Source organism: Flavobacterium movens (assembly GCF_039581425.1).
In the GTDB taxonomy this organism is placed as follows: Bacteria; Bacteroidota; Bacteroidia; order Flavobacteriales; family Flavobacteriaceae; genus Flavobacterium; species Flavobacterium luteolum.
Genome location: NZ_JBCPXY010000007.1, coordinates 230,686 through 329,045, shown reverse-complemented (window position 1 = coordinate 329,045; position 98,360 = coordinate 230,686). Strand labels below are relative to the sequence as shown.

Annotated in this window: 87 protein-coding genes, 1 tRNA gene and 1 riboswitch (1 of these 89 running past the window's edge); of the genes, 48 read left to right on the top strand and 40 right to left on the bottom strand. The window is 38.4% G+C overall.

Annotated features, from left to right (window positions below):
• Nucleotides 1–127: 127 nt before the first annotated feature.
• The 19 genes from AAYQ05_RS14960 (at nt 128) to AAYQ05_RS14870 (ending at nt 14,222) form a co-directional block, all read left to right on the top strand.
• Complete coding sequence (locus AAYQ05_RS14960) at nt 128–538, top strand: single-stranded DNA-binding protein (protein ID WP_343544252.1); 411 nt, start codon at nt 128–130, stop codon at nt 536–538.
• A gap of 51 nt (nt 539–589) precedes the next feature.
• Complete coding sequence (locus tag AAYQ05_RS14955) at nt 590–1,663, top strand: DUF932 domain-containing protein (RefSeq protein ID WP_343544251.1); 1,074 nt, start codon at nt 590–592, stop codon at nt 1,661–1,663.
• Between the two features lie 119 nt (nt 1,664–1,782).
• Nucleotides 1,783–2,448, top strand: coding sequence for a PRTRC system protein E (locus AAYQ05_RS14950; RefSeq protein WP_343544250.1), 666 nt, complete (start codon nt 1,783–1,785; stop codon nt 2,446–2,448).
• Nucleotides 2,449–2,464: 16 nt separating this feature from the next.
• A complete protein-coding gene (locus AAYQ05_RS14945; protein WP_343544249.1) occupies nt 2,465–2,683 on the top strand; it encodes a PRTRC system protein C in 219 nt (72 codons plus the stop codon).
• Between the two features lie 16 nt (nt 2,684–2,699).
• Complete coding sequence (locus tag AAYQ05_RS14940) at nt 2,700–3,860, top strand: hypothetical protein (protein ID WP_343544248.1); 1,161 nt, start codon at nt 2,700–2,702, stop codon at nt 3,858–3,860.
• Between the two features lie 5 nt (nt 3,861–3,865).
• Nucleotides 3,866–4,594 (top strand): PRTRC system protein B, encoded by a 729-nt coding sequence (locus AAYQ05_RS14935; protein WP_343544247.1) that lies wholly within the window; start codon nt 3,866–3,868, stop codon nt 4,592–4,594.
• Nucleotides 4,591–5,394 (top strand): PRTRC system ThiF family protein, encoded by an 804-nt coding sequence (locus AAYQ05_RS14930; RefSeq protein ID WP_343544246.1) that lies wholly within the window; start codon nt 4,591–4,593, stop codon nt 5,392–5,394. The genes AAYQ05_RS14935 and AAYQ05_RS14930 overlap by 4 nt, the downstream gene beginning before the upstream one ends.
• A gap of 316 nt (nt 5,395–5,710) precedes the next feature.
• Nucleotides 5,711–6,040: an ArsR/SmtB family transcription factor gene (locus AAYQ05_RS14925; RefSeq protein ID WP_276173358.1), complete on the top strand. Its 330-nt coding sequence runs from the start codon at nt 5,711–5,713 to the stop codon at nt 6,038–6,040.
• A gap of 56 nt (nt 6,041–6,096) precedes the next feature.
• Entirely contained in the window at nt 6,097–6,570 is a 474-nt protein-coding gene (locus AAYQ05_RS14920) for a DUF6428 family protein (protein ID WP_276173359.1), read from the top strand.
• Between the two features lie 13 nt (nt 6,571–6,583).
• Nucleotides 6,584–7,204: a class I SAM-dependent methyltransferase gene (locus AAYQ05_RS14915; protein ID WP_276173360.1), complete on the top strand. Its 621-nt coding sequence runs from the start codon at nt 6,584–6,586 to the stop codon at nt 7,202–7,204.
• A gap of 10 nt (nt 7,205–7,214) precedes the next feature.
• A complete protein-coding gene (locus tag AAYQ05_RS14910) occupies nt 7,215–7,826 on the top strand; it encodes a low molecular weight phosphatase family protein (RefSeq protein WP_276173361.1) in 612 nt (203 codons plus the stop codon).
• Nucleotides 7,827–7,829: 3 nt separating this feature from the next.
• On the top strand, nt 7,830–8,861 hold the full coding sequence (arsB, locus tag AAYQ05_RS14905; protein WP_343544245.1) for an ACR3 family arsenite efflux transporter: 1,032 nt from the start codon (nt 7,830–7,832) through the stop codon (nt 8,859–8,861).
• 32 nt (nt 8,862–8,893) lie between these two features.
• Nucleotides 8,894–9,694, top strand: a complete 801-nt coding sequence (locus AAYQ05_RS14900) for a helix-turn-helix domain-containing protein (RefSeq protein ID WP_343544244.1) — start codon at nt 8,894–8,896, stop codon at nt 9,692–9,694.
• A 79-nt stretch (nt 9,695–9,773) separates the two neighbouring features.
• Nucleotides 9,774–10,247: a hypothetical protein gene (locus AAYQ05_RS14895; RefSeq protein ID WP_008463842.1), complete on the top strand. Its 474-nt coding sequence runs from the start codon at nt 9,774–9,776 to the stop codon at nt 10,245–10,247.
• Nucleotides 10,247–10,846 carry a phosphatase PAP2 family protein gene (locus AAYQ05_RS14890; protein WP_343544243.1) on the top strand — a complete coding sequence of 200 codons (600 nt, stop codon included), beginning with the start codon at nt 10,247–10,249 and terminating at the stop codon, nt 10,844–10,846. Before AAYQ05_RS14895 ends, AAYQ05_RS14890 begins: the two co-directional genes overlap by 1 nt.
• Nucleotides 10,824–11,258, top strand: coding sequence for a DoxX family protein (locus AAYQ05_RS14885; RefSeq protein ID WP_343544242.1), 435 nt, complete (start codon nt 10,824–10,826; stop codon nt 11,256–11,258). The genes AAYQ05_RS14890 and AAYQ05_RS14885 overlap by 23 nt, the downstream gene beginning before the upstream one ends.
• Complete coding sequence (gene chrA, locus AAYQ05_RS14880; protein WP_343544241.1) at nt 11,248–12,378, top strand: chromate efflux transporter; 1,131 nt, start codon at nt 11,248–11,250, stop codon at nt 12,376–12,378. The genes AAYQ05_RS14885 and chrA overlap by 11 nt, the downstream gene beginning before the upstream one ends.
• 78 nt (nt 12,379–12,456) lie before the next feature.
• Nucleotides 12,457–12,525: riboswitch (Fluoride riboswitch) on the top strand.
• A gap of 30 nt (nt 12,526–12,555) precedes the next feature.
• Nucleotides 12,556–13,863, top strand: coding sequence for a voltage-gated chloride channel family protein (locus AAYQ05_RS14875; RefSeq protein ID WP_343544240.1), 1,308 nt, complete (start codon nt 12,556–12,558; stop codon nt 13,861–13,863).
• A gap of 14 nt (nt 13,864–13,877) precedes the next feature.
• On the top strand, nt 13,878–14,222 hold the full coding sequence (locus AAYQ05_RS14870) for a DUF190 domain-containing protein (RefSeq protein WP_276173370.1): 345 nt from the start codon (nt 13,878–13,880) through the stop codon (nt 14,220–14,222).
• A 41-nt stretch (nt 14,223–14,263) separates the two neighbouring features.
• Here AAYQ05_RS14870 and nhaA read toward each other — a convergent pair whose 3' ends face one another.
• From nhaA to AAYQ05_RS14785, 17 genes are all read right to left on the bottom strand, one after another.
• Nucleotides 14,264–15,451: a Na+/H+ antiporter NhaA gene (nhaA, locus tag AAYQ05_RS14865; RefSeq protein WP_276173371.1), complete on the bottom strand. Its 1,188-nt coding sequence runs from the start codon at nt 15,449–15,451 to the stop codon at nt 14,264–14,266.
• Between the two features lie 213 nt (nt 15,452–15,664).
• Nucleotides 15,665–16,705 carry an IS110 family RNA-guided transposase gene (locus AAYQ05_RS14860; RefSeq protein ID WP_343544239.1) on the bottom strand — a complete coding sequence of 347 codons (1,041 nt, stop codon included), beginning with the start codon at nt 16,703–16,705 and terminating at the stop codon, nt 15,665–15,667.
• Between the two features lie 258 nt (nt 16,706–16,963).
• Nucleotides 16,964–17,515 (bottom strand): hypothetical protein, encoded by a 552-nt coding sequence (locus AAYQ05_RS14855; protein ID WP_343544238.1) that lies wholly within the window; start codon nt 17,513–17,515, stop codon nt 16,964–16,966.
• A gap of 181 nt (nt 17,516–17,696) precedes the next feature.
• On the bottom strand, nt 17,697–18,590 hold the full coding sequence (traN, locus tag AAYQ05_RS14850; protein ID WP_343544237.1) for a conjugative transposon protein TraN: 894 nt from the start codon (nt 18,588–18,590) through the stop codon (nt 17,697–17,699).
• Between the two features lie 2 nt (nt 18,591–18,592).
• Nucleotides 18,593–19,891, bottom strand: coding sequence for a conjugative transposon protein TraM (traM, locus tag AAYQ05_RS14845; RefSeq protein ID WP_343544236.1), 1,299 nt, complete (start codon nt 19,889–19,891; stop codon nt 18,593–18,595).
• Nucleotides 19,892–19,895: 4 nt separating this feature from the next.
• Entirely contained in the window at nt 19,896–20,165 is a 270-nt protein-coding gene (locus tag AAYQ05_RS14840) for a nitrogen regulatory IIA protein (RefSeq protein WP_343544235.1), read from the bottom strand.
• Nucleotides 20,166–20,184: 19 nt separating this feature from the next.
• Complete coding sequence (locus AAYQ05_RS14835; protein WP_343544234.1) at nt 20,185–20,622, bottom strand: hypothetical protein; 438 nt, start codon at nt 20,620–20,622, stop codon at nt 20,185–20,187.
• Between the two features lie 9 nt (nt 20,623–20,631).
• The gene (gene traK / locus AAYQ05_RS14830; RefSeq protein WP_343544233.1) at nt 20,632–21,255 is read right to left on the bottom strand and encodes a conjugative transposon protein TraK; all 624 of its coding nucleotides are present in this window, start codon (nt 21,253–21,255) and stop codon (nt 20,632–20,634) included.
• 19 nt (nt 21,256–21,274) lie between these two features.
• Nucleotides 21,275–22,270 carry a conjugative transposon protein TraJ gene (gene traJ / locus AAYQ05_RS14825; RefSeq protein ID WP_343544232.1) on the bottom strand — a complete coding sequence of 332 codons (996 nt, stop codon included), beginning with the start codon at nt 22,268–22,270 and terminating at the stop codon, nt 21,275–21,277.
• A gap of 1 nt (nt 22,271) precedes the next feature.
• Nucleotides 22,272–22,904: a DUF4141 domain-containing protein gene (locus AAYQ05_RS14820; protein WP_343544231.1), complete on the bottom strand. Its 633-nt coding sequence runs from the start codon at nt 22,902–22,904 to the stop codon at nt 22,272–22,274.
• Between the two features lie 27 nt (nt 22,905–22,931).
• Nucleotides 22,932–25,436, bottom strand: coding sequence for a TraG family conjugative transposon ATPase (locus AAYQ05_RS14815; protein WP_343544230.1), 2,505 nt, complete (start codon nt 25,434–25,436; stop codon nt 22,932–22,934).
• Nucleotides 25,433–25,765 carry a DUF4133 domain-containing protein gene (locus AAYQ05_RS14810; RefSeq protein ID WP_343544229.1) on the bottom strand — a complete coding sequence of 111 codons (333 nt, stop codon included), beginning with the start codon at nt 25,763–25,765 and terminating at the stop codon, nt 25,433–25,435. The genes AAYQ05_RS14815 and AAYQ05_RS14810 overlap by 4 nt, the downstream gene beginning before the upstream one ends.
• Before the next feature lie 9 nt (nt 25,766–25,774).
• Entirely contained in the window at nt 25,775–26,080 is a 306-nt protein-coding gene (locus AAYQ05_RS14805; RefSeq protein ID WP_343544228.1) for a DUF4134 domain-containing protein, read from the bottom strand.
• Nucleotides 26,081–26,280: 200 nt separating this feature from the next.
• The gene (locus AAYQ05_RS14800) at nt 26,281–27,129 is read right to left on the bottom strand and encodes a hypothetical protein (protein WP_343544227.1); all 849 of its coding nucleotides are present in this window, start codon (nt 27,127–27,129) and stop codon (nt 26,281–26,283) included.
• A 39-nt stretch (nt 27,130–27,168) separates the two neighbouring features.
• The gene (locus AAYQ05_RS14795; RefSeq protein WP_343544226.1) at nt 27,169–27,801 is read right to left on the bottom strand and encodes a conjugal transfer protein TraD; all 633 of its coding nucleotides are present in this window, start codon (nt 27,799–27,801) and stop codon (nt 27,169–27,171) included.
• Between the two features lie 2 nt (nt 27,802–27,803).
• Complete coding sequence (locus AAYQ05_RS14790) at nt 27,804–28,220, bottom strand: DUF3408 domain-containing protein (RefSeq protein WP_343544225.1); 417 nt, start codon at nt 28,218–28,220, stop codon at nt 27,804–27,806.
• Nucleotides 28,221–28,224: 4 nt separating this feature from the next.
• Nucleotides 28,225–28,992: a ParA family protein gene (locus tag AAYQ05_RS14785; RefSeq protein ID WP_343544224.1), complete on the bottom strand. Its 768-nt coding sequence runs from the start codon at nt 28,990–28,992 to the stop codon at nt 28,225–28,227.
• Between the two features lie 644 nt (nt 28,993–29,636).
• On the opposite strand from AAYQ05_RS14785, the gene mobA reads away from it, so the two are divergent.
• The 5 genes from mobA (at nt 29,637) to AAYQ05_RS14760 (ending at nt 35,347) form a co-directional block, all read left to right on the top strand.
• A complete protein-coding gene (gene mobA / locus AAYQ05_RS14780) occupies nt 29,637–30,074 on the top strand; it encodes a conjugal transfer protein MobA (RefSeq protein ID WP_343544223.1) in 438 nt (145 codons plus the stop codon).
• A 1-nt stretch (nt 30,075) separates the two neighbouring features.
• Nucleotides 30,076–31,362, top strand: coding sequence for a conjugal transfer protein MobB (mobB, locus tag AAYQ05_RS14775; RefSeq protein WP_343544222.1), 1,287 nt, complete (start codon nt 30,076–30,078; stop codon nt 31,360–31,362).
• A 137-nt stretch (nt 31,363–31,499) separates the two neighbouring features.
• Nucleotides 31,500–32,537, top strand: a complete 1,038-nt coding sequence (locus tag AAYQ05_RS14770; protein WP_343544221.1) for a PDDEXK nuclease domain-containing protein — start codon at nt 31,500–31,502, stop codon at nt 32,535–32,537.
• Between the two features lie 247 nt (nt 32,538–32,784).
• The gene (gene mobC, locus AAYQ05_RS14765; RefSeq protein WP_343544220.1) at nt 32,785–34,803 is read left to right on the top strand and encodes a conjugal transfer protein MobC; all 2,019 of its coding nucleotides are present in this window, start codon (nt 32,785–32,787) and stop codon (nt 34,801–34,803) included.
• Between the two features lie 151 nt (nt 34,804–34,954).
• Nucleotides 34,955–35,347 (top strand): hypothetical protein, encoded by a 393-nt coding sequence (locus AAYQ05_RS14760; protein WP_343544219.1) that lies wholly within the window; start codon nt 34,955–34,957, stop codon nt 35,345–35,347.
• A gap of 33 nt (nt 35,348–35,380) precedes the next feature.
• Here AAYQ05_RS14760 and AAYQ05_RS14755 read toward each other — a convergent pair whose 3' ends face one another.
• The 7 genes from AAYQ05_RS14755 to AAYQ05_RS14725 all read right to left on the bottom strand — a co-directional run bounded on the left by AAYQ05_RS14755 (nt 35,381) and on the right by AAYQ05_RS14725 (nt 48,930).
• Complete coding sequence (locus AAYQ05_RS14755; RefSeq protein ID WP_343544218.1) at nt 35,381–40,744, bottom strand: helicase-like domain-containing protein; 5,364 nt, start codon at nt 40,742–40,744, stop codon at nt 35,381–35,383.
• The gene (locus AAYQ05_RS14750; protein ID WP_343544217.1) at nt 40,731–41,168 is read right to left on the bottom strand and encodes a DUF1896 domain-containing protein; all 438 of its coding nucleotides are present in this window, start codon (nt 41,166–41,168) and stop codon (nt 40,731–40,733) included. Before AAYQ05_RS14750 ends, AAYQ05_RS14755 begins: the two co-directional genes overlap by 14 nt.
• 240 nt (nt 41,169–41,408) lie before the next feature.
• Complete coding sequence (locus AAYQ05_RS14745) at nt 41,409–43,499, bottom strand: type IA DNA topoisomerase (RefSeq protein ID WP_343544216.1); 2,091 nt, start codon at nt 43,497–43,499, stop codon at nt 41,409–41,411.
• 4 nt (nt 43,500–43,503) lie between these two features.
• Complete coding sequence (locus tag AAYQ05_RS14740; protein ID WP_343544215.1) at nt 43,504–44,940, bottom strand: DUF3945 domain-containing protein; 1,437 nt, start codon at nt 44,938–44,940, stop codon at nt 43,504–43,506.
• 82 nt (nt 44,941–45,022) lie between these two features.
• Nucleotides 45,023–45,331: a helix-turn-helix domain-containing protein gene (locus AAYQ05_RS14735; protein ID WP_276173394.1), complete on the bottom strand. Its 309-nt coding sequence runs from the start codon at nt 45,329–45,331 to the stop codon at nt 45,023–45,025.
• Nucleotides 45,332–45,553: 222 nt separating this feature from the next.
• Entirely contained in the window at nt 45,554–46,405 is an 852-nt protein-coding gene (locus AAYQ05_RS14730) for an RteC domain-containing protein (RefSeq protein WP_343544214.1), read from the bottom strand.
• A 98-nt stretch (nt 46,406–46,503) separates the two neighbouring features.
• Nucleotides 46,504–48,930, bottom strand: a complete 2,427-nt coding sequence (locus tag AAYQ05_RS14725; protein WP_343544213.1) for an aminotransferase class I/II-fold pyridoxal phosphate-dependent enzyme — start codon at nt 48,928–48,930, stop codon at nt 46,504–46,506.
• Between the two features lie 244 nt (nt 48,931–49,174).
• On the opposite strand from AAYQ05_RS14725, the gene AAYQ05_RS14720 reads away from it, so the two are divergent.
• The 4 genes from AAYQ05_RS14720 (at nt 49,175) to AAYQ05_RS14705 (ending at nt 52,485) form a co-directional block, all read left to right on the top strand.
• Nucleotides 49,175–49,558, top strand: coding sequence for a DUF7793 family protein (locus tag AAYQ05_RS14720; protein ID WP_343544212.1), 384 nt, complete (start codon nt 49,175–49,177; stop codon nt 49,556–49,558).
• 44 nt (nt 49,559–49,602) lie between these two features.
• Nucleotides 49,603–50,547, top strand: a complete 945-nt coding sequence (locus AAYQ05_RS14715) for a helix-turn-helix domain-containing protein (RefSeq protein ID WP_343544211.1) — start codon at nt 49,603–49,605, stop codon at nt 50,545–50,547.
• A gap of 79 nt (nt 50,548–50,626) precedes the next feature.
• Nucleotides 50,627–52,117, top strand: a complete 1,491-nt coding sequence (locus AAYQ05_RS14710; RefSeq protein ID WP_343544210.1) for a MauE/DoxX family redox-associated membrane protein — start codon at nt 50,627–50,629, stop codon at nt 52,115–52,117.
• A gap of 98 nt (nt 52,118–52,215) precedes the next feature.
• Nucleotides 52,216–52,485 carry a hypothetical protein gene (locus AAYQ05_RS14705; RefSeq protein ID WP_343544209.1) on the top strand — a complete coding sequence of 90 codons (270 nt, stop codon included), beginning with the start codon at nt 52,216–52,218 and terminating at the stop codon, nt 52,483–52,485.
• Between the two features lie 62 nt (nt 52,486–52,547).
• Here AAYQ05_RS14705 and AAYQ05_RS14700 read toward each other — a convergent pair whose 3' ends face one another.
• From AAYQ05_RS14700 to AAYQ05_RS14690, 3 genes are all read right to left on the bottom strand, one after another.
• Nucleotides 52,548–55,094 carry an alpha/beta hydrolase family protein gene (locus AAYQ05_RS14700; RefSeq protein WP_343544208.1) on the bottom strand — a complete coding sequence of 849 codons (2,547 nt, stop codon included), beginning with the start codon at nt 55,092–55,094 and terminating at the stop codon, nt 52,548–52,550.
• 75 nt (nt 55,095–55,169) lie between these two features.
• Nucleotides 55,170–56,588 carry a RagB/SusD family nutrient uptake outer membrane protein gene (locus AAYQ05_RS14695; protein ID WP_343544207.1) on the bottom strand — a complete coding sequence of 473 codons (1,419 nt, stop codon included), beginning with the start codon at nt 56,586–56,588 and terminating at the stop codon, nt 55,170–55,172.
• A 16-nt stretch (nt 56,589–56,604) separates the two neighbouring features.
• Nucleotides 56,605–59,631, bottom strand: coding sequence for a SusC/RagA family TonB-linked outer membrane protein (locus tag AAYQ05_RS14690; RefSeq protein ID WP_343544206.1), 3,027 nt, complete (start codon nt 59,629–59,631; stop codon nt 56,605–56,607).
• Between the two features lie 498 nt (nt 59,632–60,129).
• Between AAYQ05_RS14690 and AAYQ05_RS14685 the strand changes: the two genes are divergently transcribed.
• The 5 genes from AAYQ05_RS14685 (at nt 60,130) to AAYQ05_RS14665 (ending at nt 65,993) form a co-directional block, all read left to right on the top strand.
• Nucleotides 60,130–60,351, top strand: a complete 222-nt coding sequence (locus tag AAYQ05_RS14685) for a helix-turn-helix domain-containing protein (protein WP_343544205.1) — start codon at nt 60,130–60,132, stop codon at nt 60,349–60,351.
• Nucleotides 60,352–60,601: 250 nt separating this feature from the next.
• Nucleotides 60,602–63,025 (top strand): ATP-binding protein, encoded by a 2,424-nt coding sequence (locus AAYQ05_RS14680; protein ID WP_343544204.1) that lies wholly within the window; start codon nt 60,602–60,604, stop codon nt 63,023–63,025.
• 6 nt (nt 63,026–63,031) lie between these two features.
• Complete coding sequence (locus AAYQ05_RS14675) at nt 63,032–63,700, top strand: hypothetical protein (protein ID WP_343544203.1); 669 nt, start codon at nt 63,032–63,034, stop codon at nt 63,698–63,700.
• Complete coding sequence (locus AAYQ05_RS14670; protein WP_343544202.1) at nt 63,697–64,326, top strand: HNH endonuclease; 630 nt, start codon at nt 63,697–63,699, stop codon at nt 64,324–64,326. Before AAYQ05_RS14675 ends, AAYQ05_RS14670 begins: the two co-directional genes overlap by 4 nt.
• Before the next feature lie 5 nt (nt 64,327–64,331).
• Nucleotides 64,332–65,993: an Eco57I restriction-modification methylase domain-containing protein gene (locus AAYQ05_RS14665; protein WP_343544201.1), complete on the top strand. Its 1,662-nt coding sequence runs from the start codon at nt 64,332–64,334 to the stop codon at nt 65,991–65,993.
• Between the two features lie 254 nt (nt 65,994–66,247).
• On the opposite strand, the gene misB is transcribed toward AAYQ05_RS14665, so the two are convergent.
• Nucleotides 66,248–67,771 (bottom strand): haloacid dehalogenase-like anti-phage phosphatase MisB, encoded by a 1,524-nt coding sequence (misB, locus tag AAYQ05_RS14660; RefSeq protein WP_343544200.1) that lies wholly within the window; start codon nt 67,769–67,771, stop codon nt 66,248–66,250.
• A gap of 256 nt (nt 67,772–68,027) precedes the next feature.
• Here misB and AAYQ05_RS14655 point away from each other — a divergent pair, with 256 nt between their 5' ends.
• A complete protein-coding gene (locus tag AAYQ05_RS14655; protein ID WP_343544199.1) occupies nt 68,028–68,198 on the top strand; it encodes a hypothetical protein in 171 nt (56 codons plus the stop codon).
• On the top strand, nt 68,195–69,745 hold the full coding sequence (locus AAYQ05_RS14650) for a recombinase family protein (RefSeq protein ID WP_343544198.1): 1,551 nt from the start codon (nt 68,195–68,197) through the stop codon (nt 69,743–69,745). Before AAYQ05_RS14655 ends, AAYQ05_RS14650 begins: the two co-directional genes overlap by 4 nt.
• Here the strand turns inward: AAYQ05_RS14650 and AAYQ05_RS14645 are convergent.
• Nucleotides 69,711–69,784, bottom strand: a tRNA-Arg gene (locus tag AAYQ05_RS14645). The genes AAYQ05_RS14650 and AAYQ05_RS14645 overlap by 35 nt on opposite strands.
• 114 nt (nt 69,785–69,898) lie before the next feature.
• Between AAYQ05_RS14645 and AAYQ05_RS14640 the strand changes: the two genes are divergently transcribed.
• Nucleotides 69,899–70,411 (top strand): adenine phosphoribosyltransferase, encoded by a 513-nt coding sequence (locus AAYQ05_RS14640; protein WP_343544197.1) that lies wholly within the window; start codon nt 69,899–69,901, stop codon nt 70,409–70,411.
• Nucleotide 70,412: 1 nt separating this feature from the next.
• On the opposite strand, the gene AAYQ05_RS14635 is transcribed toward AAYQ05_RS14640, so the two are convergent.
• Genes AAYQ05_RS14635 through AAYQ05_RS14620 form a run of 4 tightly spaced genes read right to left on the bottom strand, consistent with a single transcriptional unit; the run spans nt 70,413 to nt 72,891 of the window.
• A complete protein-coding gene (locus AAYQ05_RS14635; RefSeq protein WP_343544196.1) occupies nt 70,413–71,063 on the bottom strand; it encodes a response regulator in 651 nt (216 codons plus the stop codon).
• Entirely contained in the window at nt 71,053–71,835 is a 783-nt protein-coding gene (locus tag AAYQ05_RS14630) for a sensor histidine kinase (protein WP_343544195.1), read from the bottom strand. The genes AAYQ05_RS14635 and AAYQ05_RS14630 overlap by 11 nt, the downstream gene beginning before the upstream one ends.
• Nucleotides 71,808–72,455: a hypothetical protein gene (locus AAYQ05_RS14625; protein ID WP_343544194.1), complete on the bottom strand. Its 648-nt coding sequence runs from the start codon at nt 72,453–72,455 to the stop codon at nt 71,808–71,810. The genes AAYQ05_RS14630 and AAYQ05_RS14625 overlap by 28 nt, the downstream gene beginning before the upstream one ends.
• Before the next feature lie 7 nt (nt 72,456–72,462).
• Complete coding sequence (locus AAYQ05_RS14620) at nt 72,463–72,891, bottom strand: hypothetical protein (protein ID WP_281632510.1); 429 nt, start codon at nt 72,889–72,891, stop codon at nt 72,463–72,465.
• A gap of 258 nt (nt 72,892–73,149) precedes the next feature.
• Between AAYQ05_RS14620 and AAYQ05_RS14615 the strand changes: the two genes are divergently transcribed.
• From AAYQ05_RS14615 to AAYQ05_RS14605, 3 genes are all read left to right on the top strand, one after another.
• Complete coding sequence (locus AAYQ05_RS14615) at nt 73,150–75,165, top strand: hypothetical protein (RefSeq protein WP_343544193.1); 2,016 nt, start codon at nt 73,150–73,152, stop codon at nt 75,163–75,165.
• Between the two features lie 74 nt (nt 75,166–75,239).
• Nucleotides 75,240–77,387 (top strand): hypothetical protein, encoded by a 2,148-nt coding sequence (locus tag AAYQ05_RS14610; protein WP_343544192.1) that lies wholly within the window; start codon nt 75,240–75,242, stop codon nt 77,385–77,387.
• The gene (locus tag AAYQ05_RS14605; protein ID WP_343544190.1) at nt 77,387–78,211 is read left to right on the top strand and encodes an N-acetylmuramidase domain-containing protein; all 825 of its coding nucleotides are present in this window, start codon (nt 77,387–77,389) and stop codon (nt 78,209–78,211) included. The genes AAYQ05_RS14610 and AAYQ05_RS14605 overlap by 1 nt, the downstream gene beginning before the upstream one ends.
• A gap of 256 nt (nt 78,212–78,467) precedes the next feature.
• Here the strand turns inward: AAYQ05_RS14605 and pheT are convergent, their stop codons facing one another.
• A complete protein-coding gene (gene pheT, locus AAYQ05_RS14600; protein ID WP_343544189.1) occupies nt 78,468–80,888 on the bottom strand; it encodes a phenylalanine--tRNA ligase subunit beta in 2,421 nt (806 codons plus the stop codon).
• A gap of 274 nt (nt 80,889–81,162) precedes the next feature.
• Here pheT and AAYQ05_RS14595 point away from each other — a divergent pair, with 274 nt between their 5' ends.
• From AAYQ05_RS14595 to AAYQ05_RS14585, 3 genes are all read left to right on the top strand, one after another.
• Nucleotides 81,163–82,668 carry an aldehyde dehydrogenase family protein gene (locus tag AAYQ05_RS14595; protein WP_343544188.1) on the top strand — a complete coding sequence of 502 codons (1,506 nt, stop codon included), beginning with the start codon at nt 81,163–81,165 and terminating at the stop codon, nt 82,666–82,668.
• Nucleotides 82,669–82,730: 62 nt separating this feature from the next.
• Nucleotides 82,731–83,765, top strand: coding sequence for an alcohol dehydrogenase AdhP (gene adhP / locus AAYQ05_RS14590; RefSeq protein ID WP_286969345.1), 1,035 nt, complete (start codon nt 82,731–82,733; stop codon nt 83,763–83,765).
• Nucleotides 83,766–83,831: 66 nt separating this feature from the next.
• The gene (locus tag AAYQ05_RS14585; RefSeq protein ID WP_343544187.1) at nt 83,832–84,206 is read left to right on the top strand and encodes a DUF779 domain-containing protein; all 375 of its coding nucleotides are present in this window, start codon (nt 83,832–83,834) and stop codon (nt 84,204–84,206) included.
• Between the two features lie 79 nt (nt 84,207–84,285).
• Here AAYQ05_RS14585 and AAYQ05_RS14580 read toward each other — a convergent pair whose 3' ends face one another.
• From AAYQ05_RS14580 to AAYQ05_RS14560, 5 genes are all read right to left on the bottom strand, one after another.
• Entirely contained in the window at nt 84,286–85,209 is a 924-nt protein-coding gene (locus tag AAYQ05_RS14580) for an AraC family transcriptional regulator (RefSeq protein ID WP_343544186.1), read from the bottom strand.
• Between the two features lie 72 nt (nt 85,210–85,281).
• On the bottom strand, nt 85,282–86,145 hold the full coding sequence (locus AAYQ05_RS14575) for a bestrophin family protein (protein ID WP_343544185.1): 864 nt from the start codon (nt 86,143–86,145) through the stop codon (nt 85,282–85,284).
• Between the two features lie 246 nt (nt 86,146–86,391).
• Nucleotides 86,392–87,702 carry a TolC family protein gene (locus AAYQ05_RS14570; protein WP_343544184.1) on the bottom strand — a complete coding sequence of 437 codons (1,311 nt, stop codon included), beginning with the start codon at nt 87,700–87,702 and terminating at the stop codon, nt 86,392–86,394.
• Between the two features lie 37 nt (nt 87,703–87,739).
• On the bottom strand, nt 87,740–90,838 hold the full coding sequence (locus tag AAYQ05_RS14565; protein ID WP_343544183.1) for an efflux RND transporter permease subunit: 3,099 nt from the start codon (nt 90,836–90,838) through the stop codon (nt 87,740–87,742).
• 108 nt (nt 90,839–90,946) lie between these two features.
• Nucleotides 90,947–92,005, bottom strand: a complete 1,059-nt coding sequence (locus AAYQ05_RS14560; protein ID WP_343544182.1) for an efflux RND transporter periplasmic adaptor subunit — start codon at nt 92,003–92,005, stop codon at nt 90,947–90,949.
• 464 nt (nt 92,006–92,469) lie between these two features.
• Here AAYQ05_RS14560 and AAYQ05_RS14555 point away from each other — a divergent pair, with 464 nt between their 5' ends.
• The 4 genes from AAYQ05_RS14555 to AAYQ05_RS14540 all read left to right on the top strand — a co-directional run bounded on the left by AAYQ05_RS14555 (nt 92,470) and on the right by AAYQ05_RS14540 (nt 95,028).
• Complete coding sequence (locus AAYQ05_RS14555) at nt 92,470–93,069, top strand: TlpA family protein disulfide reductase (RefSeq protein WP_343544181.1); 600 nt, start codon at nt 92,470–92,472, stop codon at nt 93,067–93,069.
• 30 nt (nt 93,070–93,099) lie between these two features.
• On the top strand, nt 93,100–93,954 hold the full coding sequence (locus tag AAYQ05_RS14550; protein ID WP_343544180.1) for a histidine kinase: 855 nt from the start codon (nt 93,100–93,102) through the stop codon (nt 93,952–93,954).
• A gap of 66 nt (nt 93,955–94,020) precedes the next feature.
• Nucleotides 94,021–94,365, top strand: a complete 345-nt coding sequence (locus tag AAYQ05_RS14545) for a hypothetical protein (protein WP_343544179.1) — start codon at nt 94,021–94,023, stop codon at nt 94,363–94,365.
• 57 nt (nt 94,366–94,422) lie between these two features.
• Nucleotides 94,423–95,028 carry a PAS domain-containing protein gene (locus AAYQ05_RS14540; protein ID WP_343544178.1) on the top strand — a complete coding sequence of 202 codons (606 nt, stop codon included), beginning with the start codon at nt 94,423–94,425 and terminating at the stop codon, nt 95,026–95,028.
• Nucleotides 95,029–95,286: 258 nt separating this feature from the next.
• Here AAYQ05_RS14540 and recG read toward each other — a convergent pair whose 3' ends face one another.
• Nucleotides 95,287–97,395, bottom strand: coding sequence for an ATP-dependent DNA helicase RecG (recG, locus tag AAYQ05_RS14535; protein ID WP_343544177.1), 2,109 nt, complete (start codon nt 97,393–97,395; stop codon nt 95,287–95,289).
• 262 nt (nt 97,396–97,657) lie between these two features.
• On the opposite strand from recG, the gene AAYQ05_RS14530 reads away from it, so the two are divergent.
• Nucleotides 97,658–98,089, top strand: coding sequence for a hypothetical protein (locus tag AAYQ05_RS14530; protein WP_343544176.1), 432 nt, complete (start codon nt 97,658–97,660; stop codon nt 98,087–98,089).
• A 136-nt stretch (nt 98,090–98,225) separates the two neighbouring features.
• A protein-coding gene (locus AAYQ05_RS14525; RefSeq protein ID WP_343544175.1) for a hypothetical protein crosses the window boundary here: on the top strand, nt 98,226–98,360 show its beginning. 1,632 nt of this gene lie beyond the right edge of the window; the window shows 135 of its 1,767 coding nt (coding positions 1–135); the start codon lies at nt 98,226–98,228; its stop codon lies off the right edge, out of view.

Genomic DNA, 98,360 nt, shown 5'->3' with positions numbered 1-98,360 from the left:
AATAAATAAATAAATAAATAAATAAATAAATAAATAAATAAATAAATAAATAAATAAATAAATAAATAAATAAATAAATAAAGCAATAGAATAAGTAAACGTGTGTAAATATTTAAAAATCAGAATCATGAACATTACAGGAAGATTGACAAAGGATGCGAAAGTAAGCACATTGTCGGACAGCAGACAGGTAGTAAATTTTTCGGTAGCCATCAACGAGAGCTACAAAAACAGAAAGGGCGACAGGGTGGAGCAGACCACATTTTTCGACTGCGCCTACTGGATTAGCCCGAGGGTTGCCGAGTGGCTGACCAAAGGCACGGTGGTGGAGCTTACAGGAATGGTAAGCGCAAGGGCGTGGAAGAACAGCGTGGGGGAACCGCGTGCGGGGCTGAATTTCAACGCATCGAATATCAAACTGCACGGCGGAGGCAGAAAAGCGGAAAACACGCAGGAAGCGCAGAGCGGGAAGGATTCGGTACAGGCAGTGAACAGCAAGCCCAATCTGAAAGAGCCCGAAGAAGACCTGCCGTTTTAAGAGGTGGCAGTAAAGACAGAACATAGTTATAAACCTTAAAATAAATGCATCATGGCACACAATATCAACTACAACAGCAAAACGGGAAAGTATTCGTTTTTCAGCGTGAAGGAAAAAGCATGGCACGGGCTCGAGCAGACAGTAGAGCAGTACCCGACAAGTGCGGAAGCCATCAAATACGCGGGGCTAGACTATCAGGTGGCTAAAAGCCCGCTCTACACCAAAGGCTCTGAAATCTTGGTCACCCGTGAGGGCATTGAGGTGGGAAGCTCCGAACTTGCAGTCCCTGACTGCTTTGCCACCATACGCACCGACAGCAATGCCGTTTTGGGCGTGGTAGGAAAGGACTACCATATCGTGCAGAACCGTGAGGCGTTCAGCTTCTTTGATGCCATTGTGGGCAGGGGCGACGGGATACTCTACGAAACGGCAGGAGCGCTCGGGCAGGGGGAACGCATCTTTATTACAGCAAAACTGCCCGATTATATCAGGGTAGGCAAAGGGGATGACGTGACCGAGAAGTATATTTTCCTGACCACCTCCCACGACGGGAGCGGAAGCATCACGGCGGCATTCACGCCCATCCGCATCGTATGCCAGAACACCCTCAATGCGTCGCTGCGCTCCATGAGCAACGTGGTGCGAATCCGCCATACCTCAGGGGCTAAACAGCGCCTTGACGATGCCCATAAAGTGATGGGGCTTGCCGACAGGCTCAGCACACAGCTTGAAGGCATCTTCAATGACTGGGCTAAGGTAAAGATAGCAGACAGGGAAGTCAAAAAGCTGATACAGCTTGCATTATGCCCGAATAAGGAAACTTTGGAGCTAATCAAAAAAGGGGCGCAGGATGAAGCTTCCGCGATATTCAAAAATACCGTAGAGGATGCTTTCGCCTACGCCATGGCAAGCGAGGCACAGCAGATGGAGACCGCCAAAGGCACTCTTTTTGGCGCTTACAATGGCGTGACGGGCTATTATCAGAATGTGCGAAAGTACAAGGACGGAGAGGCAAAACTGCAGTCGATTGTAATGGGAGGCACAGCGCAGGAAAAATCGCAGAAGGCGTTTGATTTATGCATGGCTTTCAAGACGGACGGAGCAGAAATCCTCAACCTTAACTAGGCAGGCGGAAAACCAAAGGCTGTCGCCAAATGCGACAGCCTTTAATAAGCCATTCCTATTGAGATTAAAAAACTGATAAACTCACAAACAGTACAGGAAACAACTAAAAATTAAACGCAATGGACACTAATTTTTTCAATCAGATAGCGCAGATGGACATTATAGGGAATCTGCACATTACCGTAGCCAAAGGGGCAGAGGGCAGGCTTGTCGTGCTTGTGATGCTACAGAACGAGGCGTGCGGGGACAGCGCGAAGCACAGCATACCGCCACTGAGCCTGCTGGGAACGGCAGAGGAGCTCGACCAAGGCTTTTTTGAGAATATCACCACCCCCATGCAGAGCGCATCGGGTCTGATGGTGGATATGGAAGGCTATATGAAACAGCTCGAGCAGACCAAAACGCAGTCTGCCATGGAAAAGCAGAAGGCTGAAAGCCAAAAAAAGGAAGCAGAAGGCAAGGACAGAAAGTTCAATGATGCCATGGCAAAGGCGGACGAGCTTGAAAAGGAAGGGAAATTCCGCGAGGCATGGATGAAAGTGCCCGAAATCCACGAGTTCCCTTTAAAAGCCGAGCAGTTGCGCAAAAGAAAAGCTGAACTCTCTGCACAATTCGCGCCCGACCTTTTCGGCAGTGCATCAGAGAAGACAGCGCCCGAACCGCCAAGAGAAGCGCTTTTTCCCGAGCATGGCTATACTGAGGAAGACGGTCAGGCAGACCAAGAGGAAACAGAAAGCGAAGAGGCGGAGTATTGGGAAGAAGACCCAGAAGACCCCGAATATTAACTAAAATACAGCAGTCATGATATTATCGACACAATTGCAGAGGGTATTTATACTCAAAGACAAGGGGCAGGAAATCAGGCTTTCCGATCCTGAACCGCGATGGAGCGCCGAGTCGGTGCTGAATTTCTATGCACCGACTTACCCCATACTGACCACAGCCAAAATATCAGCCCCTGCCATCAGGGACGATGCGGTCGAGTACCGATTTGAAACGGTAATGGGGACAAAAGGCTAACCAAAAATCTAAAGCCATGAATTATGCAAAAACACATAATATCGGGAACAGTGAAACTGCCCGAGGGAAAAAGGCAAAAACAGCTTCACGAACAGCTCGCAGGGTTCATGCATTGGATGCAGAGACCCAAAGACGCGGGCGAAGTGCAGAAGGACAAGCCAAGGCCAGTTCCTGCGGGGATGCTTCCGATGGTTTTCTAAAGGTTGCTTTCCTGCCTGTACTGCAACAAAATAAAGCGGTACAGACTGGCGGGGAATCTGCAAAAATGCAGGATGATTTTTATGCGTCCCTTGACTGTCTTGTTAATCATTACGGGATTATGCCGATGCCGACCCGCCATTTTGAATATCCCTATAATACGGCGCTCGCTTTATGGGATTTGCAGGAAAAGCTCAAAAAAAGTGCACGGAATTTTTCCGAACTGCGGGTGTTGCAGGATTCAGAGAAAACCTATCTGACAGGCAAGGAAAAATACCATACAGGCACAACCCTGTATTATATCCCGATACAGCCGATTTATCAAATGCTTAAAAAACCGAAGCACAAAAAAAATGCGCACCTGCTTTTATCGGTCTGCGCCTATCTGTACCATGTGGCAGGGATTCCGCACTACAGGGAGCAGGGCAGTTATCTGTACTGGCTCTACGAGATGCACAGGGAATGGACGGAGCAGGACGAGGACAGAGAAGAGAACGAAAGGTACATCGGCGAGTTTGACAAGGCGGAATTTATCGGCGACTGTATGGCACAGAAGATTTTCAGCCCAAAGAACCTGACTTTTTTTGAAAAACGGCTGAACGGTTTTAAATGCCGTAATGCCTTTGACAACGAGTGTCTGGATATAATCAAAAGCGCTTTTTCCTTATACAGCGATTATCCCAACGAGAGCATTTTCCGAAATGCAACCATCAATGAAGGAGATGAAGATGAAACAGAAAACGAGAGCATAAGCATGGAAAAGTATATTTCCTTTATCTGCGATACCAAAGGTTGGCTGTATGAAAGCATAGAGGAGAGCATCAACAGCGAGTTCAACGAATACGGGGAAATGGACGAGCCGACGGTTCTAAAACGCTTTGACGGAAATGAGCTGACAGAGGACAGCCTTGATTTTGAAAGCGGTGTGTTTGCCCTTTTGGATAACCTCTGCGCTTTGCTGTATAACTATAAAAAATGACGAAAATGAATAATATAACTGACATAACCCAAGACTTTGGAACGCTCTACCACCCCAAATCAGCCCTTGTTTTTTATGAAAGCAATACTTTAGATAAAAAGGCGTATGTCGAGCATTTTGATGTGGATAAAAACGGCATGCCTGTTAATGCCCATCCGCTTACCCAGCGTGAAGCCGAGGCGCTCGTAAAAGCGCTGACCATGGAAAAGCAGAAGCAGACCGCCTTTCTAAAATCGGGCGGGATTCTGCCGACAAACATTCTGCATGTCAATCCAAGCAGGGACAAAGAGGCTGTTGTATGGCATACCAAATCCCAAAAAAGACCGCTGTATTTTATAGAAGGTCTGGGCATTCCCTGCGGTGAGGCTTATGTGCCTGCGATGTTATGGCAGGCGGACAAAAGAAGCCTGCGGGTTTTTGCCCTTATGGGCAAGCGCAGACCCACGGAAAAAACACCGCTATGCCATGCGCCGTTTTTCAATATTTATGAAGACGACAGGGTGTGCATGGGGTCGGTAAATGTCGAAATAAAGGAATCATCCTCAATTGAAGAGTTTATAAAGGCGTGGGAGGATTATTTCTTCAATAGCTATTTTAGCCACCTTTTGGGAGAAAACAGCCCTGTAAAGGGCAATTGCGTGAGCCTGTGGAAAGACCTTGTCACATCGGGCAGAACCTTTCCGACAGCGATTTTGAAAAGAAGCCACAAAACACTTAAAGACCTATTGCCATGAAAACAGAAAAAAACAAAATGCATTTTACAGACCCGTACCTGATTAGCCCGACCAATCCCATCACCGTGAACCTGATAGGCGCGGGCGGTACGGGCTCAAAGGTGCTTACCGCGCTTATGGAAATGAACCACAGCCTTACGGCTCTCGGGCATGCGGGGCTTTTGGTGCGCCTTTGGGATGATGATGTTATCACAAATGCCAACCTCGGCAGACAGCGCTTTGCACAGAGCGAGCTCGGGCTTTACAAATCCGTGGCGCTTATCAACCGCGCCAACCGTTTTACAGGCACAAACTGGAAAGCGGAAACGGCTAAATTTCAAAAGGACAGTTTTGGAAAACTGCCCGAAAATGCGAAAGCAACTATTTATATAACGTGCACCGACAGCGCAAAGTCCCGTTTTGAAGTTGCCGAAATTTTAAAATACAGCAACCGCGCGCATCACAGGGACGACCCGAAGTACTGGATGGATTTTGGCAACAGCCAGTATACAGGGCAGGTCATGCTGTCTACTGTGGGGGAGATTCTACAGCCCAAGTCAGAAAAGTTTGAAGCCGTGGCGAGCCTTCCATTTGTCACCGAAGAATTTGGGGAACTGCTCAATGAGTCCGAACAGCAGGACGACACGCCAAGCTGTTCGCTTGCCGAGGCGCTCGAAAAGCAGGATCTGTTTATAAATTCGGCATTGGCGCAGATGGGATGCTCGCTTTTGTGGAATCTCTTTCGTGAAGGCATGACCCCAAACAGGGGATTTTTTCTGAATCTGAAAGATTTCCGCTCTCAGCCCATTGCGGTTGGATAAGCCCTGAGTCGGGCGGCAAAAAGACACTCCTTCCTTTCGGGCGGAGCGTCTTTTTGCGTTTAAAACGGTGGAGCGCCTCTGCCAAAATGCAGTTCCCGCTATTTTACCAGACGCACTGGATTTATTATAAAGGGATGCCGTATCCCTTTTGCTGTTTTTGGCGGGCTTCTTTTCTTTCCGTGACGGCCAAAGAAAAGATTCTGTGTTATAAACCAAATATTTTAATTTAAGTTTTAAAATTTTCTACAATAAAAAAATAGGCATTATTTGATTACTTTAATTTAATATCGTAATATTGCGATATAATTGAGATAAAATGGGCCTAACAAAAACTGAAATATTTACAGAGGAGCAAAACAGCTTAGCCACTTCTTTAAAAGCGTTGGCACATCCTGCCCGCATAGCTATTCTACAATACATAATTAAGCAGAATGCTTGTATTTGTAATGATTTAATAGAGGAATTGGGACTGGCACAGGCTACAATTTCGCAGCATTTGAAAGAATTAAAAAACATTGGCATAATTAAGGGAAGAATAGAAGGGACAAGCGTTTGTTATTGTATTGATGAGAACGTTTGGCAGCAGCTTAAAAAGGAACTCAATATTTTCTTTGTAGATAATGTAGGATTTGATAAATGCTGTTGAGCATTTTTTTGAATATATTTATCGCAATAAAGCAATATGACAATTAAATAAAAACTATGAAACTATCAGAAATCAAAGAAATCCTTCCAACATTGGATAATGTTGAATTCCAATTAGAAAATGGAACTTTTGTACCCGAACATTTCCACGTTACCGAAGTGGGGCAAATAACTAAAAATTTTATTGACTGCGGTGGCGTAGTTCGCACCGAAAAAGTTATCAATTTTCAATTATGGGATGCTAACGATTTTGAACATCGCTTAAAACCCACCAAACTTTTAAACATCATAAAACTTTCGGAAGAGAAGTTAGGTATGGAAGATGCCGAAATTGAAGTGGAATACCAAAGCAATACCATTGGAAAATATGATTTAGAGTTCATCGGAAAAACATTTGTGCTGAAAAACAAAACTACAGCTTGTTTGGCAGAAGATGCTTGCGGTATTCCATCTGAAAAACAAAAGAAAAATTTAATAGGATTGAACGTAAATCAAACCAATACTTGCACGCCAGGTGGTGGATGTTGTTAATCATAAAATAAATATGGAACATTTCAATCGAAAATCCCATTGGGAAAATATTTACGAGAGTAAACCTTTAGAAACAGTGAGTTGGTATCAGCCCAATCCAGAAACTTCATTAAATTTTGTTCATCAATTCAACTTACCGAAGAGTGCAAAAATTATTGATATTGGCGGTGGAGACAGCTTTTTGGTTGACTACCTACTTGATTTAGGTTATGTCGATATTACCGTATTGGATATTTCCAATGCCGCTATCCAACGGGCAAAGGAAAGATTAGGCAGTAAAGCCAACAAGGTACACTGGATTATTTCAGATATTTCAGATTTTGTACCCACGCAGCAATACGATTTTTGGCACGACAGGGCAGCGTTTCATTTCCTAATGGAGAACCACGAAATAGAAAATTATATACATACTACGACCAAAGCAATTGCCCCGGATGGCATTTTAGTGATGGGAACCTTTTCTGAACAAGGTCCCACAAAATGTAGTGGCATAGACATCAAGCAATATTCGGATAGTAGCTTGTCGGAATTATTTGAAAACGCCTTTGAGAAAATCAATTGTATAACCGTTGACCACAAGACACCATTTGATACCAATCAGAATTTCGTGTTCTGTAGTTTCCGTAAAAATTAAATCCCCCATTATGTATTCAGCATTATCAAAAACAATCGAACAAGTACAAAAGCGAAACATTAGCGAAGAACGTAAAACTATATTACAGCCGCTGATCGATTTTGTACAGCAAAAAACAGCTCATAAGCAGCAAATAAATATCAACTTCATTTGCACCCATAATTCCCGCAGAAGCCATTTGTCCCAGGTTTGGGCACAGGTCGCAAGTGCGTACTTCGATATTGCCAATGTACATTGCTTTTCCGGCGGAACGGAAGAAACAGCACTATTTCCGAAAGTGGCAGAAACATTGACTAATCAGGGTTTTAATATCTTCAAAATTGCAGACACTCATAATCCTGTATATGCTATAAAGTACAGTGAAAATGCTTTACCAATAATCGGTTTTTCCAAAAAATACGATAGCCCTTTTAATCCAGTTTCAGCGTTCGCAGCTATTATGACCTGTTCTCAGGCAGACGGTGGTTGCCCTTTTATAGCAGGAGCGGAAAAAAGAATACCCATCACTTTTGAAGATCCTAAAATTTCAGATAATACACCGGAGCAATCAATGGTATATGCAGAAAGGAGTTTACACATAGCAAGCGAAATGTTTTATGTCTTTTCAAAAATCAGTCGATAACCTATGCAGCCAAAACTAAAATTCTTAGACAGATACCTGACCTTATGGATATTTCTTGCCATGGCATTAGGTGTAGGATTGGGTTATTTCCTTCCTACAATTTCCAATGTTACAAACAGTTTGTCAGTAGGTACTACTAATATTCCTTTAGCAATAGGATTAATACTGATGATGTATCCACCATTGGCAAAAGTGGATTATTCCTTACTACCAAAAGCCTTTAAGGACAAAAAAGTAATCGGCATATCCTTATTGTTGAATTGGCTAATCGGTACAGTATTAATGTTCGGATTAGCTGTTTTGTTTTTACGCAACGAACCAGATTATATGACAGGCTTAATACTGATAGGCTTAGCAAGGTGTATCGCCATGGTTATTGTATGGAGTGATTTGGCAAAAGCCAACAGAGAATATACCGCTATGTTGGTTGCTTTAAATAGTATCTTTCAGATATTGAGTTACAGTGTTTTGGTTTGGCTTTTCATCAATGTATTACCGAGTAAATTAGGTTTAGCTAATTTCAACGTAAATGTATCTATGAAAGACGTAACAGAAAGCGTATTGATATACTTAGGAATTCCGTTTTTGGCAGGTTTTTTAAGTCGTTATTTTTTAGTCAAAACCCAAGGAATTGAATGGTATAACAGAACATTCATACCCAAAATATCGCCTATTACTTTGTATGCTTTACTCTTTACTATCGTATTGATGTTTAGCTTGAAAGGCGACAAAATAGTAGCGTTACCAATGGATGTGATAAAAGTAGCCATACCCTTAATCATCTATTTTGTATTGATGTTTTTCGTGAGCTTCTTTATCAATAAATTATTGAAACTGCCTTACGACAAGAACGCATCAATCGCTTTTACTGCTACAGGTAATAATTTTGAATTGGCAATCGCCGTATCTATAGCGGTTTTCGGTATTCATTCGCCACAGGCATTTGTTGGCGTTATCGGCCCACTGGTTGAGGTTCCTGTTCTGATACTTTTGGTTAGGGCAAGTTTGTGGTTAAAAAAGAGGTATTATAGTTAATTTTATAAAGACAATATTGAAGTTCCAGCAAATTGAAAAATTCTATTTTCATAAAAACCAAAATTGAAGCGGCAGCATTATTAAAAGCTGCACCGTTCCGGAAAGAAATTCGCAAGACCGAACCGCACAAACACAACAGCTATTTTGAAATTATTTATTTAAGAGAAGGAAGCGGTTTCCACACCATCGACCATACTTCATTTTCAATAAAGCCGCCAACTGTATTTTTTGTCCGTAAAGAGCAGGTGCATCATTGGGATATGACCGATACACCAGATGGTTTTGTACTGCTCTTAAAGAAGGGATTTCTCGACCAATCGATGGACAGTGAGCTGAAAAGTCTTTTATCCAAACTCAGCGAATTAAGTTGCATCTATCTGAAAGAAACAGAAAGTATAGATACTATATTTCAACTGCTCACTACAGAGAAAGACTTTACCGTTACCGAAGGATTATTGAAGGCACTATTTGCTAAAATATTGATTTCAGCAAAACCTTTGACTAATAAAACGAGTAAAACCGATGATGTAATTACAGTTTTCAGGGAACTACTCAACCAAACAAATGATCTGCGAAATAATGTTGCCTACTATGCAGAAAAACTTTACACTACACCACAAAATCTCAATGCAATTTGCCGTAAAACATTAGACCAGTCGGCAGCAGAAGTAATTGCAGTGCATATCATTAGCGAAGCAAAAAGACAATTGATTTATACAGAAAGTAGTGTTTCTGAAATTGCCTATAGTTTGAATTTTAATGATACTTCCCATTTTGTAAAGTATTTTAAACGCCACACAGGTGTTACGCCGCAAACCTTCCGAAATACCTAAAATATACTACGGTATTTTCAAATATACCGTTCTAAATGATTTGTATTGTACGAAATTTGTGTAATGTAAATTGTAAACAATGAGATATTTAACATCTATATTAATATTTCTTTTTCTTTTGGCTTGTAATCAAAAACAAGAAGCTGTTCAGGGACAGTGGATAAAAGGAAACGAGCAGAAGAAACTTGAAACGATAGAAAATCAATTTCGTGGTTTTGACATGGCAATGGTTGAAACCGGATATCGCTACCAGGAATTATATTGGGCGGGACAGGACGAAAACTGGGAGTATGCAGATTATCAACTCGAAAAAATCCAAAAGGCGATAGAAAATGGATTGGAAAGAAGACCTAAACGGGCACCTTCCGCACATCATTTTTTAACTGTTACACTCCCTCAAATGAGTGAGGCATTAAAAAAAAGGGATACAGTTGTTTTTAATAAGAACTTCCAAATGCTTACCAATAGCTGCGTTAGCTGTCATGCAATGGAAAAAGTACCTTTCTTCACTGTAAAAACGCCGACAGAAAGACAATCACCCATCAGAAAATAATGCTTGAATACATTAAACAGATAGATACAAATATTCTATTATGGCTAAATGGAAACCATAATGAATTTTGGGACAATATAATGTGGTTTGCCAGCGGTAAATACACATGGCTGCCTTTTTATGTTGCATTGATAATTTTGCTTGTCTGGAAATATAAAAAGGATGCTATCCTAATGATCTTACTAATTGCCTTGCTCATCACAATGAGTGACCAGCTGGCTTCCGGCATATTTAAGCCATTATTTGAAAGGCTTCGTCCAAGTCATAATCCAGAATTAGAAGACCAGCTGCATATAGTAAACAATTATCGTGGCGGCAAGTTCGGTTTTATTTCTTCACACGCTGCAAATGTCTTTGCCTTAGCATTTTATTTGACTATAGTAGCTAAGCATAGTCTAAAATGGCTGCCATTTATTCTTATCCCTTGGGCAATTTTTGTTAGTGTAAGCAGGGTTTATTTAGGCGTACATTATCCCACTGATATTCTAGTTCCTGCTATTTTAAGTATACCAATTGCATTCATGGCAGCTCATTTATATAAAAAATACAATCCAAAATTCATAAAACTATTTAATCATGATGTTTCAAAAAATAACTAAGACAGACCTATCAAAAACTACCATACTTATTCGACTGATGGTGGGTGCCGTATTTCTTTCTGAAGGAATACAGAAGTTTTTATTTGCTGATACATTGGGGGCAGGTCGCTTCGCTAAAATCGGTTTACCAAATCCTGAGTTTTTAGGTCCGTTCGTTGGCAGTTTTGAAATTATTTGCGGACTTTTTATTCTTGTTGGACTTTTGACAAGATTGGCAAGTATTCCATTGATTATAATAATGATAGTTGCTATTGCCACAACCAAATCGGAAGTATTGGCAGAAAAAGGATTTTGGGAAATGATGCACGGAAGCCGGACAGACTGGGCGATGCTGTTGGGGAGTATCTTTCTATTTATAAAAGGTGGCGGTCTTTGGTCTATTGATAATAAGATAATGAATAATGGGAAATAAGGTTAGCCAGAAAGAAATTACTAAACTATTTCTCAAATTAGGCTTTATAGGTTTTGGAGGTCCGGCAGCTCATATTGCTATGATGCGTGATGAAGTGGTAATAAAACGAAATTGGATGAGCGAACAGCATTTTTTAGACTTGCTTGGAGCTACCAATCTTATTCCCGGTCCAAATAGTACGGAGATGGCCATTCATATCGGTTATGACAAAGGAGGTTGGAAAGGATTGATAATAGCAGGTTTATGCTTTATTCTGCCTGCCGTATTTATCACTGGAATTTTCGCATATTTATATAATCTTTACGGACAGCTGCCCGAAGTACAACCTTTTATCTATGGTATAAAACCTGCTATAATAGCCATCATTCTGGCAGCAATTTATCCATTGGCAAAACAATCTGTCAAGTCCATAAATTTAGGTCTTATCGGCATTACTGTTTTGTTAGCGGCAGTGTTTGGAGTTAATGAAATTTATTTGATGTTTGGTGCAGGTTTGTTAGCATTTGGATTGCATACGGTTCAGAACAGACAAAATGATACTTTGCAAAGTATTGTTCCGTTTAACTTACTTCAAATTACACAGACAACTTTTTGGACAGCGACAAATGCCAAACTGTTTTGGACATTTCTTAAAATTGGCTCCATACTTTATGGGAGCGGATATGTGCTATTTGCCTTTTTAGATACAGAATTGGTAGCAACAGGTCTGCTCACAAGACAGCAATTGATGGATGCCATTGCGGTAGGTCAGTTCACACCTGGTCCTGTTTTTTCGTCGGTAACGTTTATTGGCTTTCAAATCAATGGGCTTTCAGGTGCTTTTATTTCAACTGTTGCTATTTTTCTTCCCTCATTTGTTTTTGTAGCACTGCTTAATCCCTTAATGAAAAAGCTACGAAATTCTAAAGGATTATCATCCTTTTTAGATGCTGTAAATGTTGCATCGGTAGCCATAATTATGGCTGTGTGCTATGAAATGGGTAAAGAAACCATTACCGATTGGAGGACGATGTTAATTGCAGTTTTAAGCATTGCAATAACTTTTGGATACAAAAAATTAAATAGTGCTGTTGTAGTTTTGGGCGGTTCCTTATTAGGATATGTGTTATTTCAAATTTAAATACGTTACTGCTAATGCAGGCCATAACTTTTTCCAATAGTAAGTAGTGCAAATCTGAATATATTTTATACATTTGCATCAACAAAAGGAAATGGTGTTCTTCCTTACCCAACCGCTTTTAAAAAAGCTGATGACGCCTGATTAAATTAAATGTAATCCATTTTAATCAGGTATTTTATGTCAAAAAATCAGCGTTCCTTTTCTAAAACAGCCTCACTTCAATTCACAGTATTTTTCAGAAATTATCCGGCACTCCCGTATGTATTCAAATGGCTTTGTATTAGTTTGGTCATAGGGCTTGCCGTCGGTTCAGCATCGGCAGGTTTTCTGATTTCACTGGATTGGACTACCAATTTCAGGGAAAGCCACCAATGGCTCATTGCGCTGCTTCCTATTGGTGGTCTGCTTATCGGTCTTTTGTACTATTATTACGGCAGGGATGCCGAAGCAGGAAATAACCTTTTGATAGACACCATACACGAGCCTCAGAAAGTAATCCCGTTCCGTATGGCTCCGTTTGTTTACCTCGGAACGATGGTCACACATTTTTTCGGCGGTTCAGCAGGACGTGAAGGGACAGCACTGCAGATGGCAGGAGCCATTGCAGACCAGTTCAGCAAACCTTTTAGGCTTTCTTCTTCAGAGCGTACGATACTTATCATCTCTGCTATTGCCGCAGGTTTCGGATCTGTTTTCGGAACACCGTTAGCCGGAGCAGTCTTTGGGCTGGAAGTTTTTCTTATTGGTCGTATCCGTTATAATGCAATATTCCCAGCTTTTGCTTCAGCCATTTTTGCAGATTGGACTACCCATCTATGGCAGGCGAAGCATACTCATTATCATATCAGCATTGTGCCTGAACTCGACTTTTTGCCCGTTCTATACAGCATTATAGCTGGTGTCTTATTCGGTCTCTGTGCGGCCTGTTTCAGCAAAATCATTCACTGGACAGCAAATCAATTTAAAAAACGCATAACCTTCCCGCCGATGCGTCCTTTTGCGGGCGGTATTATTGTCGCATTGGCTGTGCTGGCTATTGGTACTACTAAATATATTGGATTAGGCATTCCTGTCATTGTGCAGTCTTTCGAAGTGCAGTTACCTCCGTATGAATTTGCTCTTAAAATGGCTTTTACGATTGTCACACTTGCGGCAGGCTTTAAGGGAGGCGAGGTTACACCCTTGTTCTTTATCGGTGCAGCACTGGGCAGTGCCCTGTCTTTAGTCATTCCACTGCCGGTAGGGCTATTGGCGGGTATGGGTTTTGTTGCCGTGTTTGCCGGGGCTATTAATACGCCGTTGGCCTGTATGCTCATGGGAATTGAGCTGTTTGGCGCAGACTGCGGTATTTATGTGGCTATTGCCTGCGTGGTGTCTTACCTGTTTTCAGGACATAACAGCATTTACGGCAGACAGAAAATAGGCGAGCCCAAGCACAGCCGTTTTAGCAATTATTCGGATAAGACCATTTCCAGCCTAAAATAAAAATTCAAAGCGATATGCAACAGTACCAATTATTAAGGATCTATTTCAAATACGGTCAGAAGTCCAACAAATTGTCCTTCTGGCAAAAGCTGTGGAATAATAATTTAAGCAGTCAATTGCTCAAAGCTGCTAAAGAACAAAAAATACATCAGGCAAATATTTTTAATGCCAGTGCAGGTTATCTGGGGAAGGGGAATATAGTATATAATGTATCTGAATTGCCGCCATCCAAAAATACGGTATGCCTTGAACTAATTGATGAAGAGCTAAAATTACAAACCTTTCTGAAAACTAATGAAGCGGAGCTTCAAGAGGCTATAAACATTTTGCTGCATCCCATAGAGCAAGTCATATCATAATAAAGATTTAACCCCATTTAATCTAACAAGAAAGCTGAAATCTACCTTTCAGTCTTCCAACTTTTTCTTTTGCCTGAGAAGTTTAAAATTACATATCCTAAAATACCTGCAATTAATGAGGTAATCAGAACAGATAATTTTGCCTCCTCAATGAAAATGTGATTATCAAATGATAGTATCGATATAAAAATAGACATCGTAAAGCCTATTCCTGCCAGCAATCCCAATCCCACCATATGTAACATTTTGCTGTTTTCAGGTAATTGGCCGATACCCAATTTAGAACAGATAAAAGAAGTTGTCACAATGCCGATTGGTTTACCGAAAATCAGTCCCAAAGAAATCCCTAATCCTAAAGGAGAAGTCAATCCTTCAATCATTTCCCTCTGAATAGTGATATTGGTATTGGCAAATGCAAAAATGGGAATAATAAGAAAATTGACAGGTTTTACAAGAGCGTGTTCCAGTCTTTCTAAAGGTGATTCTGCTTCAGTATCATTTGTAGGCAAAGTCATCGCTACCAATACTCCAGCAATAGTGGCGTGAATACCGGAATGATGTACAAAGTACCATATAAACACACCAGGAATTAGGTACGGGTAAGGATTTTTCACATTAAAGCGATTCATAACTATCAGGATTATCATTCCTATTCCAGCCAGTCCAAGGTAAGCAAATTCAATTCCTTCTGAATAAAATATCGCAATGACTAAAATAGCAATGAGGTCGTCTACGATTGCCAATGCGGCCAGGAATATTTTCAAACTGCTTGGCACCCGTTTATCCAATAGAGAAATAACAGCCAATGCAAAAGCGATATCGGTGGCCATTGGAATACCCCATCCGCCACCAGTCTCACTTCCCGAATTAAAACCTAAATATATTAAAGCGGGTACAACAGCTCCACCAATAGCTGCAATGATCGGCAGAACAGCTTTTTTTGGCGAGGAAAGTTCACCTTCGACTATTTCTCTTTTTATTTCCAATCCCACCAAGAGGAAAAAGATGGCCATCAATCCATCGTTGACCCACATACTGATAGAGTAATTGAGATGAATGGTTTTATTTTCAAAACCAAGTTTTGTGTCCAATAAATTTTGTAATGGAACTGCTAGTGATGTATTTGCAATTATCAATGAAATTATAACGCATAAAAAAAGGAGAAAACCTCCAAAATTGCTCGATTGTACAAAGTCTTTGAAAATTCTAAAATTGATTTTATCCTGCATATTAAGATGAAAAAATTAAATATCGCAATATACCAATAATAACGAACCTAGCCTAATAAATTGAGTGTTATAAGTCCGTCAAATTAACTGGTTTTTTTTGGATAAATCTATGTATTTGAAAGAATATTTCTTTAAATTCAGCATATAGAATCCTTGGATATTAGCAAATAAGCCAATACCCTTTTAATTAAAAAAAATAGTTTTAATACTTTTTTATACTGTTATTGCTACTGATGGACCAAGACAGTAATCAAAACATGGATCGTAATAGGCATTATTTTTCCATAGTATGTATGTTAATTCCAGTAATTTCCTTTGAATGGCTACAATTGCCTTCATTTTAATGCCGTGCTTTGAAACTATTCTTAGGAAAATATTTCTGAACCGTTCATCCGTCCTTATTGCAGCCAATGCAGGAAAGTGCATTACTTTCCTTAAATTCCTGTTACCGCGTTTGGATATTCGGGGTTTGGATTTCACAGAAGTTCCCGATGTCTTCTCCCTGACATCTAATCCAGCATAACTGACCAACTGTCTTTTATTCTTTATTAACTCAAATCCATTAGTTTCGGCAATAATTGTTACAGCGGTTAGGCTTCCGATTCCAGGAATAGAAGATACTATCTTCATCTTTTCCACTAGTGCTTTGTCAGTTTTAATAAGTACTGCGATTTCTTCTCTTATCTCTTTTTCCTGCAAATCAATAAAAGCTATTCTTCTTTTAGTTCGTTTGACTGAGCTTTCACTTGAAGTTGCAGAAGTACGTTCTGCATGCAATTGATTTTTTAACATTGTACGCTCATGTACCAGCTGCTCTCGTTCCCGACAAAGCTGTTTCAAATCATTGAATATTTTTAAAGGAGGTTGCCAAACTTCCAACTGCCTTTCTAAACCAAATCTCGAAATGGCTTGTGAAGCGCTTTTGTCAGTTATGGTTTTTATGTCAAGTGTTCTGACATAATTACTAATCTTATTTGGCAGAACAATACTTACTTGTTTTTTAATACTGCAAAGATAATAGGCCAAGGATTCGTGGTAAACTCCTGTAGCTTCCATTATGTACCGTACATCCGTTGTAGTAGATGTCTGTTTATTTACCCACGATACAAGACTTGAAAAACCTTTTTTATGGTTAGGAAATACTTTATAGTCATAAATTTCAATGCTCATCTGTTCATCCATTCTACCAAGTGATACAACTAATTCATTTTGAGCAACATCAATCCCTACTGTCTGCTTTAATGATACCTTCATCTTATCTGGTTTAGGTAAGTGATAACCTTTCTTCATCTTTTCTCCTGACTGGATATACTGGCTATAAGACTCATACAAATGAGCAAATTCCTTACATTCTGTTCAGATTCTAAAAGGTTAAAGAAGAGGAGGCAGTCTCTTTTCTTGAATATACCATAAGGCTATTTAAAGCAAAATCTGCTCTCGCCCTTCTTCACTTAGATTATATTATGCAAACATAGGAGAAGCAAAAGAAGGCCGCTTTGTTGTGCCTGCTTTTTATTTTAATTGCGGTATAGCCTCTTTTTTCCAGCGCGAAAAGCCGTTGAACAGATATTGCATCTTTTCAAATTCGATAAGGGCTATAAGTTCTTCTTTGCACTTGGTTCTAAATCCCCGGATGCATAGGAAGTCCTTAAGAGGGAAATCGGCCATCTGCCCAAAGGTTTCGATCTCCATTGCATCGAATACCGCCAGCAGTCTTCTGCTTAACGGATATTGGCTGTCAGAGACGCGTTTTTCCCTGTCTTTTTTAGTTTTTTCTCTTTTGATTTGGACGGTGCTTGGATTTAATTCGTGTTTTAAATCCTGCAGCTTCTCCATATACCCGTTGATTTCTGAAAGCAGTTCCGTCACTAGTTTTGCTTTACTCAATGTTTCCTCATAAAGCGCCTCGACATATTCGGATGTAATACCATATTTTGCTGCCGCCTCCTGCAGGGGGATATTTTCGGTCAGAAGTTTATGAAGTACATCATATTCCTTTTCAGGAAGCAGTTTTTTGGACATTTCGGTATAAAACCTGTTGGTGCGGTCAATAGCATTCTGCATAAGGTATAAGTCAAATTGCTAAAAAAGGTTTTGGTTCTCGCGGTTAAAATCTAAGGTATTAATATTTATTGAGTTATGCAATTTATGTAAAGCAAAGGCTTAAGCAGGGCACAAGACAAAAACAGCCCAAAGCATTGCTCTGGGCTGTAATATTTTCTCATTTCAATATTTTTAACGAGCATTAAAATTTAAGGTGCATATCGCTTATCAGCCTGGCTTTTACCAGATCTGAATTTTTGATCTTGAGTGTCTGGTGCCTGCCTCCGTTTTTCTCAAAAATCTCAATCAGCAGCACTTTGTCGTCCGCTATTGTAAACTGATCCAACAGAAACACATTCTGGTCTTTGGTTTTTCCTGGAACCTCATCGATCATTTTATAAGTGCGCAGCGGGACAATCGGTCTTTGCTGGGCGGCAGTGCGTCTGGCTGTTTTTTTATCCGCAACCTTGAAACTCATAAAATCAATTCGGAAAGGGACATTGGTGCTGTTTTCAAGCTGCGTATGGAAGTAATACTTGCCGTCGTGGATATAGATGCCCTTTAAGCTGAACGCTATCCCGAAACTCTCCGAGGAAATGTGTTTTAAGATTCGTTTATTGTTTCTGTAAATAGTTTCCAGGATCAGCGAAGCGAGGGAAGGCGAGGTTTTTCCAAGCTCTTCAAAAAGCACAACGCCTGCGGTTGATTTATCTGCGGTCTTTTGCATCTGCAGCAGATCATAGCTCAGCATTGGCGGTGAGCAGCTGTACTGCACATTGAAGCTGTAAAAACGGCCGTCATCGGTAATTACCGAAAAGTTGGTTTCCTGTTCAAAATCCTTAACCGCTGCTTTGATACGAAGGACGTTTTCCGCATCCTCGGCTTTTGAGGCAATCAGGAATTCACTTCCAAGATCTACATATCGGATAGCGGACGGGAAAATAAGATGGGAAGTTTTGTCATAAGTTACCTGCAGATTGTACGGCGGTATCTTTCCTAAATCAAGGCTCGCGGCTTCGTTTTCCTGTGCAGATGCGACTAATGAATATGCTATTAAAAGGGCTGTTGCCCAAAACGATTTAAATTGATTTTTCATAATTAATTTATTTGAGATTGCTGTTGTTTCTTAGAGACCAGATACACTTGATGTCCTGCTTTTAGTGTCACTTTAGTTGTCCTAACTTTCTTGGCGAAATAGCCGGAGATTCCCTGAACCAATCCGCGGCTCAGGTCAGCGGCCACCTGCTGTCCTGCTGACTGGGTCATCACAAGGCTGGTGCCTGACTGCTGGCTCATATTGCCCGCCATTTCACTAAGGGCGCTTCTTTCGACAGAATAGGGAACAGGTACTCCCTGCTGGCCGTCCAGATCGTAAATGGTTATATCCGCCGGAATAATCGATCCGTCAAGTTCGATGGAAGTGATTTTCAACTGAAGGCGTCCTGCCTGAATCCTGGCGTGCGCAGTGACTATTGCACCTGTGGCCATGATGCGGCCTGAAATCTTTGCAGGTTCCAGCAATCGAAGCGATACGCCCGCCTCCCCGGTAATGGTTTGGGTTTGGTGCATGCAGGCCTTGACGCTGTTTTTTGGCTGAAGTGCCTCCTGCACTGAAGCTGCGGAATTAAAGCCAATGCGCTTGTTCCATTTTGCCAAAAAAGTGCTGTCGGAAGATGTACGGTGCAGTGCCGAGACCTTGCTTTTTCTTTCAGGAACCAGCGCCGAAAAATCCTTCTTGTCTGATTCGGCCATTTCCACGGCAGTGTTTTTGGCTGCAGGCGTGGCAGGAACGGAACCTGAGGGAAGGTACTTGGCAGCCATCTGATAGGATTTTTCCATAAGCGCCAGCTGGTCATCAACAGTGGCGGGCGGGGGTATTTCCTTTTGGGCGAGATGCTGTTTGAGCTCCTCGAGCTGCCTGCGAAGCTCCTTTGATTCACTGTTGTCCTCTTGATAAAAAGAACCCAGTGTATTTTGGGCGCTGCGGTAGGTGCTCAGCGCCGGATTTTTAGGGTCATCCTGATCATCGGACAGTGGCTGTTTCTTCTCGGCGCTGTCCTCATTCCAGTAATCTGACAGTGTCATTAAAGCGTTCTTTTTCTGCTCTTCTTTGTCTTCGAGCATTTTCTGCTCATACGCTTTCTGTTTGTCTGCCTGAAGTACAGATCCGCTTGCCTGGGGCACGCTGTCGTTCAGGCCAATATCTTCAATCTGCTTTTTATCCTTCGACGGCTTAAATATTAAGTACATGCAGCCGATGCATGCAATTCCCATCAGGGTGAAAATGAGCGGTTTTTTAAAACGCTCGACAGCAGTCTTCTTTTCATCAGGCACAAACGGGCTAGTGCTCTGGCCAGCCTCTTCTAGAAGGCGAACCTTTTTTTTGGTTTCTTTCATAATGCTATTTTTTTAAAATTGGCTTCAGGGTGTCCTTTACAGATGCCTGGCTTTCTTTTTCTGGCTGCGCCGGGTTTTGGATGTGCTCGACAGCCATATTGTTTTTCGCGTATGCCGTATCACGGCATACGTTGAAAACGACAACTGCGGTCAGCAGCACGTAAGCTGCAAAAAAGTGCAGTATCACCTGGTGCTGCCTTTTTATTGGCATTGCTTCCCAGTCCTTGTCAAGCCTTTCCAGCCACAGGCCTATGTTTGCTCTTAATTTTTTCATAGTTAATGATTTTGTCTCATCACATTCTAAACCCTCTTCTTTTGGGAGGGATCTCTTCTTTATATTTTTCTGACACTTGGGCAATAGCCTCCATTTTTGTCGGGATCGAATTTGCTGTAAGGTCTGTCAGTTTAGACTGCTTCAATAATTGCCCGTAGCGGTCTGTTCTTTTTATATGCATTTCTGTTTGCTCTAAATCGAATTTTCCGTTCTCATATTTAACCCACATATTGCACTCAACCCTTGGCTTGTCTTCGCCATTCCATTCGAGGTAGGTAGACAAATGCAGAAAATTTGCTAACAATGGAGCATCATTTCCATTTTTAATAATCTCCAAAAAACCACTAATGCTTTCCCATAGGGCGCCTGCACAGCAACTCTCTGTATGGAAATAACCATCGTATCCCTTATCTTTTAGGGTTTTTACGAATGCGTCTAAATCTAATAAAGCTTCCATAAGATTTTTTTAACGTTCGATGACTTCTATATCCCTGTTTTCAGCCACGGCAAATTTTTCAATATTAAAACCCTGCGGGTTGTTGTCCGAGCGTACTGAGTTGACCAGTAGGCAGGAGGTCACCAGACTGCGTTTGGTAACATTGCTAGATCGTATGATAATCTGCTTTGCATAGCTGCGCACTGCATAAGGGTATGTTTCGAAATTGCAGACCACGCTGTCCATCTCAATACGCTGCTGGACATTGCCTGATATGATCCGGTTGTAATAGCCTTTCTCCAAAAGGTCCTTGTAATAATCAAAGGCACTTTTATCGGCAAGATTGAATGCCCTTTTCATATTGCTTTCGATGGCGTTCTTGTCAGGAGCAAGGGTAAAGAACAGCTCGTGAAAACGCCTTACATGCTCACGGGCTTCCACAGGACGGTTGATCGAGGCATCTTGGGCAAGTGCGAGCATGAGTGATTTGCCATTGTCCAGCACATAAATTTTCTGGCGTTGCTGCTCGGCAAAACTGTATGATCTCCAAAGCGCGTAGCCTGTCACTGCGGCACATAGCAAGGCAAACACGATGGCGTAGAGCCTGATCTGCCGAAAACTGTTTTCTATATTTCTGAGTGTTTTAAATTCCATTTTCGTAAATATTTATTGTTCATTTATTGATCAGCCTTCCGGCGATGTTGCCTGCGGCCGAACCTGCGCCGGCGCCTGCTATATTTCCGGATTTCATGGCAGTCTGGTGGATGTTGCGTGAAAAATTTCCTGCGCCGCCTGCTTGGATTATCCAGCCTGTCACAGTGGGAATGGTAAAATATCCCACGATTCCGATGATCATAAAAATGATGTACACCGTGTTTGACGTGTCGGGAATGAAGGCGGGATCAGCAAGCATTCCAATGTCCCGTTCAATTATCAGGGACTGTATCCTGGCCAGCATCGAACTGAAAAGATCCGCTACGGGAAGCCAGAGATAAACGCTGGCATATCGCGTAATCCACTGGGTGAGTGTCGACTCAAAGCCGCCCCAGACCGATATGGCGAATGCGATAGGTCCGAGGATGGACAGCACGATAAGGAAGAAAGTCCGTATGGTGTCTATAACCAGTGCGGCCGCCTGAAACAGTATTTCGAGCAGGTTGCGGAACCAATCTTTTATTATTTTCTCGATCTGATAGGTCTGCCTGTCCATATACATTGAGGCCATAGTGCCGATGTCAGAAGGCGACCAGCCCAGCTCGTCAAGCTTCTTGTCGAACTCAGCGTCTGATACCATGTAAGCGGTCTCAGGATTGCGGATCATGGCTTCATGTTCCAGAAGGTCTTTTTTTGCCTGCAGATCGTTAAGGTCCAATATCTGATCCTCCAGAATGCCATGTGTCCCCTGAACTATTGGGCTTAATACGGCATTGATCGAGCCCAGTACGATGGTTGGGAAAAACATGATGCAGAGACCCAGTGCAAAAGGGCGAAGAAGCGGATAGACATCAATGGGCTCGGCTCGGCTAAGCGCCTGCCAGACTTTCAAGGCCACAAAAAACAGCGCCCCGAGTCCCGCCAGTCCTTTGGCCACTGCCGCCATATCGGCGGACAGTGGCAGCATCTCATCATACAGAGAGCGAAGGACTTCATGAAGATTATTTGATTCCATATTACCAGTATTTTTGGTTTGGGGTGCCGTAGAGATCAAGGACCCTTTTGGTGCTGTTCTGCTTTTTAGCCCTCAGGATACTGACCGAAATATTTTTATTGGTGTAGTAGCGAACCAGACTGTGGTATTCTTTTACCTCTTTGTATACGCGGTCAATGATTTCCATACGTTCCTTATCACTGAGTGACAGGCTCGAAGAGGTGACAATCTGTTTGAGTTCTTTCAAAAGCTCGGTACTCTCTCCCAGAAGCGCCGAATATCCTTTGGCAATGGCAGTGAGCTCCCTTGCCGAAAAGTTTGGATCATTCAGCATCCGACCGAAGTTCTGCACATACATTTCCGATACATCACCCACCAGAAGCACTGTCTGCTGTACCTTGCGTGCGTCTTTTACCAGATTGTTGATGGCCTGCAGTTTGTCATAGTATTCCTTGCCCTGCTTGTATACCTTTTCGACTTCCTTGAAATTCTTGACAACGTTGCTTACCGTCGAGGAGGTCTGTATGATTTCATTGGCACTGTTGAGGATCCCCGAGGCAAGATTGGCCGGGTCGGTCACTACAAACTGCGCTTTTGCTGATGGCGATGCGGCAAGCATAATTGCGGCACACACCATGAATCGTATTTTTTTCATTGTTTTGGATTTTTAAATTGTTATGGATTATTGATTTTCCTGCTCTCGGCGCCTTATGGCAATCTGCTTGATGGCGAGTTCGACATTACCTCCCAGTTCAGCTGCAAGCTGCATCACTTCCATTTTTTCGGTTTCTTCGGTCGTGTAGGCGTAATACTCTTCAAGGCTTACCTCTGTGGCATATACTGCAGAGTGCGTTCCTCCAAGCCCGATCCACACTTCCTTGTACAGGCGCGATGCGTCGTTGTTCATGTTGATGGATAGCACCTGCGCCTTTTCCTTGTCAGTGAGTCCCAGCATGGCCTGGATGTCATCAAACTTGTTCATGTATTTGCGCTGGTCCAGAAGAATTTTGCAGTCCGAATTGTTGATGATGCTTTCCTTTACTATGGGCGATTGGATAATGTCGTCCACTTCCTGGGTCACTACTATGGCCTCACCAAAGAACTTTCTCACAGTCTTGAACAAATACTTGATGTAATTTGCCATTCCTTCCTTGGCAATGGCTTTCCATGCTTCCTCAATCAGGATAAGCTTGCGGATGCCTTTAAGCCTTCGCATCTTGTTGATGAACACTTCCATAATGATGATAGTCACGATTGGGAAGAGGATCTTATGCTCCTTGATGGCATCGATCTCAAAGACAATAAAGCGCTTGGAAAGAAGGTCGAGCTGTTTGTCGGAATTAAGCAGGTAGTCATACTCGCCGCCTTTGTAATAAGGTTCAAGAACATTCAGGAAGTTGGCTATATCAAAGTCTTTTTCCCTAACCTGCTTTTCGGCCAGCACACTTCGGTAATCCCCACGGACATACTCGTAGAAGCCGTTGAAAGAAGGATAGGCATCATCGTGCTTGATCTTTTCGATATAGCCGCTAACGGCATTGGAGAGTGCGACTTCCTCGGAGCGGGTAGGAGGCTCGTCGTCACGTTTCCATAAGGTCAGGATCAGTGTTTTGATGCTTTCCCTTTTTTCAATGTCGAAAATCCCGTCATCGGTATAGAATGGGTTGAAGGCAATGGGATTGTCTTCTGTATAGGTAAAATACACTCCGTCTTCGCCTTTGGTTTTCCCTTTGATAAGCTCGCATAAGCCCTGATAAGAATTTCCGGTATCCACCAGCAGGACATGCGCTCCCTGCTCATAATACTGCCTTACCATATGGTTGGTGAAAAAAGACTTGCCGCTTCCCGAGGGGCCGAGTATGAATTTGTTGCGGTTGGTAATGATGCCCCGTTTCATGGGAAGGTCCGAAATATCCAGATGAATGGGTTTGCCTGTGAGCCTGTCGGCCATCTTGATGCCGAAAGGCGATGGCGAATCATGGTAGTTGGTTTCCTGTGTAAAAAAACACAATGCCGGCTCTATAAACGTGTAGAAGCTTTCCTCGCTGGGGAAATCTCCTGCATTTCCGGACATCCCCGCCCAATACAGCGTTGCTGTATCGGTCGTATTGTGCCTTGGCTTGCATTCCATAAGGGCCAGCGCGCTCCCGCAGTCGTTTTTGAGCTGTTTGAGTTCGGACGGCTTGTCAGACCATGCCATGACATTGAAGTGCGCTCTTATAGAGGAAAGCCCAAATGAATGCGCTTCATTTAAATAGCGTTCGATCCATTCTTTATTGATCTGGTTGGCACGGCTGTAGCGTGCCAGCGAATGCATGTTTCGGGCGGACTTTTCAAACTTTTGCAGGTTCTCTTCGCTGTTGTCCAAAAACAGGTACTGGTTGTAGATGTGGCTGCAGTCAAGCAGCAGCCCTACAGGCGCTGCAAAGGACAGGCGGCAGTCGCTGCGGTCGGTGGAGAGTTTCTCATATCTTGTATCTGCCGATACCGATGAAGGAAGATCGTCCGTGTCCGATAGCGTATGCAGGCACAGCCTTTTGTTTCCCACACGCACCTCTTCACTGCCCAAGACAATATCCTGAAGGGGCGTTCCTGTCTCCTTTGAAAGGGTCAGGTACTGTTCCAGCAGTCCCTGCCGGTTTTCTGATCCAATAATGTCCTCTTCGCTCATGCGGCTGATTTTGACAAATCCGCAGTCGTTTATGATGCGCTCAAACTGCGCGACGGCTTCCATGAAGCGATGGACTGTTTCTTTGTCCCTGATTTCTTTTGGTATCAGGACACCTTTGCAAAGGGAAGAGAAGTTGCTCTGCATCCGCATGCGCTCCTTGGTGGTCTTTGTCAGAAACAGGTAGCAGGAATGATTCAGGAATGGACGCTCATTAAAATGGCGCTGATAGGATCTGGATAGAAAACCCTTCTGGTCCTTATCCAGAGCAGGATCGTAATTCTCCCTGACATACCAGTCCTGTTTATGGACGACAGTGAAATCAGGCAGTGTCTTAATGGCCTTATGCCATGCAGAGTGGATTGCTTCATACTCAGGGGAGGCTACAGTGAAGAGTTCAGGCAGATGCACTTCAAAGCAGGCGGTAATGTCCGCATCCTTGGAAAGGATGCAGTTGTTTTCTACCGCCAGAAGCGGAAATCTGCTTTCCAGTGTCGTGGTCTTGGCTGTATTTCTCATACGGTGTCTGATTTAGGAGTTGACTTTAAGCTGTATTTTACAGGCTTGCGGCAGATGATGTAACGGGGATGCCTTTTTTGGGCGCCCATTTTCATCAGCCCGTGCTCTCCGTACTTTCTGTTCAGCGAAAAGGTCTGCCAGACAATCAGAGAAGCGCCGCCCGCGCCAAGAAAAAGACAGATATAGGAACTGGTCCCTGCCATATAGAGGATCATCACCAGGATAAGCATTCCCAGAAGTCCGCCTGCGAAAATAAAAAGGTACTGCGCCTTGAGCCCTCTGAACTCGACGGTCCTTCCGATGCCTTTGTTGATGCTGTAATTATCCATAGCGCAGCGTTAAAGGAAAAAGGAGCGTAGTATGGTGGCGGCGACAATAAGGAAGATACAGGCACCGAACCAGCTCGCGGCAGTTTTTGAGGTATCAGGATCACCGCTGCTGAATTTGTTGTATACCTTAACCCCGCCAATCAGGCCGACCACTGCGCCTATGGCATAGATGAGCTGTGTTGCGGGATCGAAGTAGGAGGTCACCATCTGGGTAGCTTCTGTGATTCCTGCAGCGCCGTTCCCCTGTGCAGATAATTTTAAGGATGACAGCACTATGATTGCTGCCAGCTGGATTTTTTTTCTTTGTTTTTCCATTGCTAAATACTTTAATATGTTGAATTATCCCGCACTTTGCGGACTCTTGCGACAAAGGTGTTTTGGAAATCGAATGCCTGCCGTAGAGAGGTATCCGATGGAATTACTTGGCACTCAAAAGCATCAGGCTTTATTGCCGGGTATGAAAAACGCCGAGATTGAAGGGCTCGGCGTTTAAAATTTTTATTTGAAATGATAGGCTAGAGCTTTCTTCTCCTTTTTTCCTGCAATGCTTCAAGAGGCAGTTTTTTAGGGGGATGGGCATTCTCCGCGCGCATTTGTTTTTGCTCAAGGTTCAGCTTGATGCTGTTGGGAATGTTGGTCTGAGCCCAAGGCAGTGTTTTGGCTTTAAACTGCATCTGAAATTCCTTTTCCCTAATGCAGTAGAAGGGAGCAAAGCCATATTTCACATTCCAGCCAACCCGGTCCAAGAGCTGAAGATGAGGGAACTTTACCACTATGATATCTTTAGGAAGCTCGGTAATTGACAGATGGTCTACCTCCTGAAATTCATGCGTTTTTGGATTATAAGGGAAAATATAGGCATGTTCAAGCCGATCATAATAGCCGCTTATCTGGTCAAGACTGATGCCTTTGGATTTGAAGTCGTCTTTTGGGCGAAGCCTGTTGGCCGCCATATCTACAAAAAAAGGATGTCCGGCAATTTTTAAAATTGGCAGTTTTCTTTGGTTCCATCGCAGATCAAGAAGGCTTCCGGGCTGTATGGCCAGCTCAAAATCTGTTTTCCCCTTGATGTTTTCCACAGTTGTGCTATATCTTTCAGCCATACCGGAAGGATCCAGATCGGTCAGGTTGGGGATAATGATCTTTCTGACAGTGCCATCTTCCCTGAAGCTGAGGCCGGATTCCAGCCCCGCTAAATTCTTAGTGGAGGTATCGTAATGAAATTGATAGCCGTGGCCGAGATAAAACATTTCTTTGAAAGCTATGATATTTTTAGGATCACCCTTTTCCGCCAATTGCTCTGTTGCCGCGTCAATGATGAATTCAGTTCCTTCGATGTCTATTGTAGGCATTATTTTTTCCATAGTGAATAGTTAATTAAAATGACAAAGGGGCTTTCGTCCTTAGACAAAATCCCCAATATCAAATTCATTCAAATCATTTTTCCGCAGAAAGGAAGAGCTGGATTCCTTTTCAGAAGCAAGGCTCCCGTCCAGCAGCCCTGCTATTTTCCGGGAAGCGCTTTCTATGGAATTCTCCAGCAGACTGAATAGTTCGGTTCCCTGTATTTTTTGAACCAATGCAATGGCTGTTTCCTTTTGGGAAGGCTCCAGATTCTCTTTTTCCAGCAGCATCCCTACAGCGCTCAGTTCCTCGAAGGTAACCCCTTGGGCAAAACCGTCATTCCCTGCCAGCATTCCATAACCGCTCCATTCTTCCTCCTCCTGCGGAAGATCGGGCTGGTATCTGAAAACGTCGTCCAGCTCTTCCTGCGGAATTTTTATATCGACGTTCTGATGGTCGATTTCTATATCAAAATTATTCATTTCCTGTTCCTGCCTTCTGCCTTGGCTGCCAGTGGCGTTTATTGGCAGTAGAAGGCTTCTTGCCGTTTTGGGCTGTCCCATAAAATCGGGCAGTTCAGGCTGGGTCTCTTTTGCTGCATATTTGCCTTTTTTTGTGATTTGAATGGTAATTTTATCCTGCAGCAGAAGGATTATTACAATCAGCAGAGAGATTAAGATCAGCGTTTCCATAATTAAAATATAGGTTTGTATTTATCATTGAAGCTTTTGATGATCTTCTCACCGAACTCCTGGAAATGATAGTCGAGAAGATTGTCCAGATAGGCGTAAATGCTGATTTTGTCTTCACCGATAACCTGAACGATCCTGCTTAATCTCTCATGAAAATCCGGGCGGATATATACCGTTTTCCCGTCTCGGGCGTTGGAGGCGGGCCTTTTGAAAAAAAGGCTTTCGTAATCCTGATTTCCTTCCTTCTTTATTTTGTAGCGCTCTTTTGATGTCTGCTTTACCTTTAATGGCTTCACTTGCTCTGGTTCCTCTTCAGGCTGTATATGGAGTCCTTCTTTGCGGACCCCGTCTACCATCAGGTTCATCATCATCTCTTCGTTTATCTCAGATATGTTTTTTTTCTTGATGTTTTTTTCCATGATCCTATAATTTGGTGATTCTTAAAAATTCATTTATGAAGCTGTCCATACGGCATGAGCTCATCAGCCGCTCGTCGGGAGGCATCAAAGTGGAACGAAAAATAGTCCGGGCATCAGATTCGCTCTCTTTGCGGAAACGGGTGCTGTTCATGATCTGGCAGTCCATCAGGCTCAGTCCGAGCTCAGAAATGAGCTTGTTATAGATCTCATACAGAGGGGAGCGTTCGCGGCCGTCCACCTGATTCCAAAAAAGGTTGATGGTCTTGATTGATGTTTCTCCTTTTTTCATAATAACATCTTTCATCAGCTGGGTAAAGACAAGTGTGCTTTCCATCACCACGCGGTCTGCCGTTATGGGCGTAAAAATATGATGCATTCCGGCCAGGGCCTTTAATATGCCGGGAGTGTTTACAGTTCCAGGAAGGTCAAAAAAGATATAATCAATGGGAAGCGTTGAAGATTCTAAAAAATCATGAGCGGCCTGAAGCAATCCTTCGGCTTTATGCTGTAAGATAGGATAAGCCTTTTTGTTGATGGCAGTAAACTGCCTGAATGCAGCCTTTTTTAAAAATTCATTTTCCATTACCATCGAAAGATCGCGGGTTTTCATTTTCATCAGGCTGTGCTGCGGGAAGTCTGCATCGAATACCGCCACATTGTAGCCCAGACGGTAATGAAGTGTACTGGCGGCAAGTGCAGTAAAGGTGCTTTTGCCTACGCCTCCCTTCTGGGAGGAAAAGGCGACAAATACTGGTTTGTGTTCTGTTTTCATTTTTAGCGTATTTAGTTATTTACTTATATCTGTGCGTAAGCATACTGTTATCTGCAGCAGCCTCTCAGCAGGCAGGCGCGTAGAAAGCAGCATAGTTATATGGTTTATCTTGTATATGCCTACCTGCATAAACAAAAGGATCTGCAGGCACGTATTTAAATAGGTTGGTACCAGTAGGCCACATTAAATATTTCTTTAGATATGCAGATCATGTCATATATGCATAATTGCGTAATTACCTCTGGGCATATTTACCTGCGTGCATCTTGGTGCATGTACAAAGGAATGCCGATAAACAGGTATTTATTTTTGCCGGAACCAATTGGCGCTGAGAGGCATTTTTCGGCATTTAGAACTCTTGCAATGCTTAGATCAAGAGTGCTTTATTTTGCAATGTGATTTTTATTAACAGGCAAATGCAGAAACAGCTTGAATTATCTGGCATAAAAGAGACAGCATCAGGCTGTCTTTCCCTACCACATCCAATCCGTCCCGAAGGGCGGATTTTTGTGTTCGCCAGAACACGGCAAGTTGTGTTTTGAGGCACTCGAAACTGAGTTCGTGCCCCAAAACAACTTGCCCTGCCGGGGGCTGGAAAAACCTTCCGAAGTCAGGCTTTTTGCAGAAGCCATAATGGATTTTTTATGAAACAGGAAAATAATGGTAAAGCAAACAGAGGTGGCAGGAATCCTAAAATCGATCCCAGCATACACAGGCATGTTTTTCGTCTGACTGAAAAGGAAAATGCCGAGCTTTTATCGATGTATGAATCGTCGGGAATGCATAATAAGGCGAAATTTATCATATCGCTTTTGTTTGGAAAGGAAGTAAAAACTATTAAAGTTGACAAAGGTACAGTTGATTTTTATATGCGGCTGACCACATTCCACAGCCAGTTCCGGTCGGCAGGTGCAAACTATAATCAGGTTGTGAAACTGCTATACCGCAATTTTTCGGAGAAAAAAGCATCAGCCTACCTGTACAAACTTGAAAAACAGACTGCTGAACTTGCCGCATTATGCCGAAAAATTATCCTTATTGCACAAGAATTTGAAGACAAACACCTTAAAAAGCATTCTTGAAATGGTAGCAAAAATTGGAAGAAGCAGCAATCTGCATGGTGCCTTGGCTTACAACCAGCTGAAAATTCAAAAAGAAAAAGGCCAGATACTCTTTACCAGTAAGATGATTGAAACACCAAGCGGGATCTATTCAGCTGCTGATTTGGCGCGATCCTTTGAGCCTTACTTGCTTGCCAACAGAAATACGGAAAAGATAGCACTGCATATTTCACTTAATCCTGACCCAAACGATAATGTAAGCGATGATAAGTTTATAGCAATGGCACAGAAGTACATGCAGGAGATGGGATATGCAGAGCAGCCTTTTACAGTTTTTAAGCATACCGATATTGACCGTACCCATATCCATATAGTTACAGTCTGTGTGGATGAATCGGGCAGGAAGATTTCGGACAAGTTTGAAAAGAGAAGATCGATGGCTGTCTGCCGTGAGCTTGAAAGAAAGTACGCCTTGCTGCCTGCTGCAGAAAAAGTGCATAACCGGGATAACAAATTTTTCACTCCGGTTGATTATCGGAAGGCTGATATCAAAAGCCAGATTGCTTCTGTTGTTCGCAATCTGCGGCAATACTACAAATTCCAGACCTTAGGCGAATATAATGCCCTTCTTTCCCTGTTTAATATCACTGCTGAAAAAACAGAAAGCCATCTGCATGGAAAAACCAGGCAGGGATTGCTGTATATTGCCTTAAATGAAAATGGGGAAAGGGCAGGGCACCCTTTGAAGGCGTCTTTATTTGGAAGGAGTGCCTGCCTGCCTGCTTTGGATCTGCATTTTGCAAATTGCAAAGAGACCTTAAGGCATAATGATGCAAAATTGATACTTAAGGAAACTGTTTTCATTGCCCTGCAGTCAACAGTTAATCAGAAAGATTTCAATATGCAGCTGGCCAAAAAGGGGATCAATACAGTGGTGCGGACAAATGATACGGGCCGTATTTACGGGATCACTTTTGTAGACCATAATTCCAGAACCGTTTGGAATGGTTCGCATCTTGGCAAAGAATTTTCTGCCAACGCTTTTAACGATAACTGGTCTAATTTCATGAAGGCTGAAATTACGGCCTCCGGGCAGCCAAAATCGATTTTGCCGAATTTCGACGATATGGAGGATTTATTTATCGAAAAGCCACATCGATTATTCGATTTTCCAAATATTGACCAACAGAAGGGTGGGCTGTTTGAAGCATGGACAGGAATTTTGCCTGAGGCCCTTGGCGATGATTTTGACGAACTTGCATGGAGCACTAAAATGAAAAAAAGAAGAAAGGCCAAAAAATATAAATAGGCGCTGTTTTGTTTGCTCATGCTTTCTAGTCGGATTTCATTAACCAGCACCAATCCTGTATTGCATGTTTGAAAAACCTTGTTCCGCCACTAGTCTCTTTTTGCTATATTTGTCCATATCCTAACTGTTCCCTTACTATGAGTGATGAAATTATAAAAAGCAGTGACTACATAAATTGGTCAGCCTTTATTTTCAATAAAATAAAGCATGCCCAAACCCAGACTGCTCTTAAAGTGAATGCCGATATGCTTGCATTATATTGGGAGATTGGGAATTCTATTATTGAGAAACAGCGGCAGAATAGCTGGGGGAGCAAGGTAATTGACCTTTTGGCTGCTGATTTAGCCCGAAACTTTCCTGAAAGCAAGGGCTTTTCTGTACGCAATCTTAAGTATATGAGGGCTTTTTCCGAGGCATATCCCGATTTTCCAATAGTGCAAGTCCCGCTTGCACAATCGGAAAACCAATTTGTGCAAGTCACGCTTGCACAAATTACCTGGTATCACCATATAAGCCTTTTGGCAAAAGTAAAAAATGTAGGGGAACGGGCATTTTATATAGCTGAAACTTCTAAAAATGAATGGAGCAGGGACGTGATGCTTTTACAGGTGCAAAGCAATCTGTATTCCAGAAGCGGAAAGGCATTGCATAATTTTGAGCAGACACTGCCAGAATATCATTCCGATCTGGCGAAAAGCATTTTTAAAGACCCTTATAATTTTGATTTTTTAATGCTTTCTGCAAAAGTCAAGGAGCTTGAGATAGAAAAGCTGCTGATACAGAAGATTACAGATTTTTTACTGGAGCTGGGAAAAGGATTTGCATTTGTAGGAAGGCAATATGCAATAGAGGTTGACAATACAGACTACAAAATCGATCTGCTTTTTTACCATACCATCCTGCACGCGTATGTTGTAATAGAGCTCAAGGCAGGTGAATTTATGCCGGAGTACGTTTCCAAGCTTAACTTTTACATCAGCGCTATAGACGATTCGCTCAAAACTCCTGCAGATGAGCGTACTATAGGCCTGCTGCTTTGTGCATCGAAAAGCAATATAAAAGTCGAATACGCAATGCGTGGTCTTGACAAGCCCTTAGGAGTCGCCACTTATCAATTGGAGCAGCTGGTAAAGGAGAATATTGATAAATTAATAGATAATTCTGGACAGGAATAATAGGTTCTCAAATGCCTGCAATAGTGTTTTAAGCCTTCAAAACCATTTGGTTTTGGAGGCTTTTTTATTCTGGGCCGCAGGCTCCTCTCGCTGTAAATGTACGCCTGACTAATATTCAGCAAAAACAGTTTAAAAACAAAGTCCGATTGCAGGGCCAAAGGCAGACAGCTTCTGCCAAATTCCCACTTGTTCTTACAGCGGGCAGCAACGGCATTTAAATTAACGCCCGGATATAAACATTATTAAAATGCAGGGAGATGATGATTTAAGAGGTCTTGCCAAAATAATGGCATTTATGAGGGCAGTAAGCATATTGATAGTGCTGATGCATCTGTACTGGTACTGCTATGGCTTCTTTGTGGAAAGGGGTTGGACATTGCAAGCTATCAATAAAATATTAGGTGGTTTTGACCGCAAAGCAGGACTGTTTTCCAACACGCTTTACACGAAAATTTTTGCAGTACTGCTATTGGCTTTAAGCTGTCTGGGAACAAAGGGAGTAAAGAACCAGAAAATTACCAGGAGTAAAATCTTAAGCGCCTTAGTCGCCGGCTTTGTTTTTTACTTTTTAAATACGCCATTATTAACTCTGCCAAAGCAGACTGCAGCGTTCTTCTATATCCTCACATTGGGGATGGGTTACACGGCCTTGATGATGGCAGGGGTGTGGAGCAGCCGCCTTTTGCGTACCAATCTGATGTCAGATGTATTCAATAACGAGAATGAGAGTTTTCAGCAGGAAACCAGACTCTTGCAGAATGAGTTTTCTGTAAATCTTCCGACGAGATTTTATTATAAGAACAAATGGAACAATGGCTGGATTAATATCGTAAATCCATTTAGGGCAACAATAGTTCTCGGTACTCCCGGATCTGGCAAATCGTATGCAATAGTCAACAATTACATCAAGCAGCAGATCGAAAAAGGCTTTTCGATGTATATCTATGATTTCAAGTTCGACGACCTTTCCACAGTTGCCTACAATCATCTATTAAAGCATCATAACAATTACATAGTCAAACCGAAATTCTACGTAATCAATTTCGATGATCCAAGGAAAAGCCATCGATGCAATCCGCTTAATCCAGATTTCATGACCGATATTTCAGATGCCTATGAAGCGGCATATACCATAATGCTGAATCTGAACAGGAGCTGGATACAGAAGCAGGGGGATTTTTTTGTAGAAAGTCCCATTATACTTCTGGCCGCTATTATATGGTTTCTTAAAATCTATGAAAACGGGAAGCATTGCACTTTTCCGCATGCTATAGAATTATTGAATAAAAAATATGCGGATGTGTTTACTATCCTTACATCTTATCCAGAGCTGGAGAACTACCTGTCACCGTTTATGGATGCATGGCAGGGCGGCGCCCAGGACCAGCTTCAGGGCCAGATCGCTTCGGCTAAAATTCCGTTATCGCGTATGATTTCTCCAAGCCTTTACTGGGTGATGACCGGAGATGATTTTTCTTTGGACATCAACAATCCTAAAGAACCTAAAATACTTTGCGTGGGCAACAATCCCGACCGCCAGAATATCTATTCAGCTGCACTGGGATTGTACAATTCGCGTATAGTGAAACTTATCAATAAAAAAGGTCAATTGAAAAGTTCAGTTATTATAGACGAGCTGCCGACAATTTATTTCCGCGGACTGGATAATCTTATAGCTACTGCCCGCAGCAATAAAGTGGCGGTGTGTTTGGGCTTTCAGGATTTTTCGCAATTGAACCGTGATTATGGGGACAAGGAGAGCAAGGTTATCCAAAATACTGTTGGAAATATTTTTAGCGGCCAGGTAGTAGGAGAGACAGCAAAAAGCCTGTCAGAACGGTTCGGTAAAGTACTGCAGAAAAGGCAAAGTCTTAGCATCAACCGGAATGACACATCAACTTCAATATCTACGCAATTGGACAGTTTGATACCGGCTTCCAAAATATCCACGCTAACACAAGGATTCTTTGTTGGAGCTGTTTCCGATAACTTTGACGAGCGAATAGAGCAGAAAATTTTCCATGCAGAAATTGTTGTGGATAATAAAAAGGTGGAATCCGAAATTAAGGGTTATCAAAAAATACCGGCTATTTTATCCTTTGTCGATAAGCAGGGCCGTGACATGATGAAGCAGGAAATAGGGGAGAATTATAAACACATAAAAGAGGACATTGTTCTGGTTATTGAAAGAGAATTGCAACGCATTAAGAATGACCCCGGACTGCAGCATCTAGTGCCAAAGGAAGGCAACGGTGCAAATAAGTAAGAACAGATGAGATTGCAAATCGTAAGTTTCGGAATAAATCCTCTCGCTGAAACATTCACCAGTTTATAAATGAGTATATTTACTATTCTCATCGGTTCTTACCAAGTTTGCGAATTTTTTAATCATTTACTTTAATATAAAAAAAAATGTTATGAAAAGGATTGTAGTCTGTATTATTCTAGGTCTTTTGGCAGCCACTGCTGCAGCACAGAGTACCACTGGGGCACCTACACAAAATATATCTGTAGATAGTGATCTTGCGTACCGCCTTTTTGCTACCCGAAATATGTATACATTTATTAAATTGGATACGAGGAACGGTCAAATGTGGCAGGTTCAATGGAGTACTGAGAGTAAATCTAGATTTGTGAGTACGCTATCTGATATCTCTCGAGTTGATAAAGAAAAAGAGAAGAATGGCAGATTCTTTCTCTATCCCACAACCAACATATATACTTTTATTTTGCTTGACCAATTGGATGGCAGAACATGGCAAGTGCAATGGGGTAATGAAGAGGATAGGGCGGTGATTGAAGTATATTAAGAGTTTGTAATGAAAAAGTAAGCTAATTAAAGCTTAAGTCTTTAAGCTTGCTTGAGAACTTTTCTGTGTTGGGATGCCGTGGTTTTCAATGGTTTCTTTTTGCTCGTTATTTTCCGGAGTGATAGATAATTGAATTTTACGTTCAACTGATGCCAATTCTGTTTTCAGCTTACCCAAAAGGCTTTCCTTGGGCCAAGTGCTGTTTAGCACTTCATGAAGAATAGGCAGATCTTTTTGTATTTCGGCAATCCTCTTTTTTTCCTGTGATATGTAATGTGGCAGTTTTCCAAGTGCATTAAGAAAGTTCAATGATGCGAGATTCTCATCTTTAGCGATGATACCGTTGTTGTAGGTATATTTGATATTGCCTTCGCCTTGGATAAAAAATCGGTTTATCTTTAAATCAACTCCCTCTTTTTCGGACGATTCTGTTTTTAGTAAAATTGAAAAACCGTATAAAGTGCCGATTACTTCATATTGTCCGCCTGTATGGGCTTTCTCTGAAAGATCGTTTAGTTTTTTGCCCATCTGTTTTACATCAGCGTCAGACGATAATCCTTCCAATTTTAAAAGATTTTCAATTGTGCCGTCAGGACCTTTATGTATATGGTGTTGAAAATTTTTCCAATCAATACACATTCGCTCAAGACGGTCTTTGGCACTTTCCAACATTACCGTAAAATCTTTCACTTTGTATTTCGCGCTAAACTTAGAACGGTTGAAAGCCTGTTTTTCGCTTTCAAGGCCTCCAATCTTTTTTTCCAGCTTGGCTTTTTCTAAAAGATCAGTATTTCCTGAAAGGATAGCCACATATTCCGAGAAATTCATTCCCGATTTTTCGTCCATACTTCCTTCGTCAATAGTACGTTTGTTAAGATTGTTGTTTTTTAGCTGGTCTATGAAGAGTTGCTTGTTATGCAATAAATTAAATTTATAGCTATCCAATGATTTTTCTACGGCATAAATAATGACATCTACTTTATTATCTGCAAAGAATTTGGCAATTTCATTTCCCTTACGTACAGCACGGCCGTCGCGTTGGGCAAGGTCACTTGGACGCCACGGTGTATCAAGATGATGGACTGCAACAGCTCTTTTCTGTGCATTTACACCTGTGCCCAGCATACTTGTAGAACCAAACAAAACTCTGATTTTTCCCTCGTTCATGCCTTTGACAAACTCTTTGCGCTGCTTATCGGCCTTAGCTTCCTGAATGAACCTCACCTCGTTTGCTGGGATTCCGTGGTCTTCTACAAGTTTGCGTTTGATTTCCCAATACACATTCCATTCGCCAGGTTTATAAGTGCCCAGATCGGAGAAAACAAATTGCGTTGCTTTCTGTGCATTATATTGCCTGTAATACCTTGCAATATTTGCCGCGCAATGTGAGGCCTTATTATCGGGGTGGTCTTTGTAGCTTGCGCTTACCATACGCATATCAAGCGACATTTTGCGGGCAAAGTCAGTGGCGATCAGCATTTTCGCTTTTTCTTCGCTGGGGCTTAGTTTCGGCCTTCCCAACAGTTCGGCATTTCCTGTTTTAGCAAATTCCATTAGCTTTTTAATAAAATCTTCCTGGTCTGGAGTAGGCTTGATATTATACAATAACTCGTTCTTATCAGGACGGTCTATGCCTATATCTTGTGCTGTACGGTAATCTGTGATTTCCGAATAAAACTGGGCCAGCTCTGGCACTTTGATAAAGTATCGGAAACGTTCTTTTGCTACAATATTATTAGCCACCGAAAATTCATAATCTGTCGTTTTTCTTGCATAGATAGCAGCCCAGGCATCAAAAGAGTGAATGCCCTGTTTTTCCATTGCTCGTGGTCTGAGATATTTGAACAGCAGATAAAGTTCAGTTAAAGAATTGCTGATGGTTGTACCCGACAGAAAAGTTGCTCCCATATCCGCATTGATGCGCTCTTGAATAGTGCGGACTGCAAACAGAAGGTTTAATGCCTTTTGGCTTCCATCCACGTTGCCTAATCCTGAAACTCTTGTATGCCTTGTATTGAACATCAGGTTTTTGAATTGGTGGCTTTCATCTACGAACAGATGATCAATGCCCATCATTTTAAAGTCAACCACATCATCTTTGCGGGTTTCAATATCATGCTGCAGGGTTTTAAGCCTGACTTCAAGGTTTTCCTTGCGCTTGATAACTCCAGCAAGCATCGCTCGGGTAACTTCTTTGCCTTGCGATTGCAGGGCCTCTAGATTGCGCTCCACGCTATCTAATTCAATTTTGAGGATTTCCTTTTGCATCTCAGGCGACTGCGGTATCATGCCGAACTGGTCGTGGGTAAGTATCACGCAATCCCAGTCATTGTTTTTGATATCCCCGAAAATACGCAGGCGTTTTTGCGGCGTAAAATCCTCTTTGCCCGGATAAAGGATTCTAGCATGTGGATAGGCAGTACGGTAAGCTTCTGCAATCTCATGAACATTGCTTTTCAAACCGATAATCATGGGCTTATTAGCTAGCCCCAAACGTTTCATATCCTGCGCAGCTGTACACATTACAAGGGTTTTTCCTGCGCCCACTTCGTGGTCGCATATCGCACCATTGTTGAGTTTTATCATCCAAACGGTATCTTTTTGGCTAGAATATAGATCTTCGATACCGAGTGCTTTTCGATCCAGTCCTGGAAACTCCTGATGGCTTCCGTCATAGTTAGGTCTGACAAAACAATTAAACGTATCGTTATACTGCTTGGTTAGCATGTTTTTAAATTCATCATTTTGTGCGTGCAGCCAATCACTAAAAGCAATGCGGATTTCATCAATCTTAGAATTGGCTATTTGTATAGCTTCGATGTCCCGTACCTTGGCTTCTTGATCACCAACCATAATTTTCTTTGTAATGTCTGGTGTGGTATTGACAAGAGCGTGTTTAAGCAATGCAATTCCATCAAAGGTGCGGCTTTCGGACTTGACGGCGTATTTCTCCCAAATATTCATATTGCCATGATGACACTTTACTGAAAAATCATCAGAGCTTTCCGAGTAATTTATATGTACATCTGCGTCGAAGAGATGGGTAGCAAAGCGGGCATAAAGCTCAGTAGGTATCCAGCGTTCGCCCAAATTAAAATCAAGTTCCTCAAATTCGATTCGTCTAGGCCGAGATTCTTCCAAAATGGCAAGGCTTGCTTTAGTCTGGCTATCTTCTGGATTATTCTCGAGGTATGCTTTTATATCTTGAGCTTTCTCAACTACATTGCCTGCTATCCAGCGTTCGGATATTTCATATTCCTTTTGCAGAGGATTGTAATAAATGCGGCCCCGTAATGCTTCAATCAAAGCATCGTCAGTCATATTGCTAATTTCAGACATATAATTCAAATCGACCTTTCCGTATCTGTTTAGCGAAGCCGCCAGTGTTTCCTCAGGATTGTTAGTTGCTATCGTTAAGGTGGAGAAGCTAACAGGACGAGTGAAGATATCAGCTTTGTGTACAATGCCGCCAACCACACGTTCCAGATAGGGGATTTCCTTGCCCGAACTATCCGTTTTAATCAGTTTAATATTATCAGCACTGTTAAGAGTGCCGTACCTTTTGACAAAAGCATCATAGAGGCGATTAAGATTTTGCCTTTCTACTTTTTGTTCGCTCTGTAATGTTGCCTCATTGTTATACAGCATGTGGTAGACATCACGAAAAGCTATGTATGCTTCGGCTCTCGCTTTCTGCGAAGGATGCAGTGGCAAAGGATAGAACCTTGCTACACCTTCTGATGTATCTACATCTTGCAAATGTCCAACCCAGCCCATATCCGACACAAGAGAATCGTTTTGGTGAAATGATTGCAGCACGCCGGTATATGGAGCGGGTTGGGGGATAACCGCCGTCTCAGTAAATGTATCTTCGGTGGAATTGGAAAATAGATCACCGGCAGTTTTTTGCTTATGATCTTCCATCAAGTTATTTGTGTTCGTGATTGCCGGCACGTAAGCTTGCTGCAATCCACTGAAAAGTTCGGTTTGCCAGCCAGCCTGGCCAATATTTTTTTTCCGGCTTTGTTTTTTTGCTTTTGCTTTGGATGAATTGGCTACTGTAGCATGCTGGTCTACATTTTCAAACAGGTCAAAAATGCTTAACTGTTTTGATTCCTTAGAGTTTTGCTCATTAGTTGATGAGGCAGGTAGAGATAGGTTCTGACTTTGATGACTAAATGTTTTGAATTCCTTAGATCTAGCGACTGTTGTGTTCGTCTTTTTTGGTATAGGTTCTACAATGTTTTGATTTTTGTATGAGCCAAGTTCGAGATGAGCTGTAAAATCATCCAAGAGCATTTGTTTAAGGTCTTTTGCAATGCCCTCAATACCACCTTTATGCGTATAAATTAATGCAGATTGCCCATAAGCATCGGTACCTAATTCAAATTCGGTATGAACAATCCTTGAATTGTCCTTAAATAAAGCGTTGCCACGCGTATTGAATTCTGTTTGTCCGCTTTGGCAAAAAAGCTCTTCCCTTTGGCTCAATCCTGGCTTTGTCAGATTCTTTTGCAGAATGATAAGATCACTACCAACTGCCGTACCTGCGAATTCCGTAAAAAGGTTGTTAGGCAGGCGGACTGCTGAAATTAGCTTGTTTTGCTGCATAAGCCTCCTACGGATCGGCTCGTTGCTCGGGCTGTTGAGAACTCCCTGCGAAGTGATGTAGGCCAGCAGGCCGCCTTCGCGGAGCATATCTGTTCCCTTGAGGAAAAAGTAATTGTGGACGCTTCGCGCTGCCTGGACTTTAGTGCTGTCCTTGCTTCGGGAATAAGATAGGTCGAAAACGGAAGTGTCTCCAAAAGGAATGTTGCTGGCTACAAGATCATAGGTGTTCTGTTCCTTGTCGGGAATTTCTTCAAAACCGGCAACGTGGATATTTCCTTCAGGATAGAGATGCTTTAAAATTTTACCGGTGAGCAGATCCTTTTCATAAGCAGTTGTGCTTAATTTTTGATTCTTTGAAAATGATTTTAGAAATGAGCCTATGCCAGCTGAGGGTTCAAGTAACGTATAAATGTTCAAACCGACTTCACGAAGGGCATCGGAAATTGCATCTATGGCTAGCGGTGGTGTATAAAAAGCCGTCAGGACAGAGTTTTTCATACTATCGACATACCTGCCGTACAGTTTTTCATCTGCGGAATTTTCCTTGAGCAGCTGGTGCAGATTCTGGGTCATAGAAAAAAGGTCGTGTTCGGATTTTCTCCAGTTATTGATATCAGTTTCTTTTGAAGCGGGGTTCAATATAAATTTAAGACCGCCAAATCCGCTGTACTGCATCATTAGCAGTCTTTCCCCTGCGGTAGCTTGTCGCTTTGCTTTCTCCAGATTAAAAGCGATTTGCAGGGCATCAATGTTCTGCTGGAGATGCTGTTTTTTACTGAAGCCCATTTTCCTGTATCCATATTGCGATAGTTCCGGTTATTTCGGTGTAGAGTAGCTCAAACTCTTGGCTGTACGCGAAGTCATCGTATAGGTCATAGCTGGAGAAAACCGGCATACAAATTGGCAACATTTTAAGGGCGAATGGCCGTAATTCTTCATCTGCCATTATGGTATCAAATTCGGTACATATGATCTGAAAAACAGTGTCGAACTTTGAGAAGTGAAGGTTTTTAAAGAGAATGTAATCCGCTATTTCATGGCATTGCTGAATTGTGTTTCCCGAACTAAATGCACCTTGGTAGGCAGTGGCCGCCCACAAGGAACGCTGTTGGATGAACATTTGGTCATTCCCTTTTTCAGGGAAGCTGGTATATAATAGTTCCTGCAGTCGTAATCTGAAATACGATAGTTCTATTTGCTGAGTATCCATAGTTGATCTTCTTAAGAATTTGCGTTAAGCCTAAATTACAGCCGTAGTTTAGAGTGTTTGCAGAATTGGGATGCTTTGGCCGAGTGTGGCAGGTTTTGGCAAAAAAATATCGATTATGTAAAGATTACTTCGAAAATAAAACCCTCTGAATCATCAGAGGGTTTATAATAGTATTTACATCTACAGATTATAATTAACTTACTTTTCATTTACCAGAAAAAGCCGATCCTCATGCGAGGGTTATTCTCCGTTTTTTTTATGGTTTTTGTTTGGTGAAAACTCAAAGGAGCTTTCTGCATTTTCATTAAGTACGATATAGGCATCAAACTTATTTTCCGATCTGCTTTTCATTCCCTTGATTAGAGAGGTTCTCCCTTGCTTGATAAGGTTTTCGATATTTTCTATGCTGATTTGTGCGCCGCAAACACAACGGTACTGTCTCCAGCTGCAGGCCTCATTAGGACATTTCACTATTTTCTCATGAATAATAAGATGCTGGGTTCTGCACTTTGGACATAGAAGTTCCGGCAAGTCGTTTTGGGCAATAGCAGTCTGCAATAATTCATCTGTAATGCTTGATGCATAATTTTCCATTTGCTTTAAAAACACTCCAGCATCAGCTTTATTGGTTTCGATTTTCTGCAGGGCAAGCTCCCATTGTGCAGTCATTGAAATATCAGCAAACTTTCTGTCTTTTACCAATTCGTAAACCTGCAGCCCTTTTCCAGTCGGGATTAAGGATTTCATATCGCGTTGGATATAATTGCGTGTAAATAGAGTTTCGATGACGGCCGCTCTTGTTGCAGGAGTGCCGATGCCAATATGCTGTAAAGCTTTCCGTTCGTCTTCATTTTCGATATCATTTCCGGCACTTTCCATAGCCGATAAAAGGCTTGCCTCGGTATGAAGAAAAGGCGGTTTTGTTTTCTTTTCCAAAATGCAAAGCTCTTTTATTTTAAGGTCATCGCCTTTTTTCAGCTCAGGCAGATCCAGCAGGGGTTCAGTATCATTGGAGAAACTGCCTTTAATGGACCGCCATCCTGCCTCAATAATTCGGGAGCCTTTCGCAGTAAAATCGTAATGCATTATTTGTAGCCCGATATCGGTCAATTCTTTGACGCAGGGCTCGGAAACGGCTTCAAGCAATCGAAACGCAATCATATTATAAACAGCATTTTCCTTTGCATTAAGGGCCGACGGAATCTTATCTGTAATCAATAATCCATGATGGTCAGTTATTCGCAGATCGTTCACGATACGCTTATTGAATCTGCCCCATTTTATTTGGGAAATGGCCTGCTTGAAGTTTTCCCTCTTTTGTAAAGCTCTTACAAGGCTGGGAATTTCGGGCCAAATGTCTTCAGGAATGTATTTGCTACCAGTTCGCGGATATGTGATAAACTTCTTTTCGTAAAGGCTTTGTGAAATATTGAGGGTTTCCTCGGCAGAAAGGTTCAGTTTTTTATTGGCTTCTTTCTGAAGGCCGGTAAGGTCAAACAGTAAAGGAGGTTGCTCTGTGACGATTCTGACTTCCGCCGATGTGACCATTGCCGTTGGGCTTCGCTGAATGGTTTTCATCACATTGCCGGCAAGTTTTCTGTCTTCCCATTTGATTTTTGAGATGCTTTTAAAATCTGTCAGATCTTTGTTATGCGACAGCTGTATCTGCCAATAATTTTTTACCAGGAAATTCCTGTTTTCCATATAGCGACTGCACACTAAAGCCAGTGTAGGGGTCTGCACTCTTCCAAGGGAATAGATACCATTGGAAACCGCTATGGAGAGCGCTTGTGTCGCATTGATGCCCACCAGCCAGTCGGCACGGCTTCTAGCCTGTGCTGCCTGATATAATGCGTCAAATTCTTTTCCGTCTTTTAAATTGTCAAACCCATGTTTGATGGCTTTTTCGGTAAGTGAGCTTATCCATAGACGCTTAAAGGGTTTGCTGCATTTCAGGTATTGGTAAATGTACCTGAAAATGAGTTCGCCTTCGCGTCCTGCATCGGTTGCCGCGATAATGCTGTCGCTTTGATTAAATAGATCTTCAATGATTTTCAGCTGCTTTATTGCGCCTGTATCGGCAGGGCGGCCTTTATCTTTATTGGCCTTTCGGACGGTCAGTAAAAAAGGGTTTGGCAGTATTGGCAATGATGCTTTGTCAAATCCCTTGATTCCGTAATCATCAGGCATTCCTAATCCTACAAGATGGCCTATTGACCATGTAACAAAATAGCCGTTACCTGTCAGATAGCCATCCTTTTTTTCTGTGGCTCTGATTATAACGGCTATTTCCCTTGCTACGCTTGGTTTTTCTGCAATAACTGTGATCATATCATTACATTTTACGCCCTTTTGATTTGTCTGAAGACGGAGAATCTTCTTGCTGTTCCTGCTGTTTTTTGTTATCAGGATTTGTCTGTCCTGATTTTAAGGGTTCATTTATGTTTTTAGTGGCTTCATTAGTTTTTCCTTCTGAATTCACGGCAGTCTGGGTTTTATGCGCTTCTGATGGCTTTATCTGCTCTTTGATCTTGTCTGGATTTTGGAATGAAAAATCTGTTTTATTGGTTTCTTTATTGTAGGTAATATATCCGTTATATTCTTTCCCTTTCTTGTCCACTAAACCGCTGATATAGACCGTCTGTCCATCTTTAAGCTTTTGATGCTGCTCATTGTTGAGTTCTTTATCCCTAAAAGTTTTTGGTGCCCCCTGAGTCTGGTTCTGCTGGTTATTTTGTGCCTGCTTATTTGGGTCGTTTCTATCAAAGAGAAATTCCACAAAACGTTTGTCGGCATTGAACTGGACAGTCGCGTCAAAGGCGGTTCCCTTCTTGGAGACCATCCCTTCCAATGCAAGCGGTTTTCCTTCCAAGAGAGTCAGCTTTTGCTCTTGATTCAGCTTTATTCCTTTAATTTCATCTGGAATTTTGATGAAATCCGTACGCAGCGCCACCACCTCATTGGTGAGCCTGTCTATGCTGATGATCGAGGGCATGATTTCATTGTTTTTCGGATTGGTGAGATTTACCACGCGGCCCATATTACCTGTCCCTAGAAGATTCTCTTTGTCTTCCTTGCTAAACTCGTGGCCGAAAAAAGAGTAATTAAGATTAGGTTCTTTTCTGATGCCGTGGATGGCTACCACAACCTGTCCTTCGTCGTTTTGTTTCAGTGATAAACGGGCATCCATTCTGGTGACGGCAGTGCCGAGATTGAGGCTTACCGGTACGAGTTCATTTGTTTTGTATCCCTTTAGAAGCGGATCCAGGAGGCTCATTTTTTCCAGTTTTTCTTTGCTTAAACCAAGATGGTTCAATGTTTCCCAATCAATCTGTTCCGGCTTGTATTTGTATTCGCTTGTTTCCGGATTTGTCTGTGCTGTTTCCATATTAATATTATTTTTTTGTTCATATTCTTTTACTTCGTGCTGTTTCATTAATTGGTCGCCTTCAGGAGTCGGACAATCTATCTGTTTCTGCATGTCTTTCGAAATATCGACAGCCAGCAGTGCGGGGATTTTGAAGAACGAAAAATTAGTTGGGTTCTTCAGCTGGCTGAAAAAATTGGAAAAAAAATTCGAGAATAAATCTCCCTGCTTATCTACCCGCATAAACTGATTTTGATTTTTCCGGCTGGGTTCAGTGGTCTGCAGATTGCCGTCCTTGTCAATGCCTTTTACCGCCAGGATTTTCTTTTTTTCTTTATCCAAGACCAGCAGAATATCCGATAGCTCTTCTGTAATTTTGGGTTTATCTGTATTTTTTTCGTCCATAATTTTTAAATTTTATATTCATATGCGAAATTAAAAACGGTGAATGTGACTATAAAAAGCTGGAGTATTCTGGCATCCTTTTTCATCCGTTGGCATGAGATTTTGGCATTCGGACATTAAAGCTTTCTCTGATGAACTGGTGCACATCAGAGAGCTTATAATATATTTTTCCGCTGATAGTATAATAGGGAAGCCTTCGTGAAGAGCGGTAGCGCTGCAGAGACCTTGAGCTTATTTTGAGCATCTGCAATATATCCTGATTGTCCAAAAGCTCTTCCCCGTCGATGCTTCCGCGTTTTTTTTCAAGTTCTCTGATGTGCGCTCCCATAAGATCGAAACGTTCCATTATCCTTTCCATCCAAGAGATGAATTCCATTCTGTCTATGTTCATGGCGTTTTGTTTTGCATTAATGGTGCAAAATTGCCAAAAGCATAAGTCTTTCACTGCCAATGCCTGCCAATGTAAAATGCTGTTTTGGGAAAATTTTAACGATTATAGAAATTGTCCTGAATGCTTGATTTGATTGAACAGGGCAGTGGTGATAATACCGCTGTATGCAGTCGGCCATTTGATGCCAATTGCATCATATTGGCAAGAGGAATGTATAAGACGCTACAGTTCTTTTTCCATATGCTGTTTAAGGGAAGTCTTCAGCTGATCCAGAAATATGCTTTTGCTGTCAGTCCTGTCTTTCATCCGATGGAAGGCATGATGGACATCGCCGAGCTGCACTCTGAACAGAAGCTGGAATACCGTGCTTATTTTACGGATTCCGGCTTTTCCATGAGAAATGCTGCCAGAGGCATGGAGGGCATAAATCAATTCGATCAGGGCATTTTTTGAATCTGTCCAGAAAAAATCCCTGTTTGCCGAATTGCCTTCCAAAAATATGCTGGTTTGTTCGGTTTCGGGTTCAATTTTGGAGCTAAGGTAGCTGTAAAGCAGTTCGTTTGCTATGATGCGCGCCACTTTATAATCATAGTAGGTAGAAAATTCAGGATCGATCTCAAAAACAAAACTATTTACTCCCTCATGAAGGTCTATTTTGCCAAGGCAAAAGAAATGGTGATCCCATTCAGTTCTTCCTGTGCGGTAGTATCGGTAAAAATCATTGTTGTAAAAATGCTCTTTATATTCCTGCTTGAGAAGATTGAGCTCATTTGAAAAATATTTGTGGTGCATTTTACCGCTTATCATAGGACAGGATGCCTCAATGCGGAAAACTTTATTGTAGAATATCAGTTTACCCAGTATCTGGGGTTTAACGCTTTTAAAAAAATTAATCTCTTCATTTTCATCAGAGAATCCCTTTTCTAAAACATTTTTCTTTACCGTACAAAGCAAGTTTCGAAGTACGGTGGTCATCTGGTAGGATTTTTCAATTATATCTTCAGGATCTAAGCTGAATTGCTGTTCTGCTTTTCGAATAACCTGAAGTGCGTTCTCACATGTGGATCTTATCATGACAACAGATTTTAGATTTATTTGAACAAGGAAAAGCTGTGGGCATCACTGCCCATAAATTTATTGTGGTTTTTTTGTGGAAATATATTTTGGCTGGATCAGCGTGCGGTAATGGTTTCGTTCTGCAGGGTCTGCATGAGTTCCATCGCATAATTGTCCCGAGCCTGCATGTATGCTACTTTAGGTATGACAGAAGCGCCAAGTTTTTTTTTCTCAAAGGTTGCCGATATGCCAAAGTCAATCCTTTCAATTTTAAGCTCTCGCGCTCTTTTGATGGTTTGGTATAAAAGCTGTCTGTAGAGATTGAGTCCTTCTGAGGCGACATAGTCCATTCCGATAAGTTCGGGCACATATACAGCTGATGAATTTTTGTAGCAGAACATTATTCCACAGAAATTTCGTTGGACCGAATCTCTAAGCGAGAGGGTTATAAATTCCCAGCCCGGACAGCTGTTCATGTTTTGAAATACTTCCCTGCTAAAGGTGAAAGTATTTATAGCCAAATTTCGCTCCTTGACATTGCAGTAAAGTTTGTAGGCCCACTTTAGCTCTTCTTCATTTAGAGTGTTTTTTATCTCCACATCATAGTATTTTTCAAAAGGAAGTATTTCTTTACTGAAATGTCTGCGGGAACGTGGTGAAAGAAAATCGCCATAACTATTTAATGCATCCAAATGCTTACTTTCGAGAACACATGATTCTGGCATATCAATCCTAAAATACCCTTGATTTCTCACTATTTCATCCCATTGGAATCCGTGATCAAAATCGCGCAGAACTAGCATATCGGCAGCCAGGGAATTGTATTTTTCTTCCAGTCTGTTCAAGAGCATTCGCAATGAATGCTCTGCCAGAGGATGGGTCTCGTCAATATAGCAATGAAGACCTTCGGTAAACAACGATCCGGTACTAAGCACTTTGGATGTCATATGCATCGGGTCAGTTTTTCGGAGATTTTCAAGATGTCTTGATACTGATTCCGTGGCGAGCATATCATCTTTCCAGATGCCGCATGTGCAGAATGTCATTAAAACCACCTGCTTGTTCTGGTCACGGATAATGTAATAGAAGATATCCCATTTATTGCCCGGATCAGTACTATCAGCAAAAGTAAGCTCAAGATACCGCATGCCATCCCAGTCTAGGATATTGTGGATGCCAAGATATTTGTTCCATTCCTGCCTGCTGATGTCCAATATAGTGGTTCGCTCTTCAATTTGAAGCAATTCTGTCTGCTGTTTTTTTGCAGGCAACTTTGAAATGATTTCCATTCCGAATGCCCGGCGTATCTTTTCTTCGCTGCTTCCGGTTTCTTCGACGGCTTTATGGAAATGATGATCCATTGCAGAGACAAGTTCCGATATATCTTTGGTCTGATTATGTGCAGATATCGTGATGCGGATGCCAGTATTTTTTATTGGTACGGCCGGGTAGATTCCCAGATTCAGGTAGAATCCCTCGGTGAAGAGGCGTTTGGTAAAATTAAAAGCTGTTGCTGGTGTTCCCATTCCAAGAAAGAAAACAGGAGAGTCGTTATCAGAGACTAGGGGCAGACTGGTATTTGAAAGCAGATTTCCGAAATGAGCTGTTTTTTTAGCAAGTTCCGATTGATGCTTCTTGATTTCCTCAGAGAGGTGTATGTCGCAAGATGCGATCGCGGCTCCTACGGAGGCTGGTTCAAGCTGTGCAGAGAATGTGAGGGGGCCGCCAAAAGTTTTGATCTTTTCACGCAGTTTATCATCGGTGCAGAAAAAAGTGGCACCGCTTGCGCCAAAAGTTTTGCTGAGCGTACTGACCACGACAGTATTGTCTTGAAGCGTTCCAATAGAATCAAAGATAAAGCCCGTGCCGTTTTTTCCTTTCCAGCTCATACCGTGCACATCGTCAAAATAGAGGTGCAGCTGCTGATACTTATGGGTCAGGCGTATAAGGTCCTGCACTGGTGCATAGTCGCCGTACATCGAATAGACGCCGTCGGCCATGTACCATATTTTGCCGGGTCTGCTGCTTAGTGCACGTATCCTGTCTTCAAGCATCTCCAGGTTGTTGTGGCGTATCATCTCCACCGGTATTCCCCTTAGCTTTAGCACCTGGCAGGCATTCTGGACGCTCCAATGTGTCTGGTGGTCAATAATAACTGCATCTTCATCCCGTATCAGTGTAGGAATGATCGCCATATGACCTAAAGTGCTGTTCTTAGTTATGATTGGCTCTATGCCATACATTTTGTATATCTTGCTTTCAAGCTCGGCATATAAAGGATGGGATAGATAAGTTTTAGAAAGCGGAAACTGCGTTCCATAATTTCTTATTGCGGAAACTGCGGCTTTTTTCAGCCTTTTGTCCTGTTCAAGGCCTAGATAGCCTGTTGTGCCGAAATGCAGCATTTCACTGCCGTGAATCTGTATAGTTCTGCCATTAAGATATTTGCCTTCTGCGTGCAGGTGCAAAATTCCCTCGTCTTTTGCGCCTGAAAAAACGGTATCGACCGTATCGATAAAATTGTTATGCTTGATTTTTGCCATTTCTTTATAAGATTATTTTGGATTTTTACTTGATTTTTTAAACACTAGGTGAACTGATAGTTAAAATTCATTATAAAAATTGAAAGTATTTTTGTTTGAGCATATTTTACTCCCAATATAGCAACGGTAATTCCCGATTTGACAACAAGTAACCATGTTTTGCAAGAAATAATCCATATTTGACAATTAAAATGTTTCTAAATCTTTATATTTTTGTTAAATTTCAGTTTTTAAATTATAGGTCATGATCCCCATACATGAATCTTTTGAGAATCAAAATGCAAGGTTCTGGATTGAAAAAGGAATCCTCTTTTTTGAATATAAACAGAATACGGCAGTAGATCTGCAGGTTGCTGTGCGTGTGGTTGCGGACCGGATCGCGTTTCAAAATGAAAGGGAGCTTCCCATATTTTGCGATACTAGGGGAATCGCGTCTATTGACAAGGCGGCCAGAGACTATCTTGCTAAATCAGGATCACTTCTTGCAAAAGCAGTAGCTCTGATAGGCAGTGAGAATGTTTCCATGACTATGAGCACTTTTTATGTGGAAATCAACAAGCCGTCCGTGCCTACCCGAATTTTTACTGTGGAGCAGGAGGCGCTGGACTATTTAATGGACTTCATTTAGGACAGACGGAAATAGTCAGTCATAGAATATAAAAATCAGTACAAATGAAAAACCCTCACAACCGCCAGCGGATGGTATCGATGCACAAGATGTTGTTTGAAATGGCAAGAGGCAATTTCAATAACCAGATTCCATTGAGCAGTTTCGATGACGAAATTGAAACTTTGGTTGTCCTGGTCAACATGGTTGCGGAAGAGCTTAAAGAGTCCGCCTTCCACTTGGGTTTTGTCAACCCCTACATTACTCATAGGATGGTGACTCCCGCTACTTTTATTTTAGATGAAAATCATTCGATAAAAGATGTGAATCAAGGAGCATTGAAAATTTTGGGCTATGATTCCGTGGAGATGCTCAACAGGCCTATTATGGAATTCTTACAGGATGATTTCTCGGATATGTCAGATATTGAGAAAAGGGCACTGGAAGAAGTGCTTTTAGCGGGAGAAATAATTACACTGAATTTTGTAACATACAAAAAGCTGATAGTAAGTGCTGAGTGTTCGGTATCTAGATTATCGGACGGCAACTTTACTGTTCTCAGTTTCATAACGCCTTTTCTCCAGCTTGATGAAGATGTTACAGAAGTCCACGAAATAGCAGAGCAGAGGCAACATAATTTTAGAAGAGCCGATGCGCGACTGATGCAGAGTGTTTATGATTATGTACTTGATAATTTGGCAGAGCCATTGCCTTCAGTAAAGGAACTGGCAAGGCTTTTTGGAACAAATGATTTCAAGCTTAAAGATGGATTCAGGTATTTTTTCCATACAAGCATTTATAAATTTTATACGGAGGAAAGGCTCAAAAGAGCATACCTGATGATTGAACAGACCGATATTCCTTTGAAGAATATTTCTTTTATGAATGGTTTTAACAGCTATCCCAACTTTTCCAAATCATTCAAGAAACGATTTGGAACCTCTCCTAACGAAGTAAGCCGAAACAATACTGGCAATCTTTTTTATGAAAGGGACATTAATCCTTCCTGAATAATTATCGCTCCCGATACTACAAGTGATATGAGGTTTTAATTCAGAATTTTACAATCTGAAATCAAATTGAAAAATCATGAAGCGCAGTTTAGGGACAACTTTTAAGAAGTATTTTGTAGAAACAGTCTGCTCATTATTTATTCTGCTTTTTATATATGCCGCAGTAAGCAAAGCGATGGACTTTGAGCATTTCCGCGCCCAGATAGGACAGTCTCCGCTCTTAAGCCCATTTGCAAATTTTGTATCAGTAGGCGTTATTATGGCAGAAATAATTGTTTCAGTTCTGCTGGCTGTTCCAAAGGCTAAATATCTTGCACTCTGGCTAGCTGCCGCATTAATGGCAATGTTTACGGCATACATCATCATCATACTTAATTTCAGTTCATTCATACCTTGCTCCTGTGGGGGTATTCTGGAGAAGATGGGATGGGGACAGCATCTTGTTTTTAATATCGCATTCCTTTTTATGGCAATGGCAGCTGTTATGTTGAGCGCTAAAGGCAATGGAGTTTTATTAAAACTTTGTGGAGTTGCAATTGCCAGTGCGGGCATGGTGGTTATTTTATTTGTTTTTTCTGAGGATATAATGGAAAGGGAAAATCCCTTTATAAGACGTTTTCCCAAAGCTTCTGCTGCAAAGACCAATATGCTTGATCTTCGAAATTATTCTTATTATATTGCCGGTGTTCATGGTAATAAAATTTATCTTGGCAATTGGAAAGCTCCTCTTGAGATACTTGAAACGGACTCGAATTTCAAAAATATAGTTAAGCATACCATTATCTTGAACCGTGAAAACTTTAGCTATAAAGCCGTGGAGGTTAGAATCCATTATCCTTATTTTTATGTTATGGATGGTACCGTGCCAGTAATTTATAGAGGACCGGTTTCAAACTGGAAGGCATCGGTACTTACAGAGGGAAAGTTCCATTTTTCCAGTATTGTTTTCCTTGATCCAGATCAGTTTGCCTTCCGCACTCAAAAGCCTCCATCAGGCGAGAATATCATGGGTTATGGGATAGGTTATCCAGCACCAAATATTCAGTATAGTGATGAGGTATTTCAAAAGCAAAAGGATGGAATTTTTGACACAGACGGAACTCTGCAGTACAGCGATAAAATGCAGAAGATAGTATTCATCTATTATTACAGGAACCAGTACATAATTGCTGAGAATAATCTCGAAGTTAAGGCTAGACCGCACACCATAGACACTACTGTCCACGCAAAGTTAAAAGTGGTAAAATTAGAAAAGTCTGGAGATATAAAATTAAGCGCGCCTCCCTATACCGTCAACAGAAACACTTCTGTAAATGGAAAATTGCTTTTTATCAATTCAATGCTTAGAGGAAGATACGAAGATGAGAAGGTATGGAAAAATGCAACCGTAATTGATGTTTACGATATTGCGAAACAGACTTACGTGCTTAGTTTTTATGTCTATGATCAGACGCAGAATGTCAAAATGGGAAACTTTTTTGCGACAGACTCCGCGCTATATGCCATTTCAGGACATTATCTGCTTAAGTATGGATATGGCAAAAGAATCAATTCAATAATGTATTAGTAAGAAATTATAAAAAATATACCGGCCGGTAGCAGGATCTTGACCGAAAACCTGTAGAAAAGAGTAGGTCTCTATTAAATAATTAAATTTTAGATATTATGAAATCAACAATTTTAAAGGCATTTGCTCTGCCATTGGCAGCATTTGCTCTAGCAAGCGCTGGCGCAGCCAGCACTGCTGATGCGGAAAAAAGTAAAACATCTGCAGTGATTCAAGCTTACATCCATAATCCGACAGAGGACGATTGTGAGCCTGTAACTGTAAATTGTGAGCCAGGAAACGGGCAATTATGTACCAGCGGTTCTTTTGAGGCCTATGGAAAAGATAATGAAAACAGTGATTGTAATGTCCAATTGCGCCGCCTGTAGATGAATCAAATTATTAACAAAAGATAATGCAGTTTCAAATTGAAACTGCATTTTTTTTTCGGCTAGTCATTGGAAGTTGCGTTAGAAATCCATTCAGCAGTTTTTTTATCTTTTAAAAAATAGTCAAACCACTCGATAATCCTCCTGCTAAGGTCTTCCTGATTTGAAGCTTTTTTAATATTATGGTCTTCCGTAGGGTAGATCAGCATTACACTTGGCTTTTTAAGCTTGCGAAGAGCGAGGTAGTAAGCCACACTTTGGGTGTAGGGGACAACGCGGTCTTCCTTCCCTGACCAAAGAAGTAGAGGAGTATTTATTTTATCGGCATTTAAAAGCGGATTATTTTTTAGATAGTTTTCCTTTTTTTCAAAAAGTGAGTTTCCCATTCGATACTGCTGGCTTTCAAATCGCCACATCTCTGACTGTGCAATTCCATTTCTGCTGATGTTGAAATAGTATCCGACAATGTCGCTGATCCCGGCACCAGATGCCGCAGCGGAAAATAGTCCTGTCTGCGAAATAATGAAATTAGCCTCATATCCTCCGAAGGAATGTCCATAAAGTCCGATCTTTTTCCTATCTACGAAGCCTTTTTCTAGGACAGCATTAACGGCGGATTTTACGGATTCTAAGGCCGATATTCCAGGATTACCCTTTTTATAGATGATGTCAGGCAGAAGCACAAAATATCCATTAATAGAGTAGTTGGTGATGTTAAATCCAATAGTGCTCTGCAGGGAAGGATTCTGGTAATTATTTACAAGATTAGACATATTCTCGTAAATGTACACAATCATTGGATATTTTTTAGAAGGATTGAAACCTGCTGGATAAATCAGTGCGCACTTGACCATTTCACCTGCTGAGTCACGGTAGTATACCATTTCTGATTTTCCATAAAAGTATTCTTTTTGATGTAGATTCGATTCAAATAGGACTGATGGATTAGTACCGTTTTTTTTGAAGTCAAGTTGGGGAGGATTATTATAAGTCTGGGATGTATAGGCAAAGCAGTGGTTTTTGCTTTGCAGAAGCTGTTCGAATTTTTTGCTCCCAGATACAATCAGTTTTTCCCCTGCTTTAAAATTCAGAGAATGATATCCTGTGGAATGGTCTTTTATATTTCTACTCTCAAGAATAAGATCTTCCTCCATGGAGAAGGTTTTATTTAGAGTGGGATTATTTAGACGAAAGGAAATATTCTTTTCGCGTCCTTTTGTCAATCGTCTGATGTATGATCCGTCAGATGCCGCCATCCATATATCATACTGGTCATAAAGCAGAATGTTTTTTCCGTCGATACTCCATCCTGCGCAGCCGTAAACGCTGAACTGGCTCCTAATTGAAGGTTCGGAATCGTTATCCCAAGAAATTTGTTTATTATCTGTGAGGTTAATGTGTTGTCTGTCAATTGGGTTAAAGATCCACCAGTTTTTCTCGCGGTAATATAGAATCCTGTTACTGGAAGGGTCGAATTTCATCTGCGCAGGATCTATGGACTGCTTTTTTAGAAATTGGATTGTGCTAACGCTTCTTAATTGTTTTATGTAAAAATCTGCTTCTTCATAATATTTATCTTGAAGCCCATAAGGGTTTTTATCGATGATTACGGCAAAATCCTGTCTTCCGGTTATTCCAACGGTGAATTGCCCATTGCCATTGAGCTGAAATAAGGAATCAGTTTCAGGAAACCAGACTGCTTTTTTCGGAGTTCCTGTTCCGTTTTCCGTCATGCACCTTGCAGGATAAAGCGATTTATCATTTCCATTCCACATTTCAACTGTTGCATTTCTTTTTTGGGAATTTGATGTCTTGTTTCGGGTTAGCGTGAAGAAAACTTTTTTTCCGTCTTTAGAAATCTGAAGAGGCAGCTTGGAATTGATGATCAGGTTTTTACCAAGTATCTTATCATTTAAATTAAATGAAAATACCCGGCTGTCTCGAGCTCTGTAGTAGTAGAGCCCTGTTTTATTGCTTGCCGAGTCCATTACAGAAAGAAACGCGGCATTGCTCATATTGTCCTGCCAAGTGGGCTTAAAAAGCTTATAAGGACTTTTTTCTATAATCAGGATTTGATGATAATTGCCGAAATGGATAATGCCGCTTTCGTAAAAATTATTTTTTTTGGTTATGTAAAGCAAATCTTCACTGTGAGAATTCATTACATACTCAGTGATGCCGCTAATGGTATCTAGAGTTTTTCCATTACCATTGTATAAGGTGAGCAATTTATCTTTACTTCCAGTGGAAGCAGTTACGATGAATTTGCCTTTTAAAGGCAGCTCGTAGCTGGCCACATCTTTCAATACTGCTGTTTTTAGAGAAGTGAGATTGAAGAGCCTTAGATTGGATTTAGCATCCAGAAAAGCAAATATAGCTTCTCCTGCAAACTTTCCGTCTTTTCCTTTTGGAAATGGGTAGGTCTTATTTGTGGAGGTATTGCAGAGAAACAATGTATCCATTGCACTTTCGTATCGCATTTCAAAGCTTATCCATTTTCCTTTCTCTGATATGCTTTTCAGCTCCAGCGTACCCCAGCGGCTATAATCTCCTTCTGTGGCTTGCGTCATTTGCCTCGCCTGTCCCATACAGGGACAGGCAGATGGCAAAATCCACAAATTCAACAAATTCAAAATAAAAATTCTAAAATGGTTCCGCATCGAATTGAATTTCTTTACTTATTTCTAATAGCCCTGATTCTGTGGATTCAGGTTTGGATTTGAATTCAATTCCAAAACAGGAATCGGCCACAGCCGGTCATTGGTATCCCACCCAGGTTTTAAAGGGGACAAGGCTTCATCGAGTTTTCCAAAGCGCTTAAGGTCAAAGAACCGCTGGCCAAATTCGGTAAACAGTTCAAAACGGCGCTGCTGCAAAATATCGGCTATAATATCTTCGGAAGAAATTGCGGCGGTATTTGAAAGACCTGCAGCATTTCTGATCATGTTCAGATCTTCTTTTGCTCCTGTAAGATCTCCCTGAATAGCTCTAGCTTCTGAACGTATCAGATACTGTTCAGCCAGACGAAGCACAACGGAATATTCTAGTGAGCTGGCGGTAGGTTGGTCCTGCTTGTACTTATAGGCATAATACCACCTTTGATTGCCGTTGGTCACTGTAGCAGTCCACTGGGTCTTTCTTTTATCTTGTGGCTCAAATGAATTGATGAATTCTTCTCTCAAGCCTACAATTGGCGGAGGACCCACCTTAAAGATGTAGAGGTCGCCTTCCTGCGTGTTGGCGCCAGCAGTTCCAGGCATCAGCTGCCAGATTGTTTCTGTGCTGCCCTTTAGAAATATCCTGTCAAGATTGCTTTCCTTTTTGTATAAGGGATTATTGATTACAGAGGATGCAGCGGCAGAGGCTTCAGGATATAATTTCATATAAAGATAAAGCCTTGCAAGCAGGGCTTTGACTGCACTTCGATTAGGTCTTATTCTCTCATTTGAAATGTATTTTTCAGGCAGAAGGTCTGCCGCTCTGTTAAGATCCTCGAGAGCGTTTTGGTATATCTGACCTGTCGGCACTTTTGAGATTTTGCTGTTAGTTGCATAATCCGTTGTGCTGACATAGGGAATATCACCGTAAATGCCAGTTAAGGTAAAATGGAGAATCGCCCTTACAAACAGCGCTTCACCCATCAGCTGATTCTTTTGATCGTGCGTGATTGCTGTCGATTTTTCGATCCCTTCAATGATGCTGTTTGCAACGTAGATCTGATTATAGCTCTGATTCCAGATATCACTTACCTGAGGAGTTCCCGCAGTAAGACTGTTATTGAATAAATTGCTGACGCTGTTGGGCTGGTAGTAATTGAATTCATCTGTGTAGAGGCCGAGCATAGAGGACAGTCCCGTTGCGCTGCCTGCAAGAATGCCGTTCATTCTCAGTTTCGTGTACAATCCCGCCATTGCTGCATTTGCCGTTTCAGCATCCTCAAAGACCGCATTAGAGGTCAGCTGGGATTTAGGCAGGTCTACTTCGACAAAATTGTCGCAGGAGTTAAAGAAAATCAATGCCAAGACGGCTGATACAGCCAGCATTATAAATCTATTGCTTTTTTTGCAGAAACCAGTCTGCAGAACTTCTATGCTATTTTTCATGGTTCTGGTTATTAAGTTAGAAAGTCAGCTGGACGCCGGCAGTAAATATTTGTAAAGGAGGCAGATATCCGCTAAATCTAAATTCTGGATCTCCATTTTTGTATGGCGTAAAGGTGAGCAGGTTCTGTCCTTGAAGCGATAGTCTGCACTGCACACCTTTAACTGTCTCCAATGGCAGATCATAGCTAAGGGAAATATTTTTCAGGCGGATATAGGATGCATCGACAATGCCCGCATTACTGTCCGAATAATTATAATACGCATTTACAGCAGCGCTGTTCTGTCCTGAGGTATTGATCTGATAAGGCATTATATCTCCCTGATTATTCCATGCATGAATCATATCTTTTGGCTGGTTTGTAAAACTTCCGCCGGGAACATAAGAGCTGTAATCATAATTCTGCTGTTTTACAAACTGAAAAAGGAAGTCCAGCTGCAGGCGTTTATACTGTATGGTATTCTGCAGTCCCCCGTAATATTTAGGTGTAAGGTCGACTACAGTCTGACGGTCCTCAATGGAAATTATTCCGTCCTTGTTTACATCTTCAAACTCATAGATTCCTGTTGATGGATTAACGCCATTGAACTGATAGGTCTTTGCTATTGTTGTCGGTCTGCCGATGACATATCTGTTTGAGTAGGTTGAGCCTTCCAGCCCAGGAAATGAAACGAGCCTGTTTCTGGCCACAGTTATATTGAAATTGGTAGACCATTTAAAATTAGGGTTGCTGAAGTTGATTGTGCGAAGGGTAAATTCAAGGCCCGAATTTTCGACAACGGCATCCAGATTTGCACTTACGGAGCTGAATCCTGTTGTTGCAGGAAGCGGTATGCCTACCAGCTGGTTGGAAGACCTGTTTCTGTATCCTGCGGCAGTAAAAAATAATCTGTCATGGAAAAATCCGGTTTCAAGCGCTATTTCTAATTTTCTATTTATTTCCCAGCTGAAATTTGGATTGAATAGCCTTGTCGGATCCATGCCCACAATACCATTGTATGAGCTTCCAGAGGTTGTGTAGGTGTCCAGAAACTGATAGTCTCCGATCTGGTCGCTTCCTGTGGTTCCGTAGCTTGCACGCAGTTTGCCAAAACTCAGAAAAGAATCTTCTTTTATAAAAGTTTCCTTGGAAAACAGCCACGCCGCGCCTGCAGCTCCAAAAGTGGCGAACTGCCTTCCAGGACCGAACCTGCTCGAACCGTCTCTTCTTGCAGTCAGATTCAGGATGTATTTCTCTTTGAAATTGTAATTAATCCTTCCAAAGAATGCCTGATATTTATACAGAATTTCATCGTTTGCAAGTATGGATTTGGTAACGGCTGCAGAGAGATCAGTAATCTGGCTGTTGCTTGCAAAGCCTCTTCCAGACTGGTAGAGTCTGGCTGTGGACTGCTGCTGTGCAGTCCCGCCAATCAGAACATCGATAGAGCTGTCCTTGAAATCATGGAACCAGCGAATTTGAGGCTCCATTATCCAAGACTGTCTTGATGTAAGATTGGTATAGATGGATGATCTGCTGCTTCCTATGTTTAGTGCCGGGTTGTTCATAGTGGAAGGCAGCAGACGCTGCTCGGAATTTTTCAGGTCCGTGAAACCCAGATTGGCTTTTATTTCCAAATGCGGTGTAACGCTGTAGCTAAGCACTGCGTTAGCCACCAGATCATTTATCTTGCCAGTGTTGGTACCCCGCAGCTGTGCAAGCGGGTTTCTGAATGTGTTGTTTTCAAAATTCAGATTTCCCCCAAGGTCATACAATGATGGGGCATTTGGAGCCAGTGTTCTGGCAATGCGGGTAAGATCGGTTCCAGGCTGCACGTTATTTTGAAAGGTGTAGCCTGCGGAAAAAGTAAGTTTGAATCTTTTGTCCTCGCTGCTGTGGTTCATGTTGAAATGTACAGCTCCTTTGTCATATCCGAAATCTCCGGGCAGGACAGTTGTTTCAGTTCTGTAGGTGCCGCTTAAAAGAAATTGGGTGAGATCAGAGCCTCCCGTAATGGAAGCCTGCAGATTAGTAATCGCCGAGGTGCCTCCCAGGAGTTCTTTCTGCCAGTCCGTATACCTCTTCTGATCCCAAGTGCCGTTAATGTCATACGCAGTTGCTGGATAAGAAGTTATACCGTCATTGGCAAAAGCCTGTCTTCGCATTTCAAGATATTGGGATGTATCCATTAGAGGCACCATCGCAGTTATCCATCCAGCACCGGTGGAGGCGTTGAGCGTAAAGCTGGTTTTTCCCGATTTTCCTTTTTTGGTTGTGATCAAGACCACTCCGTTTGCTCCCCGGGATCCATAAATTGAAGTGGCATCCGCATCTTTGAGCACCTCTATGCTTTCAATGTCACTTGGATTGATACTGTTTAGTGGCCCTGTCGAGGTTGGAACTCCCGAATTGGTATTGCTGTACCCTATTGCGTCGGAAGAATAGGGGACGCCGTCGATAATATACAAAGGCTGATTCCCATCTTCACGCAGACTGTTCATCCCTCTGATTTTAATCTGAAAGCTTGTGCCTGGGGTTCCCGAATCCTGTATTATATCGACCCCCGCCATGCGTCCCTGCATTGTGGCCAGCATATTGGATACGGGCTGCTTTTCAATGTCTTTTGATGTGATTTTGGCTATGCTGCCCGTGCGTTCGCTTTCTTTGACAGAGTAGTATCCCGCATTGATTCGGATCTCCTGCAAGGTAGTGGTGTCGTACGATAAAACGATATTTATAGATGAACGTCCCTGAATGGGTATCAAGGCAGTTTTAAAGCCTATATATGATACTACCAGAGTGTCATTAGATGAAGTGGCAATCGTGTACTGACCGCTGTAGTCTGAAATGACAGCATTGTTTTTTCTACTTTTAATAGCAAGCGTTACGCCTGGCAGAGGATTAGTGCCATCCGTCACAGTGCCTTGAACCTGATGCTGTTGTGAAATAGATTTGAAATGCCGTTCAATGTTTCCGGCGTAAATAGGAGGGAAAGACAGCAGAAAGCCTGCAAAAATTAGGCAATAAAGCGCTATTCCATCCTTGTAAAATGAAAAATAATTCATAATATTGGGATTGGTTAGTTAAATGGATGTTTGATTAGCTAAGGTCCTCTATGAAGTTTGGTCGCTGAACTAGAGGGCCTTTTTTTATGCATTAAGTAAACAACTTAATAGTCATAAAGAAGATTGGTTTAATGCACGGGCAATGAGATTTTAAAGGTTTAACATTTTAATGCGAAACTTTAAAAAAGAAGTGATTTTGCTATGAATGATAAGAAAGTTCTAAATATTAAAAAGGCGCGGAACTCAGCTTATTGACTTGAGGTACTGGAAATACCGAGGAACAATAAGTGAGCCCACGCCATAGGCGTGAGCATCTTACTTATCCTCTCGTTCCTTTTAAATTTCCAGTTTTCAAGTCGAGATTCAAAGCGAATGCTTCAAATATTTTTATGTGAAGAATCGCAAATATATAAATTCAAAAACAAATGTAATAAAAAAAAACAACAACTACACATATATGTGTAGGATTAATATTTTTTTATGCTGCAAATTTAACTTGTGGAAGAAAAAGAGATAAATAAAGTACAAAAGAAGCTTGGAGCTACTATAAGGAAAATTAGAGAAGAAAAAGATCAATATTCTCAATCTAAATTAGCTGTTGAAATTGGTATGTCAGTAAATCAGATTGCCAGAATAGAAAGAGGGGAAACGAATCCAACTGTAAAAACTTTAACTTTAATTGCAATAGCCTTAAAGGTTGATATAAAAGATTTGTTTTAAATAAAAATAGATGCTTCGGCATCTTTTTTTATGTTCTGCATAATCAAAAAAGTTTAATGGGTATTCAATTATTTAATTATTGGTGATTTTTTTTAATACAATTATACAATTGATTTAAGTAAATTATACTTGAGAATTCTTAAATTGTGTTTTAAATTAATAAAGAAATTGCTTTAAAATAATTTAAAAGAATATATTTGTTAATATTAGAAAATTAATTACTTGCAATAAAATAATAGAATAAAGTTAAATGACAAAAGTACCCTTTATTGTTTCTGCCAGAGCAGGTAAATTATTAGGAAGAGAAAATTTCTCTAATCCTGAGGGAGCTATTATAGAATTAGTTAAAAATTCATATGACGCCGATGCAAAAAATTGCCTCGTTGTTTTTGATATAGTTTTCGAAACAGAAAAAGATAATGAGGGTAAGGAAAAAAAAGTGCTTAAAAATGAATTAAGCCAGATTTTTATAATTGATAATGGTGAAGGCATGACTAAGGATGTCATCGAAAACCAATGGATGAAAATCGGAACAGGAAATAAGGAAACAGATTTTATATCAAAGCAGAAAAGAATAAAGACAGGAGCAAAGGGAATCGGCAGGTTCGCACTGGATAGACTTGGTTTTAACGCTGAGATGTGGACAATATCAAAGAATAAGAAAGGTTACAACTGGAATATGGACTGGAAACAGTTTGATAATTCCGATAAATCAATTTCTGAAATTACCGCAGAATTAACAGACAGTACCGTTGATATTTCTCAATTTATTTCTAAAAACTTTAGTAATTTAAAAATCAGTGATTTAGTTAATGAGAAAAGTTTTAATACGGGGACTATTCTTAAGATATCAAACTTGAAAGATGATTGGTTTGATGATGAAATTGCTGGGGTTTTTAAAAGTTTAGAAGCCTTGATTCCGCCTAAAGAGTTAAACATTTTATTTGAGGTTACTTTTGAGCATATTCAGCAACCAACCGAATTTGGAAAAGTCGAAACCGCTTTTTTTAATGACTATGATTATAAGCTCACGGCAAAGTATAATTCGGATGATCTTTCAGTTGATTTTGAGATAATAAGAAATGAGATTGATATTGAAATGCTTAAGAAGAGATTTCCAACTCTCTTTAAAAATGCTAAAGCACCTTATGATTTAGAAACATTAGAAAAGAAAAGTTTTAAGTATTCTAAAAGTATTGATACTCTTTTAAAGTGGGATTTGAATGAAGCTAATATAAAGCTGCTGAAAGATGTAGGTTCATTTGACCTGACTTTTTATTATTTGAAATATAATAATTCTTTAAAAGAAAATTATCCGTATAAATCAATTAATCAGAGGGAAAGAAGGAGTGTTTTAGATAAATTTGGAGGTGTGAAAATCTACAGAGACTCATTTAGGGTAAGACCTTATGGAGATCCTGATAATGATTGGTTAAAACTTGGTGCAAGAGTTGCGCAAAGTCCGGCAGGAGCTGGACAGAGAGTTGGAGACTGGAGAGTCAGACCTGAACAGACAGCTGGAATTATAACGATATCAAGAAAAAATAATCCGTTATTAATTGATAAATCTGACCGTGGGGCTTTACAGGAAAATGATTCTTATGAAACATTCAAAAATATAATTATTGAAGTAATTCATGAATTTGAATTTGACAGGTCAAAAATTCTTAATATTTTTTATAAATTTTTTGCAGTAGAAAAAGAGAAGGAAAGAGAGAAAGAAATACAGAGAAGAGCTGAGTTATTGGCTGATAAAATCGTACTGGAAAGAAAGAATGCAGAAATTAAAATCTATGGAACAAGTAATAGAAAAATAGATTTATTTGCTGAACAGAAAGAAGCAGAAGAGAAAAAAGCATATGAAGAAGCTTTTAAAGATACTTTTAAAGCTATCGAAGATGAAACAAAAGAACTCTTTAATGAGGAAATTGTCCAGGTCAGGGGGCTTGCAAGTTTAGGTTTAATAATGTCTTCTTTTGCTCATGAGCTGAAGGAGGTCAGAAATAATTCTTCAGAAATTAAATTGCTGGAACGAATATATAAAAAACTTGCACCTCAGGAAGATAAGCTATTAATAGATTTCAGTGATGGAAACGATATAATTGAACTGCTTAAGGAAAATTCGGAAAAAATAAAGCATTGGATTGATTATTCTCTTACTGCTGTGAAAAAGGATAAAAGAAAGAGAGGAAAACTTAATTTTTCAACTTATTTAAAGACTTTAGATGCTATTTGGGCAAAAACTTTCAAATTAAAAGATATTAATCTGATATTGAATGACAAGACAAAAGATATTGATTATTCATTTCGCGCATTTGAGATGGATTTAGATACAATTTTTACGAACTTGATTAACAATTCAATAGATTCGTTTAATAGTTTACATCAGGTGCAGGATAGAAACATCACAATATTTTTGCAGTTAATTGATGATGATATTGAAATCATATATTCGGACAATGGTAACGGATTGTCTAAAGTCTTCAAAGAGAAGGAAGAAATATTTTTGCCGTTTACAACAAGTAAAAAAGATAAGAAAGGCAATGAAATTGGTACAGGACTCGGAATGTATTTAGTTAAAAATGTTATAGATGACAATAATGGAAACATTGATATTTTGGAACCTGAAAAAGGATTTTCAGTTAGAATTACGTTTCCTATAAGAAAAAATTAAGCTATTATGGAACAGCAACCTTACAAGATTGGTTATATAGATGAAGATCCGCAGCAGGTGAAGAGATTTACCAGAAATCTACGTCCTCATGGTTTTGAGGTTATTGGATATGAATTTTTTAAAAATATGACTCCAGAGAGTCTTATGGAGCAAGTGTATAATTCAGACATAGATCTATTATTGATAGATTATAAGCTCAAGGAATCAAATGTTGTAGGATTTAACGGAGATGTAATTGAAAATTTAATTTATAACACTAAACCGCTTTTTCCCCATATAATTTTTACCAGTGACGTAGACCAGGCAGAAGCTCATGTTGATGATTGGAAGATTATTTATGACAAAGGAGATGTTTTTGTTGAAGATGAAGAAGATACTACAAATTCTGAAAGGTTTGTAAAGATGTTGATTCGCAGTATTGAGCAGTATAGGAAATATGTAGATTCCAGAAAACATGCACTTTCATTGTTACTTCAGAAAGGCGAGGCTGACGGACTAAATGCGGCGGAAAAAAACGAAGTTTTATCACTTCAAGACGAACTAAATAATCTAGATAAAAGTAAAAAAGAAGAAATACCAAGGCAGTTAATTTCAATTGAAAAGTTAGAAAATTTGGCCAAAAATCGTAAGGAGGCGGAAGAATTCCTGCAAACATTAATTAATAAAAGCAAATGAATGTAAGAGATATACTCCCTGTACGCCGCCAGACCCCTACTAAATCCCCTACAGGAAAGAATTGGTCTGAGCATAAGCCAGATCTTAAGGAAGATTTTAACAGTCACTGCGGTTATTGCGGTTCTTATGACGGTTATAGGCATACCTATTTTGAAGTAGACCATTTCATTCCTAAAAGTTTATTTGAAATAAAAGGTATTATTACATATTGCCAGTATGATAATCTGGTATATGCCTGCAAATTTTGTAATAATAAAAAATTAGCTAAGTGGCCATCTAAAGATGAAACAATTCCTGTTGTAAATGATCAGGGATTTATTGATCCTTGTGATGTTAATTTTGACAATCATCTGTATAGAACAGCTGATGGAGGAATTATGTGGAAAACCGCTCTTGGAAAATGGATGGTTGAAACGGCATTTAAGTTTGATGAAAGAAGTAGTTCTATAAAATTGTTGTGGGAATTAAATCAAAGAAGAAAATTACTAGACCTTTTCATTGTAGAACTACAGAAAAGAGATGAAAATTCAGAGGAATATAAAACAATAAAAAAAGAAGCCGAAAAAATCAGTCTTGAGTATTATATCTACGACAAAGAATTAATGGAATATTATAACAGCATATAGTCAAAATGGATAAAAAAAGATCAGGCTCGTATTATACTCCTAAAATCTTATCTGATTTCTTAATTTCACATATATTTAATAAATACGTTAACAGAAATAATTTACAAATTCTTGAGCCTAGCTGCGGTGATGGACAATTTATATCTTCACTATTTAATTGCATTAACATTCAGGAATTTAATTCAATTAGATTAACTGTCTGCGATATAGATAAAGTTGAATTAAGTAAAACTATGGAACTGATTCCAAAATCAGTTAACATTAAAAAAAAATCAGTTAATGAAGATTATTTAAATTTTTTTCTGAATACTACTGAAAAATATTCTTTTATATTTGGAAACCCTCCTTATATAAGGAAAAAAAATATGGAAGGGGGACAAATATTAAAATGTGAAGAAGTCCACAATAAAATCAAGAACTACAGTACTCTTATTAAATCTAAAGGTAAAATAAATAACATATGGACTGCTTTTGTTGAATCTGCAATAATGAGCCTTACAGATGACGGAATAATGTGTTTTGTAATTCCTGCTGAAATAATGCATGTTAACTACACTAAGGAACTCAGACGATTAATCCAGAGTGAATTTGACAGAGTTGAAATATTTGCATTTAATGAATTAATTTTTGATGGGATACAACAGGATGTTGTTGCTGTCGTGGGTGTCAAGGGAATTGAAAATTTTGCTGAACATGGATTTTCATTTTATCAGGTGGATTATCTAGATGATCTAAAAGAACCTAAATTTACGGAGTTACACAGCAATATTCACAGATTAAATCTCGATAAATGGACTAATTATATTTTAAGTGATGAAGATTTAAATTTTGTAGAAAGTTTAAAAAATCAGTTTCAGCCTATTAAAAATTTCTGTGATAAAGCACAGGTTGGAATAGTATCAGCAGCGAATGAATTTTTTATTTTGAGAAAATCAGAAGTTCTGCAAAATAAATTAAATGAAGTAAAAGAACTTGTTAAACCTATACTTTCAAAAGGGTCAGTACTGCCAAATTTATTAAATTTTACGGATGCAGATTATTTAAAGTTACTTGAAGCAAATCAAAAGGTTTCGTTCATTCAATTTCCTAATGAAAAAAAAAGTGAGTTAGATAAGATTTCTCTTGAGTATATTAATAAAGGTGAATCTAAGCTAGGAGATAACGAAGGTGAATTGCATAAAAGATATAAGATGACTTTGAGAGATAATTGGTATCATGTTCCCAGTGTTTGGAATTCTGAGGGTGTTTTTGTTAAGCGGTCACATTTATTCCCTAAAATAATAGTTAACAGTGCCAATGCGTTGGCAACAGATTCATTTTATAGATTAGAAACTAAAAAAGATTATGATATAAGACATTTGGCCTTTTCATTTTATAATTCGTTGACATTTGTACTGGCTGAACTAGAGGGTAGATTTTATGGTGGCGGAGTTTTAGAATTGACTCCAAATGAATTTAAAAATTTGTCTATTCCATATTCATCCTATATTACTGCAAAGGAGTTTAATAAATTAGATTTATTAATTAGGAAAGGAGAACAGATAAATAAAATTTTAGATTATACGGATGCTATTCTCTTTAGAAACACTGAGGTGGATATTAAAAGATTAAGAAAAATAAGACTAGAGCTAGTAAATAGAAGAATTAAGAAGCATTTATTGTCTTAGCGCTAATTAAATAAAAGCCGTAATCAGAAATAAAGAAATCAATAGACTGTAAAAAAGGCTTGTAGTTAGGATATATTATCCTTAGCTTCAAGTCTTTTTTTATAATTGTTAGTGTTAATTTTTAGACTTGAATATTTGGAGTGGCTAAAAGTACTACAAAATATATGTTTGAGAAACTATATTTGAACAAACCCAGTTAGTTTGATGAAAGAAATCACTTTGCAACAGAAAATATTCATGTATTGGACTAGAAATTATTTAGGTTGCGGTGTTTTTATGCCTTCCAATACCTTTATGTACGTTTCTGATTTTCCTATTTCTTTTTGTAGGCTGTCGTTTTTCTTTTGAAGATCTTTAATTTTGATATCTAATTTTTGTTTCTCGATTAAATTCTTGTCATTATCAAGAGAGAAGGAGAACATAAAGAATGTAATAAATATTAAAATTAGTGGTCCATAAAAGAACCAAAAGCGTTTTTTAGAATTTACTACTGCTTTGATTCCAAAAAAGGATATGTTAAAGCCGCTCTGCTTTGTTATGGAATTACTTAATCCTATTTCGGGAATAATTTTGTGCCATTTATTTTCTATAATTGCAGCTTGATTTACTGCTCCTAATAAAAATTTGTGGTACCAGTATCTGTCCATAAAAAAGAAACACATGATTATTACTCCACCTAAAAAACTAAAAACAGTTATGCCGTTAACTTCATAACCAGCTATTGTAAAGGCAATATTTTCTTTTATTATATATCCCAAAGTTGCAATAATAAAAGTAAAGGCTGTTAAAGCAAGATTTCGTATTCTAAGGCCAATATCATTAAAGTGTTGTTGCACTTTTACTATATCGCTCCAAATAGAAATGATGTTTGGGATTAGATCTTTATCTGTTTTCTTATAAAATGAGGTAAATAAAAAGTGATTAAGCAGCTCGCTGAATGATTTTTCTAAAATTACGTCAGCCTTAACTTCATCATTAAAATGTCTTTGTTGAAATTCAGCTTCCCTGATAACATCCTCTGCTGACCAATGAGTAACTTCTTTTAAAAGCTGGTATTTATCGTTACTTATTTCACTACCGTATTTTGCATAGACACTTGTGATTTTTGCGTCGTTTGCCATTCTAATATCACGGTCTATTTTATCACCAATGTAAATAGCGTTTTCTTTTGAAACTTGAAAATCTCTCAGTATTATACCAAGAATTTCACTATCCGGTTTTTTAATTGTCTTTGACAAATATCTAATTTCCGTCTTTATGGGCTCCCAATGATCATCATTGTACACTTTTTCAACACTTTGTGGTACACCAGTATCTAATGGTGTATATATACAATCAAAAATACCGTCAAGCTCTAAATGTTTGAGTCTATATTTGGTGAAAAATGCATTTGATTCTGTGAATCCTATAATAAGTACTCCTTGAGATTTCAATTGTAAAAGTGTTTTTAGAACACCATCATACATTTTTAAATTTGACTTTTTGTTGCTGTTATATTTGTGTAGAATACTTTTACCAACTAAAGGTTTTTTGATAATTTTTTCCTTTTGTTCATCACTCAATAATTCAAGTTCGCCAAAAGCAAAAGAGACTTCTGTAGTATTATATTTTTGATGTAACTTTTTAAAATCAAGTTTCAAATTTTCTTCATCAACTTCAGAAAAACCTAAAATTTCATTAAAATAAGGATGAAAAGAACTATGCCACATTGTGAGCCAATCCCAAATTGTATCATCTAAATCTGTTACAACACAATTTTTAATAGTATGTATACTCATAGTTCTTTTATTATATAACTAAATTAACATTTTTTATCTATAATCAATTAGATTAATATGATTTTTCCAGAATCACTTTCTTGTTGAAAGTATCCTTAAATCATAAGTATTATCTATGTGATCTCTCATAATTTTTCAGCATGTAAATTGTTTAAGCTAGTAAGAGGCTTCCTTGTAAGGACAAGGAATGCTAATAGATAAATTCGAATCTTATCTTGCCTTAAATTACATTTTTATGAATTTTAAAAGTGTAATTATGGAAAGAGATATTGATTACAGTAATTCAAAGTTGACACCGGAAAAAGCTTTACAGATGCTTAGATCTGAGGGATTGGATGTTACTATTGAACAGGCAGAGGAAATCTTGCATTTCTTGAGAATAATCGCTAATATCGCCGTGTTGAAATATTTAAACAAAACAGAATGAGCAGGATAGCAGACTTATATATTAGAGTGAGTACGGACGAGCAGGCAGAAAAAGGATTCTCACAGCGCAGTCAGGAGGAAATGCTGAGAAAATATTGCAGCATTAACCAGATACAGATACGCAATGTAATTTATGAAGACCATTCAGCTAAAACCTTTAATAGGCCTCAATGGAAAAAATTTCTGGCTGATGTGAAGAAACATAAAAATAAAATTAATCTGGTTCTTTTTATGAAGTGGGACAGGTTTAGCCGTAATGCGGGTGATGCTTACCAGATGATCAATGTTTTAAGAAAATTGGGTGTAGAGCCGCAGGCTATAGAGCAGCCCCTTGATCTAAGCGTTCCGGAAAACAAGATGATGCTCGCATTTTATCTGGCTGCACCCGAGGTTGAAAATGACCGCCGGGCATTAAATACTTTTCAAGGTCTTAGACGCGGAAAGAAGGAGGGCAGGCATATGGGAATGGCGCCTTATGGATATGCAAATAAGATTACTGAGGATGGAAAGAAATATATTGCCATTGTACCGGAGAAAGCGGCAAAACTTATTTGGATATTCGAGCAGGTTGCAAGAAATGTCTTTAGTACCGAGTCTATTTATCAGATGGCAAAAGATAAAGGGCTTGTGCTGTCTAAGAGCAACTTATGGGTAATTCTTAGAAATCCGCTTTACTGCGGAAAAATAGTTGTTCCTAAATACAAGGATGAAGAGGAAAAGTGGGTTGCAGGACAGCATGATGCGATTGTAAGCGAGGGATTGTTTTATCGGGTTCAGGATGTACTTGACAGTAAAGCAAGGACATACAGACCGAAAATAAAGACTATTGAGAATTTTCCCTTGCGGGGCTTTTTTCTTTGCCCACAGTGCGGTCAGAAATTGACAGGAAGCAAATGCAAGGGAAGGAGTAAATATTATTACTATTATCACTGTGATAAAGATTGTAGATGGAGAATAAACTCAGAAGTAATTAATAAAATATTTAAAGAACATTTAAATAAATTAAGACCTTTAGCTGAAGTAAAGAAATTATATACGGCAGTTCTGCTTGAAGCTTACAGAGAGCACACAGGTATGGTAGCTAATGAAAAGAAGAAATCGCTTGAACAGATTGCAGTTTATGAAAAGAAATTGTCAGTTGCCAGAAATTTGCTGGTTACAGAGAAAATCGATGCAGAAGATTACAATCTTATGAAAGCGGAGTATAATGAAGTTATAAGCAAGCTGGAAAAAGAGATCGGAAATGTAGAGGATGACAAGGCAAATATAGAGCAGTTAACGAACTCAGGACTGGAAAACCTTATAAAACTCGGCGAGACCTTTGAAAATGGGACTTTAGCTGATTCCAGGGAGATGATTGGTTTAATTTTTCCCGAAAATTTCACATTTGAAGAAAAGAAAATCCGCACCGCCCGGATCAATGAAATGGTCAACTGCATCTATTTGGTAAACAATAGATTACGGGCAAAAAAAAACGGGACAAAAGATGATATTTTTCTTTTGTCCCGAGTAGTGACCTCGACTGGATTCAAACCAGTAACCTTCTGAGCCGTAATCAGATGCGCTATTCAGTTGCGCCACGAGGCCTTTTTGTTATCAATTAGCTATTTTTTTGTAGCTTTGTTGATTGCTTATTGCGGGTGCAAAGATAGACATAAATGTGAGATAAACAAGAGAAAAATAACAGAAAATTAAAAAAAAATGAAGATTGAAAATTATATACGTGATATTCAGGGATTTCCAAAAGAAGGAATTTTGTTTAAAGATATAACTCCTTTACTAATTAACCCAGAAGCGCGAACAAATTGCTTAAAAATTTTGGTTGATTCATTAGAAAATCAAAAAATAGACAAAGTTGTTGGTGCTGAATCGCGTGGTTTTTTCTTCGGAATGTTGCTTGCGCAGGAATTAAACGCTGGATTTGTTCCAGTAAGGAAACCAAAAAAGCTTCCGTTTGATACGATTTCTGCTTCATACGAGTTGGAATATGGAACAGATAGCTTAGAAATGCATACCGATGCTATTAAAAAAGGAGATCGTGTTTTAATTCATGATGATGTTCTGGCTACTGGCGGAACCGCAAAAGCAGTTTGTGAATTGGTGGAGAAATTAGGAGGCGAAATCGTGCAATTCAATTTCCTAATGGAGCTGACTTTTTTGAACGGAAGAGAAAAAATTGCAGCATATCCTGTTTTTGCCGCATTAACGTATTAGTCTAAACAAAAACAATTTTATGTTTAATGGCATAAAGTACTAGTCCGATTCGGGTTTTTATTTCCAATTTATCAAAAAGCGATTCTCTGTAGCCGTCGATGGTTTTTGGACTTAAGCACATTTCTGATGCAATTTCTTTGTATGTCATTTCGGTGCAGGCATGTTTAATAAAAACAATTTCTTTTTCTTTTAAAGAGATTCTTTTATTATCGCTGTTGACTTTGTTGATTAGCATTCCAGAAACAAGTTCGGTGAAATAAAAACCCTTTTCGACAACACATTCAATAGCTTCTTTAAAAATCTCGGGCGAAGTATCTTTTAGCAGATAGCCTTTTGCTCCGTTTGTAATCATTTTTATGATAATTTCTTCATCATCATTTACAGACAAAGCAATTACTTTAAGATCGGGTCTGTTATCTTTGAGCCATTTCATGGTGCTTAAACCGTCCAGAACAGGCATATTGACATCGAGCAGAATAAGATCAATTTCGGTAGAATTATTTTCATCAAGATAGTCTATAAAAACTTTTCCGTTTTCAAAACGTTCTATAACTTCATAATCGCCAAAACTCTTAATCAGCAATTCAAGCGACTGCGAAAAGAGCAAATGGTCGTCTACAATTATTATTTTTCTTTTAGAGTTAGTCTTCATGGTCTTGGGTTAAAGGATATTCGATAGTTACACTGGTTCCGGTGCTGTCTGAATCAAGGATTAACGCTGCACCAATAAGTTTTGCCCTTAATTTCATGTTATTCAATCCGATTCCTGAATTTGACTTCTTAAGATCGTAACCAATTCCGAAATCTTTTAATTTTAAAATGAAATGAGAATCGGTAGTTTCGATATGAACATCAAACAAATCGCTTCTGGAGTGTTTTAAGCTGTTATGAAGGGCTTCTTGGAAAATTCTATAGATAATGAGTTCATGTTCCTTATTTATGGCTGGAACTGGCCCGATTTGATTAAAATTGAATTTAATCTTTTTAAGTTTCTTGATCCTTTCTAAATCCTGCTGAATGGCTTCGAGAAAGTTGTTTTGAAGAAGATTGTCTTTGTTTATAATTCGCGAAAGAATTCTTAATTCGTCTAAGGATTTTGCTAAAACCGCTTTTAGATCCTTAAGTTCGTTTATTTGTACATTTTTACTACTAATGCAGATGTTAAGCTGCATAATAGCCACCGAAATAATCTGGCCAATATTGTCGTGTAATTCTTTACTGATTTCAGATAATGTCTGGTCTTTTATTTCGATTCTCGTTTTAACCAATTCGGATTGGAAATACAAATCGGCTTCCATTTTTTCTACTAAAAATTTATTTTTCTTCTTTAGAAAATAAAAGAAAATAATAAGCAGAACACCAACTAAGGTAAAGAGAACTATACTCAGAGAAATGACTAATAATTGTATTTCTTTTCGCTCCATATAAATCCAATTATAAAACAACTATGCGCCAGAAAATTTAAAATAAACAAAACCAAACTAAAAATAGAATCGTCTTGTTTGATTAGAAACCAGTTAATAGCCAGCATAAAAGGTGTAAAAGGAACATGAAAAACGAGTATACCGAGAATATACCAGAAAAATACCGATTTTTTAAAATTCAATATTTTTTCCGAATTAAAAATCTCAATTAGATAAAGGCAGGATAATATTAATACTAACAATACACCAATTGCAAAACTATAGGTAAAGGAACGGTTTATGTCTTCTTTGAAATATAAAATGTTCAAGAAAAAAGACATAATAAACAAAATTAAAAATAGAACAGCCGAATTTCTGTGGTCTTTTTTTGTAAGAAGGGCTCTTAGTAACAGGATATAGGCAGAGAGACTGGCAAACATGTAGAAATTGTAAACGTAAAAATTGAGCAAACCCGTCCATGAGGTAAAGTAATAGCCCACAATTTCAATTACAATAGAAAACCAGATCAAAATTACTAAAAATTTAGCTTTATTACCAGGAAGTTTTGGCAACGCAAATAAACCAATCGTTCCTGACAATAAAGCCATATAGATGATATAAGATCTTAAAAATTCGAACATAATTTTTTTAGTATAATAAGCTTGGAGGTCTTCCGATGTTTCCGTAATTCATTGGTTCAAGGCTCTGGATATCAGAAGACATTTCTTGCATTAAAGCAAAACTTTGCATTTGTGTGCTTTTGTTTTGTGTTTTTTTGCCTGTAGGTACCAAAAATAAGGTGGTCAATCCTGCTTTTTCTCCATGTGCCTCGTCGTCTGGATATACCCCAAAATAAAAACGGATGCCGTCTACATCATAACCGTCTTTCGCTCCATTAGTTTTGATATAATGAATATAATTTTCCAATTCTTCTAGAGAATACCAGATAGCATTCGCATCTTCTTTTTCTGCTTTTTTTGCTGTTAGCGAAGCTTTTTTATTGTTGTAATTCACATTTAATTGTCTAGCAAATTCTTTTGTGATCAACTGACTTGGTTTTGCGGGTTGATTTTTCATAGTTTATTATTGATTAATTGGTTAAATGTTTAGTTAACAGCTTTTTGAGTTGTTATGCAAGACAAAATTATTTGAAACGAAAAATTCCGGCAAGGGGAAATATACCCTTTTTTGGTTAGGTAAAAATATTTAAAAAATTGGGTTAAAGTGCTGTTACATAATAATTTGTAAAAATAGAATTTTACATCGTCAGTTTTAAGGTAAAAAACAGGCAATCATAAATGTAACCTATTAAATAATCAATTAAATTTTTAAATTATGTCACAACCAACACCTCTAGGTTATCCTCATGCAGGAGCCGGAACAGTAGAAATTCTTTTAGAAAAAGAAGACGGAGCAGATTATGCAGTGCTTTTTTCGCCAGATCCTAATAATATGTTATTACGAGATGCCGGTCTGCCAATGCAGTTTTACTATTATCCAAAAGCACCACGTCTAGCTAAACACCCAGATGGAAGATTTAAATTTGCGATGCAGGTTTTTAAATCAGAAGGAGATTCTTCAACCGTAATTGGCGCAGAAGGATTAGAAGAAGAAGCAGGGGCATATACTACTTTAACTAGTACAATAGATTTGCCTGAAGCATTATTGAAAAAAGCAATCGATAAATTAAAAACAAAATTACATACCAGTTACAATAATCAGAGACAATCAAAACTGTTTGGATTGTTTTCTTTCCTAAAAGGTGTCGATCGCGATTTTAATGAAACCAATGTTAGACCTATTCAGTTAACAGAGAATACGATAACAATGCACGTAGTGGGCGAAAAATCCCCAAACAATCCTTTTGGTGGAGCAAATCCTTGGACATTTAATATTCAGGGCGAAGGAGCAGGAACTACATTTGGATTAGGAGATAACGCGCTTTCTGTGCTTATGGGGCGTAACAGCGCATCATTGGTGAAAAATGCATTAGAATCTGGTTCTAATAATCTGGTAGTCGAAAACAAAATTAAATACAAAGGCTACATGCCCACAACAACTATCAGAACAGAAGTTAAGGCGCAAAAAGTGCATAGTTATTTTTCGGCAAAAGCAAATGTAAGTGTAGGATTTGTTAATGTGGACTGGGAAAGTGAATATGAGAAAATTGTAACCGAAGGCGGTATCGTAAGCGAAATTATTACTGATAATCAGTTCTCTAATGAAGAAAGAAAAAAAGTAGAAGAAGCGCTTTTTACCAAACAAAGAGATTTTGCTTTTCAATTGTTGCAGAAACAAATTTTTGATGTAGCAGATAAACAATTTACACCTGCATCAGCTCCAGAAAAGTCAGGCGGACTTTTCAGGATACTTTTTGGCGGTGCAAGCGTGGGAGTAAGTTTAAAACACGGTAGCCAAGTTAGAAAAGTTGACTTTGCAGACGAAATCAAATTTTCTGCGGTCGAGGTTTTAGATTCAAAAATCAGTGGAAACCTAACACCTTTAACTTTAAAATCTGGCGCCGAAGCAAAAGCAGATTTGAAAAACTACATTACCGAAATTCAATTGGATGAAGATTTCTCAAAAGTGCAGGTAATTGCATCTTTAAATGGAGGTTTAGTTAAATTGGATAAAGACAGTGATATTGTGAATGATAATCCGGTGAGTCAAGTTTCTATTGAAGTGGGATATCCAGATTCTAAAGGTAAAATAATCTGGAAAAGTTCAGGCAGAATGATTGCGCCAGAAGGAACTCCGTATGTGAAAAATGTCAGCAGATCTGGTAAAGAAATCGATGCAATTTTCCCTGCAACGTGGAATGATAAATCTAAAGAAAAAAATGCTTTTGTATTTGATTTTGTAAAAAACAACGGTTCTTCTAAGGTTAAAGTAAGACAAGAAGTAATGTACGAAAAAGACAAGAGAATCAAATTAAAAGATACAACTAGAGAATATGAATTTGAAGGAACTAAAATATTCGTTCCGCTTCCGATTCAGAACATGATCAATTATACGCTTTCTACAGAAGCGCTTTATGATTGCGATACTCTCGAAGTAACTTTAAAAGCAGATAAAATGTCTTCTAAGAAGTACAAATTTACAGTTGATAATTTTGAAGATGCCATTCCTTACAGAGCTTGGTATGAGGCCGATTATACGGTGAAACCGACAGAGTATAAAGTAAAATATACTTGCAACGGTAAAATTGGCAAGAAATCTAAAAAAGTTTCTGTTTCAACAGATTACATCAAACTTGATTATCAGGAAGGCGATGTTTTGTTTGAAATTCCAACAGGAACAGACGCTCAAAATGCCGATATCGAGAAAATCAGAGCTCCATTTATGGAATAATTTTTTTGAGACATTTTGCAAAAGGGACGTAATGTCCCTTTTGTTTCTTAACTCATCACTTAAACCTAAACGTCATGCCAGATTTAAATACATTTAAGCTCAGCGGAACCAAATTGGTTCCTGTAAACCGATTCAATCTCGAGCCTGCCAAACCCAGTACTGCATTTGCAACTGCGACACTTTTAAATAATGCTGAATTCAAAGTAATCGAGCATCCGATTATTCATTCTATAGATATTCAGCCGATTTTAGTTTTGCCAATTATTGAAAATTATTTTCCTCTAATAGAAGGAGATAAGGCTATTTCAGAGAATGATTCCTTTAAGGATTATTTTAAAAATGAAATTACCTTATTTTTTCCTCAAGTAGAAGTAGAGCCTAACAATGGAACGCTGTTTTATTATGAAGAAGTGCCTGGCAAATCTGCAGATGAAGGCGGATTTATGGGGAGAGTTACTTTAAAATACAGTATTAAAAATAGATCATTGCAAGCCAATGAGAAAAGTATTGATTTAAATTTTAGACAGGCCGTTTTGAATTTAAAAGTAAAAAATGATATTGTTAGAGTTAACGGGACTGTAAATACTGCCACTCAGGAAATTCAGTTTGATTTAATTGATGAAGCTGTAAAAATTGCCTTTTCGAATTTAGTTTCAAAAATAAGCGATTTAATGTGCGATGTTGATTTGTTTTTTGACTTTAAAGGATATTCTAAGGTAAAACGTAATTTTTTGTTTGCGAAAGATATAGCGGTTTTAAGAAACCCAATTATCACTAAGACTGACGTAACAGCCAAAACAACTTTACAGCCAAAAGCAACGCTTATATCAAGTCCGTTAATGGTAAAAACTACGAGAACGGGAACGATAGCGCCAAAAATGGTAATTTCTGGAATTAGAAGAGATAATGATATACAGGCCGAGGTTCAAGAAGAATATGTAAAAAGCACTTTTCTGCTTAAAATCAATAAAACGGTAAATTATCCACGTGTACCCAATGCTCAGACAAGTTTATACTGGAATAACGAAGGCCCGTTTTTTAATAATCCTTTTAATTTAAATGAAGATTTTTCGGAGTTTAAACAGATATTCGTCTCAGGATATAACTTTAGCCAATTGTCGATTTACAAATCAATGGTACAGCCTAATACATTTTTATTGATTTCTAAAATTTACAGCCTCTCTAAAGATTTAGATAATATGAGGCCTTGTGTGACGACTATTTTTCATGCATACGAAGAAGGCACTGATACATCCGAAGAAATTTCGAAGATCTCTTTTCAATTTGCTGTTCGTCCGAATCTTTCCAATTATGATCTTGCGAAGCTGAAAATTGCCTTATTGCAAAACAATTTTATTGATGGTGATGCAGCCGATTATTTTGATAAGGTTCAGTTTCTATTTCCTAACGATGTTGGAGCTGAATTTGAGGTAAATGGAAACTATTTTCTTCAACAAGCATCGATTACGGCAGATGGGAAACATTACATTTTTGATCTTTCAACCGAAAATTTATCGGAAGCCAGTATTCTAATCAATGCGTTAAACAATACAATTTCACAATATGCTAATATCAACTTTAAATACAAAGAAATAAAAGATACGAGCGTAATCGAACTAAATCTTGAAGAAACTATTGGAGAGATTGTCGAAAGTTTGATTGATAATCCGATGAAGAAAATTCAAATCAATAATCAGTCTATTTCAAACTGCAAGCTCAATTCTATTTTACTGCTTTACAATCAAAATGCAACGTATCTGAACAGTGTTTTTTTTAAAAATTATCCGCAGCTAGTAAGTAACGATACTAAATTTCTTGATTTTACGGCATTGAACCCAAGTTCTTCGGGCGAATTAAAAAATGTATTTTTTGATTTTGAAAATATCGAAAATATCAGTTCTGAGTTTAGCCAGATCGTTTCGCAATCAACTTCTTATAATAGGTACGTTCAAGTTCAGATTAAAAGCCAGACAGCTGCAACGACAAGGATTACGGTTGAATTAACAGTTCAGGAAACGGGAAGTAAATTTGCAATCGAACGCTTAAAATCTGAATTCTCGACACCTATATTGTTCAATTTTATTATGAAAAACACATTGAACAATACGACACTGATTTCATATAAAGTTAATTATTTTGACAAAAATGATAATCTCACAGGTTCTAAAAACGATGTTTTTGATTTTTCCAAAACATCAATTCTCACCATAAATAAAAAATAATGAGAACCATAAAAGCAGGCACAAAATCTCCCGAAGTTTATTACTTAAACGAGCTTTTGTCCAAATTAAATTACAGTGTAATTGTTTCCGATTATTTCGGGACAGAAACAGATAAAGCGATCAAGGATTTTCAGTTAAAAAACAGTCTTGTGGTTGATGGAGTAGTGGGACTAAAAACATGGTCGGCACTTTTAGAGAAAAACAGCAATGGCTTTTCGGCAAACAGTAAATTATTGTCAGAACAGGATTTAATTGATTTTTCAAATCAGTTTAATTTAGAACTCGCAGTTGTAAAAGCAGTAAACGAAGTCGAAAGTAACGGCAAAGGTTTTTTGATCGATGGTCGTCCGAAGATTTTATTTGAAGGGCATATTTTCTGGCGAGAACTTGAAAAAAGAGGTATTAATCCAAGAATTTATATCAATGCAAACACACAGGATATTTTATTTGAAAATTATACTAAAAAGTACTACGTTGGCGGAACAGCCGAATATGTACGTTTAGAAAAGGCAAAAAATCTTGGTACAGATAAAAAATTCACAGATGCAGCAAATAGTTCGGCTTCTTGGGGACTTTTTCAGATTATGGGTTTTAATGCAGTTTCTATCGGTTACAGTAGTGTTGATGAATATGTAGAAAAAATGAATAAGAATGAAGGTGAGCATTTAAAAGCTTTCGGTCTATTTCTCGAAAAAAATAGTTTGATTGGATTGCTGCGAAACAAAAACTGGGCCTCATTTGCTTTAAAATACAACGGACCAGCTTACAAAACCAATAAATACGATGAAAAGTTGATGAGAGCGTATCAGAAATATTCTAAATGAGTTTGTTTCAAGTTTCAGGTTTCAGGTTTCAAGTTGATAAACTTTGGGTGTAGATTTACCGCAAAGAACGCAAAGGTTTACACAAAGAACACAAAGAACACAAAGTTTAGCGAACCTTGCGTAAACCTTTGCGTTCTTTGCGGTTAAAAACCTGAAACCTGAAACCTGAAACCTGAAACCTGAAACTTGAAACAAAAAAACAAACCCGACAAGATCTTAGACCTGTCGGGTTTTTTATTTTAGAACTAGAAAGAATCTATCTCAAACTAGCGCCAAGCTCAGTTTCAAAAGTCTGTTGTAATTTAGACATGATTTTGTCAATCTGAGTATCGGTTAAAGTTTTAGTATTGTCTTGAATAGTAAAACTCAATGCGTACGATTTTTTTCCTTCTGGTAATTTATCACCCTGGTAAACATCAAATAAGTTAACGTCTTTTAAAAGCGTTTTCTCTGTTTGTTTTGCCAAGTTGAAGATACTTTCGTAAGTCGTGCTTTGATCAATTAATAAAGCCAAATCTCTACGTACTTCTGGATATTTAGGAATTTCAGTGTATTTAATTTTTCCAGTAATGATTTTTAAAACTAAATCCCAGTTAAAATCAGCATAATATACGTCTTGTTTAATACCGAAATGCTTTAAAATTGGCTTTTTAATAACGCCCATTTCAACCAAAATATCATTGTTGTATGTAATTGCCGTTCCTTCAGAATAAATATCAGATTGAACTGGTGCATTCGAAATTTTTTCAATTCCCAAACGAGATAAAATCGCTTTTACATATCCTTTCAACAAGAAGAAGTCTGTTGTTTTTTGCGGACTTGTCCAGCTTTCTTTGTTTCTATTTCCAGAAACTAGTAAAGAAAGGTGTTTATGCTCTTCGTATCCGTTTAAATACTTGTGGTATGTTTTTCCGAATTCAAATAATTTTAAATCCGAATTTTTTCTATTGATGTTATAAGAAACAGCTTCTAATCCAGAAAACAATAAAGACTGACGAAGTGTCGCTAAATCACTACTCAACGGATTAAGCATCGATACATTATGTTCTTCCTTTAATGAAGTCGATAATTTTGCATACGCTGCAGTTGTCAATGAGTTAGCCATCATTTCGTGAAAACCTTGTGAATTCAACTGAGAAGCAATTACGTTTTGTACTTTGTAATCTTCTGTTCTTGGTGAATTTGATACAGTAGCATTAAATTTCTTAGAGAAATTAATGTTGTTATAACCATAAACTCTCAAGATTTCTTCGATTACATCAATTTCACGCTGAACGTCTACACGATATGCTGGAATTGTTAAACCTAAACCAGTATCAGAAACGCTGTTTACTTTAATGTCTAGAGAAACCAAGATTTTTTTAATTGTATCTTTTGGAATTTCCTGTCCGATAATTTTAGAAACATGGCTGAAATTCAATAAAACAGAAAAATCTTCCACTTTTTTAGGATACACTTCTACAACATCAGAAGTGATTTTTCCCCCCGCAACTTCCTGAATTAAAAGCGCTGCACGTTTTAAAGCATATTCTGTAATTGTTGGATCAATTCCTCTTTCAAATCTAAAAGAAGCATCAGTACTTAATTGATGTCTTTTTGCTGTTTTACGAATGCTTACAGGGTCAAAATAAGCACTTTCTAAGAAAATAGAAGTAGTTCCTTCAGAAACGCCAGATTTTTTACCTCCAAAAACTCCAGCAATACAAAGCGGACCTTTTTCGTCACAAATCATTAAATCTTCTTTGTGAAGTGTTCTTTCAACATCATCAAGAGTCACGAATTTAGTTCCTTCAGCAGCTGTTTTTACAATAATTTTTCCGTTGATTTTGGCAGCGTCAAATGCATGTAAAGGCTGTCCTAATTCGTGAAGAACATAATTAGTAACATCAACAATATTATTTTTTGGAGTTAATCCGATAGCTTTTAAACGGTCTTGTAACCAGCTTGGAGATTCATGTACAGAAATTCCAGAAATAGTTACACCACAATATCTTGGAGCTAAATGAGTATCTTCAACATTTACATCAATTTTAAGCGTACGCATGTCAACTCTAAAATTGCTTACAGAAGGTGTAATCAATTCTATGTTTACGCCACGCTGCAACATTCCCGCTCTTAAATCACGCGCAGTTCCAAAATGGCTCATTGCATCGGCACGATTAGGTGTCAATCCAATTTCGAAAACTTCATCATTTGCAATTTGAAAAACTTCAGAAGCAGGAGTTCCAGGAACTAAATCCTCAGCCAAAACCATAATTCCGTCATGACTTGTACCTAAACCTAATTCGTCTTCAGCACAGATCATTCCGTGACTTTCCTGTCCTCGGATTTTTCCTTTTTTAATGGTAAATTCTGCACCTTCTTTATCGTATAAAACGGTTCCAATTGTTGCAACTGGAACTTTTTGTCCTGCAGCCACATTTGCAGCACCGCATACAATTTGTACAGGAGCTTCTAAACCAATATTAACGGTAGTAACTTTCAACCTATCAGCATCAGGATGTTTTTCGCATGTTAGCACGTGTCCAACAACAACGCCTGCTAAACCTCCTTTTATTGATTCGTATTTTTCGACAACTTCAACCTCTAAACCTAAATCTGTTAGTAATTCAGAAGTCTGCTCAGATGTCCAATCTGTTTTAATAAATTGTTTTAACCAGTTGTAAGATATTTTCATTGTAGTTCTTTAATTCTTTGTATGAGGTTACAAATATAAGGATTGCGCGTTGGAGTAGGAAAAAATTGAGTAGTTTTTTCTAGTTGTTTTTAATTGACCGAAAAATGCTGCTTACTAATTATTTAGCAATTTATAGATTGAAATTTTGATAAATGATTATTATAAAAGTGCAAAAAAAACGAATGTGTAATTTTTGTGCTACAAGATGAATGAATAATGCTATTCTGTTTCTTTTTATGAAACTAAATTTGGAGTAAATCAAAAAAAGAATATTATGAGCACCGCAGTAAAAAGACCTGAATTTAAGGCAAAATACGACAACTATATTGGCGGAAAATTTGTAGCGCCAGTTACAGGAGAATACTTTGATGTAGTTTCTCCTATTGATGGAAAAGTATTTACAAAAGCAGCACATTCTGGAAAAGAAGATCTGGAATTGGCTGTAGATACTGCTTATGAAGCATTTAAAACTTGGGGAAAAACTTCTGTAACCGAAAGGAGTATTTTACTAAATAAGATTGCACAAAAAATTGAAGACAATTTAGAATATATCGCTGCAGTTGAAACAGTAGACAACGGAAAACCAATTCGTGAAACACTTGCAGCTGATATTCCGTTAGCAATTGATCACTTTAGATATTTTGCTGGAGTTATTCGTGCAGAAGAAAGTTCGATAGCAGAATTGGATTCGCAGACGGTTTCTATTGCGTTAAGCGAACCTTTAGGGGTTGTGGCGCAGATTATTCCGTGGAATTTTCCAATTTTAATGGCAGTCTGGAAAATTGCTCCAGCTCTTGCCGCAGGAAATACAATTGTTTTGAAACCAGCAGAAAGTACGCCAATATCTATTATGGTTTTAATGGAATTGATTGGAGATATTCTTCCTCCAGGAGTTCTGAATATTGTAAACGGATTTGGTGCCGAATTAGGTCGTCCGTTAGTAACCAATAAAAAAGTATCGAAAGCAGCATTTACGGGTTCTACAACAACAGGACGTTTGGTAATGCAGTATGCAACAGAAAATATTATTCCGGTTACATTAGAATTGGGCGGAAAATCTCCAAATATTTTCTTCCCATCAGTAGCAGATCATGATGATGATTTCTTTGACAAAGCCGTAGAAGGTGCTGTATTATTTGCTTTAAATCAAGGTGAAATATGTACTTGTCCTTCTCGATTATTAATTCACGAAGATATTTACGACAAGTTTATCAAAAAAGTAATTGAGAGAACTGAAGCCATTATAGCTGGAAACCCGTTAGATAAATCTACTATGATTGGCGCTCAGACTTCGATTGTTCAGAAAGAAAAAATCATGTCTTATATCAAATTAGGAAAAGAAGAAGGAGCAGAATTATTGACTGGAGGTGATGAAAATAAATTGGGTGGCGATTTAGAAGGTGGTTATTACATCAAACCGACTTTATTTAAAGGTCACAACAAAATGAGAATTTTTCAAGAAGAGATTTTCGGACCTGTTTTGGCGGTTACGACTTTTAAAACTACTGAAGAGGCGATCGAAATTGCAAATGATACCATGTATGGTTTAGGCGCAGGAGTTTGGACACGTGATGCGCATGAAATTTATCAGGTTCCAAGAGCGATTCAGTCTGGTCGTGTTTGGATTAATCAATACCATTCTTATCCTGCAGGAGCTCCATTTGGAGGCTACAAACAATCTGGAATTGGTCGTGAAAATCATAAAATGATGCTAAGCCAGTATCGCCAAACCAAAAACATGCTGATTTCTTACGATAAAAAGAAATTAGGTTTCTTCTAAGAGAATATAAACTTGAGAATAGAAAGCTAAAAAGTTTTCTATTCTCTTAAAACCATAGAATTATGCTTCCAAAAACAATGAAAGCCGCGGTCGTTAGAGAATTTGGTTCTCTTCTACAAATTGAAGAAGTTGAAGTAAAACGCCCAGGTAGAAATGAAATTCTTGTAAAAGTAATTGCAAGTGGAGTGTGCCATACCGATTTACATGCTGTAGATGGGGATTGGCCAGTTAAACCTAAAATGCCTTTAATTCCAGGACATGAAGCTGTTGGTTACGTTGTTGCAGTCGGACAGGACGTAAAAAACGTAAAAGAGGGAGACGCTGTTGGTGTGCCTTGGCTTTACAGTGCCTGCGGTGGCTGTGATCATTGCATTACGGGCTGGGAAACATTATGCGAAAGTCAGCAGAATGGCGGTTACAGTGTAGATGGCGGATTTGCAGAGTATGTAATTGCAGATGCCAGATATGTTGGAATTTTGCCTTCAAATGTGAATTTTATAGAAATGGCTCCGATTTTATGTGCTGGTGTTACGGTTTATAAAGGATTAAAAGAAACTGAGGTGAAACCTGGCGAATGGGTAGCAATTTCTGGAATTGGAGGTTTAGGGCACGTTGCTGTACAATATGCAAAAGCTATGGGAATGAATGTGGCAGCTATTGATATTGGAGACGATAAATTGGAACTGGCAAAAAAATTAGGTGCCGATTTGGTAGTTAATGCTAAAAATCAAAATCCTGGAGAATTCTTAAAGAAAGAAGTTGGTGGAATGCATGGGGCATTGGTTACCGCAGTTTCTCCAATTGCTTTCAAACAAGGGCTTGAAACATTGAGAAGAAAAGGTACAATGGCATTAAACGGACTTCCTCCAGGCAATTTTGATTTGTCTATTTTCGATACCGTTTTAAATAGAATCACCATTAGAGGGTCTATTGTAGGAACTCGAAAAGATATGAAGGAAGCAATTGAATTTGCTGTTGATGGCAAAGTCAAAGCAACAGTAACAACTTCAAAATTAGAAGATGTAAACACCGTTTTTGATAAAATGAAAAAAGGTGAAATAGAAGGAAGAATTGTGCTAGATATAGCACAGTCCTAAATAGTTGGTTATGTTAAAGCAGTAAAATCTTAATTGAGTTTACTGCTTTTTTTAATTTTTATAGCGATGATTAAACGAATTGATGCCACAGAAAAAGCAGTCGAATTGATTAATATTCTAAAAGAAAAACACGGTGATTTAATGTTTTATCAGGCTGGAGGATGTTGCGAAGGTACACAACCGCAGTGTTTTGAAAAAGGAGGTTATTATCAGCGAACTGGAGATGTTTGTATTGGTAAAGTTGAAGATGTTGAATTTTGGGTAGACAAAGATTTATTTGAATACTGGAAACATGCTCATTTTACTCTTACTGTTATTGACGCATTTGGAGTAGGAGGTTTTTCTTTAGAAACTCCATTAAAAAAGACTTTTCAAATAGAATATAGAATTTTTACTCCCGAAGAAGAGAAGGATTTAGAACCGATCACAAGAATTGAATGAGTTTTTTTGTTTCAGGTTTGAAGTTTCAAGTTTCAGGTTGAAAAACTTAGAACCCTAGTAGCTTAGCACCTTAGCACCTTTAATTAATATACAGTAACTGATACTGCTTTGGTGTTATTCCTTCGTATTTTTTGAATAATCTAATAAAGTAGTTGGCATCTTCGAAACCAGCCAAATAACAAACCTCGTTGATTTGAAGGGTCGGATTCTTCAATAAGTTTTTGGCACATTTTATTTTTTCATTCAAAATATACTCAATTGGACTCATTCCGAGTTCGCGTTTAAAGAAACGGTAGAAAGAAGTTGTACTCATACAAGCTTTTTCGCTCAATACTTTTAAACTCATATTCTCTTTTAGGTTCTGTTTGATATATTCTGTAACCTCTGTAATTGGATTGTTGTTTTCAAGAAATTTTCCCTCATTAAGAGATTTTACTGTCTGCGTCTGAATAATTCTTATTAGCAGTTCTTTTAAAGTTAAATCGGCAAAAATATCTTTAGTGATCGATGTGCTCATGCATTCTTTGATGAGCTTATTAATCGTTGCAGCCATTTCTACATTATTGTAAAAGAAATAATTCTGATAGTTTAACTGCCAGTACATGTTATTTCCTTCTTTCGGATATTGTTCGTTTAAGAAGTTTAAGATTTCTATAATCTTAGATTGATCAATAGCCAATGCCAGACATTGAGTCGGATTGCTTTTGGAGGCTTCTGGAAAGTCAATTTTCATTTCTACGTTTGAAGGAACAATAACAGTTTCTCCAGGCAGATATTCAAATTCAGGATCATCAAAAAGATGCATGACTTTTTTGCCTCTTAGCATGCTGGTCACCACTAAGTCGTTAAATTTTAACGGAACCATTTTAGTCGATTCGTAGGTTTCAAACAAATTTAATTCACAATGATTCAGATTGTAAATAGTTCTGTTTTCGACAAGAGTTTTTAATGATTTTTCTTGCGATAATTGGAGCGGATTAACTAAAAATCGTTGGTTGTTCATTAAATTTACTTTTTTGGTGAAGACTTTAAATTTAATGAAAATAAGAATATAAACGGCAGATTTAACGTTTTGTTAAATCAGTTCTTCAACGTGTTTTTTGATATTTTCGGAAATCTTTCTTGTTGGAAGATCATTTTCGTCATTTCCAAACGGATCTTCAATTTCTTCGGCGATAAGCTCTAAACTTGCCAATACATAAAAGATAAAAACTACCACAGGCGCAACGAGATAGCCCAAACTAACAGAATACCCAAACGGAAGTGTCATGGTATAAAAGAAGATGAATTTTTTTATAAAAGCACTGTAAGAGTAGGGAATAGGTGTGTTTTTAATACGCTCGCAAGCTCCACAGATATCTGTAAAAGCAACTAATTCGTCATTTAAAGTAATTAACTGTTCTCCCGATATTTTTCCTGCATCATACAAATCGTTGATTTTATGATACATTATTCTTTTTAACTGATTTGGTTTGTGTTTGTGATGGTCAATTTCCAAATCAACATCTTCAAAAAGTTGTTTGCTGGTTTCTTCGTCTTTTAAATGGATATTTAGAATTTCAGCATACATCGGAATAAATTTTCTAAAAAACTTTCTGTCATTCTCGTCTTTTAAAATTGCCGAAAGTTTTATAGCTAGATTACGGCTGTTATTTACAAGTCCGCCCCAAAGTTTTCGACCTTCCCACCATCTGTCGTAAGCGGTATTGGTTCTAAAAACAAGCAAAAGCGAAATTACAAAACCAAGCATTCCGTGCATCATTGGAATGTTATGAATATAATCGTTTTTGGTTACCTTAAAATACTGAAGTTCCAGATAACATACAATAGTGGCATATATTCCAATTGCAATCATAATCGTAAACAGTTTTCGAACGGTATCCGATTTATGAAAATGAAAAATAAAGGTGAACCAGTCTTTGGTATTGTATGTAATCATTGAAGAATGTTTTGAAACAAATTTAAATTAAAAAAATATTCTGCTGTGTGTAAAAAAGAAAAATATTTAGTCCCAAGAAATATAGATAATTTGAGATTATACAAACAGAATGTTTTCTTGAACAAGGCTTTGTAATACTTCGCACTTAGTAAAAAAAAATCTGCCGAATCTGCAAAATCTGCTAGAGAAAAATAGCTCGCAAATTTTGCAGATTTGGCAGATAATATTTGACTTTTAAAAGGGAAATTAAAAATTAATATTTCCCGCTAATTCTTTTAAGGCAATTTCAGATAATTTTGCTTCGTATTGCGCATTGCTGTAACGCACCTTTGCATTGACATAATTTAACTGAGCAGTTCTAAAATCGAGCGTTGTAATAGTTCCGATTTTAAATTTGTCTAATGTGATTTCCAAATTCTGTCTGGCAATAGCTTCATTATTTTCTTCTAAACCAATCAATTCCAAATTGGTTAAATACGTTTGAAAAGCAGTGCTTAATTGCGTATTTAAAATCGTGTTTTGCTGTTCTATGGCAATTTGTGAATTTTCGATTTGTAATTTGGCTACTTTTTCATTTCGATGCTGATTAAAACCATCAAATATGTTCATAGAAGCATTAAAACCATAATTCAAACCTTTTGAAGACGTTTCGCTGGTAAAACCTAAACTAGACTGGCTTTCAGAGAAATTATATCCCGAAGTTAATCTTAAAGTAGGATAACGGTCTGCTTTTACTTGTTTGAGCTGTAATTCGGCTATACGTTTATTGATAACCTGCGCTTCTAAACCTGGATTTTGTTTTTGAGCCAAATCCATTAAATCAGCCAAAACTAATTTATTGTCTACTTTCACTTCATCTGTAACCTTGAAATCAATTTTTGGATCGCGCGCTAAATATTGGTTCAATAAAATTTTGCCATTAGCATAAGATTCCTTTTGTCTTAACAAAGCCACTTGATCTGAATTTAAATCTACTTGAGCATTTAAAACTTCCAATTTTGAAGCCTTTCCGATACTGAAACGGTTTTTAGCCAAAGTTAGACGCTGGTTCGAAATTACGATTGTAGTATCTAATGCGGCCAATTGCTGCTGTTGTAATACTAAATCATAATAAGCAGAATTTACCTGAGCAATTTTCAGTAAAATAGTTCTTTTAAGTTCTGCATCGCCCAGTTTTTGAAGCTCTTTTAGCTGGTCTAGTTTGGCAAACATTTTCATTCCGTCAAAAACAGTCCATCCTAAACTTACGCCGTAATTTAAACTATTGTTTTTAGCATTATTCAAAGTGGTTGATGTACCATCCTGACGTACTTGTGTTGAATTCGTAAGGTTATTATTATCAACAATAGAGGCAGTTGCAGTTGGCAGCATTCCTGCATTTCCAATGGTAACGTTTGTTTCGTTTATTTTGGAATTGTTTTTGGCAATTTTAATCTCAAAATTATTTTCTAAAGCTATGGTCATAGCTTGTTCAATAGTAAGAACTTCCTGTGCTTTTGTCTGAATTGCACAAAAAAGCAGGATAAGTACTGTACAATATATTTTTTTGATATTCATATTCGTTTTCTTTAACCAGAAAGTATATTTCTGATTTTTATTTAATGCTTTCTCTTTCGTATTCGTCAATATGGTCAAACTCTGGATAATGCTTTCTTGCTCTTGACCACATAAAATATATTGCAGGAATTACAAAAAGCGTTAAAGCCAAAGAAAAGATAGTTCCTCCCACAATTACAACTCCCATACCAATTCTACTAGTCGATGCCGCACCAAGTGACAATGCAATTGGAAGCGCTCCTAATGCAATGGCTAAACTCGTCATTAAAATTGGACGTAAACGTGCTTCTGAAGCTTCTAAAATAGCTTCTAATTTAGGTTTTCCTTGTTCTCGTAACTGATTGGCAAATTCTACAATCAAAATACCGTTTTTGGTTACCAGACCAATTAGCATTACCGTACCAATCTGACTAAAAATATTCCAAGTCTGATTGAATAGCCATAGTGAGAATAAAGCTCCTGCTACTGCCATTGGTACCGTTAAAATGATGATAAATGGATCGATAAAACTTTCAAATTGTGCTGCCAGAATCAAGAAGATTAACAATAAAGCCAATCCGAAAGCGAAAGAAGTATTAGAACTACTTTCTACGAAATCTCGTGATTCTCCAGCTAAATCTGTAGTGAAACTTTCATCTAAAACTTTTGCTTTAATTCGGTCCATTTCTTCAATTCCGTCGCCCATACTTTTTCCTGGCGCTAAACCAGCAGAAACTGTTGCAGACATGTATCTGTTATTGTGGTATAATTGCGGCGGATTACTTTGTTCGTAAACATTTACTACGTTATCCATCTGGATTAATTCACCTTTTTTGTTTTTCACAAACATAGAAGTCAAATCCAAAGGTTTCGATCTGTCTTTTTGGTCAAATTGCCCAATTACCTGATATTGTTTTCCATTTTTAATAAAATAGCCAAAACGCTGTCCGCTTAAAGAAAGCTGCAAAGTTTGTGCTATGTCAAGAATTGAAATTCCTAAACTTTCTGCTTTTGCACGGTCAATGGTAACGTTGATTTCTGGTTTATTAAATTTCAAGTTTACATCTGTTGTAGAAAACACATCACTTTTACCTACTTCACTCATGAAAACAGGAATTTTTTCTCTTAACTTATCAAAGTTTGGAGCCTGAATAATGTATTGAATTGGTAAACCTCCACGTCTGTTTACTGCAATTGTTGGTTGTTGGGTTACAGAAGTTTTAGCATTCGGATATTGTTTTGTCCATTTAGTTAACTCCTCAGCGATTTCCTTTTGAGATTTCTTTCTTTCGTCAACATCTTTTAAAGTTAGCCTTACCAATCCGCTATTTACAGAGTTCGAACTAAATCCTGGCGAAGTAATAACCAAACTAACTTTTTTCTCCGGTATAGAGTCATCAATTAGCCGTGAAATCTCCTGCATAAATTTATCTGTATACTCATAAGATGAACCTTCTGGAGTAGTCATACGCATGGTTACGGAGCTTCGATCGTCGTAAGGAGCTGTTTCTTTTGGAAGGATAGTGAAAAATAAGTAGATCAGTCCGAAACAAGCAATTAGGATAGGGAAGCTAATCCATTTTCTATCCATGAATTTCGTTAAAGCTTCAGCATAACTGCTGTTCATTTTTTCGAAAAATGGTTCGGTTTTAATATAGAATTTCGATTTTTTCTGTTCGCCGCCTTTCATTAAATAAGCATTTAACATTGGCGTTAAAGTCAAGGATACAAAGGCAGAAATTAATACAGCAGCTCCAATTACGACCCCAAATTCTCTAAAGAGTCGTCCAACGAAACCTTCAAGAAAAATAACAGGTAAGAATACCGCCGCCAAGGTTACCGAAATCGAAATTACGGCATAGAAAATCTCATTAGAACCCTTAATAGCAGCTTCAATAGGCGACATTCCTTCTTCGACTTTTTTGAAGATGTTTTCGGTTACTACAATTCCGTCATCCACAACAAGACCAGTTGCCAAAACGATAGCTAATAAGGTTAAAACGTTGATAGAAAATCCAAAAAGCCACATGATAAAGAAAGTAGCAATCAAAGAAACTGGAATATCAATTAAAGGTCTGAAAGCAATTGCCCAGTCTCTAAAAAACAGATAAATAATAATGATAACGAGAATAATTGAAATTCCTAAAGTCTCAGCCACCTCAAGTACTGATTTCTTTACGAAAATGGTATTATCTAAAGCAATATTAAGTTTGATATCTTTTGGAAGATCTTTCTTTAAAGCTTCGTATTTTTTATAAAACTCAGCAGAAATATCCAAATAATTTGCTCCCGGCATCGGAACGATTGCAAGACCAATTAACGGAAGTCCAGATTGGCTTAATTTTGTTTCTAAGTTTTCTGGCCCTAATTCTGCTCCTCCAATATCACTTAAACGAACAATTTTGTCACCGTCTGTACGAATGATAATATTGTTGAATTCTTCAGGTTTAGAAAGGTTTCCAACTGTTTTTACTGTTAATTCGGTATTGTTTCCTGTAAGTTTTCCAGAAGGCAATTCGACATTTTGTGAATTTAATGCTGTACGTACATCTGAAACCGTACAGCCGTAAGCTGAAAGTTTTGCAGGATCGATCCACAAACGCATTGCGTAACGTTTTTGTCCCCAGATTTGTACAGCACTAACGCCCGGAATTGTTTCTAATCTTTGCGAAATAACGTTCTCTGCATAATCACTCAATTCTAAAGAACTTCTAGTGTCACTTTGTACAGTCATCGAAATAATTGCCTCACTATCTGCATCGGCTTTAGATACAACCGGCGGAGCATCAATGTCTTGCGGTAAACTTCTAATGGCTTGTGAAACTTTGTCACGAACATCGTTTGCCGCTTCTTCTAAATCTTTATCAAGATTAAATTCTATTGTAATGTTACTGCTTCCTTGGTTACTAGAAGAAGTAATGTTTCTGATTCCGTCGATTGCATTTACCGCTTTTTCAAGTGGTTCTGTAATTTGCGATTCAATAATGTCGGAATTGGCACCCGTATAATTGGTACGAATGGATACCTGCGCAGGGTCAATAGAAGGAAATTCTCTGACTCCTAAAAAAGTATAACCAATAAAACCGAATAAAATAATTAATAAATTCAGTACTATGGTTAAAACAGGTCTTTTTATACTTGTAGTTGATAAACTCATTTGTGATTTTAGATTTTAGATTGTCGATTTTAGATTTCAGATTTATCGCTAAATCTGGACTACCATCTTTAAATCTATATTCAAGTCTTATGACTTTTGGCTTTAGAACTATTTTATTTGAACTTTAATTGGAGCTTCATCTTTTAAAGACATGACACCACTTGTAATTAAAGTGTCTCCTGGTTTTAATCCTGATAAAATTAAAATAGAAGAATCAGTTCTTGTTGTTGCATCAACCATTACTTCTTTTGCCTGTCCGTTATTAGCAACAAAAACTTTTTTACCATCTTGAATTGGAATAATAGCTTGAGAAGGAACTACAATAGCGTCTTTAATAATATTTAAAGGTAATTTGATATCTGCGAAAGTTCCAGGGAAAAGTTTTCCATCAGCATTATCAGCAAGGGCACGAACCTGAAGTGTACGTGTTGCAACAGCAACTTCTGGTTCGATAGCATAAATTTTTCCATTATAAGTTTTGTCTGAACCAGAAACCTTAAAATCGATTATTGATCCTGATTTTACTTCTGCAGCATATTTTTCGGGTATAGAAAAAGTGATTTTTAATTTGCTAGTATTGACCAGTTTTGCTACTAAAACCGTTGGTGTAATGTAAGTTCCAGGAGAAATATTACGCAAACCAATTTTTCCTGAAAAAGGAGCTCTCACAGAAGTTTTAGAAATTTGCGCTCGAATTAATTGGCTTTGAGCCTGAGCAGAAGCAAGATCAGCTTTTGCAACATCTGCTTCTTCTTGGCTAATTGCCTCTTTTTGAAGCAGTAATTTTGCTCTTCTCGCATTCTCGGCAGCCAAATCTTCTCTTGTTAAAGCTTGTCTTAATTGTGCTTTTAACTCAATATCATTTACTTTCAAAAGTACTTGTCCTTTTGTTACATTAGAGCCTTCATTAAAAAATATTCCTTCTACAACACCTGAAACCTCGCTATGAATTTCAATTTGCTCATTTGCTTCAATAGATCCTGATAATGCTAGATTATTGTCAAAAGTGGTTGTTTTTATTACGATTCCATTAACAGTTGTTGGAGATTTTTTATCATTGAATTTTTTAGAGTCGTCGTTTTTGCCCTTGTTAGAAATAATTCTGTAGGTAATAAAGCCTCCAATTGTAATAATTAAAAGGGTGTAAATGAGGTGTTTTACTTTCATAAAATTGAGGTGAATATAGATTTTTTGGTTTCTGTTTTTAGTATGGTTACAAATTTAACTTTTTGCTATGAAATCGGAAGCTGTTGGCTTTTATTTAACATTTGTATGTACAAAGGTCTGTATTTAGACTAGCGGCAGGTAAAAAGGTTTAATTAAGGATTAATTTTTTTTTAAACTTTATCAAAATGACTAACTCTAGAATTGTACAAAGGCAGGCTATTTCTGCTTTGAGAGAAATTTTACGCAATTTGTCTGATTTTTTTTGCACTTTATCGATTTTATTTGTAACATTGATATGTTAAACAAAATGAGAAAATTTTTCACGAAAGCTAACGGTTGCGTTTGATTTTTGTGTTAAAATACGTATGCAGAAGTTGTTTTTTTTGGTTTTTGATTCTATATAATGAATAATTATATTAACAAGTGTTTATTGTTTGTTGTTGAATATTATAAAAAAATAATTTATGAAGAAAAAATTACTTCTAAGCTTATGGTTTACATTTTTACTTCTTTCAATTGGTTATCTGTTTTGGCAGAACGAGTTCCAGTACAGTCTTCCAACGCCAATTCCCAAAAATTATCATGCTGTTGCAATGGGGTCAAAAATAGAACTCGGTCCTTGCTGTGCATTTGATAATAAACCCATTTTTATTCATTTTTTTAATCCCGAATGCCCTTGTTCGCGGTTCAACGTACCGCATGTTAGTGATTTAATTAAAAAGTACGGAGATAGAATCAATTTTAAGATTGTAGTCTTAAACAAAAAGAAAAATTTTACTATTGATGAGATACAGCAGAAATTTGACGCTAAAATTCCTGTTTATTTTGATGAAGGAATAGCTAAGAAATGTGGTGTTTTTTCTACTCCTCAAGCAGTTTTGCTAGATCAGTCGCATGACTTGTATTACAGAGGAAATTACAATAAAACAAGATATTGTACAGATACTAAAAGCAATTATGCTCAAATGGCTATTGATTCTCTTTTAAGTAAAAAGTACAATCCTTCTTTTAATGCTCTAGCCCTTAGAGCTTACGGATGTTCATTACCAAAATGTACTAAATAACTAATTTCCAAAAACCTAAATCTTAACCCTATGAAAGCAAAAGCTAGCTTAAACGAACAAGATTATCTGCACAGTTTTATGTCTACTATGACACAAAAATCAGATACAATTATTAATTATGTACTTGCAGTATATTTCCTTTTGGGTATCGGACTGTCTTTTAAATACGATACTTTTGAAATTGGCGTTGGCGTCGGAACATTGAATCTTTTGCTGTACTACTCGGCAAAATTTTTCTTGAAAAACTCTAAATTTTATCAGTACGTTCTATCTGTTGTTTTGGCTATTTTTATGGCTCAGTACATTTACCAGATGCATGGTATGTTCGAAATGCATTTTACGGTATTTATTGCCAGTACTATTTTGATTATTTATCAGAACTGGAAGCTTCAAATTCCGCTTACTTTACTGGTTATATTGCATCACGCGGGATTGGCTTATTTGCAAAATTATATCTACAATGATGCCAACGGACTTCAGGTTTATTTTTCGCAGGTAAATTTTGATCTCGAAACCTTAATTATTCATACCGTTTTAGCGGCTGTAGTATTTTTTATGAACGGCTATTGGGCTTATTATTTTAAAGAGCATAGCGAAAATCATATTTCAAAAATTTCAGATGAATATGAATTAGAAAACATGAAACTGGCTTCGGCAAAATACAGTTCTATGTCGGCTACAAAAGATTACAATGATTTTATTCATAGAACGACTTTAGATTTGAAACTGCCTGTAAATTCAGTTTTAAAACTAATAGATGTTTCAAAAGGACATACAGATAATGATAAACTGCTTAGTTATCTTGAAATGATGAGAGAAAGCGCGAAAAAAATTGACGATTTAGTGAATGATATTCATGTAAAATCGACAACAAACAGAAACTAGTTTTTAAAACTAGAATTAAAACCAAGTCCCAAAGAAAACAATATTAATATTTTTTAAACCAGTTGTATGTTTAAGCATGATTTACCAACTGCAGTACCTACGCTGCATAATCTTAAAAGAATAATTGAAGATTTTTTGAATGAAAGCATAACATTAGATTCGATTGAAAAAATGGGGATTCAATCTGATTTTGAAATAGAAGTAAAGGAGATTTTCAAAAATTACCGAGCGAGTTCACATGTTTACGATCTTGATTTTCAATATAAAAAGCTAATTCAGATTATGAATGATATTCGACAGCTTAATCTTGCTGTTAATAATGAAATTCCAGAATGGCTTGAATGTGAATTAGAAACAGTTTTTCGTAAAATCAGAAATATTCTTCTTGTCTTAGAAATCGAGTCAAATTAAGGTTTAAGGATTCATTTTATACTTATTGAATTGTAAATTAATTTAAATGTAAAAGTTATGGATACCAGATTACACCGTCCAACACCTTCGGATAGAGAAGTGGACTGGAATAAGAATAAAGTATTGCTAAGTAAAACTGATAAAAAAGGGACCATTTTATATGCCAATGAAGACTTTATAGATGTTTCTGGTTATGATGAATTTGAGCTTGTCGGCCAGCCTCACAATATAGTTCGCCATCCGGATATGCCTAAAGTTATTTTTAAATTTTTATGGGACAGTATTAAATCCAGTGAAAATATTCATGTTATTATAAAAAATATGGCTAAAACTGGACGTTATTACTGGGTTGTAACCGATTTTAAAATAATCGCTGATACAGATGGTGAGATTGTAGGTTTCTTTGGTACAAGAAAGTCGGTTCCGAATGAGATTATTGTCAAATTTATTGAGCCTTTGTACAAGAAACTTTTGCAGATTGAAGAAACCAGCGGTATGCATGCTTCTGAAGAATATTTGGTAGGTTTTCTAGAAGAAAGAAAGAAAACGTACATGGAATATATTGATCATCTGATTGCAACGGGTAAAGACGATAAAAACAAAATTAGCAAAGGTTTATTCGGTGGCCTTTTTGAAAAGAAGAATGATGTGAAAAAGAAATAATCAGCGATATACTTCATTGTGTCCAGCAAAATATTCAACCCCTTTAAATTTGTCCCCCAACAAAACTAAATCACCTGAATGATAAATTAGGACGCAATGGAGTTTTTTTAAGCTTCTAAGGTGCTAAGCTTCTAAGATGCTAAGATTTTAAAGCCCAAAGATTTTAAACTTAAAATCTTTGGGCTTTTTTGGTATTCGAAAAAAGAGGCTAGGGTATAAACCTTAGAACCTTAGTATCTTAGAACCTTAGCGTCTTAGTTAACTAATATAATTCCAAATATTCTTTTTCTTAGTCAGCTCTATGAAGATGTTTCTTAAAATGGCATGTTCGGGTTTTTGAAGAGCTGAATCTTCTTTTAAGATTTTCATGGCGTAATTTCTGGCGAGAGATAAAATCTCTCTATCTTTTACGATATCTGCAATTTGCAGGTTCAAAACACCGCTTTGTTGTGTTCCCATTAAGTCGCCTGGACCACGAAGTTTTAAGTCTACTTCGGCGATTTCGAAACCATCGTTGGTTTGTACCATAGTCTCCATTCTCGTTTTACTGTCAGAGCTTAATTTATGTCCTGTCATTAAGATACAATAACTTTGCTCGGCGCCACGACCTACACGTCCGCGCAGCTGATGCAATTGAGAAAGACCAAATCTTTCGGCACTTTCTATAATCATTACGCTGGCGTTTGGAACGTTTACACCAACTTCAATTACGGTTGTCGCGACCATAATATTAGTTTTTCCTTCAGAGAAACGCTTCATTTCAGAATCTTTATCGGCTGGTTTCATTTTTCCGTGAAGAATTGAAATTGAATATTGAGGTAACGGAAAATCACGAGAAATACTTTCATAACCATCCATTAGATCTTTATAATCCATTTTTTCAGATTCCTGAATCAGCGGATAAACAATGTAAATCTGTCTACCTTTTGCAATTTCATCACGAAGAAATTTCCATACTTTCAAACGATTCGTATCATAACGATGTACGGTCTGAATTGGTTTTCTGCCCGGTGGTAATTCATCAATAACCGAAATATCTAAATCACCATATAAACTCATAGCCAAAGTTCTCGGAATAGGAGTGGCGGTCATCACTAAAACGTGTGGTGGAATATCGTTTTTCTTCCACAATTTAGATCTTTGTTCCACACCAAAGCGATGCTGCTCATCAATTACAGCCAAACCTAAATTCTGAAATTGCACTTTATCTTCCAGTAAAGCATGAGTTCCAATTAGAATTTTAAGTTCGCCGCTTTCTAATTCTTCATGAATAATTTTTCTTTCAGAAGTTTTGGTAGAACCCGTTAATATTCGAATATTGATATTTAAGGTTTTAGCAAATTCAGATAATCCAAGAAAATGCTGATTGGCCAAGATTTCTGTTGGCGCCATCAAACATGCCTGAAAACCATTGTCGATAGCCAAAAGCATGCTCATAAAAGCTACGATTGTTTTTCCAGAACCTACGTCTCCTTGAAGCAGACGATTCATTTGAGCGTTGCTTCCCATATCGGTTCTGATTTCTTTAATTACTCTTTTTTGAGCATTTGTTAAATCAAAAGGCAGATGATTTTTATAAAATTCATTAAAAAGTTCGCCCACTTTATCAAATGGATGTCCTTTTATTTTATGTTTTCTAATGAGGTTTTTAGTAATTAATTGGAGCTGAATAAAGAACAATTCTTCAAATTTTAAACGGAATTGTGCTTTCGCTAAAATTTCAGCGCTTTTTGGAAAATGAATATTGAATAATGCAGCACGTTTTGGAATCAGCTTTAATTCTTCGATTAAAAATGGCGGAAAAGTTTCAGTAAACAACGCTTGCGTTTCCAAGAAAAGCTGTTCCATTAATTTATTAATGGTTCGGTTTGAAATACCTTTATTAGCTAAAGCTTCTGTCGAAGGATAAACTGGCTGCATTGCCGAGCGTAAACTTCTTTCGTGTTCGCTTAACAATTCAATTTCCGGATGCGCCATACTAAACTGGCTTCCATACAGCGAACATTTTCCAAAAATCACTAATGGTTCATTGAGTTTTAAACTTTCGCGAATCCATTTATGGCCTTGAAACCAGTTTAAGTCAATTTGCCCAGTATCATCAACAAAAGAAGCTACAAGACGTTTTTTGTTTTTAGCAAATTCAACGGTTTTAATGTTGATTATCTTGCCAATAATCTGAACTTCAGAACCCGTATTCTGCAATTCATTAATCTTATAATAACGCGTTCTGTCAATATATCGATTCGGAAAAAGATTGACTAAATCTCCATATTTATGAATGCCCAATTCCTTGCGAAGCAGCTGTCCACGGCTTGGGCCAACACCTTTTAAGTATTCAATTGGAGTTTCAAAAAGATTATTAGACATTCGAAGATTTAGATTTTATAGAAGAGCTAAGAATAAAAGAGTCCGGAACCAAGAAGAAAGACAAAGTATATTCTATTTTCTTTCTTTTTGATTCTTTATTTCTTTAAAAAGCGAAGATAGATTTTAATTAGGAATTTTGAAAATGAATTATTGTTTTCAAGTGTTTGAATATTAATTTATCATTAATTTCTTAAGTTTAGACGCAACCATTTTAAGAAAGTAAAATCTTAATAATAGTAATTAACCATCAAAAACTTTAAAAATGAAAAAAATTGGACTTTTAATTGTAATGTTTATTTCGCTTGTTTCTTGTTCTAATGATGACAATGACAATAAACCAACCGAAAGTTATCACGGAAAATGGACTCTTACATCAATGGGTAACAGTAATCCCGCAGTAAATTCGGTAGATATTTTAGAATGGGAGGAATCGTATACTTTTAATTCTAATAATACATTCTCTAAAACAAGAAAGAGAGATGGTAAAATTACAACCATTTCAGGAACTTATTCTGTAGTAAAAACTACAGATCAAATTCAGTTTGAACTAAATTATACTGCAGAGAGTGATATAGTAGCATCTTGTACTTCCAAGACAAAAGAAAACTTATATATCATTAATAGTTTCGGAAATTTGTATGGAACGTGGAGTTTGTGCGATGGCCCAAGACTAGTATATGAGAAAAAGAAATAATTTTTTGAATGCTTACTAATTCAGATAATTTGGAGACTCCGTTTATAACGGAGTTTTTTATTTAACGTCAGTATTGTTTTAATAAAAAAGATAATTACTAGATTTGTTTTTACTGTTTAAAATATAAGCCTCCGTTATGATTAAAGAAGAAAAAGTTCCTTTTGGAACAATGGTATTTTCTGGAATTACTTTTAAAGTAATTAACCGACATGAAGCGCATAATATCATTGGTGATCTTACCGATTTCAACAATCAGAAAATCTATAATGTT

Bases quoted from the DNA above. Each gene is read 5' to 3' on its own strand.
- AAYQ05_RS14960 (WP_343544252.1), top strand. From the start codon at position 128: ATGAACATTACAGGAAGATTGACAAAGGATGCGAAAGTAAGCACATTG.
- AAYQ05_RS14955 (WP_343544251.1), top strand. From the start codon at position 590: ATGGCACACAATATCAACTACAACAGCAAAACGGGAAAGTATTCGTTT.
- AAYQ05_RS14950 (WP_343544250.1), top strand. From the start codon at position 1,783: ATGGACACTAATTTTTTCAATCAGATAGCGCAGATGGACATTATAGGG.
- AAYQ05_RS14945 (WP_343544249.1), top strand. From the start codon at position 2,465: ATGATATTATCGACACAATTGCAGAGGGTATTTATACTCAAAGACAAG.
- AAYQ05_RS14940 (WP_343544248.1), top strand. From the start codon at position 2,700: ATGAATTATGCAAAAACACATAATATCGGGAACAGTGAAACTGCCCGA.
- AAYQ05_RS14935 (WP_343544247.1), top strand. From the start codon at position 3,866: ATGAATAATATAACTGACATAACCCAAGACTTTGGAACGCTCTACCAC.
- AAYQ05_RS14930 (WP_343544246.1), top strand. From the start codon at position 4,591: ATGAAAACAGAAAAAAACAAAATGCATTTTACAGACCCGTACCTGATT.
- AAYQ05_RS14925 (WP_276173358.1), top strand. From the start codon at position 5,711: ATGGGCCTAACAAAAACTGAAATATTTACAGAGGAGCAAAACAGCTTA.
- AAYQ05_RS14920 (WP_276173359.1), top strand. From the start codon at position 6,097: ATGAAACTATCAGAAATCAAAGAAATCCTTCCAACATTGGATAATGTT.
- AAYQ05_RS14915 (WP_276173360.1), top strand. From the start codon at position 6,584: ATGGAACATTTCAATCGAAAATCCCATTGGGAAAATATTTACGAGAGT.
- AAYQ05_RS14910 (WP_276173361.1), top strand. From the start codon at position 7,215: ATGTATTCAGCATTATCAAAAACAATCGAACAAGTACAAAAGCGAAAC.
- arsB (WP_343544245.1), top strand. From the start codon at position 7,830: ATGCAGCCAAAACTAAAATTCTTAGACAGATACCTGACCTTATGGATA.
- AAYQ05_RS14895 (WP_008463842.1), top strand. From the start codon at position 9,774: ATGAGATATTTAACATCTATATTAATATTTCTTTTTCTTTTGGCTTGT.
- AAYQ05_RS14890 (WP_343544243.1), top strand. From the start codon at position 10,247: ATGCTTGAATACATTAAACAGATAGATACAAATATTCTATTATGGCTA.
- AAYQ05_RS14885 (WP_343544242.1), top strand. From the start codon at position 10,824: ATGATGTTTCAAAAAATAACTAAGACAGACCTATCAAAAACTACCATA.
- chrA (WP_343544241.1), top strand. From the start codon at position 11,248: ATGGGAAATAAGGTTAGCCAGAAAGAAATTACTAAACTATTTCTCAAA.
- AAYQ05_RS14875 (WP_343544240.1), top strand. From the start codon at position 12,556: ATGTCAAAAAATCAGCGTTCCTTTTCTAAAACAGCCTCACTTCAATTC.
- AAYQ05_RS14870 (WP_276173370.1), top strand. From the start codon at position 13,878: ATGCAACAGTACCAATTATTAAGGATCTATTTCAAATACGGTCAGAAG.
- nhaA (WP_276173371.1), bottom strand. From the start codon at position 15,451: ATGCAGGATAAAATCAATTTTAGAATTTTCAAAGACTTTGTACAATCG.
- AAYQ05_RS14860 (WP_343544239.1), bottom strand. From the start codon at position 16,705: ATGAAGGTATCATTAAAGCAGACAGTAGGGATTGATGTTGCTCAAAAT.
- AAYQ05_RS14855 (WP_343544238.1), bottom strand. From the start codon at position 17,515: ATGCAGAATGCTATTGACCGCACCAACAGGTTTTATACCGAAATGTCC.
- traN (WP_343544237.1), bottom strand. From the start codon at position 18,590: ATGAAAAATCAATTTAAATCGTTTTGGGCAACAGCCCTTTTAATAGCA.
- traM (WP_343544236.1), bottom strand. From the start codon at position 19,891: ATGAAAGAAACCAAAAAAAAGGTTCGCCTTCTAGAAGAGGCTGGCCAG.
- AAYQ05_RS14840 (WP_343544235.1), bottom strand. From the start codon at position 20,165: ATGAAAAAATTAAGAGCAAACATAGGCCTGTGGCTGGAAAGGCTTGAC.
- AAYQ05_RS14835 (WP_343544234.1), bottom strand. From the start codon at position 20,622: ATGGAAGCTTTATTAGATTTAGACGCATTCGTAAAAACCCTAAAAGAT.
- traK (WP_343544233.1), bottom strand. From the start codon at position 21,255: ATGGAATTTAAAACACTCAGAAATATAGAAAACAGTTTTCGGCAGATC.
- traJ (WP_343544232.1), bottom strand. From the start codon at position 22,270: ATGGAATCAAATAATCTTCATGAAGTCCTTCGCTCTCTGTATGATGAG.
- AAYQ05_RS14820 (WP_343544231.1), bottom strand. From the start codon at position 22,904: ATGAAAAAAATACGATTCATGGTGTGTGCCGCAATTATGCTTGCCGCA.
- AAYQ05_RS14815 (WP_343544230.1), bottom strand. From the start codon at position 25,436: ATGAGAAATACAGCCAAGACCACGACACTGGAAAGCAGATTTCCGCTT.
- AAYQ05_RS14810 (WP_343544229.1), bottom strand. From the start codon at position 25,765: ATGGATAATTACAGCATCAACAAAGGCATCGGAAGGACCGTCGAGTTC.
- AAYQ05_RS14805 (WP_343544228.1), bottom strand. From the start codon at position 26,080: ATGGAAAAACAAAGAAAAAAAATCCAGCTGGCAGCAATCATAGTGCTG.
- AAYQ05_RS14800 (WP_343544227.1), bottom strand. From the start codon at position 27,129: ATGGAAAAAATAATGCCTACAATAGACATCGAAGGAACTGAATTCATC.
- AAYQ05_RS14795 (WP_343544226.1), bottom strand. From the start codon at position 27,801: ATGGAAACGCTGATCTTAATCTCTCTGCTGATTGTAATAATCCTTCTG.
- AAYQ05_RS14790 (WP_343544225.1), bottom strand. From the start codon at position 28,220: ATGGAAAAAAACATCAAGAAAAAAAACATATCTGAGATAAACGAAGAG.
- AAYQ05_RS14785 (WP_343544224.1), bottom strand. From the start codon at position 28,992: ATGAAAACAGAACACAAACCAGTATTTGTCGCCTTTTCCTCCCAGAAG.
- mobA (WP_343544223.1), top strand. From the start codon at position 29,637: ATGAAACAGGAAAATAATGGTAAAGCAAACAGAGGTGGCAGGAATCCT.
- mobB (WP_343544222.1), top strand. From the start codon at position 30,076: ATGGTAGCAAAAATTGGAAGAAGCAGCAATCTGCATGGTGCCTTGGCT.
- AAYQ05_RS14770 (WP_343544221.1), top strand. From the start codon at position 31,500: ATGAGTGATGAAATTATAAAAAGCAGTGACTACATAAATTGGTCAGCC.
- mobC (WP_343544220.1), top strand. From the start codon at position 32,785: ATGCAGGGAGATGATGATTTAAGAGGTCTTGCCAAAATAATGGCATTT.
- AAYQ05_RS14760 (WP_343544219.1), top strand. From the start codon at position 34,955: ATGAAAAGGATTGTAGTCTGTATTATTCTAGGTCTTTTGGCAGCCACT.
- AAYQ05_RS14755 (WP_343544218.1), bottom strand. From the start codon at position 40,744: ATGGGCTTCAGTAAAAAACAGCATCTCCAGCAGAACATTGATGCCCTG.
- AAYQ05_RS14750 (WP_343544217.1), bottom strand. From the start codon at position 41,168: ATGGATACTCAGCAAATAGAACTATCGTATTTCAGATTACGACTGCAG.
- AAYQ05_RS14745 (WP_343544216.1), bottom strand. From the start codon at position 43,499: ATGATCACAGTTATTGCAGAAAAACCAAGCGTAGCAAGGGAAATAGCC.
- AAYQ05_RS14740 (WP_343544215.1), bottom strand. From the start codon at position 44,940: ATGGACGAAAAAAATACAGATAAACCCAAAATTACAGAAGAGCTATCG.
- AAYQ05_RS14735 (WP_276173394.1), bottom strand. From the start codon at position 45,331: ATGAACATAGACAGAATGGAATTCATCTCTTGGATGGAAAGGATAATG.
- AAYQ05_RS14730 (WP_343544214.1), bottom strand. From the start codon at position 46,405: ATGATAAGATCCACATGTGAGAACGCACTTCAGGTTATTCGAAAAGCA.
- AAYQ05_RS14725 (WP_343544213.1), bottom strand. From the start codon at position 48,930: ATGGCAAAAATCAAGCATAACAATTTTATCGATACGGTCGATACCGTT.
- AAYQ05_RS14720 (WP_343544212.1), top strand. From the start codon at position 49,175: ATGATCCCCATACATGAATCTTTTGAGAATCAAAATGCAAGGTTCTGG.
- AAYQ05_RS14715 (WP_343544211.1), top strand. From the start codon at position 49,603: ATGAAAAACCCTCACAACCGCCAGCGGATGGTATCGATGCACAAGATG.
- AAYQ05_RS14710 (WP_343544210.1), top strand. From the start codon at position 50,627: ATGAAGCGCAGTTTAGGGACAACTTTTAAGAAGTATTTTGTAGAAACA.
- AAYQ05_RS14705 (WP_343544209.1), top strand. From the start codon at position 52,216: ATGAAATCAACAATTTTAAAGGCATTTGCTCTGCCATTGGCAGCATTT.
- AAYQ05_RS14695 (WP_343544207.1), bottom strand. From the start codon at position 56,588: ATGAAAAATAGCATAGAAGTTCTGCAGACTGGTTTCTGCAAAAAAAGC.
- AAYQ05_RS14690 (WP_343544206.1), bottom strand. From the start codon at position 59,631: ATGAATTATTTTTCATTTTACAAGGATGGAATAGCGCTTTATTGCCTA.
- AAYQ05_RS14680 (WP_343544204.1), top strand. From the start codon at position 60,602: ATGACAAAAGTACCCTTTATTGTTTCTGCCAGAGCAGGTAAATTATTA.
- AAYQ05_RS14675 (WP_343544203.1), top strand. From the start codon at position 63,032: ATGGAACAGCAACCTTACAAGATTGGTTATATAGATGAAGATCCGCAG.
- AAYQ05_RS14670 (WP_343544202.1), top strand. From the start codon at position 63,697: ATGAATGTAAGAGATATACTCCCTGTACGCCGCCAGACCCCTACTAAA.
- AAYQ05_RS14665 (WP_343544201.1), top strand. From the start codon at position 64,332: ATGGATAAAAAAAGATCAGGCTCGTATTATACTCCTAAAATCTTATCT.
- misB (WP_343544200.1), bottom strand. From the start codon at position 67,771: ATGAGTATACATACTATTAAAAATTGTGTTGTAACAGATTTAGATGAT.
- AAYQ05_RS14655 (WP_343544199.1), top strand. From the start codon at position 68,028: ATGGAAAGAGATATTGATTACAGTAATTCAAAGTTGACACCGGAAAAA.
- AAYQ05_RS14650 (WP_343544198.1), top strand. From the start codon at position 68,195: ATGAGCAGGATAGCAGACTTATATATTAGAGTGAGTACGGACGAGCAG.
- AAYQ05_RS14640 (WP_343544197.1), top strand. From the start codon at position 69,899: ATGAAGATTGAAAATTATATACGTGATATTCAGGGATTTCCAAAAGAA.
- AAYQ05_RS14635 (WP_343544196.1), bottom strand. From the start codon at position 71,063: ATGAAGACTAACTCTAAAAGAAAAATAATAATTGTAGACGACCATTTG.
- AAYQ05_RS14630 (WP_343544195.1), bottom strand. From the start codon at position 71,835: ATGGAGCGAAAAGAAATACAATTATTAGTCATTTCTCTGAGTATAGTT.
- AAYQ05_RS14625 (WP_343544194.1), bottom strand. From the start codon at position 72,455: ATGTTCGAATTTTTAAGATCTTATATCATCTATATGGCTTTATTGTCA.
- AAYQ05_RS14620 (WP_281632510.1), bottom strand. From the start codon at position 72,891: ATGAAAAATCAACCCGCAAAACCAAGTCAGTTGATCACAAAAGAATTT.
- AAYQ05_RS14615 (WP_343544193.1), top strand. From the start codon at position 73,150: ATGTCACAACCAACACCTCTAGGTTATCCTCATGCAGGAGCCGGAACA.
- AAYQ05_RS14610 (WP_343544192.1), top strand. From the start codon at position 75,240: ATGCCAGATTTAAATACATTTAAGCTCAGCGGAACCAAATTGGTTCCT.
- AAYQ05_RS14605 (WP_343544190.1), top strand. From the start codon at position 77,387: ATGAGAACCATAAAAGCAGGCACAAAATCTCCCGAAGTTTATTACTTA.
- pheT (WP_343544189.1), bottom strand. From the start codon at position 80,888: ATGAAAATATCTTACAACTGGTTAAAACAATTTATTAAAACAGATTGG.
- AAYQ05_RS14595 (WP_343544188.1), top strand. From the start codon at position 81,163: ATGAGCACCGCAGTAAAAAGACCTGAATTTAAGGCAAAATACGACAAC.
- adhP (WP_286969345.1), top strand. From the start codon at position 82,731: ATGCTTCCAAAAACAATGAAAGCCGCGGTCGTTAGAGAATTTGGTTCT.
- AAYQ05_RS14585 (WP_343544187.1), top strand. From the start codon at position 83,832: ATGATTAAACGAATTGATGCCACAGAAAAAGCAGTCGAATTGATTAAT.
- AAYQ05_RS14580 (WP_343544186.1), bottom strand. From the start codon at position 85,209: ATGAACAACCAACGATTTTTAGTTAATCCGCTCCAATTATCGCAAGAA.
- AAYQ05_RS14575 (WP_343544185.1), bottom strand. From the start codon at position 86,145: ATGATTACATACAATACCAAAGACTGGTTCACCTTTATTTTTCATTTT.
- AAYQ05_RS14570 (WP_343544184.1), bottom strand. From the start codon at position 87,702: ATGAATATCAAAAAAATATATTGTACAGTACTTATCCTGCTTTTTTGT.
- AAYQ05_RS14565 (WP_343544183.1), bottom strand. From the start codon at position 90,838: ATGAGTTTATCAACTACAAGTATAAAAAGACCTGTTTTAACCATAGTA.
- AAYQ05_RS14560 (WP_343544182.1), bottom strand. From the start codon at position 92,005: ATGAAAGTAAAACACCTCATTTACACCCTTTTAATTATTACAATTGGA.
- AAYQ05_RS14555 (WP_343544181.1), top strand. From the start codon at position 92,470: ATGAAGAAAAAATTACTTCTAAGCTTATGGTTTACATTTTTACTTCTT.
- AAYQ05_RS14550 (WP_343544180.1), top strand. From the start codon at position 93,100: ATGAAAGCAAAAGCTAGCTTAAACGAACAAGATTATCTGCACAGTTTT.
- AAYQ05_RS14545 (WP_343544179.1), top strand. From the start codon at position 94,021: ATGTTTAAGCATGATTTACCAACTGCAGTACCTACGCTGCATAATCTT.
- AAYQ05_RS14540 (WP_343544178.1), top strand. From the start codon at position 94,423: ATGGATACCAGATTACACCGTCCAACACCTTCGGATAGAGAAGTGGAC.
- recG (WP_343544177.1), bottom strand. From the start codon at position 97,395: ATGTCTAATAATCTTTTTGAAACTCCAATTGAATACTTAAAAGGTGTT.
- AAYQ05_RS14530 (WP_343544176.1), top strand. From the start codon at position 97,658: ATGAAAAAAATTGGACTTTTAATTGTAATGTTTATTTCGCTTGTTTCT.